Source organism: Streptococcus sp. D7B5 (genome assembly GCF_029691405.1).
In the GTDB taxonomy this organism is placed as follows: Bacteria; Bacillota; Bacilli; order Lactobacillales; family Streptococcaceae; genus Streptococcus.
Genome location: NZ_CP121467.1, coordinates 57,672 through 173,014, shown reverse-complemented (window position 1 = coordinate 173,014; position 115,343 = coordinate 57,672). Strand labels below are relative to the sequence as shown.

The window sequence follows — 115,343 nt, the reverse complement described above, 5'->3', positions numbered from 1 at the left end:
CCTGTTACGTGCATCCCATGAGAAGTTCTTTCTGCTTCTTTGATTTTATCTGTTCCGTCAAAGTAGTCATAGGCATAGACAACCTTATCACTATACCATTTACCGTAGTCGATTCCAGCAGCCTTTTTAGCTGCTTCAATGGCTTCCTTGTTTTTAAATTTTGCTTTTGACGGATCCGAAATTCGAAGTACCTCATGATTCAAATCAAGTCCAGAGTCAATAATGGCAACAACGGTCCCTGTTCCCTTGTAACCAGCCTTCCAAGTTTTCGGTACTGTGATGATATCATTACTTGAAAGACTATTGGGTTTTGCAGACTCAGCTTTTTCTTGTTCTTTTTCAGTAGTTGCTGTTTCTCCAGTAGTTTTAGGAGCTGTCGTTGCTTGAGCCTCTTTGTTCTCTATGTTAGAAGCCTTCTCAGTAGCAGGCGCTGGACTGGTAGCGACTGTTGTTTCTTTTTGAACGACACCTTGGTCTACTTCTTTTGCAACTGCGCTATCTTTTCCTGATTCTTGGGCTTCAGCAGTTTTATCAACCGAAGCTTCTACCTTAGCATCTTGTTTACTAGCATCCTCTTTAGAAGTTTCAGCTTCTTGTTTCTCTCCAACTACTGGAGCTATCACATTATTATTGGTTTGGTCAGTCGCAGAGTTTGAGTGTTTATCGTCTTTTAGCTCTGTCTTAATTTCCTGAGTTTGAGCTTGATTTTCACCTGTACTCTGCTCATTGGCACTGACTTGACTTGCTCCAAAAACCAAAGCAGTTCCCAATAAAACTGAAGCAAGACCAAATTTGTATTTCCGTAATGAAAAACGTTGTCGTCTATTCATACATAATCTCCTTTTTCTTTAAAGTATACCTATTATAGCGCAAATAGGTATAAATTTTTACAAAAATCTGAATTGTCACAAAAATGTAATATTTACGTATATATCTTACTTATTTAATTTTATCATTCGTGTTATTTTCTCCATCAAACCAATATTTTCTAAATTTGTTCCTATATTTCAATCCATGAAATTATTTCATTATACAAACAATCTAGATTTTTTATACACAAAAAGACTAGGATTAAAATTCCTAGTCTTTGTTATTTCAGTATAAATAGATTTTACAAACTAAAAATCCATCTCATCCACACGAGGTGCGCCCGAAGTCACTGAAATTGTCTTTAAGACTTCTCGCTCGTCTTTGCTGAGTTCAATTCCAAAACAGTCGAGATTGCTCTGGATACGAGAGACTGTCACTGACTTAGGTAGGGGTAAAAAACTTTCTGCCAAACTCCAAGCCAAGGCAATTTGAGCCACTGATTTCCCATGCTTCGCAGCAATTTCTTGGACTTCTTTCTGTTCAAACAACTCTCCTTGGCCAAAAGGTCCCCAAGCCTCTAAGAGAATTCCTTTCTCTCTACAGTAGTCAACCACTTCCACTTGATAAACTCCTGGTGCCAAGCGCACCTGATTGACCGCTGGAATGATTCTTGCTGTTTCAAGCAAGGTATCCAAATGATGGGGGAGGAAGTTACTAACGCCGATGGCACGGATTTTGCCTTCTTGGTAAAGATCCTCCATCGCTCTCCAGACTTCAGCATTGCGAGTTTTCCATTCGCCATTTTCTCTTAAAGGTTTAGGATTTGGCCAATGGATAAGGTACAAATCTAGATAATCCAATCCCAGTTTTTCCATTGATTCTTCAAATGCTTGGCGAGCTTCATCATAGCTGTGATTGGTATTCCAGAGTTTGGTCGTTACAAAGATTTCTTGTCTTGGAATACCGCTATCTCGAATAGCACGTCCAACACTTTCCTCATTTTTATAGATAGCTGCAGTATCGATATGACGATAGCCGGCCTTTAAGGCTTCTAAAACGGCTTGGTAGGCCACCTCTCCATTTTCAGCTTTCCATGTTCCAAATCCTAGTACAGGAATTGAAATTCCATTATTAAGGGTATAAGATTTCATCGTTTCTCCTTTCTATGTGAAGAAAATCTAAAGAAACAAAACCCGATTAACAGAGGCATGTCTCTTTAGATTTTGAAGATTATTGATCACGGTCATAATACATTTCGTGAGCTTTCAAGCGAGAATTGAGTAATTCGGGAACGGTCACAAATGTATACCCTTCACCCTTTAAATACTCAATAACACTTGGTAGGGAATTAACAGAAGGACCATGGATATCATGCATGAGGATGATGGAACCATTGCGAACCTGACGCTGTATCTCTGTCAAAATGGCTGTCTCATTTTTACTCTTCCAGTCCAAACTATCCACATCCCACATGATGAAGCTTAAATCAAGGCCATTTCGAATATCATCAGTGATAGCACCATAAGGCGGGCGCATCAGTTTAGAACTCGAACCTAGAACTTGGGTTAACAAATCTTCTGTATCCGTGATTTGCTTTTTTGCATCTTCGAGAGATAGTTGGGAAAGGACAGGATGACTCCAGCTGTGGTTGGCAACCACATGTCCTTCAGACTTCATCCGTTTAAGGATGTCTTCATTGCCAGCGATGTTTTTACCAAGTACAAAGAAGGTCGCCTTTACTTTGTACTTAGCTAATGTATCCAAAGCTTGTGTAGTTGTAGATGGATTTGGACCATCGTCAAAGGTCAAGGCTACAACTTTTTTATTTTTCTTAGCAAAGTATGCTTGGTAAAGTTCAGCATCTTTTTCTAATAGATAAGAGGACTCCAAAACATCAAAGAAACTGGATATGGGTAGAGCAATTTCCTCAACAGTCTCTCCAGGATTAGCAGGATAAAGGATGATTTGACTATCCTTATAATCAAAACTCCAGGATGTCAATTCTTGGTCTGTGAAGCTCTTTATAACATGATCAATTTTTGCCTGGTCAAGTTTCTTATCTTCTAGAGTTGTTTTGATTTGAGTCAGTAAGAGTTCCTTAGCCTTGCTAGCATCTTTGAAGAGTTTGCTAAGGTCAAAATCTTTCCCATCTTCAGTCAAGAAAATTTTCCCTAAGGAAGTCTTTTCTTTTTCTTCAACCTTTGATGCAGACAAATCGTAGACTTGCTTACTGATACTACGAGCAACAACTCCCTTTAAGACTGGGTCCAACTGCTCACTATAATAAAAGACCAAATCCTCTTTATCTTCCAGCTTTTCTTTGATATCCTGGTTGATTTTTTCTCTAACAGACGCAATGACTTCCTCTCCTTGCAGAGGGTAGTAGGCAATCACCTCAGCTTGACCTTTTCGGAAATGGTCCTTCTGACTACCTGAGTTGAATTGCTGGTCCTTTTCGCTTTTTAGCGCTTCAATTTTTTGTTCGTAAGATTGCTTTTGTAGTAGCTTATAACCAATAGCACTCCCTAATAGAATCGTAGCAATTCCTAAGATTCCAACAAGGGAAAGCAATAGCCTTCTCGTTTTATCGTGAGAAACACGTTTCGCTCTATTTTTTTTCATATTTCCATCATATCAAATCGAGGCTATTATTTCAATGATAAACAGGGATTCTGTCTTTTTTTAGGAAAATAAAAAAGCTTAGAAATCTTCTAAGCTTCTATTTTTAAAAACGAATCGCTTCACGTGTTTTCTCATATGAAGTTACAAAACGGTTTGTAACCCCTGGTTCAGCAACTTCCAAGGCTTGTGAAATTTTTTCAAATGATGCCTGGTAGTCAAACTCTTTTTCAAAAATTTCAAGCGCTTCGTTGAAGGCCTCTTGGATACGCTCATCAAATGAACGGTAACGGTTTGAGTATTGGAGTAGTTGCTCCGTCAAGGTTGCATATTGAACGATATCATAGGTTTCTGTTTCAAGTGCTTCCATATCATTTGTTGCAATTTCAAGAATTCGTTTAACCGATTCAATATTCACTTGTGGTTGTTCTAACTCTGCCATCAAATCTTCTGTGTTATGACTTGCAGTAAAGAAAAGTTTCAAGAAACTTTGAGGAATACCTGGCAAGTTTCTCTTCTCCATGTAACGTTTGATAGTATGCAAACGGTTCACATAGACATTTGCTTTTTGGCGAGCATTGAGGTCGTCTTTTTCAATTTGCGCAAGTCGTTCGCTAACAGAGATTTGCTCATCCTCTATATCCTTGAGGTTGCTTTGAAGCATTTCCAACTGTTCTTCAAGAGCAGAGTAGGCTTGTGTTGACTCACCTTGATCCTCTGTCACTTCCATGATTGCCGTATCAAGTGCAGCCAATTCTGCTTGAAGACGACGAACATGATTTCCATCACTTTCAGGAAGAAGGTAGGTTTTAGTCAAGCGTTCAAGATCTTGAACAAGCACCTGATTATTTTCTTTCAAGTGGTTGAGATAAGTTGGTAATGTAGCAAGAAGACTTTCAACTACTTTTTGAGCTGCAATTTCACGAGTGAAGATATCATAAAGGGCGTTGATTTCTTCTTGGATGCGATTATTTTCATACTCTGCATTGTCCAACTCCAACTGACGGATGTTTTCTTGATTATTCTTCAAAGATTCATGCAAAAGTTGGAAACGAGACTCGATATCTGTTTCTGTAAAGTGGTAGTTGGCATCCAACAGCTTGCGATAGCCTTCTTCCAAATCTGCTAATTGTTCTGGCAGTTCCTTTGTCAAGGTTTCAACAAGAGCTGGAATACGATCAACGATGTGTGTCAAAGCAAGAATATGATTTTCAGTTGAATCAAGAATTGCTGCCGCTTCAACTGGGTCACCTGATGAATTTAGGGTAACAAATTGAGAGAATTCAGATTGGATGTTTTCCAATTGTTTCTCAATCTCAGGAAGGGCCTTCCCATATTTCTCCGAGTCTTCTGCAACGGTATGTTGAAGGGATTCAAACAAGTCCAAGGCATGAAGGACACGGCCACTATTCTTAGATTCTTGCTTTTCAAGTTCAGAAAGGGCATTGCGAATAGCAGCAATGTCTTCTTCAATCAAGCCGATTTGGCTCTCAATTTGATCAATCTTGTGAGCAGCTTTGAAAAAACGGAAAGAATTATTGTAGCTTTCAGCTTCAAAGAGGTGATTTTCGATATCAGCAAATGAGTTCAGAGATAAATCAACCCATTTTTGGTTCCATTCACGGAAGGTCACCTGGCTTTGACCAATCAAGTGCATGTTTTTAACGGCTTCAACCTCATCATTTACAGGAAGGTTGTAGAGTTCTTCTTTTCTTTCTTCAAGGGCCGTTAATCTGCTTACATTACGCTTACGTAAAAAGATAGCTGTTACATAAGCTAAGATCAGAATGACTGCAATTGCAACCATTAGATAAATTAGTTGTCCATTAGACATATCAAACTCCTTTTATACTAGAAACAATCGTAATGATTATATCATATTTTTTAAACCAAGGGAACTATTTCCCACATTTTTTAGACGTCAAGTGTACTGTAAACAGCGTTTTCTTCGATAAATTCGCGACGAGGTTCTACTCGATCTCCCATCAACATATCAAAGATTTTATCTGCTTCGGCAGCATCATCTACCGAAACACGCGCCATCAAGCGATGTTCAGGATCCATGGTTGTTTCCCATAATTGGTGGTCATCCATTTCTCCCAAACCTTTATAACGTTGGATGGTTGGTTTTGAACGCCCTTCACTGTGACGTGCTAAGGCTTCTTGGAGTTTAATTTCTTGATCTGCACCAGGTTGAATGTATTCTTTGATCTCACTTCCAACCTTAACCCCATAAATCGGTGGTTGGGCAATGTAGACATAACCAGCCTCTAAGATTGGTTTCATATAGCGATAAATCAAGGTTAGCAAGAGAGTTCGAATGTGGGCTCCATCAACATCGGCATCGGTCATCAAAACGAGTTTTTGGTAACGAGCCTTAGTGACATCAAATTCTGCACCAAATCCTGTTCCCATGGCTGTGAAAAGACTTCGAATTTCTTCGTTTGCAAGGATTTTATCCATGCTAGCTTTTTCAACGTTCAAGATCTTACCACGAATTGGAAGGATAGCCTGAAACTCACGGTTACGACCAGATTTGGCTGATCCACCAGCTGAGTCTCCTTCGACGATGAAGAGTTCGGTTTCAGCAGGGTTGTTAGAAGAACAGTCTGCTAGTTTTCCTGGCAAATTGGAAATTTCCAAGCCAGATTTCTTGCGTGTGACTTCACGCGCACGTTTGGCAGCTACACGAGCCTTGGCAGCCAAAATCCCTTTTTCCACGATACGCTTGGCGATCTGTGGATTTTCCATGAGGAAATCAGTGAAGGCATCGCTGAAGAGGCGATTGGTAATCTTGACTACTTCACTATTCCCCAGTTTGGTCTTGGTTTGTCCTTCAAACTGCGGGTTTGGATGCTTAACTGAGATAACTGCAGTCAAGCCTTCACGGACATCTTCCCCTGTTAGGTTATCTTCATTGTCTTTTAGTAGCTTATTCTTGCGAGCATAATCATTGATAACACGTGTCAGCGCTGTACGGAAACCTTGCTCATGCGTACCACCTTCATGGGTGTGAATGTTATTGGCGAAACTCATGACGTTTTCGTGGTAACCGGTTGTGTACTGCATGGCTACTTCAACTGTGATATCATCCATCTCACCGTCTGTGTAGATTGGTGTATCAAAGATAACATCCTTGTTCTCGTTGATATATTCAACGTAGCTAGCAATCCCACCCTCATAGTGGTATTGTTTAGTCTGTTCGAGACCTTCACGCTTATCTGTGATGGAGATTCGAAGGCCTCGGTTCAAAAAGGCTAGTTCTTGAATACGTTTGTTTAATTTTTCAAAGTCAAAAGTTGTTGTTTCTGTAAAAATCTCTGGATCTGGTGTGAAGTGAACTGTTGTTCCCGTTTTATCCGTATCTCCAACCACCTCAAGATCAGCAACTACATGACCACGACGATATTCTTGGTAATGAATCTTACCGTTTTTATGGACATGAACATCTAGTTGAGTTGAGAGGGCGTTTACTACTGATGAACCTACACCGTGCAATCCACCTGAAACCTTGTATCCGCCACCGCCGAATTTTCCTCCAGCGTGAAGAACTGTAAAGACAGTCTCAACAGCGGGACGTCCTGTTTTTTCCTGAATATCAACAGGAATTCCACGCCCATCATCCACAACGGTGATGGAATTATCTGGCTCTATAAAGACTTGGATGTGACTGGCAAATCCAGCTAGAGCTTCGTCAATTGAGTTATCAACGATTTCCCATACTAGATGGTGAAGACCTTCTTTTGAAGTCGATCCAATATACATACCTGGACGCATACGAACAGCTTCAAGTCCCTCCAAAACTTGAATTTGACTGGCATCATAATCTTGTGCCTGTTGATTTTTGATTTCTTCTGTCATTTTTTCCCTTTTCTTACATGTCTATTGCTTGTCTCAATGTCGCAACGTTATTAAAAAGATAGGCATCTAAGCCAGCAGCTTTACCTGCTTCTACATCAATATTTCTGTCACCAATGACCAAACCAGATGTAATATGATATTTATCACGTAAATAAATCATGGACTCAGGATCTGGCTTCCGTTTAAAGCCAGAACTAGCAGTCACCACCTCGGTGAAGTAGTTCGCTATCTGGGTCTTAGCAAGAAGTTCTAGTACTTGGTCATTTCGATGAGAAACTAAGAAATGGCGTCCACCCTTATCAGAGATGTCTTTGAGTAACTCTGGAATTCCCTCAAACAAAACTGGGTGCTCTAGCTCACGTGCTTCATTTTCTTTGTAGTGCTCTAAAAAATCCTCGATATCTGGGGCAAACTTCTCAATGGCAAAAGCTGTCGAAACCTTCAAGGCTTCGTAAACACGGTCGTGTTCTTGCTCTATTCCATATTGGGCCAAGGTTTCTACAAAAGCTGCTGTAGAAGTCTCGTAATTATCCAATAGGGTACCACCTAAATCCCATATGTAGTCGTGATATTTCATACCCTTCATTATAGCATTTTTTTATGAAAAAAGCGATGATTTCCTAGATTTTTCGGCTCTATAATTTCTATAGAGTGTAAAACACTAATGCATCTATGGAGCCTTTTTGTGAAGAATAGCTCCTCCATGAATAATCAAGCAAAATCTTTCTTCTCTCAAATGTACAAATTTAAAAATAGAAATTACTAACAACCGCGTCATTATTCGCAAACGAAACGCTTTTGGATTTCCAAACTTTAAAAATAGAATCCTCATTGCTTTGAATACCACATTAGAGAGCAGAAAAAGATTATTCCAATATGGAATCTCTTGTTAATTCATTTCAGTTTCCAATGATTCCATCTTTCTTTTCAATTGTAATTTATTCTCCAAACAGGCAAAAAACGATAACGTCCTTTAAAGGAGTTATCGTTTTTGTATATCATCAGATAAAGTTTGATTTTTATTGAGCTACATTCGATTAGTTTCTTCCGAAGTTTTGACCTCTACCATCGCGGTCAAAATACATCCAACTTCCATCTTCAAGTTGAATCCATTTGCTTCGAGCCATATCCCCTGAATTGGCATCGAAATATCGACTAACTCCATTCACATCAACAACTTTTCCTTTGACTTGCTTGCCATCTTGCGTGAAATAGAGAGTCTGTTGACCAACCTGCTGCAAGCCTGTCACTGCTTTTCCAGCTTGATCAAAATAATACCACTCATTTGGGGAACCTTCGACAAACTTGTCGGTTGCCATCTCTCCTGAGTTAGCATCAAAGTAACGGATACTCTTATCTGAAAGTGTCACGATTTTACCCTTGACTTGCTTGCCATCTTGGTCGAAGTAAAGTGTTTGTTTGTCAATCTTTTGAAGGCCTGTCACTGCTTTACCAGTTTGGTCAAAGTAATACCATTCGTTCTTGGCACCTTCTGCAAACTTGCCGACTGCCATTTCTCCTGAGTCGGCATCAAAGTAACGGATGGATTTATCAGCCAAAGTTACTACTTTACCCTTGACTTGCTTACCATCTTGGTCAAAGTAAAGTGTTTGTTTGCCAATCTTTTGAAGACCTGTCACTGCTTTACCAGTTTTGTCAAAGTAATACCATTCGTTCTTGGCACCTTCAGCAAACTTGCCGACCGCCATTTCTCCTGAGTTGGCATCAAAGTAACGGATACTCTTATCTGAAAGTGTCACGATTTTGCCCTTGACTTGCTTGCCATCTTGGTCAAAGTAAAGTGTTTGTTGACCAATCTTTTGAAGACCTGTCACTGCAACTCCATCTGCTCCGAAATAGTACCAATCACTTGGGTTATCACCTTGAGCAAAACGATTGATAACAGCATTTCCTGAATCCTTGTCAAAGTAACGAAGTTTGCCATCTTTAGCACTCACAATCTTGCCCTTAACCTGATAGCCGTTTTCATCAAAGAATTGCTGTCCATCTCCTATCTTGACAAGACCTCGAGCCATAACGCCCTTGGCATCAAAGTAACGCCAGTTTTGACCATCAGTAGTGTAGTAACGGTTGAGAACTTGGGCACCAGTTTGATCATAGTAGTACTGATTACCATTTTCATCTTCACGGATAGAATCACGAAGTTGAATACCATTCTTCAAGAAATAAACGTGCTTGCCATCAATTTCATGAGCACCTGTTACAAGATAGCCTCGTTTATCGAAGTAATACCAATTTCCATTTTCATCTTGGATAAAGGAATTTTTAGCTTGATAACCACTAGTTGAATAGAACTTAGTACCATTGGCATCACTAACAAATCCTGTGTAAGCATTCTTATTAACTAATTGCTTAGGCAATACTATCTCGCCATTTCTGTTAGTGAGATAGTCGTTGCTAGCCCAGTCTTTAAGAACATAGTAAGCACCACGACCTAAGATATTGGTACCATTGAAGTACTTAGCCGACCACTTGGTAATCTTCTCATCTGTTGTCATCTTTTGACCATTGGAAATCTGTACTCGTTCAAAGATTTCTGGATATTTAGCTTTGAGCTCATCTAAGAAGGCGCCACCGTACTTACCTTGGAAATCAGTTCCATTGGTCTTACTATTAGCTACATAGAGTTTTTCCTTGATTTCTGCACCTTCACGGTAGGTTCCGTAGTTATTGACACGTGTTGCTGTTACCACTTCCTTACCTGGTAGGTTATAGATTTGATCTGGTACCCAGTCCGCGATGGCTTGGATATTGACACTGTGAAGCGCACGGAGAGCATTGAGCAAATCTTTTAAAGAACCATATTTATTGTTCTTACTCATGGCCATATCGTAGCGGTCTTCAAAGGCATAACCATTCTGAATGATAGAATCTAAGAAAGTACCGTCTTGGCTAGATACATACTGAGGTGGTAGCTCAAATGAAGTTACTCCCCATTCCTTGAAGAGGTTGACATTTTTAGCAATGACTTTATTGGTATATTGGTCATCGCGGGTTGCAAAGTCTTGGAAGTTAGAAAATCCTTCGTAAATCAACTGAGAATCAAGAGCTGCGCTAGATTCGTAGACCTGACCACTAGCGTTTTTCTTCTTGCTTGCTGTTGTACGAGCATCCTGATCTGCCTTAGCGCCAACTGGTACCCAAACAGCCAGATATCCAGAAACCTGTACATTGCTATAGCCTGCAATATCATTCATATCAAAGGTTAAAATACCATTAGCATCTGTCTTCTTCCAGAGCGATTGCGGCACTTCTTCGTCAGTTAGATAGCGGGAAATACCATCTTTGGTCGTCAAAAGCACAGGGCGATAGTATTGATTCTTGTGGGCTGCTCCCATATTGACTTGCAGTTTATCCCATTCGTTCAGTTTCAGGTTAGGGTTGTTAGAAGCAATAACAGCCATCCCTTGGGTACGGGTTTCTGCTGTTCCTTCATCTGTTGCTTCATTGGCACCAGTACCGTAGCGAACAGAAGTCAAAATACCATTGTAAGACCATTTATCAGCCTCACGAGGTACACCCATATATGTGACTTTCATGTCTTGTCCACCTGCTACATACTTAATACGAGCACGCAACAAGGCATCGATAGCATCGTGGTAAGGAGATTTTTTCTCCATGTATTGACCATCATCGGTATAGAGGTCACCATAGTAGACCCGAGTGATAGAGTCTTTATTGGAGAGCATGAGAGCATGAGCAGTTGGGATGTTGAACTGCGTATACTTCTTGTCTGCCTTGCGCATATCTTCGTTGTAGATCTTGAAGGCTTGCTTGAGTTCATCCATAGTAAAGGTCAAACCATCCGTATTTGGATTGATATTTTCCCGGATGATGTCGGCAATAACGGTTTGTACTTCACTGTCATGGGCCCGCACAAAGATATAGTTAGCCATTCGTTCGCCATTTTTCTTTTCAGAAGAACGGTCATTTAGACTATTTGTAATCGTTGGCTCTACTCCGCTACGGATAGATAGATTACGCATGAATGAATAAAGCAAGGACAAGCGTAGCTTGTTGTCAATTGCTAGTTGAGCACCTTTAGTATCTTTGTTGTAGTCAGGATCGTTATCAGACCAAGCTTCCAAGATAGACAAATGCTTGATGGCTTCTTCTTCACTTTCTCCCACCTTGTAGCGAGACTTGAAGTAGTCAGATGCGATTTGGAGCAAGTCTGCGTTGACATTGTCCACCGCATCGACACGAACTCCATCAAAATTAGCAGTCGGATCATTGGCTACAATGCTTCCAAAGTTCATCATAAAATGCAACCAGTTGAGTTGTTCGGCCTGAACAGCTGGATTAGAGTTGTCAAAGTCGTTAGCAAGCAAGAACTCATAACCACCGTTTGACTTGTCAATAAAGTACTTAGGTGTCCCTGTTTGACTAGTAGGGGTACGGTTAAGCAGACGGAACTTAGAGTCAGCATGAGAGCTCTTCTCATTATTAGTATAAAGCAAAGCTCCACCCTGCAAGTGGTCCTTTTTAGTACCAGTTGTTTCAGACTCTGACTTGATATTCCAGTTTGGCTGGGTTTTGACAAAGGCACCCATCAGCGTTCTCAACCATTTGGTATCGCCTTCTTTACCAATTTTTTCCTCAATTTTGCGCTGAACCTGCTGAGAAGCACCTGTCAGAAGAGCTTGTTCAACTTTGTTTTCAAAAGCACCTGCTCCCAGACCTTGCTGGTTCATATAGTTGAGGTAATTAATCTGAGTACGTTTATCAGGCCACCAAGCCATCAAAAGAGGACGCAAGTCTGTTTCTGTCGAAGCCGTCCATGTTTTTCCATCTTTTAAGATGAACTTTGGACGATACCAGCTATCTGCTGTCAAATAACCGTCTACAGTTTCAATATCCTTGTCAGTCGTACCATAGAAAGCATTCTTTTGGGAGAATTCATTATTGAGACTGCTGGTTCCTTGTTGGAACTGATATTCATTTGAATCAACTAAGGCACCCGTTTCTGCATCAAAATAAAGTATTCTCCCATTAAGTTCAACTGCAAAGTTCTTTTTAACTGTACCATCGTCCTGAACATAGTAATTTTTACCATCAATGGTCTTGATGTGAGATAGGACATTATCATCGTGGTCAGCATTTACAGGTGCAGGTTGAGCCTGAGCTGCCACCATTCTTTCAGCTACTGCTCCTTGTTTTTGAGCAGGTTCGGGCAAGCGATCTTTCTTTGCAACCTTTGGATTTGCAACAATCTTGTCTTCAACAGCCGTTTTTTCTCGTTTGTTGTCATCTTGCTCTTGGGCAGTTGTTGGCCTTGCTTGTTTATCCTGGTCTGCTACTTCTGTTTTAGGAGTTTCTGTGATTGCATTAGTAGCTTTAACTTCTTCAGCAACAGCAGCCTTTTCTGTAGATGCTTCTTTCGTATCTGCTGGTTTAGCAGGCTCTTGAGCATTGGTTTGAACTGTTGCTTCTGTATTTTCTGCTGGTTTAGCAGGTTTTTCACTAGCAGCAACATCGCCTGTCACCTTGTCTGCAGGGGTTGCTTTTTCTGCTTCTTGCTCAGATGCTATTTTAGCTTGGGCTGGAGTTTGCTGACCCGGATCACTAGTCTGAGCTGTAGCAGGTTCTTGAACCACAACCTGCTTTACATCATCCGCATGGACAACGCCTGGTTCTAGACCAAGTACCTTTGGTGCTACAATAAGGGCCAAGGTAGTCAAAGCAATCGCTACCCAGTTTTTCTTAACTTTATGCATCTTATAATGAATCTTTTTCTCCATCATAAAGCCTCCTTCTGAATTTAGTATAAAGTTATGCTCTTATTCTAGTATATTTTTCAAAATGATCATTTTTTGTTGCACATCTACAACTATGAAAGGCAAATTCTTTCAAACTGTTCTTTAAGCTTTTGGGCAACACCAAAGGAATCTAAAAATTCAAAAAAAGATAGGCATTGCTCGATGTCACTGAGAGCATTAGTATTCCCAACCTTGTAGGCATACAGAGCCCTATGATACTTAATCAGCGTTCGATCATATAGATCTGTTTCAGGAATTTTAGAGTGATCGAGATAATTGAGAAACCTCATAGCAACTAGCAGATGGTTTCCTTCTATACAGACGCTAATGACATTAAGTAGCATCTTGATAATACGGCGGCGATTTTCAGGTAGGTTGTTATAAAACTGGGTACGATTGATCATCTCACTAGCGAAGGTTTCCAGCGTTTCCAAGGTCATCAAATCAACACTGTTTGTAAAGAGCCAGAGTTCATAACGCCCCCACTCCTCAACAGAAAAGAGATGATCCGTCAGAAATTCTATATCCTTCTTGCTAATCTGAAAATCTGGGCAACAGGAAGACAGAAGAGCTCTGACAATGATCGTATTGAGTTTATAGTTTTTCTTCTCAGGAAACTGTTCGGTCAAAGCTTCTGAGCTAGACAAAATATTCTGGAGCTTGACAACATTGTTTTCCTGATATGCATCAGCTACTTTTTTTGAGAACAGCACATCATCTGAATCAATGTAATTATGGTAAACATACTGAAACTCCTCTAGGGAAACAGCCATATTTTTTAAACAACAATAAAAAGAATCAAGTGTGATCCCATTGACTCCCCTTTCAAAACGGGATAGCTGAGCCACGGAAATATCACCAGCAGCCACCTCTTTCAGGGACATTTTTTTTGATTCTCTAATGACTTTGAATATTTTTCCGAAAGTTTCCAACATATCACTCCCCCAGTTTCGTATATGCAAAAAATTCTTACTAATTTTAATATACTAGTAACACGTTTCAATTATATTACAGAGAAAGTACTTTATATTTCAAATTAATACAAGCAGATTAATTCGCATGATAAGATCGTTTAATATAGCATTTATTGAATATTCTATCTTTTTCATGAAACTATTGATTTCAGTAACAATCTGAAGTATTCTATCTAACAACCTGAAAACACTAACATTTCTAGAGATTGATTTCCTTCTTATGCTAGACAAAGCTTGATTGATTTATAAAAGTTTGATATAAAATCGCAAGACAATCATATGAAACATTTTTAGACACGGAGTAAATAAAAAAAACGAGAGCCGAACTCTCGTCTTACTGTTGATTTCCAAAGACATCTCGATAGAGCATGCCGTCTCGTAAACTTTCGGCATCTCCTCCCAATTGCTCTACCAACTCATAGGCAAAGGCAAGGGCAGTTGACGGTCCTCGGCTGGTTGTTAGATTACCATCCACAACCACTGTTTGCTTTTGATAAATTCCGTCAGTAATTTGCTCCTGAATTCCGTCATAACAAGTAAAGTGTTTGTCTTTCAGGACACCTGCTTGATGAAGAACGATTGGGGCTGCACAGATGGCAGCAATATTCTTTCCTGCTTGGTCAAAGGCTTTAATCTGTGAAATGAGGGCTTGATTATCCCGTAGGTGAGCTGAGCCTGGCATACCACCCGGAAGAACGACCAAGTCATAGTCGGACAAATTGCCATCAAAAACACGATCAGCTTTTACCTGAATGCCATGCGATCCTGTCACCTGCTCTTCAAATCCTACCATATCACATGAAATGTTTGCTCGACGCAAGACATCGACTACTGTAAAGGCTTCAATTTCTTCAAAACCCTGGGCTAAGATAACTGCTACATTTATCATAATGGCCTCCTTATTTGATTTGTTTTAGGACGACTTTCTTTCGTTTGAATGGAACTTTTCCACTTTTCTCCTCCGCTAGGTTGGTCTGGTAACTCATAGATAAGAGGAGACCGACACCAATGAGGTTACTAATAATAGCGGAGCCCCCTTGAGAAATAAATGGTAGAGGAATCCCTGTTAAAGGAAGTAAGCCTGTCACGGCACCGATATTTTCAAAGATATGGAAGAGCAACATCATGATAAAACCAGTCGAGATATAGGTGTAGAACTGGTTGTTTGACTTAAGTGTAATCTTCAACATCCGATAAATAAGAAGCAAGTACAGGGCAACCAAAAAGACTGAACCAATAAAGCCAAAATCTTCAGCAATCACCGTAAAAATCATATCACTCTCACGTACTGGAATGAGGAGATTGGACACATTGAAACCTTGTCCAAACAAGCCACCACTTCCAATCGCAATTTGTCCCTGCGCCTGTTGGTATGTCGTTGTTTGCGCAAAGTCAAAGGGATTGAGCCAAGCCAAGATACGGTTAATCTGGTAAGTTGGCATCCCAATCTGATGCAAGAAGGCACGTCCATCCTTGCTTATAAAGATGGCCATAAATCCTACAACTGCAGTCACCCCTGTCGCAAAAACCGGAATGATGATCTTCCACGAAACACCTGAAAGGAGGACCATACCGGAAAAAATAGCTACAAAGACCAAGGCCGTCCCCAAGTCACTTTGTAGGGCTAAGAGGATCAAGACTGGTATGGTAAAGGCGATCATCCAACCAATCAATAAGAAATCCAAGGGAATAGTCCGTCGCCATTCCTTGTGTTTTTGAGTGAATCTTACAATGGCTCGAGCCAACATCAAGATATAGGAAATCTTCATGAATTCCGATGGCTGGAAAAGTGTCGTTCCACCAATCGATACCCAGTTCTTGGCACCTGTTGACGCTACAAGATTTGGATTGTAGAAAACAAGAGGTAGGACCATCAAAGCTAGCCCTAGACCATAAAGATAGGGAGTCACCTTCCATAAAAACTCGGTATTAAAGAACATGACCACAAATCCAATGACAAGCCCCAAGGCAATCCAAGCGATTTGCTGACCTAGAATTGGTAATACATTATTTGGATAGTCATGACTAACTGCTATATAAATGGCCACTACTCCAATCACCAGTAAACAAAACACTGGTAGGAGGAGGCTATAATCGACTCGAGAGTCGAAGGAACGTTTCATATTTTTTACCTTTTCTCTTTCTTGGATTTTTCTTTCATTCTATTGCGACGAGATTGGAGAAAATCAGCTACAGCAGGCTCTAGCTGTTCTCTAGAAAGAACCTGAACAGCCCTTTCTTTTGACAAGGCCTGAGCGATTTGTTTGCCGTAACGCTTGCTGACGACACGACTGTCTAAGATTAGAGCAACCGAACCTTGATTAGATCGTCTAACAGTACGGCCCAGGGCTTGTTTTAGTCGAATGATCGCCATCGGTAACTGATAATCATAGAAAGGATTCTTCCCTTCTTGACGCAGTTCTTGGTTTAATTTTTTGGTTAAAGGCTCTTGGGGGTTTTGGAAAGGCAATCTCGGAATCACTTGAATTACACAAGGATGGGTTGAAAAATCAACCCCTTCCCAGAAACTGCCTGTTCCAAGCAATATCTGGCGTTCACATTTTTCAAAACGTTTTTTCAGTTGGCTTGGTTCCCCATTTTTATACTGAGCTAGATGAGGTTGGTCGAGCAGGTCCGAAACTGCCAGCAACATTTCTTTTGAGGTAAACAAGACCAATAAGGGTTCTTGAAAGGCTTGTAAGCTTCGAATGACAGAAGCCACTTCACTAGCATAGTCAAAAGGCGAAACTTCTGTCACAAGAGGAAAGTCATCGACTAGAAAGACTTCTTGTTGCTCCTGCTTTGCTACATCAAGCCTAACAAGTGGAGCTTCTGGAAAGCCCAATAAATCTGCTAGGGAAACCCGATTACTGATTTCAAGAGTGGCAGATACTCCTAGGAGCCTGCAATCTTCTGGCAATAAGTCTGCTAGTATAAAGCGGCCTTTTTTACTTGAACAAATTAAGACATCCTTGCTCGATTTCTCTGCTGTAGCAAGCCAAAATTCACGGTCCGAGGTGAAAAAGTTTGCAATCTCTCTATACTCTGGGAGAGCTAACTCCGAAAAATGCTGGCGCAACTCTTCAAGAGAATCCAACCACTTTCCATTCTTCAGACCTGACTTATAGTACTCTATCAAGTAACGACATTCAAAGCCGATACTTTCAAGCAAGCGCTTCTGAACCAAATCTTCCTCTGTCTCCAAGGACTTATCAAGCTGGGTTACAAGTTCCTCAAGGCGATAAACCTGCTGGGCTAGATTTTCGAGGGCTAATAGAATTTTTTGAGCTTCATCCAAGATCACCAATCGGTTATCAACAAACTCTGGATTGTCTTCCAAACGAGTGACCAGATAGGCATGATTAGTCAAGAGAACGCGACTGGTCTTGGCCTTCTCCTGCCCTCGTTTCCAAAAATCCTCTGTGGCAAATAAACTTTTCTTTGAAAGCTTGCCATCGTGGACTAGTTCTGGCAGAAAGTGCTGGTAGCGATAAAGCTGCCCGATTTCGTCCAAGTCACCTGTCTCTGTCTCTGTTAGCCAGATAAGCAGTTGCATTTTAAAGCGAGTAAATAGACGATTGGACTCCGGCCGATGGAGGACTTGGTGAAAGGCATCCAATTTCAAGCAATTTTGAGGCCCCTTGAGACTATGAATTTCCAGATGGAAGACCTCTTTTAAGCGCTGACCTTCTTCTTGCATGATTTGATTTTGAAGAATTTTGGTTGGAACACTCACTAGGATACCTGCTTGACTCTCCAAGTTCAAAGCTGGGAGGAGATAGCCGTATGTCTTGCCGAGTCCCGTTTGAGCTTGGATAAAGGAAGTCTGGTGTTCTTCCAATAATTGCTCAACCTTCTCCGCAAAATCCAGCTGCTGTGGACGGTCCTCCAGCCCCAATAAAGAAATATTTTTAGCAAAATCTTTGGATAACTTTCGTGGGACTAAGCCTTTGCTTTCCTTTCTGAGGAAAAGCCCATGAAGTTCCATCAAGTCGGGCGAAGATAAGAGAGATTGTTGCTGATAGACCTCTTCAATCACCAGATAACTTTCATAGAGAAGGTTGTCTGCAAGGTTTAACAAGCTTTCTAAGAGCCCTTTTGGTAACTCAAATAGTTTTTGACGCATGTAAAGCAAGAGTTCAGCTGTTGCCTGAGCATCTGACAGGGCAGTGTGGGCATGTTCCAGCTCAATGCCCAACTCTTGACAAAGGATACCTAAGTTATACTTTTCAAACTGAGGATACAGAACCTGGGCAAGCTCAACTGTATCCACCCGCGGTGTACGCAATTCATATCCTTCAAAAAAGAGGAATTCTGCAAGAAGGTTAGCATCAAACTGTACATTGTGCGCAACAAAAATACCGTCCTTAACCAATTCAAAAATTTTTCCGGCCACCTGAGAAAACTCTGGTGCCGCAGCCAAACGCTGATCGGTCAGACCCGTTAATTCTTTGATATGAGAATCCAAGGGTTCGTGGGGGTTGACATCGGTCGCATACTGATCGATGATTTCACCATTCTCAATCACCACAATGCCTACTTGAATAATTTTTGCCTTGCTTCCAGTGCTGGTCGCCTCTAAATCAACGACCACATACCGATCATTTCTCGCATTCATCATTAAAAATTATATCAAAAAAAGCATGATTTGACACCCCTCAACTTTGATAACAATCTCACTTTAATTGTGAGTTTGACTAAAAATCAAGACCTTAAAAGAGAGAATTTCACGCAAGTTCAGCAGTTGATTGCTGGTTCTGAGGTATTTGAAAACTTTATTAACAAAGCTACATCAACATAAAAAGACAACCAGGGTATTAGCTGCCTTTTTGAGATATTTTTTTCATTGCTTTCGGAAGAGCCTTGCTAATTTCTGTTGGCAAGACAAGGTAGTTTTCTTGAGCAAGTTCTTGCGCGATAGCTGAATGAAGGTGAGTTGCTACCACTACCCTCTCATAGAGGCTGACTTGGTCAAACTGACCTGCAAAACCTGCAATCATACCAGCCAGTGTATCTCCCATTCCACCAGTTGCTTGATAGGGGCCTCCAACCTGTAACTGATAATATTCAGGCTGACCAGCTTGCCAGATACGAGTTGCTGGACCCTTCTCAACTAAAATCGTTCCTTGAGGAAAAGCTGAAAGAGCCCTAGCAGTCGTCTCTGTATTTTGATGGTCAAGAACTATACCAGACAGTCTTTCCCATTCCTTTTGGTGGGGAGTTAGGATGAGCTGACTGGAAGGAAATGGTAACTGGCCGTTTGCTAAGATGCCCAAAGCACCGCCATCTGCAATCAAAATCTGGTCTTTTCTAAGGCTGTCAAAGACCCGTTTTACGAGTTCTTCTCCAAATGCATCCTCTCGCAAACCCGGACCTAACAAGACAACTTCTGCCTTTACTAACTGTTCTTTTAACAATTGCTGGTCTTGAAGAGAAAATGCCATGGCCTCAAGTAAATGACTGTGCAGAGCCGGAATATTCTCCTTATCCGTGCCAACAGTCACCAAACCTGCCCCACTTTTAACAGCTGCAATAGCTGACATGATGATAGCTCCCCCATAGGGATAGGTCCCTCCCAGCAAGAGCAGACGTCCGTAATCTCCCTTATGGCTGTGACAAGGCCGTTCAATAATGACTCTTTCTAATAAAGTTTGATCAATCACTTTCATCGTTATTTTCCTCTCTATTCATTATACTATAAAGTCTATACACCTTGCATCTTGAACATAAATCTATTCGTTCATATAGAAAAAGAGGGGACAAAGCCCCTCTACTCTCCTTTCGTCCAAACACGAAAGTAATCGATTCATTTTTTATCTTCTACTAATCTGGTATTAAATGAACAGACTAATCCTCTTTGCGTTTTGCAGTTAATAAGGCTGCTGACAAGGCCAAGGTAACACCTGCCAAGAAGAGGGCTGTCTCAGATTCTCCCTCACCAGTTTCTGGTAATCTCTTGTCTTCCTTGGCAACTTGAACTGGCACTTCTTGAGTTTGAGCCTTGTCTAATGAACTTAGCTTAAACTCTGGTTTTTCTACTGTCGGTGCTGGTTGGTCACCTACTGTGGCTAGAACACCACGGTACTCTGGAAGTTTATGTTCTAGAGCCATTACAGCATTAACACCACCCTTAAATTCAGGTTTCTCAACGCTTGGTGCTGCTTGATCTCCTACAGTGGCAAGAATTCCTGTGTATTCTGGAACTTCGTTGACTGTTGCTTCTACAAAGTTAGCACCGCCTTTGAATTCTGGAACTTCGTTGACTGGCGTAGGCTCCTCACCCTTACTATTTGAAATAGATGGTTTTACTCCTACCTCAATAATACGATCTTGAGCTTTTCTTTGTTCAGTATGAACAAGAGTTCTAGTAGTTCCTGATACTTGAATATAGTCAACTTTTTCTCCATCTTGTCCTTCAGAAACTACACGACGTTTACCTTGAGCAAGCTCAGGGATTTCACGAATAACTTCTTTAAACGGAAGTGGAGTCTTTTCAATTTCCAAACTTGGAACTTCTGCAACTAAGTTCTTAACGCCTTCTGTCGGTGTTGTTTGGAAGGTAGACTTAAAGTGTAAACGATATTCTTTCACTAGATTCCCATCTTTGGAAACAAGACGAACAAGTGTTGGAAGATTTGTATTTCCATGATCTACAACTGTGACTACTCCGTGTCCACTAGTTGTCGCAGTGACTTTTGGTTTGGATCCCATTGTTGTTAAGGTGTACTCTGTCACATTTGGATCAAAGTTTTCCAATGCTTTTCCATCAATCGAAATAGTCGCTGATGGTGTTTCGACTTCTGCTCCCTTGCCTGCAGAGTAGGCTGTAAATTCTACAAGCGCTAGGCCATTAGTAGTAGCCTTACGAGTCATGCGGGCACGAATAGCTGTCGCTTGAACCGGTTCAAAGTTAAACTCAATTGGTTTACCAGCTACTAATTCTCCAGAAACTTTGTAAGGAATTGGTGCCCAATTTTCTGCCTTGTTGAATGGATGGTCAGCATTTTCTTCATAACGAGAAATCGTACTTGGTTCTGTAAAGGCAGGACCAATATATCTTTCTAGAACCATTTTCTCTGGAGCATCTGTGCCACTATCTTTAAAGAACTGAATGGCTACTTTTCCAATAGATTGAGAAGTAATTTTTCCATCCTTCTTAAAGAGTAATCCAACAGAAGTTTCTTGATTTTTCGGAGTACGAGACCAGTTTGTCCAACGTCCATCTTCATTGTATTTTCCATCATTGATATAGAAAATTCTATCATGTGAAGCTGCTTGTGTATCGTTCGTTGTCGAAGCAAAGGCTTTAGAATCCGTTTCATTGTTGTTTGGATTTTCTGAAATGACTTGATTGCCTTTAGAAACAACTGTCACCTGCATTTTAGTGGTTAGATTTGTACCAATGACATGACCGGTAACTTCAAATGTTCCCTCATGCTCTGTCGCATGTTCAGGAATAGCATCCCACTTCACTGCAAGTTTTTCTGTAGTCCAAGTAGTTGAAGTTGGGTAATAAACGCCTACCTCTGAAGGAAGTTGAAGATTGTCTCCAACATTCAAGATTTTAGCACCATTTTCTGCAGCAAGCGGTTGACTAGTTTCTCTCTCATCATTGCGGAAGATTCGATATTCTTTCAATACCGTACCATCTTCTGCTTTTAAGATGAGACGTGTTGCACCTTTTGGACTAGTTGCAGGCACAACTGTTACCAAACCATTATTGCTAGCTGTTGCAGTGATTTGTTTGCTAGATTGAGGAATATAGTAATCAGTCTTAGATGGATTAAAGTGTTCAAGTTCCTTGCCATCTACCTTGATAGAAATCTCTGAACTTGTAGAGCTTACTACCTTATTTCCAAGGACAGTTAGCTCTGTCAGACCAACACCTGATGTTCCATCAGCCTTCTTCATACGAATACGAACAGCATAAGTTTCTACCTTGTCAAATGTGAAGTGATTTGTTTGAGTTGCAGATAGCTGACCTGGAGCATGCAAGTTCTCAACTGCTTTCCAATTTTCTGGATTATTAAATGGATGATTGCTATCACGCTGAGCATTGCTGACATCACTTGGTAAATCTGGAATTTCTTTACCTACATAATATTCAACTACATATTCTTTTGGAAGACCAATTGCTCCATCAGTATAGAAATCAACTGATAAATTGTTGACAAAACGTTTCGTCAAATCTCCTGAATTACCAAACAAGATAGAAGCCCAGTCATTATCAGTATTTGTTCTCCAAGTAGTCCATCTATTTTTAGCGTCTGTTGGCGTTCTTGACACAGTCAGGTCGTTCAAGGTATTAGCTGAGTCATCTCCTCCTGTATTGGATACAATGGCAGCTGGCAATTGCGAACCTGTCCATTGTTTAGAGATATTATTTCCAGCAACAACTTGACTAGACACTCGAACATGAGCTTTAGTGGTCAGATTGCTACCTACTAAGCGACCATTGATTTCATAGACTCCTTCAGTTTGACTAAAGTTGGCTGGAACCTGATCCCAAACTACATCTTTGTAGATAGTTGTTCCGTTAGAATGGTAAGCACGCACATTGGCTGGCAATTGAACTGTCTCACCCTTAGGAAGAGTAAGGCTGATTTCCTCTGCAACTTGTAAACCTTCAACTGTCACCGTTGCTTGAGCTTCAATGTCTGTGCCTTCTACATGTCCTTTAAGTGTAAAGCTATGATAATGCCCCAATTCTTTTTCATCCACCTTGTCCCAAGTTACAGATACTTTGCGTGGCAAGCCCTTATCAAATTCTGCTCCAACTTCTTTAGGTAGATTCGGTTGCTGATTAATATCTGTAGAAACAGATACAGGATGAAGTTTCACAATCTTCTTGCTGACTTTATTTTCTTTAATCACCACTTCAGTAGTTACAGATTCTGTTTTCTCTGTTTGATTATCGATTCGAGGTTTCAAAGTCACTCTTCCCTTAGTATAGAGCAATAGGTTCTGACCATTCACCTCAAGATACCCACCATCAGATGCCTTAGCTTCTAAGTGAATATCTGATGCTGAAAATTCTGTTTGTGAACCATCCTCATAACTACCAATGACACGATAAGTTAAGACTTGATCTTCTGTAGCAGTTTCTTTTCCTTCTACAACTACTTCCAAACGTTTCAAGGCAGGAGCTTCCTTCACAAACTGAATTAAGTAAGTTTGAACCAAGTCACCCTTTTGGTCGTTCAAGAAGACCGAAGCCTGATAACCATTATCAGCAGAAGCTTGCTGAACAGTTACTTGATATCCGGTAGTCTGAGCTCCAACACTTGGAATTGTTCCAGTGTAAGGAAGGGATACACGGTAATAAGTCTTGCCAGACTCGAAGTTTTCCAGAGCTTTATCCCCAACAGTAAGTCCTGTAATGCTACTTGTTGTTTCCTTACTACTTGCGATAAAGGTTGCAGTTACTTCACGGTCGTCATCTACCAATTTACCAGTAGCCTCCGTACGTCCTCCTTCCTTGGTTAAAGCAGCAGGATCTTTCAAAATCCAAGAAACAACATCTGTATCAATCAAACTACCATCTGTCAGAACAGCTGTGACCGTTTTATCCAAATCAGCTGCAGTTGTACCAACTGGTACTGTAACAACTTTTGGTAACCATCTATCTAAAGCAATCACTTTTACAAGTGCCTCAGCTTTGGTTTCCAAACCTTCTACACGTCCAGATACTTTTTTCTCACCTGCGCTTGTAAGCAAGTCAGCTGGCACGTCCCATGTTACAGTCTTTTCCTCAACACTACCGTCGCTATAAATAGCTGTTACTGTTTGAGGCAATTCAGGATTTTTAGTCACATCAGTTGTTGCTTTTACAGGAGCAAAGGCTACAAAGTGACGGTTTTCTTTCTTACCAGACACAGTTGCGACCGTTGCGCTATCAGAAGTTAAACCAGCAGAATCTGCATAAAGAGTAAATTTACCTTCTTTTTCTGTTGATTTTACAATGACAACCCCTTTACCATTGAAAGCACGTCTTTGCCATGTTCCATCTGCTTGAGCTTTGTAGCGTTCACGACTAGCTTGTTCTCCATTATCTACACCAACGATTTGTCCCTGACCATGAAGATTGAAATGAACAAGATTGTTAGCTGTAGGAACCACATTACCATCGCCATCAACAATTTCATAATGGATGTAGGATAGGTCCTTTCCATCTGCAGTGATAACATGCTCTTCTTTAGTCAGACGAACTCTTGCTGGCTCCCCAGCAGTTGTCACACTATCACGCGCAATTTCGTTGCCATTTTCATCTCGAGCAATCGCAGTCAGTGTGCCTGGTTGGTATTTCACAAGCCACTCAAGATACAATTCACTTGGTTTAGCTCCCTCATGATATGGACGTCCATCTTCTGTCCTTTTCTTAGTAAATTCCTTTTTACCAAGCGACTCTCCATTTAAGAACAATTCGACGCTTGCAGCATTTGAGAAGGTACGAACCGGAACCTTTCCATCAACCAGCATCTTACGATCCTTAAGGGTCTCTTCAGTCCAGTTCCAATGTGGTAAAATGCGAACAGTTGGCTTTTCTTTAGCACTATACCATACACTACGGTAAAGGTAAAAATCATTCTTCGGTAAACCAGCCGTATCGATGATACCAAAGTAAGAACTTTTTACAGGTGTATTATCTTGATTATGCCATGGAGTTGGTTCACCGATGTAGTCAATTCCTGTCCAGATAAATTGTCCAGCATAGCCAGCACGATCACGGTCAAAAGTCCATGATTCAGTAGCTGTTCTTCCCCATCCAACACGGTCATTACCATAGTCAGATTGTTCATAGTGACGATTTGGACGGTTATCATGTCCAAGGATTTGAGCAGGATTGTAATAAGAATCACGCGTTCTAGTAGCTGAAGAAGTTTCAGAACCATAAATGAGCCAGTCTGGATGAGCACTACGAACCGCATCATAAAAACGTTCACCATAGTTCATCCCCACAGCATCCATGATTTCTGCAAGTTTCAAGAAATCACCTGTCGCTGCACGACTAAATTTGTTTTCACCCATGGTGACATAACGTTCAGTATCAATCGCTTTGATAACTGCCTTCAGACGCTTAGCAGTTTCGATAGAACGAGGACTACCATTTGCCTCTTCTACCTCATTTCCAAGAGACCACATGACGATAGACGGGTTGTTCTTATCACGTTCTACCATTGTTCTAAGATCAAAATCAGACCACTTCTCACCCTTTTTAGCTTCAGGATGGGTTGCATCTTGATCAAAGAACCGTCCATAGTCGTAAGTCTTCTTGCCACCATACCAAGTATCAAAAGCTTCCTCTTGAACCAAAAGACCTAAGCTAGCCGCAGCATCAAGCAACTGAGGGCTAGCTGGATTGTGGGTTGTTCGAATAGAGTTAACCCCCATATCTTTCAAGAGTTTTAATTTACGATAAGTAGCCTTATAATTCTCTTCTGCACCCAAGGCTCCATTGTCATGGTGAATACTTACTCCATGGAATTTCATGCGTTCACCATTCAAAGAGAAACCATCCTTAGCAGTCCAATTGAAATAGCGGTAACCAAATGTATCTTCTGTTACATCAACTAGTTGACCTTCTTTATAAACCTTTGTTTTCAGCACATACAGTTGAGGATGATAACTTTTTGTCGTCCAAAGAGTTGGTTTATTAACTAGGATTGTTTGTCTGAAATCTGCAACTTCATTTTCTGCTAAATTCTTCGTTTCAGAGCGCACTAATTCTGAAACAACCTTACCTTCCTTAGTAAAAATTTGTTGTTCCACAAAGACTTTAGCAGCCTTCTTATCCGTATTTTTAATCTTACTTTGAACCTGTGTTTCAACATTCCCTTCTTTTTGCTCAGCAAGTTTTGGAGTAGTGATATGATTACCATTTTCGGCAACATGGACTTTATCACGATAACTAAGGGTTACATCACGATAAATCCCACTTCCTGAATACCAACGACTGCTTGGTTGCTTATTGGTCACTTGAACAGTAATTGAATTTTCACTACCATCCTTGTTTAAAAATTCTGTAATATCATATGAAAAATGATTATAGCCACTTGGATAATGTCCTACAAATTTACCATTTACATAGACCTTTGAATCCATGTAAACCCCATCAAAATTGATACGAACATCCTTATTCTTGTCTGCTTCATTTAATGTGAAAGTCTTACGATACCAAGCTGTTCCACCATTTAACTGGCCACCTTCATTACGTGCGGGAGACTTGTGATCGAAGTCAAAATAAATACTCCAATCATGAGGAAGATTCAATTTAGACCAATCATGAACATCCACATCTTTTTTTGAAAAATCTCCTTGGGCATTTAGTTTAAAATACCAATCTTTATTAAAATCTTGTTTTCGCTCCGATAATAGCTGCTTCTCTTTTTCAACATCCGCTTTACTTGGCTCTTTAGAAAGCGCTTGCGTTTTTTCAGAAGAAGGTTTGCTCTCTGTATCTGCTTTTACCTGGTCGTTTCCGGAAGTTTTTTTAGAATCCTCTTTCAGTTCTGTTCCAGCTGTTGCTGCAGATTCAATAGGCTTTGGATTTGTCTCTTCAGGTTTCTGTTTGTTCTCAGCTTTGTTTCCTTCTTCTTTGTTTGGAGTTTCCACTTTAGGTCTAGCCAATTCATGACTACCCTCATTAGCAGGTCTAGTAGGTTCCGTATCCTTAGTCACTTTGTCTTCTGTCGAATCAGCTTTTGGTTTTACAAACTCACGCCCACCATTCTCATCAGCCTTTGCGATTGCAGCTGCCACATCATCGGGAAGCTTATCTAAAGGCTGAGCTTGATGAACAGTTGTTTCTTCTGTTTGAGTATTGGATGAAGCCACCTCCTCAGCTTGTACAGCTGAAATACCAAATATACTGGCCCCAATCATTACAGATGCTGCACCTATTGCAAATTTACGAATGCTATAATGACAACGTTTATCAAAAAGTCTTTTGTTCATTAAAATCCTCATTTCTTTTTCTTGATACAAAGTAAGCGTTTACTTTATTTTAAAAAATAACCTCCTTCTGAATACACAAACAAGTACCAAGTTCGATAATATATTTTATATATTAAATATATCAAAATACACCTAAAATTGCAATCACTTTCATCGTTTTTCCTCAACTATCCTTTATCTGATTGTTTTAAAACAACTTGATAGACTTTCTTAGTCCACTCTTCTAAGTCTTCTCCAGCATAGTCAAGATAATGCACCCTATCTAGTAATCGACTTGGAATAATATTTTCAAATCGGCTCTTATTATGAGTTGGAATAATGCAAATATACAACTCACTTAATAAATTAAGCATGTCCTTAACTTTTGCAACATGGTAACCATCAAAAATATAACCAGGAACTTTAATCAAATCTGTATAGATAAAATGAAAACTTACTCCAGGAATAAACTTATCTTGTAATTCTTTCTCTGAAGGAGCTCGACCTAATAAACGCTCCATCGCCAATCGATAACCAGAACTTGTATTTGACCATCCTAACATGACATAGTCAAAATAATCTTTCGGATCAGATGCAGCATTTCGACTATCCAAAACCAACTCCTCAGCATCTCGACCAAAGGCTTTCACAGCAGATAAGAGCTGACCTGTTTTAAAAATAGAAATCGCTGCATCTATAGTCGTAGTATGGCTACAGTAGTCTGAAGTCACTAACCTCTTATGTAGATCATAAGTCGAGGCTACTCTTTTATCTGTAGGGGTAAATGGTGGCAGAAAAGGATGCTGACAGATGTAATCTAAAATCTCTTTTTTTAAACAAGAATCAGTACACTCGATACTTGTTTGACGTTTATGAAGTTTTTCGTAAGCTATAAATTTAGCAATTTTTTCTAATTCCCACTCTTGAATATTTGGATAATCAATTAGTGCTAAGTGATATATTCCATCCCATTGCAAACTATATTCTCCATTATAAATTTTTAAAATCATCTAATCACCTCACTCCATTATACTACAAAAGGAGGGGCAAACCTCCTTCTACACTATTTTCCCTTAAATTCCGCAAAAGTCTGTAAGATTTTAGCTGCCACTGCTGGAGAAGGTTCTCCTTTTTGCTCTACCGTTTCATCTGCATATGGAGTAAGGCCAGCAAAATCGCCTATCTGAACTGAATAAAGAGATGTCTTAAACAGTTCAATATCGTTTTGGTCATTTCCAAAAGCGATGAAGTTCTCCCCACATAACTTTTCAACAGTTGTCGCCTTATGAGTATCCAAGGGATTAACATAAAGGCACTTTTCATGCTCATGATAAGACAGATGAGCCTGTCCTAGTCTTTCTAGCTGACCAAGCAGATCATCAAGCAAATCCTCATGGTCACCCATATAAACGACTACCTTAATCGGAGTACCCAAGTCCTCGAGTTTCTGATGACGAGCTACCTTTAGGGGATCCACACTGGAGAAAAATGGAATCTTCTCTACAATCTGACCACTATAGTCAAAGCAATCATCTACAAAGAAAGGGAGATTATAGGTCTGGCAATAATCCACTAGCGCCTGATAAACTCCAGCATCGAGATTTCTTTCATAGATAGCTTTCCCCAGATAATAGGCTACGCCACCATTCAAACCTATAACCAAACGCTGACTGAGCTCGGGACCTAACAAGCCCAAACAATCCCGATAAGAGCGAGCTGATGCAAATACAAGCTCATGCCCATAATCTTCAGCCTTTAAAAGAACCTGCTGAATCTCCACATCTATGGTCATGTAGTCAAAAGATAGCGTTCCATCCAGGTCAAATACGAATTTCATCTTTCTAGTCCTTGTTTAGTGTTCGAAGCGCTGCCTGATAGGTTTGCTCCATTAGCATGGTAATCGTCATAGGACCAACTCCACCCGGTACAGGTGTGATGTGACTAGCAAGTGGTGCAACAGCATCATAATCAACATCTCCACAAAGCTTGCCATTTTCATCTCGGTTCATCCCAACGTCAATGACAACCGCTCCTGGTTTGACAAAATCAGCAGTCACAAACTTAGCGCGACCGATAGCAACCACCAGAATATCTGCTTTAGCAGCAACCTTAGCAAGATGATGGGTGCGTGAGTGAGTCAAGGTCACAGTCGCATTCTTGGCTAAAAGAAGCTGAGCCATCGGTTTTCCAACAATATTTGAACGACCGATGACAACCGCATTTTTACCTTCTAGCTCAATCCCATATTCATGAAACATTTCCATAATTCCTGCAGGTGTCGAAGGAATCATAACTGGATGACCAGACCAGAGGCGACCCATGTTTAGGGGATGGAAACCATCCACGTCTTTTTCGGGGTCAATGGCTAATAAAACTGCCTCTTCGTCAATATGTTTTGGCAAAGGTAATTGAACCAAAATCCCATGCCAAGCTGGATCTTGATTGTATTTGGCAATCAAGTCTAACAATTCCGCTTGGGTAATAGTCTCTGGAACTCGCTTTACTTCACTACGGAAGCCAGCAGCAAGAGCTGAACGTTCCTTGTTGCGAACGTAGACTTGACTAGCAGGATTGTCCCCCACCAAAATCACCACCAAGCCTGGAACTAAACCTGTTTCTTCTTTTAGTTTAGCCGTCTTCTCAGCCAACTGTCCTTGTAACTTAGCTGCAAGAGCCTTCCCATCAATAATCTGTGCCATATCTCTTCTCTTTTCTATCAAATATCCTCTATTATATCAAAAAATAACTCGCCATTCTAACACTTCTTGCCTAATGGACCCTATAGTCTGAAACTATAAGAAAAAGCCCTTGTCGAGCTTTTATGCCTATTTATACTAGGTGAATCTGTCATGCTTTCTTTTTGACTTTTGGAGCCGGTAAGACTTCATACATCTCCTTGATTAATCTCATTAGAAATGATTTATCTTCAATGTCTTCTATCAAAATCATCTCCTTAGCTCCTTCATAAGGACGTTCAAGCCTAGTCTGTCCCAGTTGATCCCTGACCAGCTTCACAGGCTTCAGTAACAAACGATTATCATAGATTCCCCCAATAATCTTCCCACGATAATAAAGGATATACTCTCCCATCATTGGACGATAACTCATCTCCTCTAGCTCTGATAGCTGTTCGAGAATAAAGTTTAAATATTCTTTACTGGAAGCCATGATACCTACTCCATTTCTTCTAAAAATGAGGTCTTACAAAACCTTACTCAAAAATTCCTTGGTCCGTTGTTCTTTTGTTTGATCGAAAATCTCCTCTGGTGTTCCATCTTCGACAACAACCCCATCCGCCATAAAGATAACACGGTCTGCTACCTCACGCGCAAAGCCCATTTCATGAGTCACAATCACCATAGTCATCCCTGACTTGGCAAGGTCTTGCATAACAGCTAGAACTTCTCCAACCATCTCAGGATCTAGGGCTGAAGTCGGCTCATCAAAAAGCAAAACATCTGGTTCCATAGCAAGTCCACGTGCAATGGCAATCCGTTGTTGCTGACCACCTGATAAACTCTGAGGATAAGCCGTCGCCTTATCTGGCAAGCCAACTTTTTCTAACAGTTCCTGTGCTCTTTTCTCCGCAACTTCCTTGCTTTCACCTTTGGTTTTAATTGGTGACAAAGTGATATTTTCCATCACTGTCATATTGGGAAAGAGGTTGAATTGTTGGAATACCATACCCATCTTTTCACGCATAGCAAAAAGATCATTTTTCTTATCTGTGATATCAACTCCTTCAAAGATAACCTTGCCTTTACTTGCTTCTTCAAGGAGATTCATCGAACGAAGGAGAGTTGATTTCCCGCTACCTGACGGACCGATAATGACCACAACTTCTCCACGTTTAATCTCAAGATTGATGCCTTTTAAAACTTCATTTTTCCCAAAAGACTTATGTAGTTCTTCAATTTTAATCAAGGTTTCTGTCATTATTTCTTGTCTCCTTGTCCAATATGTTTTTCAAATGCTTTCAACGCCACTGTCAAAACAGAGGTCATAATCAAATAGTAAAAGGCTGCAAATAAAAGAGGAGTCAGCGGTAAATAAGTTGTTGTTGCTACTGTCGTTGCACCATTCCACAACTCCATAACCCCAATCGCAGACAAGAGGGAACTATCCTTGATAATGGTGATAAATTCATTTCCCAGAGCTGGAAGAATATTTTTGATAGCTTGTGGCAAAATGACATAACGCATGGCATTTTTCGGACGAATACCTAAAGAATATGCGGCCTCTAACTGCCCTTTAGGAACCGCATTGATCCCAGCACGAACAGTTTCTGAAACGTAAGCTCCACTATTCATAGAAATAATCAGAATACCAGGAATCAAACGAGAAAGATCAACTCCTAAAATTCCCACTTGGATAGTCGGAGCATTGATATGCATAAGAGCAAAGGCAATCATTATTTGAACCATCATCGGCGTCCCACGGAAGATCCAAACATACACATTTGCAAACCAAACGAGCGGTTTAAAGCGTGAACGTTGGGCAAAGGCCAGTAACACACCTATAATGGTCCCTAAGCAGACAACAAGGATAGAAATCAATACGGTAATCAGAGCACCATAGTTAAAATATGGTAAATACTTTGGTAAAAAAGAAAAATTCATATTCAATCAACTTTCTATGTATTAGATTGTATGATTATAACACGAATTGAATTAAAATGCAATATTTTTTCTCTAATTTTACCAATTAACTTGATAGAATAGAGAAATAGAGAGAAATCACAGTTTTTTTCTAGTCAACTACCTCTTGTTTATGGTAAAATAGAAACGATAAGAAATGGAGGAGAATCAAAATGGAATCACATTTGGTTAGAATCATTAACCGCCTAGAAGCAATGACAAAAGATGGTGGAAATCTAAAACGTAATTTTGAACGTGAAGGTGTTGTTGTCGCAGAAGTTGCATACAGCCACGACGAAGAAAATGGATCACTCTTCACCCTTCGCGATGTAGAAGCTCGTGAAACTTATACCTTTGATAGCATTGATTTAATTGCAATGGAGATCTACGAACTCCTTTACTAATATAAAAACAACGGGCAGTAAGTCCCGATGAATGAGAATCCTTTTTGTCACCACAAATGGGATTTTTTCTTACCTTCAAGCTGCTTAATTCTCCATAAATCCTTCTTTTAAAAACGACCACTTCCCAATCTTTTTACTTGCTTTACACCTTAATCATGCTATAATGAGAGTATAAAACTTTGACTATTCTTGACCTTTTTCTTAGACCAAGAATAAGAATGAAATGAGGTAGATGTATGCTCTGTCAAAACTGTAAAATAAACGACTCAACAATTCATCTGTATACCAATATCAATGGACAGCAAAAGCAAATTGATCTTTGTCAAAATTGCTATAAAATTATCAAAACAGATCCAAATAATACCCTCTTTAAAGGAATGACTGACTTAAATAATCATGACTTTGATCCATTTGGCGACTTTTTCAATGATTTGAACAATTTCAAACCTTCTTCTAATAACGTCCCTCCAACTCAATCTGGTGGGGGATATGGAGGAAACGGTGGTTATGGACCTCAAAACCGCGGCCCACTTCAAACACCTCCTAGCCAAGAAAGAGGACTCCTTGAGGAATACGGTATCAATATTACTGAGATTGCTCGTCGGGGAGATATTGATCCTGTTATCGGTCGAGATGAGGAGATTATCCGCGTTATCGAAATCCTCAACCGTCGAACCAAGAACAATCCTGTCCTCATCGGAGAACCGGGTGTTGGTAAAACAGCCGTTGTGGAAGGTCTAGCTCAGAAGATTGTCGATGGCGATGTTCCTCATAAACTTCAAGGCAAGCAGGTCATCCGTCTGGATGTGGTCAGTCTAGTCCAAGGAACAGGGATTCGAGGCCAATTTGAAGAACGTATGCAAAAACTCATGGAAGAAATTCGCAAACGAGAGGACATCATCCTCTTTATCGACGAAATCCATGAAATTGTTGGTGCAGGATCTGCTGGCGATGGCAATATGGATGCAGGAAATATCCTCAAACCAGCCCTTGCCCGTGGTGAATTGCAACTGGTTGGTGCCACTACTCTCAATGAATACCGCATCATTGAAAAAGATGCTGCTCTAGAGCGCCGTATGCAGCCTGTCAAGGTAGATGAACCAACTGTCGAAGAAACCATTATCATCCTTAAAGGAGTTCAAAAGAAATACGAAGACTACCATCACGTCAAGTATACTGATGCTGCTATCGAAGCTGCTGCAAATCTTTCCAACCGCTACATCCAAGACCGCTTCTTGCCAGACAAGGCTATTGACCTGTTGGACGAAGCTGGTTCTAAGATGAATCTGACACTGAACTTTGTTGATCCTAAAGTGATTGATCAGCGCTTGATTGAGGCTGAAAATCTCAAGGCTCAAGCTACACGAGAGGAAGATTTTGAAAAGGCTGCTTATTTCCGCGATCAGATTGCCAAGTACAAGGAAATGCAGAAAAACAAGGTGACCGATCAGGATACTCCAATCATCAGCGAGAAAACAATCGAACATATCATTGAGCAGAAAACCAATATCCCTGTTGGAGAACTCAAAGAAAAAGAACAGTCTCAGCTTATCCATCTAGCAGACGACCTCAAGGCCCATGTTATAGGTCAAGATGAAGCTGTCGATAAGATTGCCAAAGCCATCCGTCGTAATCGTGTTGGACTTGGAACTCCTAACCGGCCAATCGGAAGCTTCCTCTTTGTCGGACCAACTGGTGTCGGTAAGACAGAACTCTCTAAACAACTAGCCATTGAGCTCTTTGGCTCTGCTGACAGCATGATTCGCTTTGATATGAGTGAATACATGGAAAAACACAGTGTGGCTAAATTAGTCGGTGCCCCTCCAGGTTATGTTGGCTATGATGAAGCTGGTCAGTTAACGGAAAAAGTTCGTCGCAATCCTTACTCACTCATCCTTCTCGATGAGGTCGAGAAAGCCCACCCAGATGTCATGCACATGTTCCTTCAAGTCTTGGACGATGGTCGTTTGACTGATGGGCAAGGACGCACAGTTAGCTTTAAGGATGCTATCATTATCATGACCTCAAATGCGGGTACTGGTAAGGCCGAAGCCAGCGTTGGTTTTGGAGCTGCTCGTGAAGGACGTACCAACTCTGTTCTCGGTGAACTCGGTAACTTCTTTAGTCCAGAGTTTATGAACCGTTTTGACGGCATCATCGAATTTAAACCTCTCAGCAAGGACAACCTTCTCCAAATCGTCGAACTCATGCTAGCGGATGTCAATAAACGCCTCTCTAGCAACAATATCCACCTCGATGTGACAGACAAGGTCAAGGAAAAGTTGGTTGACTTAGGTTATGATCCAAAAATGGGGGCACGCCCACTCCGCCGTACCATTCAAGACCATATCGAGGATGCCATAACAGACTTCTACCTTGAAAATCCAAGTGAAAAAGACCTCAAGGCAGTTATGACAAGCAATGGCAATATTCAAATCAAATCTGCCAAAAAAACTGAGAAAACAGAAGAGATTGCTTCTGAAATAGAAGAATAAATCTATATAACAAGTGCAGAAAGTCTATCATTTTCTGCACCTTTTTTACTAAAATAAATGTAAAACCTTGACAGCTTGCCCCTCGTCCATTATGATAATAATAAAGACACTAGAGAATGAGGAAAAAGCAATGGCAAACCCAACTTATGGTGATAAAAAAGAGAATGTGACCTACCAGCCCCGCTATGGTGTGTACGCAGTTATTCCGGATGCGGAGAAAAAACAAATTGTCTTAGTTCAAGCTCCCAATGGTGCTTGGTTCTTGCCAGGTGGAGAGATTGAAGCAGGCGAAGATCATCAAGAAGCACTGAAGAGAGAACTAATCGAAGAACTTGGCTTTACAGCTGAGATTGGAACCTATTATGGACAAGCTGATGAGTATTTCTACTCTCGCCACCGTGATACCTACTACTACAATCCAGCGTATCTCTATGAAGCTATTTCTTTCAAAGAAGCACAAAAACCATTGGAAGATTTCAATCATATTGCTTGGTTCCCTATTGATGAAGCAATTGAAAAACTCAAACGTGGTAGCCATAAATGGGGAATTGAAGCTTGGAAAATCCAGCATGGAATTGGCTAAAATACACGATTTTATCCAAAAAAGTGCTATAATAGAGTTAGAAAATCGGAGGAACTATTATGAAGCTTATCAACACGACTAATTCACACTCGCAACTTGTTAAAAGCCAATTAGAAAGCACTGACGCAACGCTTGTTGAAGTTTATTCAGCTGGAAACACAGATGTGATTTTCACTCAAGCTCCGCTTCACTATGAAATCCTCATTTCCAACAAACACCGCGCTATTCGTGAACCAGAAATCGAAACCATCCAAGATTTCTTCATGAAACGCAAAATCGATAAAGATAATATCGATGAAGCCAATATCAAGACCCTTTATTCTGATAAATTGATTGAAATTTCTATTCCTACAAAATAAGAAGACCAGCCAGAAGCTGGTTTTCTTTTGCAAAAAAAGATTGGTAGTTTCTACCAATCTTTTATTTTTATTTTACAGCTTCTTTCAAAGCATCTACCTTATCTAATCGTTCCCATGGAAGGTCAATATCTGTACGTCCCATGTGTCCATAAGCCGCTGTTTGACGGTAAATTGGACGTTTAAGGTCTAGCATTTGGATAATTCCTGCAGGGCGAAGGTCAAAGATTTGACGCGCTGCTTTTTCAAGCTTGCTTTCAGCTACTGTTCCTGTACCAAAAGTATCGATACGAACAGAAACAGGCTGAGCCACCCCGATAGCATAAGCCAATTGTACTTCTGCCTTCTTAGCAAGGCCTGCTGCAACGATGTTCTTGGCAATGTAGCGAGCTGCATAAGAGGCTGAACGGTCCACTTTAGTCGCATCCTTACCAGAGAAGGCACCACCACCATGGCGAGAGTAGCCACCATAGGTATCCACGATAATCTTACGACCAGTCAAACCTGAGTCCCCTTGAGGTCCACCGATTACAAAACGACCAGTTGGATTGATGAAGAATTTGGTTTGCTCATCCAAGTAAGAAGCTGGGATCACCTCTTTGATGACCTTGCTAATCACATCATTGTGAATTTGTTCATTGCTAACTTCTGGATCGTGCTGAGTTGAAATAACGACTGTGTCCACACGTACCGGACGGTCATTTTCATCATACTCAACCGTAACTTGTGATTTAGCATCTGGACGGAGATAGCTGATTTCACCAGACTTACGAAGTTCTGCCAAACGACGAACCAACTTGTGGCTGAGTGAGATTGGTAAAGGCATGAGTTCTTCTGTCTCATCCACCGCAAACCCAAACATAAGACCTTGGTCTCCAGCACCAATCAAGTCAAGCGGATCTTGATCTGCATTCCCACGAACCTCCAAGGCTTCGTTAACACCTTGGGCGATATCTGGTGACTGCTCAACAAGTGACGGATGAACTCCCACTGTCTCCGCAGAAAAACCATACTCTGTATTGGTATAACCAATCTCTGCAATGGTATCACGAACCACACGGTTAATATCCACGTAGGCATTCGTAGAAATTTCACCAAAAACATGGACCGAACCTGTGTATACAGCTGTCTCAGCAGCAACGTGCGCATCTGGATCTTTAGCTAAAATAGCATCCAAAATCGCATCTGAAATTTGGTCTGCAATCTTATCTGGATGCCCCTCAGATACAGATTCAGACGTGAATAATTTACGTTCTGACATAAAAATGTCCCCCCTTAAAAAATATTGTTATAGAGTTACAAAGTACTGGTAAAAAATCTTATCCTCTACGGTTTCAACTCGAAAGAAAAATAGATCTTTCTACCACCTTATCGGGACTATATAACCTTATCATTATACCACTTTTTATTTTTTTTTGCAGTATTTTTAAAAATTCATAAAATGAAGTTAAAAAAAGGAGCCATTCAGCTCCAATTTTGTTCTTAAAATGTTTGGCGTTTGGCTTTACGCTCAGCACGGCCACGTGCACGATTTTCAGCACGCTTGGTTTTGCGACGTTTTTCATCCACCGCCCATTGAATCTTCTTCTTATAGCTTGGTTTGACTTTTTTCTTTTTCTTTTTAACCAAGCCAATCATTTCGATATCAAGCTTATCCTGCTTCTTTTCACGGTTGGCACGACGATCACGGTCATAGGTATCTTGGAACTCTCCGTCTTTGACCATCTTAGGAATAAACTTGATCCCTAATTTCTCCAACTCGCGGATATCCGAGTCATCGCTTGGCTGGTAAAGGGTAATAGCTGTACCAGGCAGTCCGTTGCGCCCAGTTCGTCCAACACGGTGAACAAAGAAAGACAAGTCTTGCGGAATGGCATCATTGATAACATGGCTGACCCCTTCAATGTCAATTCCACGCGCTGCCAAGTCTGTTGCAACAATGTACTCAAAATCCAGATTTTTCACCTGATTCATGATCCGTTTGCGTTCACGAGGAGCAATATCTCCATGAATCTTAGCTACCTTCAATCCTTGAGCAGTCAAGTAGGCATGTAACTCATCAGCACGCGTTTTTGTGTTAACAAAAATCATTGCCAAATAAGTCTGCATCAACTGAGTCAGCTGGTAAATTTGAGCGTTCTTGTCACGGCCCTTGGTAGAAATCAACCAATTATCGATCGTATCTGAGATAACTGTCTTAGTCTTGATTTTTTCCATGACAGGATTTGACAAGTATTTTTTCAAGAACGGTTGCAATTTTTGTGGAATAGTTGCTGAAAAGACCATGAACTGCAAGTCTTTTGGAAGGCTACCTGCAATCTTATCAACGGTTTCCAAGAATCCCATATCCAAGGTCATATCGGCTTCATCGACGACAAAGGTCTTGGCCTTGTGAATAGCTAAATCACCAGATTTGACCAAATCATAGATGCGACCTGGCGTTCCGATAACGATATGTGGTTGGTTGCTAGCAAGTTTTTCAATCTGACGCGCCTTATCCGTACCACCCACATAATTAACCACACGAACTTCGACATCTGAGTGAGCTGCAATCTGACGAGCTGCTTGGTAGATTTGAGTGGCCAACTCACGACTAGGTGCAGTAATGACTGCTTGCACACTATCGCTAGTTTCATCTAATTGCTGGAAAATTGGTAATAAGAAAGTATGAGTCTTTCCTGAACCAGTTTTTGACTCGCCCACCAAGTCACGACCTGCCAGTACAATAGGAATTAATTTTTCTTGTACCTCTGTTGGAGTTGTAAATTTTAACTCCTCCAAGGCTTCTACTATATAATTTTTAAATTGAAATTTCTTAAATGACATACTATCCTCGCTTCTATCCTTTCAATTATACCATATTTTGTCCCATTGCAGTAGTCCCATTTGAGTCTCAGTCCTGTAGTAAAGATTCAAGTAGATTAAAAGGTTGAAACTATCTGGTTCCAACCTCTTTCATTATTTCCAGGTCAATACAGCATTCAAACCATAATGATCGCTGACTTGTGGACTATTTTGACCATCAAAAACTACTTGTAAACTCTCTACTTCCAACTCTTTGGTCGTAAAGACGTAGTCGATTCGTAGTGGCTCGGTATTGCCTTTCCAACCATCAATTTCTGGTGGAACGGTGTAGCTACCACTTCTTTCTTTCGCAACTTCAAACGCGTCTTGTAATCCTAATGGGCTAGCTAAAATCGCTTGATAGCCTTCCTGACCAGCTGGATTATTAAAATCACCTGCTAAAATCAGAGGTTTGTTCAAATCTTTTAGTACAGCCTCAAATCGTGCCCATTCTTCTTGGAAACCTTTATCCCACCAAGAGAGATGAACGCTTGCAAGAGCCAGTTCCTTTCCTTCAACTTCTGTCTCAGCCAAGGCAACGCGACGAGTATGGTAGTCCGTTGGATCATCTACATCTGATACTAAAATCTCACGCGCCTTAATAGGTGTTTTGGATAAGATGGCTACGCCTTCATGGTAGCGGTCATAGCCAATATGATTGTAAGCCCAAGTCCAGTAGTAGTTTTTCCCTTTCTCAGCCAATTTTTCGACCAGAAGTCGGACATAGTGATCCTGATGAATGGGTTCTGCTGATGGTAAAGCTTGATAGTGATTGTTAACCTCTCCCTCAGGCGAAGTCATTTCTTGATTGATTTCTTGGAAACAAATCAAATCATAATCCTTATCAAGAATGTCTTGGAGTAAGATTTGGAATTTTTCCTCCGCTTCCTTCTCCATCCAACTGTGGGTATTGAGTGTTAGAAATTTCATGCTTTTCTCCTAAAACAAGAGGTTGGAAAACAGCTTCCAACCCCAAGTATATTACAATTCTACTTTAGCAACTGCTGTTTTAGCTGCAAGAGAACCTGTTTGTTCTAATTTAACTGATTTGAGGACATCACCATTTGTGAAGACAACCACTGTTGATGTTTTGCGTCCTGCTTCTCGAATAGCATCCAAGTCAGCTGTGACAAGAAGGTCACCAGCGACCACTTTTTGTCCTTCAGAGACATGAACAGTAAATGGTTTTCCTTCAAGACTTACTGTATCTAAACCAATATGAACAAGAACTTCGAGACCTGAGTCAGTGACAAGACCAAGAGCGTGTTTTGTTGGGAAGATACTTGATACAGTACCAGTAACTGGTGATACAATGTTACCATTTGTTGGTTCTACTGCAAATCCATCACCCATCATTTTTTGAGCGAAAACTGGATCTTCCACTTGTTCCAAGGCAACAACTTGACCGTCAGCTACTGAGTAAACATCCTCAGTTACACCCTTGTAATGTACAGTATTTTGTTGAGTTTCTGTCATTTGACTTGGAAGAGTTTCAGGAATTACTTCCCCTGAGTCAAGGATATCTTGGATATCAGATTTCAATACGTCAGCTTTTGGTCCGTAGATAGCTTGGACACCTTGTCCTTTCATGACAAGACCCATAGCTCCTTCTGCTTTCCATTGTTCCTCAGTACCAACGCGATCTGCGTCTTTAACAGTTACACGAAGACGAGTCATACATGCATCCACATCTACGATATTTGCACGACCGCCAAGAAGGTTAATGATATTTACGGCTTGAGAAGCTGCTGCAACTTTTGGAGTTCCAGGAGTTGCTTCTTCTGATGCTCCTTCAGCTGTTTCGTAGTTTCCGTTACGTCCTGGAGTTGCGTAGTTGAATTTTTTGATCATGAAGTTGGCAATGAAGTACATGATAACCGCAAAGAGAACAGTTACCCAGATAAAGTTAACGATATCCATACCAATACCAGCATTAATTGCCAATGGTGTACGAGTCAAGAATTCGATTGAACCGAATGAGTGGACACGAAGGTGAACAATATCTGCCATAGCAAAGGCAGCACCTTGAACTACTGAATAAACAAGGTAAAGCGGTGTTGCGATGAACATGAACATATACTCGATAGGTTCAGTAACCCCTGTCAAGAATGTTGCAAGGGCTGTCGCAATCATCATACCCTTGTATTGGTGTTTCTTGTCAGCATCAACATTGCGGTAGATAGCAACGATGACACCCATCAAGATACCAAATGAACCGATCATTTGTCCAACTTTGAAACGAGCTGGAGTGACTGTTGTAAGAAGGTGTTGGTATTGGTCAGCATTTGAACCTTTAAGGTTAACAAGGTCAGTTACCCATGCAAGCCAAAGTGGATCTTGACCAAATACTTGTGTTCCTTTTGCTGCACCAGTTAACACTTCGTATGTTCCACCAAGAGCTGTATAGTTCATTGGGATTGTCAACATGTGGTGAAGACCGAATGGCAAGAGCAAACGTTCCAAAGTACCATACAAGAATGGTGCAAGGACTGGAGCAGTTTCTTGTGAGTTGGCAATCCAAATACCGAAGTTGTTGATACCTGTTTGAACTACTGGCCAAAAGGCAGCAAGTAGAATTGCAGCAATAGCTGAACGAAGAATAACGACGAATGGTACGAAACGTTTACCATTGAAGAATGAAAGGGCATCAGGAAGTTTACGGAAGTTGTAGTATTTGTTATAAGCTGTTGCCCCAACAAAACCAGAGATAATCCCTACGAAAACCCCCATGTTAAGAGCTGGTGCCTCAAGAACGCTGATAAAGTAGTCAGCAACCTTGATTGAACCACCAAAGAAGGTATTAACCATTGCTTCAGGGTTTTTCAACATATCACCTGTAACACCGAAGATAGCACCTGTGATACGGTTAATCAAGATAAAGGCAAGTCCAGCTGCAAATGCACCACCTGCACGTTCTTTTGCCCAGCTTCCCCCAATAGCAAGGGCAAACAAGATATGAAGGTTACCGATAACCCCCCAACCAATTTGCTCAAGGATTCCACCTGTAATCACTAGAGGAGCAAGGTTTGGGTCAATCATCACGATTGATTTACCGATTGAGATCATCAATCCCGCCGCTGGCATAACGGCGATAACCACCATTAAAGCCTTACCGAATTTTTGCCAAAATTCGAAAGACAAGACATTTTTGAATGTAGCTTTCATCATTCAAATCTCCTTTATTTTATTTAGGCAAACGTTTTACGAAAACGTTTGCATTTGGTTATGTATTAATTATACCACTTTTATTTTTTTTGTAAAGGCTTTTATAAAAAAATTGTCTATTTTTTTAAAATTTAAAAAGGAAAAAGAGAAGTTTACAAAAACTTCTCTTTTAAATATGTATTATTTTTCTGATTTGTACTGCAATTTGCATTTAAATCCAACTAGATTTTCAAGAATCGACGCATCGAAATCCCTGAACCAATTGAACCAATAAAAATTCCGATTATAAATAATAGGACTGTCATCAGAGGGATAAACACATCTGGCGTAATCATTGACAAGTTTTGACCTACCAAAGATTTATTGACCGATTGATAAACCATATTGTAAACAAAGAATACAAGGACTGAAGGAATTGCTGCACCGAGCAAGCCAATAAAAGCACCTTCTAGCAAGAATGGACCACGGATATAGCCATTTTTCGCTCCTACAAGACGCATGATCTGAATCTCACGACTACGTGAAATAATGGTGATACGAATGGTATTGGAAATGAGGAAGACTGCGATAAAAATTAAGAGCCCTGCAATTACCAATCCCCAAACACGGATAAAGGAAGCTAGTTCAAAAAGTCGTTGAGTGTTGGCTCCACCATCTTGAACTTCTGAAACTCCCTCGATTTTCTTAGCTTCTTCAGCTACCGTTTTAACATCACTCGGAGAATTTGTGTCGACGATATAAGCATCATAGAGAGGGTTTGCATCCCCTTCAAAGACCTTCCAATCGTCACCCATTGTTTCCGTTAGTTTTTCGTACTGTTCTTCTTTACTTGAGAAGGTAACACTCTTAACAGCAGGTATAGCTTTCAAAGCATCATAGACCTTGTGGTAGTCATTGTTGGTAACTGTCTGACCTTCTTTTTCAATCGTTTCACTGTTATCAGCTACATCCTTACGAATGTAAACCATGACCCGAACGTTGTTTTCAATGTCGGTAGCCAGTTTTGCTGTATTAAAAATTACAGATGCAAACAGGGCAACGAGTGTTAAGGTAATCATAACCGAACTCACTGCTGCTACTGTCATCCAGCCATTTCGTTTTAAACTTTTTAATGATTCAAATAAATGGCGAAAAAATCTACTAATCATCGTATCCATATTCTCCTTTAGCTTCGTCACGAACGACACGGCCATTTTCAATGGCAATGACACGGTGGCGCAAGGTATTTACAATCTGGCTATTGTGGGTTGCCATCAAGACAGTAGTACCTTGGAGATTGATGCGTTCCAACAGATTCATAATTTCCCATGAATTATCTGGGTCCAAGTTTCCTGTTGGCTCATCAGCAATCAATACCTTAGGATTGTTGACAATCGCGCGAGCAATCGCAATCCGTTGCTGCTCTCCACCTGAGAGTTCATTAGGGAAAGAGCGAACCTTATGTTTCAAACCAACCAGGTCCAATACTTCCATAACACGTTTTTTGATGTTGCGACGGCTCTCACCGATTACTTCCATTGCATAGGCAATATTCTCATAAACAGTCTTCTTAGGCAAGAGTTTGTAATCCTGAAAGACTACCCCGACACTACGACGTAGCAGTGGGACATCTTTCTTCTTAATTTTAACTAAATTAAAGCCTGCAACTGTTAGGCTTCCTTTTTCAATCTTTACTTCTCGGTATAAAGCTCGAATAAAGGTTGACTTACCTGCCCCAGAAGGTCCTACGATATAGGCAAACTCTCCTGGTTCAATGGTAACAGATACACCACGCAGGGCAGTCGTTCCATTGTCATACTTTTTGACAACATCTCTCATTTCAATGATTGACATATGAGTTCCTTTCTATCTTAGCTGATTCGCCACTTGAGGTAGGCATCGATAAAACCATCAAGGTCTCCATCCATCACCTTATCTACCTGAGCAACTTCAAAGCTTGTACGATGATCTTTTACCATAGTATAAGGCGTGAAAACATAAGAACGGATTTGGCTTCCCCATGTGATTTCTTTTTTCTCACCTTTAAGGGAATCAACTTCCGCAGCTTTCTTTTCTTGCTCCATTTGATAGAGCTTAGCCTGCAACATCTTCATGGCACAATCTCTATTTCCATACTGGGTACGATCGACCGTTGATTGGACGACAGTTCCCGTAGGAATGTGTGTCAAACGCACACCTGTTGAAACCTTATTGACGTTCTGTCCACCAGCACCACCTGAACGGAAGGTATCCATTTTGATATCATCTTCACGAATCTCCACTTCGATGGTATCATCCAACTCAGGCATAACCTCTACGGATGTAAAGGAAGTATGGCGGCGTTTGGCAGAGTCAAATGGCGAGATTCGCACCAGACGGTGCACACCCATTTCCGATTTGAGAAGACCATAAGCATTAGGTCCTTCAAATGATAAAGTTACCGACTTAATACCAGCCTCATCACCTGCTTGGTAATCCAAGACTTCTACTTTAAAGCCTTTGGCATTTCCATAACGAGTGTACATACGAAGTAACATATCTCCCCAGTCCTGTGCCTCAGTACCACCAGATCCTGGATGGATTTCCAAGATGGCATTATTATGGTCATAAGGTTCTGACAAGAGAAGGGTCATCTCGTAGCTGGTCATCATCTTATCCAGTTCTGTCAACTGTTCGACCAGTTCATCATGGACTGACTCATCTTCTGCTAAAAAGTCCAATAAAATCTCAACTTCATCCTGCAACTCTTCCATTTTACGGAAGGTGTTGTAGGTGTTTTTTAATTCATTCAATTCTTGCGACGTTTTTTGGGCCGCGATATTATCGTTCCAAAAATCAGGTTCTGTCATCTTGTTTTCTAAGATGGCAATCTCTTCCTCTAAGCCTTCGAGGTCAAAGAGACCCCCTAAAAGAAGCTAATTTTTCACGATTTGCGTCAATTTTTTGACGAATTTCTGAAATGTCCATAGATACTCCTTTTCATATCGTTTTATTATACCATAATCTCTCATTTCTTTCCATATTTTGCTTTTCACCGCTTTTGACGGCAGAAGAAAAGAGGCTTTAAAGCCTCTTGTTTAAAGGACTTTGGCAGAGGTATGAGTAATCTCCTCCACTTGAATTCCTTCTTTTTCAAACTTTTCCTTTAATGCAGTCAAATCGATTTTTCCATCAATTTGAACTTCGATGACGACCTTGCCATCCTTACGTGGAATGTTTACAGTATGGGAAATATTTAAATCCTCTTCTACAATTAAAGCTACAATTTTCCCCAGTACTCCTACTTCATTTTCTGTAATGAAACGAACACGAATCCCCTCTTCTCCGTATCCGGCGATTTCCAAGAAAGCCTGAAAAACATCGCGATCTGTAATGACGCCGTAGACCTGATGATTGTCTACGACTGGTAATATCCCAATTTTATTTTTCAGCATCAGGTAGGTCGCATCTTCTAGACTAGCATAGCCAGAAACCGTCACGACATCTCGAATCATTACATCTTTTACTTTGGTTTTATTCAGAAGATAATTCATCTCATAGATAGAGAGACTGGTTGCTTTAGATGGGCTGGCTTCCGCGATGGTTCCTTCTGTTACCAATCCGACTAATTGATCGTTTTCGATAACAGGTAAACGGTGCAAACCTTGCTCGCGCATCAAATCTGCTGCGTGTGCTACAGTCGTATCTGGACTGATATAAACTACCTTACGGGTCATAAAATCTTTAACTGCCATGAGACTTCTCCTTCTATATTGCTACTTTTATTATACACTTTCTTAGAAAATCTATCAAACGCTTTCATCTCTTTTTCAAGATTTTGAATAATCTGAGAAGTTTGCATAAAATGCCAGTGTAAGTTAAAAGGGAACCGAAGTCCCCTCTCTTCTTAAATCGTAATAGTGTCTCGATCTTTTATCATATAACGTTTTAGAGGGCTAAGACTAGCTAACCAGTATAGTAGACCGCCAAATAGCGCAGTAAATCCGCTACCCGTTGTGATTAAAAAGATGGGACTTTGAATTTGTGCAGTTACAGGGTTGTAGACAAAAAGTACCGCTACCAATAAGGAGATAAATACGCAAGACAAGCCAACTAAGTTAAATCCTTTAGTAAACTCGTAGGCGTCATGCCCTTCAAGGAAATAGGCTGAACGCAAGTCGAGTTTTCGTTTTCTTAAGATAAAATAGTCGACAACAATCATACCAATAATTGGCCCCTGAATATAGGCGGCTAGGGAGATGAAGGAGCCGAAATACTCTTCTACTCCTCCCCAGATAGTGAGTAGACTCACATAAACCATGGCAATCCAAACCATTAGTTTATAGCTTACTTTGGGCATCCCACTTTTGACAATCATACAGTTCACATACGATCCAGTCCCCTGGGTTCCAATATTGGCGAAGGCTACTAGTAGTAAACTTAAGAGAGCAAAGGCTGGTGTGCTTAGAGTTGAAAGCATCGTCGTTGGATCACTTTCATAGACACCTGTTTTGACAAACATGGCTAGAGCCATGACTCCACCTGTCGCAACGAAGAATGGAGCCACAACTCCGTATGATAAGGCTGTAGCCCAATAACCACTGCGTTCTGATTTTGCTAAACGTGGTAAAACCAACGCCTGTGTAGACCAAGAAAAAGCAAAGGCAACATTTCCTTCTCCAGAAAGCATGAAGCGTTCTAACGGCGTCAAATCTCCTTGAGTGGCTGGTTGGATATTCATAATATCCGTTATAGGAACGGCGACAAAGCAGATTCCAACGATGATGAGACCGACAATCAATAAGGCGATGACCAAGAAGCGATTGGTCCATTTAATCACCTCTGGACCTCCAAGAGCAATGAGAGTTCCAAGTAGAACACAGAGGGTTCCAAGAATAGGCGCCCATACTCCCTTGTCCAAACCAAGACCAAAATTATTTGCCAAATGGATCATGGAACTGGCAAAAAGATTGGCCGCAACAGCATACCATCCAAAGTTAGCCAAGCTAATAATGGTTGATAACAGAGCTACACCTCTTTTTCCTAGAACAGCTCTCAACCAAATCCACAAATCAATCCCATATTTAACCGCAAACAGAATTGGGAGACACTCAATAAAGACCCAGATAATGTTAAAGCTAAAAATATTAATCAACATTTGATTAAAGGTCAAATATTGAGCTACATAAGCCCCTTGAGTATAACACCAAGTGGCAATGGCAAAACCACTTGTCGATAGAAAGAGATCCCAAAAAGAATACTGACGATCCTTATTGGTCATGGGTACAATTCCTGTTATGGTTTCTTGTTGGATATAGTCATTCATTTTAGACATATTATTGAATTCCTCCCATCATTGCTAAGATAATCAAAACAAGGTTGATTAGGACTATGGAGATGATTAAAATGAAATCACTTTTTAGGAAGGGTTGAACAAACTCGTAGTTTGGCGACTCCATTTCTTCCAATCTTCTCTTTGTTTCAGTTGATACTAATTCTTCAATTTCAGATGTCGTTTTCATCTCAGTTCTCCTCCAAATACAAGTCAAGGGCCAGTTGTCCATATTGTTTGGTATACCGATACCAGATGTAAAGAAACTCACCGACTGGTTTTCCGACACTCTCCTGGAACAAAGCCCACAAGAACCAATAATATGAGGTCACTGCTACATAAGCCAAGTAGTGACGTTTGGTTTTCTTATCTGGTACTTCTTGTAGATACAATTCCAGTACTTTTTCAGCATCCTCTACGGTATAGTTGGAACACGCGATAAAGGTCCCCAAATCTCCTGCTGGCTCTCCCATTCCAGAATATTCCCAATCAATCAAGCTCATTTCGCCTGCTTCATTTAACAAAAAATTAGGACTATAGGAATCTCCATGACAAAGGACAACCTGTTTGGGATCATTCTGTAAATGATTTTTGAGAAGTGAAACAGTTTCATCCAATTCCTCGAGGCCATCAAATTCAAATCGATTTCTAGCCTTCAATTTTTCTCTAAAATCATCAATTCCCTCAAATTGGTCAAAGGAATGTTCCGTTTTTTCTCCAGATTGGTGTAACCGTCTCAAGAGATCCATTGCTTGTGCCACATCATCCCAATTATCATAATCCAGTTGCTTAGCATTGGGAATAAATTCTGAAATTTTCCAGCCCTCATCCTTGTTCATAGCTACGAAGGTACGGTCAATCTTTAATTTTGCAGCAATTTCCATAGAAGCTGCTTCACTAGCTCGGTCGATATAATTTTCCGTTCCCCTGCCCGGATGACGGTAAACATATCTTTTTCCTAGACAGTCAAATGAAAATGATGTGTTGGTTAACCCATCTTTTAGAGGTTTGATATTGACAATATCTGAAGCCACACACTTTAATGTCTTACAGATATTATCGATAATAGCTGAGTCTGCATTTACCAAATAACGTTCATCAAATTGACGGAGTTCATCTAGTGAATCAAATTCTTTAACAATATCCGCTGAATAGTGGCGGGCTTCTAAAAGGAGTTCCTTGACATAGCGACTATAGTAATCCTCCCAAAGCTGTTCACGATAAGGTTCGTGCTTAAACTCGGTTTCTAAAACTTCCTTAAATTTCTCGCTAAATGCACGGTCAAAATAAACGTGCCCCACCATGGCCCAAGTATTTTCTCCACCAATCTGGATATCAATGATGGTGTGATTCGAATCCTCTATAGCACAATATTCGTCCGTTTGACCTTCTGCATATATCGTCGAGTAGTAACCTCTATAAATATATTGCTCAAAAGGATTTTCCACAAAATAATTATCTGATGAACAAATATAAGTGTTGGAAAGTTGATTTTTAACCAACATAAGAGACGAGCAGTTATTGTATTTGTAGTAATCATTATTCACTACAATTTTTACACCAAACTTCTCTGCAAGATAGAACATTTTTTCTTGTAGGTAGCCTACAATAACGGTTATATCTTCTATTCCTGCTTCTTGCAGTTGTCTGATTTCCCTCTCAATCAAGCGTTCCCCCTTGACTTGAAGCAATCCTTTAGGAATTTCATAAGACAAAGGAGCAAAACGACTACTCATGCCAGCAGCCATTATAATGGCATTTTTTACTCGATAGGGTTCTAAAATTTTCTGACCTAGCTCTGTTAAGTGAAGCTCCTCATCAACCCACTTCTCTTCTTTCAGCTTTTTCAATAATATGTTAACTGTCCCTAAAGATAGGTCTAACTCTTCAGCTAACTGTCTCTGAGTAAAGGTCTTTTCTTTATGTGTCAACATAAAACTCAAAAGTTTAAATTGTTTTTCTGTTACCATTCTCAGTCCTCTTGTTCAATTTTTTCTTACTCATATTATAATATGAACAAAAAGGACTGTCAATTCAAATAAGGAAACAATGAGTAAAAATTAAGACCTTCTTCCCTTTCCTCAAAAAACATATAAATAAAAGAGCTCCTTATTCTGGAGCCCTGAAATATTTTATATTTTTGATAAGTAGCCGTATTAGGTTTCGCTTGGTTGCAATTCTTATCCGCCGACTAAAACAATCCACTGGATTGGATGATTGCTTACGCAATCTCTATCTGCCGACTAAAAAGGTCCCCCGGACTATAGAGGGATTGCGTGCGCAATCTCCATCCACAACCTAAACTAGTCTCCCAGACTAAAGGAGAATTGCTGCACAATTCTTATCCGCCGACTAAAAAGGTCCCCCGGACCTTTTTAGCCACCTAGATATGCTTTTCTGACTTCATCAGATGCTGCGAGTTCTTTTCCTGTTCCTGATAGGACAATCTTTCCTGTTTCAAGTACATAACCACGGTCAGAGATAGCAAGGGCCTTGTTAGCGTTCTGTTCAATTAGGAGAACCGTTGTTCCTTGCTTCTGAATATCTTGAATGATATCAAAAATTTCTTGGATAAAGATTGGGGCAAGTCCCATTGACGGCTCATCCAAGAGAAGGAGCTTAGGTGTAGACATGAGAGCGCGTCCCATAGCCAGCATCTGCTGTTCACCACCTGAAAGAGTTGCCGCATCTTGGTTTTTACGTTCTTCCAAACGAGGGAAACGTGAAAAGACTTTTTTCAAGTTGGCTTGATTTTCTTCACGATTTTTCTTCAAGAAAGCTCCCATTTCCAAGTTTTCCATAACAGTCAAGCCTGGAAAAACATGGCGTCCCTCAGGAACTTGTGAAAGACCACCTGCCACGATTTTTTGCGCAGGCAACTTTTGAATTTCTTTTCCCAAAAACTGAATTTTACCAGCACTTGGGCGAACCAAACCTGAAAGGGTACGAAGAATGGTTGTTTTACCAGCACCATTGGCACCGATAAGAGAAACAACTTCACCTTCATTAACCTCGAAACTTACATCACGAACTGCTTGGATCATACCGTAATGCACAGAGAGGTTTTCAACTTTTAACATAGACATCAGGCTTCACCTCCTAGATAAGCTTCGATAACGCGTTTGTTGTTCTTGATCTCATCCGGAGTCCCATGAGCAATCAACCGACCATATTCAAGAACATAGATACGCTCAGTGACTTCCATAACCAAATTCATGTCATGTTCGATGAGCATGATGGTAATTTTAAATTCATCTTTGATACGACGGATCAATTCTGTCAATTCAGCTGTTTCTTGTGGATTCATACCAGCTGCAGGTTCGTCCAAAAAGAGGATCTTAGGTTCAGTTGCCAGAGCACGAACAATTTCTAATCGACGTTGTTGACCATAGGCCAGATTCTTGGCAAGAGTATCTGCGTCACCATCCAAATCAAAAATCTTCAGCAAGTCCAAAGCTTTGCTTTTTAATTCTTCCTCATTCTTATAAAAAGCTGGTAGGCGTAGGAAGCTCGCAAGGACATGTTGTTTATGATGATTGCTAAATGCAATCAAAACATTTTCCAAAACTGTCAAGTCCTTGAACAAACGAATATTTTGGAAAGTACGACTGAGACCAAGTGAAGCAATCTTATAGGGAGTTTTCCCATTTAGGAGGTGACCATCTAATGTGACAGTACCTTCGCTTGGTTCATAAACACCCGTCAAGAGATTGAAAAGGGTTGTTTTTCCAGCTCCGTTTGGTCCAATCAAACCAACCAATTCTCCCTCGTTCAATTCAAGAGTGACATCTCCAACAGCTGTTAGACCGCCAAAATGTTTGGTTAACTGTTTAACTTCAAGTAATGCCATTAGTTTTGTCCCTCCTTCTTCGATTTTTTAAAGAAACGTGATAGACTCAATTCCCATGTTCCAAGAAGTCCACCTGGTCTGAAAATCATAACCAATACAAGAGCCAAAGCGTAAATGATCATACGTACGCTAGCCACATCTTGAAGGAGCATATTTAAAATTCCCAAAACAATCGCAGAAACAATCGTACCTGTAATAGAACCAAGTCCTCCAAATACAACAATGATCAAAACGTTGATTGAGTTGATGAAAGTATAATCTTTTGGTACAACTGAACCGATAAATCCTGCCTGAAGAGAACCAGCAATACTTGCTGTAATGGCACCAAAGACAAAAGCGATAATCTTGATCTTTGTAGTATTTACCCCAACGGACTCCGCAGCAATCTCATCCTCACGAACAGATAGAGTAGAGCGTCCAATCGGACTACGTAAGAAGTTAAGGGTTGCAATAGTTGTGATAATCACAAAAAGGTAAACCATTTGCCAAGTTGTGAAGTTAGGGATACCCAAGATACCAGCAGCACCGTTGGTCAAACTTCCACCATTAATGATAAAGATACGAATGATTTCTGAAACACCTAGTGTCGCGACGGCCAAATAGTCCCCCTTCAAGCGTAGAGTTGGAATTCCAACGAGCAAAGCGACTGCACCAGAAATCAAAGCGCCCAAGACCATCGCTCCAAAGAAAGCACCATAGGTTGGTGATTTTGAACCAATAATCGCTGCTGCATAAGCCCCAATCGCCATAAAACCTGCATGACCAAGTGAGAATTGTCCTGAAAAACCAACGATTAAGTTCAAGCCTACTGCAAGGATGATATTAATCCCAATTTGTTCTAAAATTTGGACATGGAATAGATTGAGAACACCAGCAGAAACCAGTACACTAATCAACCCATAACCCGCTAATAGAAGGAATAACCAGAGAATATTTACTTTAAGATTTGTCTTCATTGTTTACACCTTCTCTTTCACATTCTTACCAAGGATACCTGCAGGTCGAACAATCAGAATCAAAAGCAAGATTCCATATACGATAGCATCACGGAAATCAGACATACCGAAGGCAGTAGCAAATGTTTCCAACAAGCCAATCACAAATCCCCCTAGAGCTGCACCAGGAATAATCCCGATACCACCGAGTACGGCCGCAACGAATGATTTTAGACCTGGAGTCACACCCATCAAAGGTTCAAGAGAGTTGTAGTAAAGGGCAATGAGGACACCTGCTGCACCAGCAAGGGCTGAACCCAAAGCAAAGGTAAAGCTGATTGTACGATTTACATTAATTCCCATCAATTGAGCTGCGTCACTATCAACTGATACTGCACGCATGGCTTTCCCCATTTTTGTTTTTTGGACGATCAATTGCAATAAAACCATCAACAGCACAGAAACTGCTAAAATCATCAATTGAACATTTGTCAAGCTAATTGGTCCCAAGTCAAAGCGGACTGTTTCAATTGCTTGAGGGAAGGCACGAGTATTGGCACCTACTAGATAAACCATTCCGTATTCCAGTAGGAAAGACACTCCGATGGCAGTAATCAATACAGCAATACGTGTAGAGTGTCGTAAAGGACGGTATGCAAGAAACTCAATCACAACACCAAGTAGTGCGGTTCCTGCCATTGAAATAATTAAAGCTAAAAAGAAATCCATTTGGAAAGAATTAATCAAAAAGTAACCAATAAAGGCACCCATCATGTAAATATCGCCATGGGCGAAGTTGATGAGTTTGATAATTCCATAAACCATGGTATAACCCAGAGCCAAAAGTGCATAAACACTACCCAGAATTAGACCATTCACAAGTTGTTGGAGCATAGCATTCACTCTTTTCTATCGTTATTTTTTAGAAAATTTCATTATTTTCACAAGTTCATAAACACCGAAACAGGGAGTGAGTCAAAGGCTCATTCCCCATTTCAATTACTATTCTAATGTTATGGTTTTACAACTTCTGCTTCTTCAACTTTACCATTGTTCATGGTCATCATGTAAGCAGTTTTCACTGTATTGTGGTCAGCATCAAAGCTTGTTTGACCAGTTACACCATCAAAATCTTTGGTTTTAGCAAGGTTGTCCTTGATCTCACTTGAGTTTTTAGCACCTTTTGCAGCATTTGCTACTAGGTAAACTGAGTCATAGGCTAAAGCTGAGAATGTTGAAGGCTCTTCGTTGTATTTAGCACGGTATGCTTCAAGGAAAGATTTAGCTTTTGCAGAAACATCAACAGTGGTTGAGAATCCAGAGATGAAGTAAATGTTTGATGCTCTTTCAGCAGTTGCTTGTTGAACAAATTCTTCACCGTTAAATCCATCACCACCAATGATTGGTTTATCAATTCCCATACCACGAGCTTGGTTTACAATTTTACCAGCTTCTGTGTAGTAACCTGGAACTACGATAGCGTCAAACTCTTTGTCTTTCATTTTAGTAAGGGCTGCTTGGAAGTCAGTATCACCTGCTACAAATGTTTCATCTGCTACAATCTCACCCTTGTAGGCTTCGCGGAAAGATTTAGCAATACCTTTAGCATAGTCACTAGCATTGTCAGTATAAAGAACAACCTTCTTAGCATTCAATTTGTTTGTTACATAGTTAGAGATAATCTTCCCTTGGAAGCTATCCTGGAATGTTCCGATAAATAGGTAATCTTGACCTTTAGTCAAACCGTCTTGAGTAGCACTTGGTGAAATCAATGGCACTCCAGCTTTAGTAGCGTTAGCTACAGCTGCAGCAGTTGCACCAGATGTCGCAGGTCCTACAATAGCTGCCACTTTTGATTGGGTAACAAGGTTTGTTGTAACAGAAGCTGCTTCAGCAGTTTCTGACTTGTTGTCTTTGTCTACAACTTCGATTTGTTTCCCATCAATTCCACCTGCAGCATTGATTTCGTCTACGGCAAGTTGGGCACCTTTTTGTTCAGCTGTACCGTAAGCTGCCACAGCACCTGTCTCTTCAAAGTTAAAACCGATTTTAATTGTTTTTTCGTCTACTGGATTTCCAGTTGTGTTTGACGCTCCTGACTTGACCTCTCCACAGGCAGCAAGAAGAGCCACACTAGCAAGAGCCACAAAAGATAGGGCAAATTTTTTCTTCATTTTTAATCTCCTTATAGTTGTTTCAAAAATTGTATGTTAAGAATATACCGAATTATCAGAAAATTGTCAATGTATTTGTTTAACTTTTTTAAATGATAACGTTTTCTTCAGTCCGATAGAGATTCCCAACGAAGGGAGTTTCTAGCTCTTGAATATGGCAACGTCTAATTTTCTTGATATATCTTTCCTTACTTAATCTCTCAACTAAGTCATCTAGCTCCTCAGTTGGAACATAGAGCTGCAAGTAACGATGTTTTTTGGAATGGTAACAGATATCACCGTATTCCTGAAGTTTTTTTGCATCTCGATTATAGTAGAGATAGATGATTAATCCTGATCGATTTGTTTTTTCAAACATGAGGAATCCTCTTTCTAAGAAATCTTCCCCTATTATACCAAAAAAAGCAAACTCCGTCGAGTTTGCTTTCTAGGTTGCTTAGCTTAAAGAATTATTGGCCATGATTTCATCAATAAAGCCATATTCAAGTGTTTCTTGGGCACTCATCCAGTAATCACGTTCTGCATCTGCATGAATTTGCTCGACTGATTTACCAGAGTTATCTGCAAGGATTTGCTCCAAAGTCTTACGAGTTTTAAGCAAGTGCTCTGCAGCGATTGCCATATCGGTTTGTTGGGTACCACCACCTGTACCACCCATTGGTTGGTGAATCATGTACTCTGCATTTGGAAGCATGAAACGTTTGCCTTTTGCGCCACTTGATGCAATGACAGTCCCCATGGATGCAGCCATCCCCATAACGATTGTTTGGACATCCGCTTTGATAAAGTTCATGGTATCAACGATTGCCAAACCAGCTGAAACAGAGCCCCCAGGTGTATTGACATAAAGGTAAATATCTTTTGTGCTGTCTTGGGCATCCAAGAAGAGCAACTGAGCAATAACGGAGTTGGCCATGTTGTCTTCAACGGGACCTGTTAGCATGATGATGCGGTCTTTCAAAAGACGAGAGTAAATATCATAGGAACGTTCTCCACGGCTTGTTTGTTCAATAACTACAGGAATCATTCATTTCTCCTTTTAATGTTGAATTTTCTTAGTCTTACGACTCAATACAGAACTATTATATCTTTTTGGTCAAAAAAGGTCAAATTTTTGCTCTATTCTCTAAACAGAAACAAAAACTCAACCTCCTTTCAAGTCAAAAACGAACTTCTAGTTTCACTATTTACTTTGGGATTTTATTTAGTACCGAACAAGCGGTCTCCAGCATCTCCAAGACCTGGAACGATATAACCGTGTTCGTTCAAACGTTCATCCAAGGCTGCTGTAAAGATTTCTACATCTGGATGAGCTTCTTGAAGGGCTTTAACACCTTCTGGTGCAGATACGAGGCAGACAAATTTGATATTTGATGCGCCACGTTTTTTAAGAGAATCAACAGCCAAGATTGCTGAGCCACCTGTTGCTAACATTGGGTCTACGACAAAAATTTGACGTTGGTCAATGTCCTCAGGCAATTTCACCAAGTACTCAACTGGTTGAAGCGTTTCTTCATCACGGTACATACCAATGTGGCCAACTTTAGCGGCTGGAACCAAGCTCAAGAGACCATCAACCATCCCGATACCTGCACGTAAGATTGGAACGATGGCCAATTTCTTACCTGCCAATTGTTTTTGAACTGTTTTTGTAATTGGTGTTTCGATTTCCACATCTTCTAGTGGAAGATCACGAAGTACTTCATACCCCATCAACATTGCAATCTCATCTACTAGCTCACGAAAAGCTTTTGTAGAAGTATCTGTACGACGCAAGATTGACAATTTGTGTTGAATCAATGGATGATTAATAACTTCAATTTTTCCCATTTTCTGAGTTCCTTCTTTCAATTTATTCTTCTTATTATATCAAAAAACGGTTTAAAAAGCTGTCTAAACCATTTATTTTAATTAATTTTTAAATCAAATCTGCCTCTTGAAGAGCTGTCTGAACAGTCTCTAATGGTAAATGGGTCAACTCGGTGCCTTTTTCTTGATAAAGGTACTGGGCATAGTCATCCATTCGGTACTGGTTGATATAAACCACGCGCTTGCAACCAACCTGAAGCAGTTGTTTGGTGCAGTTCAGACAAGGGAAATGGGTCACATAGGCTGTAAATCCTCTGGGAACCCCTCGTTCGGCTCCTTGCAAGATAGCATTGACCTCGGCGTGAAGGGTTCGGACACAGTGTCCTTCAATGACCAGACATTCGTGGTCGATACAGTGCTCCGTTCCCGATACAGAACCATTGTAGCCTGTTGAAATGACTTTATTGTCCTTAACGAGGACAGCTCCCACCTTGGCACGTTTGCAGGTCGAACGATTGGCAATCAGTAAAGCCTGGGCTGCAAAGTACTCATCCCAAGCCAGTCTTTTTTCTGTCATAAGTCTTCTCCTTATCCCCTATTTTTTGAAAAATGGCAAGCGTAAATCTGCAATCTTTTCAGCCGGAACCTTCATGCCATCCTTGATCCATTTGAGCAGAACTGATACGATGGCAGAGCTCCAAAAGGAATGGAGGTAGCTGCTAACACCTTTTGATTTCCCGTGGTATTTTTCCAGAAATTCCTGCATGGCTTGGACGAAAATCTTTTCCAAGTGGTAGTCCAGGGCAAATTGGATAACCTTAGCTTCTTTCTTTGCTGCGCGGAAAAGGTGAACCCAGACCAAATAGAGGTCGGTTTTAACATCGTAGTGGCTGAGCTGTTCCATGATATTATGAACACTGCGTTTAAAGACGCTTTCCAAAATCTCTTCTTTGGAGTCATAGTTACGATAGAAGGCGGCACGAGAGACGCCCGCCCGTTTGACCAGCTCCGAAATGCTGATCTTGGCCAAGTCCTTTTTCTCTAGAAGTTGCAAAAGAGCCGTCTCGATTGCTTCTCTGGTTAAAAAATTGGATTCTTGATTTGATTTTCTGAGATTTTCAAGAGATTTTTCAGATATTTTACGTTCAGACATAACAATTTCTTTCTACTTGTGACAACAGAGAGGTGGTACTTTTGTTTCAAGGGCTTTCATGATATAATTGTAAAAAAAGACAGAACCTTTGTCAATGTATAAGTGACAAAGATGGAGAATTTCTATGACTTGGAAGATTGTAGCTGACTCTGGTTGTGATTATCGTCAACTAGCAACTCCTGCTATTGATACGGAATTTGTTAGTGTTCCTTTAACCATTCAAGTAGCTGATCAGGTCTTTATCGATGATGCCAATCTTGACATTGACCACATGATGGAAACCATGTATGCGACTTCTGAGGCTTCAAAATCAGCTTGTCCTAGCCCTGATGATTACTTGCGTGCATTTGAAGGTGCTAAGCATATCTTTGTCGTTACCATCACTGGTGCTCTTTCTGGTAGCCATAACAGTGCACAGCTCGCTAAAAATATCTACCTTGAAGAACATCCTGACACTCAGATTCATGTGATTGATACATTGTCTGCAGGTGGGGAAGTTGACTTGATTGTCGAGAAAATCAATAGTTTGATTGATCAAGGACTTTCTTATGAGGAAATTGTTGAAGCTATCACAGCCTACCAAGAAAAAACGAAGTTGCTCTTTGTCCTTGCTAAAGTCGATAACTTGGTCAAAAATGGTCGTTTGAGTAAGCTTATCGGTACTGTCGTTGGCCTTCTCAACATCCGTATGGTTGGGGAAGCAAGTGAAACTGGAACCCTAGAACTACTCCAAAAAGCTCGTGGACCCAAAAAATCCCTTCAAGCAGCCTATGAAGAACTCATCAAGGCTGGTTATGCTGGTGGCCGTATCGTCATGGCTCATCGCAGCAATGATAAATTCTGTCAGCAATTGTCAGAACGCTTGCTGGAAACATTCCCACAAGCTGAAATTAAGATTCTTCCAACATCTGGTCTCTGCAGTTTTTATGCAGAAGATGGCGGTTTGTTGATGGGATATGAAATTAACTAAGATTATGAGCAACAAGAGATGCCAAGCATCTCTTATTTTTTATGGTACAATAGAGCTATGAAACATTTTGATACTATTGTCATTGGTGGGGGACCTGCTGGCATGATGGCTACGATTTCCAGTAGCTTTTATGGTCAGAAAACTCTTCTCATCGAAAAAAATCGGAAACTTGGAAAAAAATTAGCTGGGACTGGTGGGGGACGTTGCAATGTGACTAACAACGGAACTCTAGATGACCTACTAGCTGGCATCCCTGGGAACGGACGCTTTCTTTACAGTGTCTTTTCCCAGTTTGATAACCACGATATCATCAACTTTTTCACGGAAAACGGTGTTAAACTAAAGGTTGAGGACCACGGCCGTGTCTTTCCTTCTAGCGACAAATCTCGGACCATTATCGAAGCCTTGGAGAAGAAAATCATTGAACTTGGCGGGCAAATTGCTACTCAAACAGAGATTGTTTCGGTTAAAAAGATAGACGACCAGTTCGTCCTCAAGTCCGCAGACCAAAGCTTCACTTGTGATAAACTCATTGTCACAACTGGTGGAAAATCCTATCCTTCGACTGGTTCGACTGGTTTTGGACATGAGATCGCCCGTCATTTTAAACACTCCATTACTGAGCTTGAGGCTGCTGAGAGTCCTTTGTTGACTGATTTCCCCCATAAGGCCTTGCAGGGAATTTCACTGGACGATGTGACCCTAAGCTACGGCAAGCATGTCATCACTCATGATTTGCTTTTTACCCACTTTGGTTTGTCAGGTCCTGCTGCCCTACGCATGTCTAGCTTTGTCAAGGGCGGAGAGGTTCTCTCACTCGATGTCTTGCCTCAACTTTCTGAGAGCGACTTGTTGGCATTTCTAGAGGAAAATCGAGAAAAATTCTTGAAAAATGCTTTAAAAACTTTGTTGCCAGAACGTTTAGCAGAGTTCTTTGTGCAAGGCTATCCTGACAAAGTTAAACAGCTAACTGAAAAAGAACGCGAGCAACTTGTCCAATCTATCAAGGCTCTCAAAATTCCTGTGACTGGTAAAATGTCATTGGCTAAGTCCTTTGTTACTAAAGGAGGCGTCAGTCTTAAGGAAATCAATCCCAAAACTCTGGAAAGTAAGCTCGTTCCTGGTCTCCACTTTGCTGGCGAGGTACTGGATATCAATGCCCACACGGGTGGCTTTAACATTACTTCTGCCCTCTGCACCGGCTGGGTGGCAGGCTCCAATCCAATAAATACCAAGTAAGAAAGGAAGTCCTTTGGAACATATTATTTTACTGAGAGGCGTTACTCCTAATGGAAAAAATGCTATCCCGAAAATGTCTTATTTGATAGATATTTTGACAGAAGCTGGTTTTCAACACGTTCGAACCTATATTCAAAGTGGGAATATCATTCTTGAGAGTGACTCAGATTTAGAAGAAATACGAGAACGCGTTCATACTTTGATAAAGGAAAAAATTGGGGCCGACTTAAAAATGGTTATCAAGAATAAGAACGATTTTGAAAAGATTGTTCATGAGAATCCATTTAAAGAAGACTATCTTCATGATCGTGTGCATGTAATTCTTTATCAAGGACTTATCCAAAGTCTGCCACTAGAAAAATTGAAAACTGACTACGGCGAGGAAGAAATCTGTGTAGGCGATTACTGTCTCTACCTCTATCTTCCTAGAACTGCAAAACAAAAAAAGCTCAATACTAACTATCTTGAAAAATTGTTTGGCGTGGTTCTGACCATGCGAAAGTTAAACGTCGTGGAAAAGTTACTAACAAAATAGGAAAAACAATATGAACAGGCGAGAATTAGTCGAATTTGTCAATATGTGTATGATTCAAAACGGAGACAAGGTGCTGGTCCAAGACAGAGTTAGCCCTGACTGGCCTGGTATTACTTTTCCTGGCGGGCATGTTGAACGTGGAGAATCCTTTGTCGATGCCGTCATTCGTGAAGTGAGAGAAGAAACGGGTCTGACTATTTCCAAACCCCAACTCTGTGGTATCAAAAACTGGTACGATGACAAGGATTACCGTTACGTCGTTCTATTTTACAAGACCGAACACTTTACTGGTGAACTCCAGTCTTCAGACGAAGGAAAGGTATGGTGGGAAGATTATAAAAATCTCTCTCAACTAAAACTTGCCACCGATGATATGTCAGATATGCTTCGTGTATTTGTAGAGGAGGATCTCAGTGAATTCTTTTACTACAAAAACGGTGACGACTGGCTTTATGATTTGAAGTAAAAAATAGGCTAGGAAATTCCTAGCCTATTTTTTCTGCATTTGTCTGAACGTAAGCCGCAATGGCATCTGACGTGTACTGGGCTGTTCCAGAACCAAACTTGTCAATGTTTTCCTTAAACTCTGGATTGTAGACGTAACCTTTACCGATATGACCGAATACCTCAATAGAGCAGTCAAATCCATAAGTACGAATGGCTTGCAAGAGTTTGGCTGCTTCTTCTTGATTTTCGGCTGCTGTTACAGGTAGACCAGCTTGAAGGTTTTGTGACAATGCTCGAAAGACTTGATTGAAGGCAGACGTAGCCTCGTCTTCGTGACCTTTTTGGCGTTCAAGCGCTTGTCCCATGACTTCTTGACCATATTTCTCTACCGCCTCTTGGTGGTATTTTTGATGGTCTTGATAGCTAAATCCCGTGAATTTTTCCTCAATGGTCATTTTTCTTTCTCCTTTTTGATCTTGAATGGTTTTTTGCAAGGTGAAAATCAAGGTATCCAGATATTGCCTTTCTCGAGTTAGATACTCCAACTGCCTAGTCAAATGGGGCAATAAATCTTTCCTTTCTTCCTTTAATAGCTCTGCTATTTTTTCTAAAGAAAAGCCTAGATATTTGTAGTAAAGAATGACTTGAAGGCGTTCCAAATCTTCTTGACTGTAGGTTCGATAGCCGTTTTCCGACTTTAAGGGAACCAAGAGCCCTATCTTATCGTAGTGATGCAGAGTCTTAACAGAGACACCTGAAAGCTGCGCAGCTTCTTTTATATGATACATGATTTCCTCCTTATACTCAATGAAAATCAAAGAGCAAACTAGGAAGCTAGCCGCAAGCTGTACTTGAGTACGGTAAGGCGACGCTGACGTTGTTTGAATTTGATTTTCGAAGAGTATTACATTGATAGTATAACCCCTCCCCCTAGGTCAGAGTCAAGCGTTTTTGCGAAACATTTTTAACTTTTTGTGAAAGGTGTGAAAACTTGAAAATGGTTTTCTTGACAGACATTAGAAAACATGATAGGATAGTCAAGTCTATCAATCAAACAAAAGGCTCATAAAGAGCCGTTGAGAGAAGGCTATTTGACAACTCAAGTAGCCTTTTCTTATTTTGAAAAAGGAGATCAGAGTTTAACTATGTCAGAAAAATCGCAATGGGGATCGAAACTGGGCTTCATCCTAGCATCTGCTGGTTCAGCCATCGGACTTGGTGCCGTTTGGAAGTTTCCCTACATGACTGCTGCTAATGGCGGGGGAGGCTTTTTACTAGTCTTTCTCATTTCTACTATTTTAATCGGTTTCCCGCTCTTGCTTGCTGAGTTTGCCCTTGGCCGTAGTGCTGGTGTTTCTGCTATCAAAACCTTTGGAAAACTGGGCAAGAATAGCAAATACAATTTTATCGGTTGGATTGGTGCCTTTGCCCTCTTTATCCTCCTATCCTTTTACAGTGTCATCGGAGGTTGGATTCTAGTCTATCTAGGAATTGAGTTTGGGAAATTGTTCCAGCTTGGCGGTACGGGTGATTATGCTCAGTTATTTACTTCAATCATTTCAAATCCAGCCATTGCCCTAGGAGCTCAAGCAGCCTTTATCTTGTTGAATATCTTTATTGTATCACGTGGGGTTCAAAAAGGAATTGAAAGAGCCTCGAAAGTCATGATGCCTATGCTCTTTATCATCTTTGTCGTGATCATCGGGCGCTCGCTCAGCTTGCCAAACGCCATGGAAGGGGTTCTCTACTTCCTCAAACCAGACTTTTCAAAACTGACCAGCGCTGGTCTCCTCTATGCTCTGGGACAATCTTTCTTTGCCCTCTCACTAGGGGTTACAGCCATGCTGACCTATGCTTCCTACTTGGACAAGAAAACCAATCTGGTCCAGTCAGGGATTTCCATCGTAGCCATGAACATCTCGGTTTCCATCATGGCGGGACTAGCCATTTTCCCAGCCATGTCAGCTTTCAATATCCAGTCGGAAGGGGGACCAAGCCTGCTCTTTATCGTCTTGCCTCAACTCTTTGACAAGATGCCTTTTGGAACCATTTTCTACATCCTTTTCCTCTTGCTTTTCCTCTTTGCGACGGTCACTTCTTCTGTCGTTATGCTGGAAATCAATGTGGGCAATATCACCAATCAGGACAATCGCAAGCGTGCTAAATGGAGTGCTATTTTAGGAATCTTGACCTTTGTCTTTGGAATTCCTTCAGCTCTATCCTATGGGGTCATGGCGGATGTTCACATTTTTGGGAAGACCTTCTTTGATGCTATGGATTTCTTGGTTTCCAATCTCCTCATGCCATTTGGAGCTCTCTGCCTGTCACTTTTTACAGGCTACATCTTTAAGAAGGCTCATGCTAAGGAGGAACTCCATCTTGATGAAAGAGCATGGAAACAAGGACTTTTCCAAGTCTGGCTTTTCCTCCTTCGTTTCATCATTCCTATTATCATCATTGTGGTTTTTATCGCCCAATTTATGTAATCAAAAAGGACTTGAGTAGTAAACTCAGGCCCTTTCTTTTTTTATGGATGGCTAACAATCAATTCCAAACCTTGCCCTTCTAGGGTCCAAGCTTCAACATCACTTGGTAGGATAAAGTGGCTACCTTTTTGGATTGGATAGTTTTTCCCGTCAATAGTAAGCTGACCTTGACCAGCTAAGACACTAAACAAACTGTAGTCTGCTGTCTTTTTAAAGTCAACTTTTCCAGTGATTTCCCACTTGTAAACTGCGAAGAAGTCATTAGACACAAGGAGAGTGGAACGTAGATCATCTGCTTTGATAGTTACAGGACGGCTATTGGCAGGCTCTCCAATGTTTAAAACATCGATGGATTTTTCAAGGTGAAGTTCACGCAAGTTGCCCTTGTCGTCCTTGCGGTCAAAGTCATAAACACGGTAGGTGGTATCGCTAGACTGCTGGGTTTCAAGAATCAAGATACCCGCCCCGATAGCGTGCATGGTTCCGCTTGGTACATAGAAGAAATCTCCAGCTTTAACTGGAACTTTTGTCAGCAAGGTATCCCAGTTCTTGTCCTCGATTTGCTGGCGGAGTTCTTCTTTTGATTTGGCATTGTGGCCATAGATAATCTCTGAACCTTCGTCTGCTGCGATGATGTACCAACACTCTGTTTTCCCTAACTCGCCTTCGTGCTCTAGTCCATAGGTATCGTCTGGGTGAACTTGGACACTGAGCCAGTCGTTGGCATCGAGAATCTTGGTCAACAGTGGAAACACAGGTTCTGGACGGTTACCAAACAATTCACGGTGTTCCGCATACAAAGTAGCTAGGTCTGTTCCCTCAAAACGCCCATTAGCGACCTTTGAAACTCCATTTGGGTGGGCTGAAATAGCCCAGTATTCTCCGATTTTTTCACTTGGAATGTCGTAGCCAAACTCATCACGTAGCTTGGTTCCACCCCAGATTTTTTCTTGCATAACTGATTGTAAAAATAATGGTTCTGACATCTTGATCTCCTGTCTATTTTTCTCACTTCATTATAGCAAAAAGCCAGGTCTAATTGAACTCTTTTTCACATCTTATAAAGTAGGGAGAAGATTTTATAAAAATAGTGAACAAATGTGCTCTACTTAATACTTGCACCATTGCTGGCAATGACATCCTTGTACCAGTAGAAGGATTTCTTCTTGCTCCGTTTGAGACTTCCTTGACCTGCATTATCACGATCCACATAGATAAAACCATAACGCTTGTTCATTTCGCCTGTTCCAGCAGAAACCAGATCTATACAACCCCAAGTCGTATAACCAAGCAATTCAACGCCATCTTGGTAAATAGCATCTCGCATAGCCTTGATGTGGGCTTCTAGATAAGCAATCCGATAGTCATCTGCTACGTATCCATTTTCATCTGGCGTGTCCATAGCACCGAGGCCATTTTCTACGATGAACATAGGCTTTTGATAACGATCCCAGATAGCATTGAGGGTGATACGAAGCCCCAGTGGGTCAATCTGCCAACCCCATTCAGAGGATTCTAGATAAGGATTTTTGATAGAGGCAAAGACATTTCCAGCGGTCAGATTCGTCACTTCTGGATCGCCTGAGGCCACTCGACTCGCATAGTAAGAGAAGGAAACAAAATCAACAGTGTGATTCTTCAACAAATCCAAATCCTCTGCCGTCATTTCAATTTCTATCCCCTCACGCTCCCACTGTTTCTTGGCATAGTTTGGGTATTCCCCACGCGCTTGGACGTCAATGAAGAAGTAACTCTTACGGTCTTCCTCCATAGCTGCCCAGTAGTCTCTCGGATGGGCAGTGTTGGGATAGTATTGTCCTGCTGCCAACATACATCCCACCTTGTTTTCTGGATCAATTTCGTGAGCAATTTTAGTCGCCATAGCCGAGGCTACCAGCTCATGGTGGGCTGCTTGGTATTTGATCTGTTCTTGATTTTCTCCTTCTTCAAAACAAATCCCAGCTCCTAAAAAGGGGGCATGCAGAATCATATTGATTTCGTTGAAGGTGAGCCAGTACTTGACCAAGCCCTTGTAACGGGTAAAGAGGGTGTGACAGAGATTTGCGTAAAAGTCCAACATACGACGATTGCGCCAACCACCGTACTCCCTAATTAAGTGCATGGGGCAATCGAAATGCGTGATGGTCACCAGTGGTTCAATTCCATACTTGTGGCATTCCTTAAATAAATCCTCATAAAAAGCTAGACCAACTTCATTTGGCTCTGCTTCGTCACCTTGAGGAAAAATCCGAGTCCAAGCAATGGAAAGTCGATAGGTTTTAAATCCCATTTCTGCAAAAAGCGCAATATCTTCCTTGTAATGATGGTACATATCAATGGCTTCCTTTGCTGGGTAAAAATAGCCCTCCTCAAACGAAAACATCTTTTTCTGACCTGTAATAATAGCCTCACGGTCTGGACCAATCGGTACCACATCCACATTAGCAAGACCACGGCCATCTTGATTATAAGCACCCTCACATTGATTAGCTGCCGTAGCACCACCCCAGAGGAATCCTTCTGGAAATTGTAGTATTTCTGTCATCACTTTACCTCGATTGATTTATTACTTCTATTATACTAAAAAGGAGGCAAAAAGTTTGGAACCCTCTGGATAATAATAGCACTAAACTTACTTTTATATATACGAAAAAAAGACTGAAACCAGTCTTCTTTTTAAATCAAAGCTGTGATAGCCGTTACTAGGCCAAAAACGATACCTGGTGCATTAGCAGCCGCAAGTGGAATATCTCTTTCTTTCTTGAAAAGACCGTAGTAAACCCAGAGACTACAGTTGATGGCTGCAACCAAGGGCTGGATAAAGTTCCCTTTTTGACCAGCCAGGTTGTTCATAATTTGTGGGAAGTAAGACACATACATCATAACAGACATAAAGGTCGCTACCCAACCTAAAATTTTCATTTGTTTTTCAGACATTTTCAAAACCTCTTTCATTTTTACTGAATCTTATTTTAAAATATTCTTTCAAAACAATCAAGTCTTTAAAACTTTTGTTATAAAGATATAAACTATCACAATCTTGTTATAAGAAAGAGGGAACAGAAAAAAGACCGAATTGCTCCGTTCTGTTTACTCAATCAAATATTAGAAAATGAATACTCCTTTTCAATGAATCGATTGATTGATGGTAAATAAGCCGTTAGAAATTATTGACAGTATCGAAATTTTCTAGTAAAATGAATTTTGTTAATACCTAAATGGTGTGTAGTTTTCTATCAACATAGTCAGGAGAAAAGGAACTTATGCTAAAAAAATTTAATGAATTGTCACTGAAAGATAAGGCTTATCTAATTGGCGGTTTGAGCTTATTAGTCATTGTGATCTCATTTGGTCTACTCAATCGTCAAACAGTAACTGTCAGTCTTGTCTTTACACAACTATCTGCTCCCTTGATTTTGGTGATTTTTACTTGTCTAGTAATCGGGATCATTGCTGGTAGTGCTATTGGTATTAGCTATCACCATAACAAGACTCAAGATCTGAGAAGCCGCATTGCTGAAGCAGAAGCGACTATCAATATAAAAGACAGGGAGCTTGTCCAGTACGAGGAACAGGTGCAACAATTAAAACAGGAAGCCAAACAATAAGTGTAGAAATCATAACCACCCGTGAAAACGGGTGGTTTTTTGTCTCGCACCTAACGGAGCGAGACGGACTGAAAGTCGCATAAATACAAAAAAGATCGAATTGCTCCGATCTTTTTAAGTTTCACTCCAAGAATGTTTAGATAAAAAATTTGATAATAGAATTACCTACTTCATACGATAAAAATCAATCACTAGACCAGCAGGCCCTTTAACTAATAAGGACTCTGTTCCCCAATCCGTTTCACAAAGACCGTGTAAAATCTCGACACCGATCTCTTTTAACCGTTGGTAATTCTGATTTAGATCCTCAATCTCAATATGAAGAATGATTCCTGACTGAAAATCTTCCAAAGGAATCAAATGATTTTGGGACAACATCAGACAGTGACTGCCAATCGTAAACTGAGCAAAACTGTCATCAACATAATCGGACTTTTTATCCAAAATACGCTCCAAGTCAGCACAGACTTGTGGAACATCTGAAACGATAATATCTAATTGATTTAAATTCATTTACTATACTCCATAAAAAGACCGGATTGCTCCGATCTTTTTAAGTTCCACGAAGGAATTATTTAATTGCGCGTGATTGCAAACCTTCTTCTTCCAAGAAGAGACGGAATGGTACGAGTTCTTCTGCTTCGTATTTTTCCTTGAAGGCTTTGATTGCTTCTTCTGAGTGTTGTTTTGGATCCAATTCAAGTACTTCTACTGGAAGCGGACGGTGTTGAGAGATGCGAGCATCGATCACAACAGTTTTACCTTCTTTGTTCAATTTAACAGCTTCTGCAACAACTGCGTCGATGTCTTCGATACGATCAACTGTAAATCCAACAGCTCCTTGAGCTTCAGCGATTTTCGCATAGTCAGCATTAGGGAAGTCACAACCAAACAAGTGTTTGTTTGTGTCTTCGTATTTGTCCTTGATGAAGGCATATTTACCATTTGAGAAGACAACGTTGATAACTGGAAGGTCGTATTGAACGTTTGTGATAACGTCTGGGTAGCACATGTTGAATGCACCGTCACCCATGATGTTCCATACTTGGCGATCTGGATTGTCTTTCTTAGCAGCGATACCACCAGGAAGGGCAATACCCATTGTCGCAAAGAGTGGAGATGTACGCCACATGTTCTTAGGTGTCATGTGAAGGTGACGAGTAGATGTTTGAGTAGTGTCACCTACGTCGATTGAGTAGATAGCGTCTTGATCAGCATGTTTGTTGATTGCATTGTAAACTTGGTACAATTGCAATTCACCCTCAGTTTTACCTTCGAGTTTGTTCATGTAATCACGCCAGTTTTGGTTGTTCTTCACGTTTGCACGCCACCATGGAGTAGATTCTACTGGGTTCACTTTGTCAAGGATAGCTTTCGCTGCTTGACCTGCGTCACCAAGGATTGAAGCGTCAAGGGCGTGACGTTTGCCAAGTTTGTAAGGGTCGATATCAACTTGGATGAATTTTTCAGTGTTCTTGAATGCTTCGTAAACTTCAGCAAATGGGAAGTTTGAACCAAGGAAAAGAACTGTGTCTGCTTCGAAGACCACTTCGTTAGCTGGTTTCCAACCAACACGGTAAGCAGAACCTGTCAAACCTTCGTAGTTCCATTCAAAGGCTTCAAAGTTTTTACCAGTTGTGATGATTGGTGCTTTGATTTTACGTGACAATTCAGTAATGACTTCACCAGCTTTAACACCACCGTAACCAGCATAGATAACTGGGCGTTCAGCATTGTTTAAGATTTCAACAGCTTTGTCAATTTCAACTTCGTTCAAAGCAGGAGCGATGAATGAACGTTCGTATGAACCTGAACCATAGTATGAGTTTTCATCGATTTCTTGGAAACCGAAGTTTACTGGGATTTCAACAACAGCTGGACCTTTTTTAGAAACTGCAGCACGGCAAGCTTCGTCAATTACTTTTGGCAATTGCTCAGCGTAAGCGACACGTTTGTTGTAGACAGCGATACCGTTGTACATTGGGTTTTGGTTCAATTCTTGGAAGGCATCCATGTTGAGTTCGTTAACAGGACGTGATCCAAGGATAGCAAGGAATGGAGTGTTATCCATAGCTGCATCGTAAACACCGTTAATCAAGTGAGTCGCACCTGGACCACCTGAACCAACTGCAACCCCGATTGAGCCACCGAATTTAGCTTGCATGACCGCTGCAAGAGCACCTGTTTCTTCGTGGCGAACTTGCAAGAAGCGGATATCTTTGTCTTCAGCCAAAGCGTCCATCAATGAGCTGAGTGTTCCTGATGGGATACCGTAGATGGTGTCTACGCCCCATGTTTTCAATACGTTGAGCATTGCTGCAGATGCAGTAATTTTCCCTTGAGTCATAATGATAACTCTCCTTCAAATATTTTTAAAACTTGATAAACCCGTTTTCATATACTAATTGGAAACGTTTCAGCAAATTTTTACTCTACTACTTTACCACATTTGTTTTGGGTCTCCTAAGAATGTGCTCAGAAGTTCTTATTCTCTATTACAGTACAGTTTGAAAACGTTTTATATAACTGTTTTATAATAAAAAGCGAGCAAGCTCGCTTTTAGTCTATTTTACTAAAGTTTAGCATGAGTGAACTGGTTAAAACAGATACAGAACTAAAGGCCATGGCTAGACCAGCCAGTTCTGGATTGAGAACGAGACCAATTCCTGAAAAGACTCCTGCTGCAATCGGAATTCCGGCGACATTGTAGATAAAGGCCCAGAAAAGATTGAGCAGAATTCGATTGAAGGTTTTCTTGCTCATGTCAAAGGCACGAACCACTCCTAGGAGGTTATTAGTTGTCAACACCAAATCTGCTGACTCGATGGCAATATCTGTTCCAGCTCCCATAGCAATCCCCACATCTGCTACACTGAGGGCAGGAGCGTCATTGATACCATCACCAACAAAGGCCACTTTCCCAGCTGATTGTAGTTTATGGATTTCATGGGCTTTTTCTTCTGGCAAGACACCTGCAATGACCTCTTCGATTCCAATCTGATCGGCAATAGCACGCGCCACGCCAGCATTATCCCCTGTCAGCATGACTGTTTTAAGTCCACGTTTTTTCAGCTGACTGATGGCTAGCTTGGCATTTTCCTTGGGGATATCTTGCAGGGCAAGCAAGCCTTTGATTTCATTGTCAACAGCCAAGTAGACAACTGTCTTAGCTTCTTTTTCTAGTTCTTCTAGTTTTTCTTGATAAGTGCTTGAAATGATCATCCCATCCAGCATTTTAGCATTTCCAAGCAAGACTTGTTTCCCAGCTATTTGCCCTGAAACACCTTTTCCATGAAGGGCTTGGAAATTTTCAACAGTTTGAATCTCAAGTCCAGTTTCAGTCGCTCGCTTGACAATGGCCTCAGCCAGTGGGTGCTGAGAGGCTTCTTCTAAAGAAGCTGCTAAGCCAAGTACTTCTGTCTCATCGCCAATGATATCTGTTACCACTGGTTTTCCTTCTGTCAAAGTTCCTGTCTTATCAAAGACGAGAGTTTTGACTTTCTGGATTTCCTGTAAGACGGTTCCATTCTTGAGGAGAACGCCCATTTTGGCACTACGCCCAGTTCCCACCATGAGAGCCGTTGGTGTTGCGAGTCCCAAGGCACAAGGACAAGCGATAATCAAAACTGCCACCCCATAAAGCAGAGAAGTCACAAAGCTAGCCCCAAGTAAGACAAACCAAACCCAAAAAGTCAGAATCGCTAAAATGACGACTGCTGGGACAAAAATCCCTGAAATCTTATCCGTCAAATCCTGAATTGGTGCTCGGCTAGTCTGGGCTTTCTTCACAAAGTCCACAATCTGAGCCAAAACTGTCTCTGAACCAACTTTTTCTGCTTTAAAAACCAGTGTTCCGCTATTATTGATAGTGGAGCCAATGACGGTATCTCCAACTGTCTTGTCTACCGGCAGGCTCTCACCTGTCACCATGGATTCATCAATACTGGACACACCTTCTACTACGACCCCATCAACCGCAATCTTTTCACCTGGTCGTACTCGAATCAGGTCACCTACCTTGACTTGCTCTAAGGGGACTTGAACATAGTTATCCTCACGCAAGACTTCTGCAGTTTTAGCCTGCAAGTCCAGTAATTTCTCCACAGCTTGGGAAGTATTTTTTCGCATTTTTTCCTCAAAAACGGCTCCCAAAAGAACAAAGAAGAGGATAAATCCAGCACTTTCAAAGTAAACGGGGAGACCAGCGAAGAGGGCAACTAAGCTATAGAAATAGGCCACTAGAGTTCCCAGAGCCACCAAGGTATCCATATTGGCATTGTGCTTTTTAAAGCTGGCCCAAGCGCTTTGGATATAGGGACCACCTGCTACTAGCATAATGGGTGTTGTGGCTAGAAAGGTTCCCCAATGCATGACTTGGTGACTAATGCTGCCTGTCAACATCCCAACCATGAGAAACACAAGAGGAAGAGTAAAAATACTAGTAATCCAAAAACGTTGCAAAAGTGACAAAGATTTTCGAGTCTTCTCAACTACGGTATAACTTCCCTTTTGCATCTTCATGCCACATGAAAATTCATGTTGCCCCAACTCTTGAGGCGTAAAACGAATTGTCTTCTCCTCGTCCACGCCGATTGGTTCCAAGATACCTTCTTCTTCAAAAAGGATTTCTTTGTAACAGTTTGATGGCGTCACACGATGAAAAGTTATCTCAGCCGGAATCCCTTTTTGAAGCTGAATATGAGCTGGATGATAGCCTTTTTCAGCTCGGATACGGATTTTTTGAATGCCATTTTCTAGGCTTGCTTTCACAATTTCTGTCATAGTCTCCTCCTACTCTACAATCATCTTGCCGTGCATCATGTTCATACCACATGCAAAGCCAAACTCTCCAGTCTGCTCAGGTGTGATTTCCACTACATACTCTTCACCCATAGGAAGATCCGCATGCACACCAAAATCTGGAAAGACGATCTGATCTAGACAGGGTGAAGGGTCCTTGCGGTCAAAGACAATGCGGGCTGGCACTGATTTTTTAAGAATAATCAACTCAGGCGTATAGCCCCCCATGACTTCCACTCGGATCTCTTGGTAACCCTTTTTTTGCTGGGCCTTTTGTCCAGATTTTTCAGGCTTTTTGAAAAACCAAAACAAGATAAACGCGATAAGGGCAATACAAATAATGGTTACAATACTATTTAACATGACGTCTCCTTTACATACAATTACATCTTACTTCTGTTACAGCGCTTGATTTCTTCTTAGAAATCACAGCTTCTAAGTCTTCCAAGTCAGCCAAAGTGAAATCACATTCCACAATCAAATCAGCCAACAAGTTCTTAATCCTACGAGAACAAACCTTGTCTTTGATATCTTGGACAAGCAAGTCTCGACTCTGGTCCAGAGTTAAAAGGGCTGAATAGACAAAGAACTTGCCTTCTTTTTTCCTTGTCAGACACTCTTTCTCAACTAAACGAGCCAAAAGAGTTTGAATGGTCGACTTGGACCAGTCGAACCGCTCCGCCAGAACCCTGATCAAATCCGTACTGGTCTGCTCTCCTTGCATCCAAATAATCTTCATGACCTGCCATTCTGCATCTGAAATCTGCATCATCACACCTCCTAAATCTACATTTGTCGATTACAGTTATTAGTATACTCTCAAAATCTACATTTGTCAACTATAATTTTTATTATTTTTTCGAAAAATAGAATTCTAATCCTGTAACGAGAGATTTGCAGTCAAATTTCACTATATAAACTATAAAAATATGCTATACTGTAGAAAAAAGAAAACAACCACTAGGGGTGCGTAAAGCTGAGATTAACGACTGTTATATCCCTTTGACTCAATCTAGGTAATGCTAGCTGATGGAAGTGGAAATGATAATGAGGACTAGCTAGTCTTCTATTGCTTTCCTCAAACAGACTAGCTTGTTCTTGAGAATACAAACTTCAGTTGGTTGGGAGGTTTTAGATGACTTATTTACCCGTTGCTCTATCCATTGCAGGAACTGACCCTAGTGGCGGTGCTGGCATTATGGCTGATTTGAAGTCATTCCAAGCGAGAGATGTCTATGGAATGGCCGTTGTCACCAGCCTTGTCGCTCAAAATACCAGAGGTGTTCAATTAATCGAGCACGTCTCCAACCAAATGCTGGAAGCTCAATTGGAGAGTGTCTTTTCGGATATCAAACCTCAGGCTGTGAAAACTGGTATGTTGGCAACTACTGAGATCATGGAGATCATCCAACCCTACCTTAAAAAGCTGGACTGTCCCTATGTGCTGGACCCTGTTATGGTCGCTACGAGTGGGGACACCCTGATTGATACCAGTGCGAGAAGCTTCCTAAAAACAAACCTACTTCCCCTTGCAACCATTATCACTCCCAATCTTCCTGAAGCAGAAGAGATTGTTGGTTTTTCAATCCATGATCCAGAAGACATGCAGCGTGCTGGTCGCCTGATTTTAAAAGAATTTGGTCCTCAGTCTGTAGTTATCAAAGGTGGTCATCTTGAAGGTGGTGCCAAGGATTTCCTCTTTACCAAGGAGGAACAATTTGTCTGGGAAAGTCCACGAATTCAAACCTGTCACACCCATGGTACTGGATGTACTTTTGCTGCAGTGATTACGGCTGAACTAGCCAAGGGGAAGACCCTTTATCAGGCAGTCGATAAGGCCAAGGCCTTTATCACAAAAGCCATCCAAGACGCCCCTCAACTCGGTCATGGTTCTGGCCCAGTCAACCATACAAGCTTTAAAGATTAAGAAAAAACTCTCTAGTTCCCACTATAAGGGAATTAGAGAGTTTTTGATTAGGAAATAATGTCATCTAGCTTTGTTAAAAAAGCTTGCGTTTTTGCTTCTATATCTTCTGCCTGCATCAAATCACGGACAACGGCTACCCCTGCTATACCAGTTTCAGCAAGTTGGTCAATATTCTCTGACGTCAGGCCTCCGATAGCAACTACTGGAATGGCGACCGTTTGGCAAATTGTTTTCAAGGTTGAAATCAGGGTGATGGGTGCATTTTCTTTGGTCGTAGTTGGGAAAATGGCTCCTGTTCCCAAGTAATCCGCACCCGATGTTTCCGCCTCAAGAGCCCTTTTTACTGTTTTAGCAGTGACACCGAGGATTTTTTCAGGACCCAAGACTTTGCGGGCAACCGAAACTGGTAGTTCATCGTCGCCTATATGCAACCCAGCAGCATCAACCGCGAGACAAACATCCAAACGATCATCGATAATCAAGGGGACCTGATAGGCATCGGTTATTTCCTTGACTTGTTTTGCCAGTTGATAGTATTGATTGGTGGTGAGATTTTTTTCTCGTAGTTGGATGATGGTAACACCTGAACGGCAGGCCGTCTCGACTTTTTCAAGAAAGTTTTCCAAGGAATCTTGGTAGCGATTGGTTACCAGATATAGTCTGAGTGCTTCTCTATTCATAAAAGTCTCCTTTGATAGCATCTAGCCAATTTTTATCTCTTTTTAGAAGAGAGAGCTGATTGAGAGTTTGAAAGCGGAAATCTTCCAATCCCATTCCTTGAACAAGAATTCTCTCAGCAGAAATATTGAGATAAGAAACCGCTAAGCACGAAGCTTCAAAGGCAGTCTTTCCTTGGCTGAGAAAAACGGCAGTCAAGGCTCCAACCAGGTCTCCTGTCCCCGTTATCCAGTCTAATTCGTCACAGCCATTTCCCAATACAGCAACTTGATTCTCTGAAACTATGAGGTCCTTAGGTCCAGTTACTAAGAATGACATACCAGGATAAAGCTGACACCAGTCTTTCAAGACTTGAAGTAAATCCTCAGTTTCTTGATCTTTATGGCTAGCATCAACTCCAACTCCGTGGTGCTTTAAACCAACAAGACTTCGGATTTCCGACATATTCCCTTTAAGGACTGTGGGCTTGTATTCTAAAAGATCTCTGACTAAGGTCTTTCGAATGGGAGATGCTGCTAGGCCAACCGCATCTACTACCATTGGGAGACAAGCTTGGTCTGCATAAGAAGCTGCCCTACGGATTGCTTTTTCCTTCTCGGCTGACAAATGCCCCAAATTGATAAAGAGGGCTTGACTTTGCTTAGTAAAATCAAGAACTTCACGAGGGTCATCTGCCATGACAGGTTTGCATCCTAGAGCCAAAATGCCATTAGCCAGCATCTCACAGGAAATCTCATTGGTGATGCAGTGAATCAAGGAACTGGTTGCCAGAGGGAAAGGATTTGTAAATGCCTGCATCAGTCTATCCTTTCTCCAAAGAAATATCCCTGCACTTTTTTAAAGAATTCCTGCTTGATTAAAAATCGAAAGGCGAGGAAAGCTATGGCTGTACCGATCAAGGTCGCTCCGAAAAATCTCGGAGTATAGATAAACCAGCTGAGCTTGGCCGCAGATCCGGTAAAGAGAACCATGACAGGATAGGAAACAATAGAACCGATAATCCCTGTTCCCAAGATTTCTCCTAGGGCAGAATAGTGAAATTTTCGACCGTACTTATAAAAGAGACCTGCTAGGAGAGCTCCAAAAGTAGCTCCTGTGAGGGCCAAGGGCGGAATGCCTTGAGTAGACATACGGATAAAGGCTGTGACTGTAGCCATGACCAAGGCATAAACAGGTCCCATCATGATTCCTGCCAGAATATTGACTACACTAGACATCGGTGCCATTCCTTCAATTCGAAAGATGGGTGTAAGAACTACGTCAAGGGCAATCATCATGGATAAAATAGTTAATTTGTGAACTTGTAGTTGGTGGTTTCTCATTTTCTATTTCTTCTCTTTTTCTAAGGATTGCAAATCACTCGTCCAGGTTTGATGTTGGTAAGCCATCTCCCAAAACTTAGCTTCCATGTGGACACTTCGGTGGAAGGCCTCTAGCATTTTTTGTTTGTCTGTCTCGTTGCTTTCGCGATAGAGCTGATTGACCAGGGCTTCTTCCTCTTTAATCTGCTGTTCTAACTCATCGGTGATATAGGTCTCAATCCACTGTTGATAAAGAGGATTCGGGGATGGTTTGCGATTAAGTGCCTTGCCCAAATCATGGTATAACCAAGGACATGGAAGCAAACTAGCAAAAGCAATGCCCAAGTTTGGCTCTGCAAACTGGCGATAAATATGAGAAATGTAATGATAACAGGTTGGAGCGATTGGATGTTGCTCCATTTCCTGGTCGCTGATTCCTAATTCCATGAAAAATTGTTGGCGGATAAACAACTCACCCTCCACTAGACTCTGGGCATTTTGTTTCAAGAGTCTTTTCATCTCTTGGTTTGAAGTCTTATCAGCCAAGAGGTGATAGGCTTCTGAAAAAGACTTCAGGTAGTAGGCATCCTGAATCAGGTAATAGCGGAAAATAGAAGGTTCTAAATTCCCCTCTTGTAACTGTAAAACAAAGGGGTGATGAAAGGAAGCCTGCCAAGCTTCCTTGGATAATTCCATCGCAATATCTGTAAATTCCATAATAACTCCTTTATAGAAATAGGCTGGTTTGAAGCAATAAAAAGAAAAGTAGGTAGATCAATTTTGTCCTCTGAGAAATATAAAAAGTCCGATAACTATTCTCCAACTGTGCATGCTCGTCATATCCATGCGCAGATAGAGCTCTCAGGTAAAGATGGCGCCACCTAAAGACTGTCATCAGAACCTTACTGTAAATCAGGGGAGACCAAACATGCAATTTTTGACCACGCAATAAGCAAGCTTCCTTGAGGGACTTGATTTCTTGTTGAATGAGGGGAAAGGCATTGAATACCACAATTAAGGCATAGGCCCAAGACCGTGATAACCCCTTTTGAGCCAAGTACAAGAGAAGCTCTTTTAAGGAAATACTGGAAACAAAGACAAGACCGATACAAACCGTCACAAAGGCCCTCGTTCCAAGTATCACTGCCTGCGAAGCATCCCCATGTAACTGTACTGCCCAGTAGTTGGCAAAGGATGGTAAGATGGCGAGCACAAGCATCCAAGCCAACAATTTAAATCGACGGTAGTAGAGCATGAAGAGAATGCAAAATGCGACTACTGAAAGATTAAGAGCAATCGAAGGAATGAAAGATGTTTCCAAGGATAAAATTAGAAAGAAGAGACCGATTATCGGTGTCTGGGTTGCTACTTTGACCATACTACTTCACCTCCCCTTGAGTATTGATACTCCGAGATGTGAGAGGTTTGCTGATGGTCACGTCTTTAATATGACGGAGACCCTCACTAGTCATCTCAATCCAATAATCGACCACAGAAATCAAGGGATCTAAACGATGGCTAATGATCAAAAAACTTCTCCCTTGATTTCTGTCCTCCAGAATCCACTGACAAAAATAGGCGCAGGCTCTATTATCTAAACCAGCAAAAGGTTCATCTAGTAAAATCACAGAAGCCTTGCTGGTCAAGATGGTCAAGAGCTGAAGAATCTTTTGTTGGCCACCACTTAATTGATAGGGACTCTTATCAAGCGCCTGCTCCAGATCAAAATATCGTAAAGCTTGTAGAATCCGCTGATTTCTTTCCGAGTCTGAGCTATCTAATTGAAGTTCCTCTCTCAGACTGACTCGGATAAATTGCTTCTCAGCTTCCTGAACGACACCCGTCAGGTCACGATACAGACTCTTTTTCTTTTTTAGGACCGAACCCTTCCAAGTAATGCGCCCTCTATACTTTTGAAATTGAAGAATGGAACGAAAGAGGGTTGATTTCCCAACACCATTATCACCTAGGATACAGGAAATTCCTTGGTAAAACGTGAAATCAGCAATCGAAAAGAGGGGACGATTACCCAGCTCACAAGTCACACGATCCATATGGAATAGTTCTAGGCTAGAGGCAACTTCCTTTGAAGCAACCTGTGTCATCTCAGAGGTAGGGATTTGAAACACTTCCCTCAGTTGCCCGTCTCTTAGCTCCACCATATGGTCAATGTAGGCTCCATAGTCTGATAAATCATGGTCACACAGGATGACTGTCTTCCCATTAGAGGCCAATTCCTTTAGAATCTCTAGGATCTCTATCCTACTTTTGCGGTCAATAGAAGCAAAGGGCTCATCCAAGAGATAGACCCTAGGATTCATGGCAAATAGAACAGCCAGCGCAGCCTTTTGCTTTTCCCCACCTGATAAGTGATGGATGGGACGGTGCAAGATTGCCTCGCAGCGACATTGCTGGACCACCTCGGCTATTTTAGAATCAATCTCCTGAACGGGATGGCCGATATTTTCCAAGGTAAAAATCAGCTCCTCAAACAAGTTCTCCATGGTAAATTGATGATTGGGATTTTGAAAGAGAATGCCAACCGTCTGGACACGTTCGACGATAGAAAGCTGACTGACCTGGTTTCCATCTATCAGGACTTGACCACTATAGGGCAAGGAAGTGACCTGGGCAATGATTTGAAAGAGACTGGATTTTCCTGAACCACTGCTCCCAACTAACAAGGTAAAAGCTTGCGCGTGAAAAGTAAAATCAATCGGCTCCGAAAAGATTGGGGACTGAATCTCCCGTAGTTCCAGCCCCATCTACGCCTTTCCTCCAGCCGCAAACTGATGATAGAGTTTGACAATGGCACGAACCAAGATGGCACAGAAGAAAAAGACGGAAATAAAACGCACCACAAGCAAGGAAAGGACAAAAGGAAGGGAAAAGGCGTAGTAACCTAACTTAATGTATTCATAGACAAAGCTAAAAAGCGTAATCCCAATACTATTAGCAGTTAGAGAGAGCCAACTTTCATAGCGATTCTTGGTTACGAGAAAACCAAATTCACTTCCCAAGCCTTGAACCAAGCCAGACAAAAGAGCGCCTAGGCCGAATTGGCTACCATAAAGGACTTCAGCAAGCGCAGCGAGCACTTCTCCAATCGTTGCACTTCCGATTCTTGGAACAAAGATAGCCGCAATGGGCGCAGCCATACACCAGAGACCAAAGAGGATTTCATTGGCAAAGGCCTGCAAACCAAGAGGGGCCAAGATTAGGGTGAGGATATCAAATAGATAACCCGAACCCACAAAAACGCCACCAAAAAAGATAGACAAGAAAGCAAGCAAGATAACATCTTTTAACTGCCATTTTTTCAACATAAAAAACTCCTTTTTTAAAGAAAAGTGGGGCATTCAAGGAGAGCTACCGAAAAGCTCGTCGTCAGGCCTATCCTCTTTTGATAAACAAAAAAACTCCAATTACAAACGAGAATTAGAGTTTAGCTTACAAGATTAGACAGTTCTTTTCGACATACGAAAAAAACCTTTTCACATTTCCCTTCGCCAGTATTAACTGTATCAGGTTCAATGGGTATCATCTCAGCCTAAAGCACCCCAAATGTCTTTATTATTTAATTACTGGACCAGTATAGCAAAAAATGAAAGCCCTAGCAAGATATTTGACTGGAAAATATATTTATATAGTTTGTTTGTTCATTCTTTTAATCTACATCAAAGGATTGCATCTGTCCTATAATTCATAACCGATATCAAAAAAGGTTAATTCTAAAGCAACTGCTTGATTCCAGCGTTTCTGAAGTTCTGTCAAATCTTCTCGGTTTTTCCCGACACGATTAAGTTCATCAACTAGAAATTGAACCCACTCTGCAAAGAAAGGACCTCTATGTAGATTGATCCATTCCGAATGAATATAGGCTTCAGGTAGTGCCAAATCTTTAGAACCCCAGTCTAAATAGAGACCTTCTGCAATGACCAGCATGACCAAAAGATGAGCATAGTCTGATGAAGCCACAGCAGAATACATTAGATCCTGAAACGCTTTTGTTACAGGGTGCAAGTTCACTTCTAGATAGTCATGCTCTGCTACCTTTAACTCTTTGAAAGCCTTTTGGAAATAACCATCTTCATCTGCTTCAAGAAAGCCCAGTTGCTTGGCAAAACGAAGTTTGGATTCAAGCTGGTCTGCATGAGCTACACAGGCACCCAGCATGGATAAGAAGGCATCAAAGAAGTGATAATCTTGAATCAGGTAGTCTTTTAAGACCTTATTCTCAATTGTCCCCGCAAAAAGTTCCTTAACAAAACGATGATTGATTGCAGCCTGCCAATCCTTCTGACTACTTTTTAATAATTCTCCAACGGTCAAACCTGGCTGAAATGCATAGTCTTGTGTTTCCATATTTATTTTTCCTTTCTTTACTCCTTAGTAATCAATAAAATATCAAGAGATACCAAGCAAAATCGTAATTCCACTTGATACTTTTAAAGAACATCGAGGGCATTTGCAGAGAGCTACCTAAACAAGCCTATCCAGTTTGTATAAACAAAAAAACTCCAATTACAATCAAGAATTAGAGTTGACTTACAAGATTAGACAGTTCTTTTCGACATACGAAAAAAACCTTTTCACATTTCCCTTCGCCAGTATTAACTGTATCAGGTTCAATGGGTATCATCTCAGCCTAAGGCACCCCAAATGTCTTTATTATTTTATTACTGGACCAGTATAACAGAAAATGAAAGTCCTAGCAAGATATTTGACTGGAAAATATATTTATATAGTTTCTAATAACGATTTAATCTTTCTATACACGAAGAAAAACCTCCACATAAGGTGGAGGCCGTCTTCTTTATCAATACAATTTTAAGTCACGAGGGTCAACTGGGAAGGTTGGATTGTATGGGTTGTGACGGAGTTTGAAGTGTTTGACATCCTCAATAGTCTGAGTTCCAGATAACTGCATGACTGTCTTCAATTCTGCATTCAAGTGCTCAAAGACTTGACGCACACCAACACTACCGCCGAGAGCCAAGCCATAGATAACAGGGCGCCCAATAGCTACCAAGTCTGCTCCTGAAGCCAAGGCTTTAAAGACGTGCTGACCACGACGAACACCAGAGTCAAAGACAATTGGCACACGTTTATCAACTGCTTCAGCCACTTCTTGAAGTGAGTCAAAGGATGCTGGTCCACCGTCGATTTGGCGACCACCGTGGTTGGTTACCCAGATACCTGAAGCTCCCGCAGCAAGCGAACGTTCAACGTCCTCACGGCATTGTGGTCCCTTGACATACACAGGAAGTCCTGAGTATGTAGCGATAAATTCGACATCGCGTGGAGACAAGCGTTGTTTAGCTGACTTGTAAACAAAGTCCATTGATTTTCCAGCACCTTCTGGCAGGTATTCCTCAACAATCGGCATGCCAACTGGGAAGACAAAACCATTGCGCTTATCAACCTCACGATTCCCTCCTACAGTTGCATCCGCCGTCAAGACTATCGCTTTATAGCCTTCAGCCTTCACACGGTCCATGATATGGCGGTTAATTCCATCATCCTTACTAAAGTAAAATTGGAACCAATGAGGTGTTCCTTGAAGAGCTTCCGTAATTTCTGGAAGGTCAACGGTAGAGTAGGAACTAGTTGTATAGAGAGAACCAAATTCATGCACACCACGCGCAGTAGCTACTTCCCCCTGTTCATTTGCCAATTTATGAGCCGCAACAGGCGCCATAATAATTGGTGAAGATAATTTTTCACCTGCAAATTCAATCTCTGTACTTGGATTTTCAACATCACAAAGCGTATGAGGAACAATAAGTTTGTGGTTAAAGGCACGGATGTTCTCGCGTAAAGTGAAAGTATCCTCTGCTCCACTAGCGATATAACCAAAGGCAGCTTTAGGAATGACTTGTTGCGCCATTGGCTCCAAATCATAAGTGTTAATAAAATCTACAGGTCCTTCTGCATTGCTTGTTTTATATGACATAAAGTGTCCTCCTTATTAAGTAAGCGTTTACTTTGTCTTACATTAACTATCTTACCTCTTTTTCAGAATCCTTTCAAAAATTTTGTCTGGAAATTTCAAACTGATTATCTGAATATGCCCCAAAAAAGAGAGGACTCTCATTCTACCATTATCCTATATTCTTCTTTACCTTTAGGAACCTTTGTTTTATTGCCCACATATAAAAATCAGGTAACCTTGTGACTACCTGATTTTCTATGTTTTAAGCATTTTGCCAATTTTCTTGGTCTTCTTTAAAGCGTTTTAGGAGGTCGAGTCCTTCTGGCGTAATGTAACCTTCTTCTTGGGCTAGGTGGATGAGTTCGCTGTAGTTAGAAAGTGTCACCAATTTCACATCAGCATCCGCAAAATTCTTATCGGCTTTCGGCAATTGATAACTGAAAATCGCTACAACTCCAAGCACATCTGCTCCTTCGCGTTTAGCTGCTGCTACGGCTTCAAGAACAGACCCACCCGTTGAAATGAGGTCTTCAACCACTACCATCTTTTGCCCCTGAGCTACACGACCTTCGATTTGATTACCAGCTCCGTGGTCTTTTGGTTTGCTGCGGATATAGGCAAAAGGCAAGTTCATCTTGTCAGCAATGATCGCTCCGTGTGGAATTCCTGCTGTCGCAGTTCCTGCTATCACTTCTACTTCTGGAAATTCTGCTTTAATAGCTTCCACAAAACCATTTTCAATTAGGGTACGAGTCTCTGGATAGGCAAGCGTCACACGGTTGTCAGTATAAATCGGCGATTTGATACCAGATGCCCAAGTGAAAGGCTCCTCTGGTTTGAGGTAAACAGCTTGGATTTTCAAGAGGTGGCTAGCGATATCTTTAGCAAGTGTCATAGTATTCTCCTTTTGTTTTTATAATCTATTTCTTTAATTTCTGTCTTGGTTCCATTCATCCTTAATAGCATGATAAGCTACAACAGGATCTTCAGCTTGGGTAATGGGACGTCCTACTACGATATAGTTACTACCGATTTGATAGGCGTCAGCAGGTGTCATGACACGTTTTTGGTCTCCTACCGCAGCTCCCGCCGGACGAATTCCCGGTGTCAAACAGATAAAGTCTGGATTGGTGGCCTGCTTGATGAGTTGCACTTCCTGAGCTGAACAAACCACACCGTCCAAGCCCGCTTCAGCTGTCTTCTTGGCATAGTGAATCACAGACTCTTGCAGAGTGGTTTGGATATTTTGAAAATCCTGCATCTGGCTTTCCGACGTTGATGTCAGCTGGGTCACAGCGATCAATTTGGCTTGTGTCCCCAGACCTTCACGCGCAGCCTTCATCATCTCCACACCACCAGCAGCATGAACATTTGTCATGTCTACACCAAGCTGAGATAAGACCTTCATGGCCGATTTAACTGTATTTGGAATATCATGTAGCTTGAGGTCCAGAAAGACACTATGCCCTAGTGACTTCAAATAACGGACAACTTCTGGACCTTCCGCATAATAAAGCTCCATTCCCACTTTTAAATAAAGACTTTCTTCTGCTGGGAAAAGAGATAAAAATTCCTTGACCGCCTCAAAACTAGGAAAATCAAGAGCAATAACTGGACGATGTTCACGCATACCTTTCTCCTTTTACCTTTACGAGCAAGAGAGTATGGTCAAAAATAAACCACGAAAAAAGGAACCTGCCAACAGCAAGGTTCCACGAAAAATGGGTAGAGTCCACCCTTTCACCGTCTAACCTTAGCTGCCTCTCTGGACTGCTTTAAAGGTTTTTTTCTATTCTATTATTTATACTAGGACTTGTCAAGCAAAAACTCGAAACTGGACTTCTATACCATTCAAAATCAAGAGGAAAAGTTAGTCTATCGACTCTGTGATTGCTGGCTCGTTTGGCTTTGATTTCCTTGTTCTTCTTGTTTTTTCTTTTCTTCTTCCTGTTTTTTCTTCTCAGCTTCCTTGGCCTCTTGCTTGGCTTTTTCCTCAGCCTCTTCTATCAATTTATCCGCTATCGTATAGCTGTATACTCCAGCTTCCATATCGACTACACTCGGTTCTGACAATTGTGGTTTGATTTTGCTGTAATAAGGCAATTTCTTGCTCAATTCTGATAGAGGAACCAAAATTTCATCTGTATCCAGCATAGTAATTTTTAAAAGATCTGCTGTTGCCTTGCTCGGCGCTAATTCGATTTTCTGGATTTGACTCTTGATATCCTCACTGATGGTAGACAATCCTGTGATCAGCTCTTTCACCTGCTGCTCGTCGTTAAAGGTAACTGTCAGATAAGTCTCGGGCAAGTTTAAGCGATCAATAGGAGTTGACTCTACTGTACCACTAGAAAGAATAGGATAATGTTCTTCACCAGACACATAATAACCGACAATATCAAACTCCTTAACCTCAATCGTAAAGTTAGTCGGAAATTGATAGTCAATCTTCGCCGATTCTATCCAATGATTGGACTTGATTCGCTCAGCGTATGTTTCCTTATCCAACAATAGAGCTAAAGTATAGTCGCTATCTTGAATCCCAGAAGCCTGTTTGATGTCATCCGCCTGCGTGTTACTATTTCCCTTAACCTCGATATTTTTGATGGTCGAAAGTGGAGTCAATAGATAGACTGAAAGAAGAAGGACCAGGACACTGGGTACCAAGATACTCACAGCTCGCCAAATATGAACAGGAGCAATTTTAGGCTTGGCAGGTTTTTCTGGTTTCTCTGGTTTTTCTTTTTTCTTCTTCTCTTTTTCCTCTTTGACTTTCCGGTCATCCTTTTGAGATTTTTCTTCTTTTTCGGATGATTCTTCGTCTGGAACAGTTTCGTTCTGGTCGGAATCACTTGATGACTTCTTACTTTCCTCTAACGACTTAGAGTTTTTCCCCATTCGAGCTTGTTTTTCCTTTTCCTTCTCCTCAGCTAGGACAGCTTCTTCCTCAGCCTTTTTTTTCAGGTATTCCTGGTTTCGTTTCTGCCATTCAGACAATTCTTTCTTAGGGTTTGATTCTTTTTTCTTATCCTTTGACATTGATATTCCTTATGCTAGGTCTTTTCTTAATAGATCGTAAAAATCTGCAAGAGATTTCAATTCAGTCGAAGCTTTCATGCTAGCTTGGTATTGGTCCTTGTGACTAAGCAAGTGACTGAGTTTCGCCTCCAAGCTTTCCAAGGTCAAGTCACTTTCTTGAAGTTCTTCTGCATAGCCTTTCTTAACAAAATAGGCTGCATTTTCAATCTGATCTCCTCGACTTGCTTCACGACCCAATGGTACGATGAGATGGAGTTTCGCCATGGCCAAGAGCTCAAAAATCGTATTGGCACCGCCACGCGTTACCACCACATCTGCCATCTCCATCAAAGGTTGATAGAGATCCGTCACATAATCAACACGAAAGAGATTTTGACTCAACTCATTGAGGCTAGAATCTCCAGTGAGATTGATAATATTGTAGCGCTCTGTCAGTTCTTGCTTATAATCTGTCACCAATTGGTTAAAGACACGAGCTCCTGCAGAACCACCAACAAACAATACCGTTGGCAATTTAGGATCAAAGTGGGTTTGGATATCCACCAATTCATCTGGTTCAGGAGTCTTTTGGTCTGAAACCTTGGTCACTGCCCCCACATGTTCAACCTTAGACAAACTTGAAGCTTGCTCAAATGTTGAATACATCTTGGTCGCAAATTTATAGGCAATTTTATTGGCCAAGCCCATGGACAGGTCCGATTCGTGGATAAAGACAGGCACTCCTGACACACGCGCTGCGATAACGGGCGGTACAGAGACAAACCCCCCCTTTGAAAAAAGAGCCTGTGGACGCAGTCGTAACATGATAAAGAGCGATTGGACAATTCCCCAACCAACTTTGAAGACGTCCAGCATATTTTGCCAAGAGAAATAGCGACGCAACTTCCCAGTCGCAATGGAGTGGAAGGTCACATCCAGACCTGACTTGAGGATTTCTTGGTGTTCAATTCCATGCTTGTCACCAATATAGTGAACTTCCCAGCCATCTTCAATGAACTTGGGCATTAACAAAAGGTTGAGGGTGACATGTCCAACCGTCCCCCCACCTGTAAAGACAATTTTTTTCATATTATTCCTTTAACTCCGCTACTGTGTCGATAAAGAGGTCGCCACGTACTTCAAAGTTAGCATACATATCCCAGCTAGCATTGGCAGGACTGAGGAGAACCACATCTCCTTGAGTCGCGAGCTCATAAGCCTTGCGGGTCGCATCAGCAATATCTGTCGCATCTACATAAGCCACACCAGCCTTATCCGCTGCCCGTTTGACACGTTCTGCAGATTGACCGAGGATAACCATCTTCTTGAGCCCAGTAATATCTGGCACCAATTCGTCAAACTCATTGCCGCGGTCCAAACCACCTGCAATTAAGATAACCTTACTGTTGTCAAATCCTGACAAGGCTTTTTGAGTGGCTAAGATATTGGTTGACTTGCTATCGTTATAGAATTTGACACCCTGAATTTCATCCACAAACTGGAGACGGTGTTTGACACCTCCAAAGGCTGATAGAGTTTCCTTGATGGTTTGGTTATCCACACCACGGAGCTTGGCTACAGCAATAGTCGCAAGGGCATTTTCTACATTGTGGCTACCTGGAACTCCGATTTCATCAGCTGCCATGACCACTTCCCCACGGAAGTAGAGTTGACCATCTTCCAGATAAGCTCCATCAACCTTTTCCAATGTTGAAAATGGAACAACAGTGGCTTGTGTTTTGCTAGCCAATTCTTTTGCCAAATCTTGGTTAAAGTTCAAAACAAGGAAATCATCCGCTGTCATCTTGTTCTGGATATTCCACTTAGCTGCCACATACTCTTCAAAAGAGCCATGATAGTCGATATGAGTTGGCATGAGGTTGGTAATAACCGCAATCTCTGGATGAAACTCTTGAATTCCCATTAGTTGGAAGGAAGACAGCTCCATGACAAGGGTATCCTTGTCTGTCGCAGTTTGAGCCACTTGACTAGCAGGATAGCCGATGTTCCCTGACAAGAGACCGCGTTGACCAGCAGCAGTTAAAACTTCCCCAATCATCGTCGTTGTGGTTGTTTTCCCATTTGAACCAGTGATACCGATAATTGGCGCTTCTGAGATTAAATAAGCCAATTCCACCTCAGTCAGGACTGGAATCCCCTTTGCCAATGCCTTTTCAATCATGGGATTGCTATACGGGATACCTGGATTTTTCACCATCAGAGCGAAATCTTCATCCAAGAGCTCCAAAGGATGCCCACCAGTGACAACCTTGATTCCCTCTTCTAGCAAGCTTTGAGCAGCAGGATTCTCCTCAAAAGGCTTGCCGTCATTTACTGTCACAATAGCACCCAGCTTGTCCAACAAACGGGCCGCAGACTCACCAGACTTAGCCAAACCTAAAACAAGTACTTTCTTATTTTTAAATTGATCGATTACTTTCATGTCTCAAACTCCATTTCTACTCCTACTATTTTACCATTTTTATGGAAATAATACTAAACGAAAATGCTCTAGCCTTCATTCTAGCATAGAAAAAGAGAGCTATGGCTCTCTTTCTTTTTATCTTCTTTTGCTCTTTTTTTCAGACATGAGCGTAATGTCTCTCAAGCTAAAGTAAGCCAGGGCCAGCATGGCGATTGTGACAAAGAATTCTGTCGGTAATTGGAAGATTTGCAAGATGGACAACATCAGCAAAATCAAGAGTGCAACAACTACAAAGACCAAGATAACGATGTTGACTGTTCCTTTAATACTTTGAGGTGTCGCAAATACATAGAGTAGTAATAAGAGTATCCCTATGATTAAATAGACCATCTTTATCTCTTTCTAGCTCTTATTCAGCTGATTTTTTCTTTTTATTGGCTTTCTCACGCTCTGCCTTATTGAGGATTTGCTTACGCAAACGGATAGACTCAGGCGTTACTTCCATGTACTCGTCGTCGTTCAAGAACTCAAGTGATTCTTCAAGGGTCAAGATACGAGGTGTCTTGATAACCGCTGTTTGGTCCTTAGTAGCTGAACGGACGTTGGTCATTTGTTTGGCCTTGGTGATATTAACTGTCAAGTCGTTTTCACGAGAGTTTTCACCGATGATCATTCCTTCGTAAACCTCAGTACCTGGGTTGACAAAGATTGTACCACGTTCTTCGATCGACATGATTGAGTAAGTTGTAGCCTTACCAGCATCGATGGAAACAAGGGCACCACGGTGACGTCCACCAATTTCACCTGGAATCAATGGCAAGTATTGATCAAAGGTATGGTTCATGATACCGTAGCCACGAGTCATTGACAAGAACTCAGTTGAGTATCCGATCAAACCACGCGCTGGAACAAGGAAGACCAAACGAGTTTGACCATTACCAGTTGAAATCATATCCAACATTTCACCCTTACGTTCAGAAAGGCTTTGGATAACAGATCCTTGGTATTCTTCTGGAGTATCGATTTGAACACGTTCAAATGGTTCACATTTAACACCGTCAATTTCTTTTACAATAACCTCTGGACGAGACACTTGAAGTTCATAACCCTCACGGCGCATGGTTTCGATCAGGATTGACAAGTGCAATTCTCCACGTCCTGAAACCGTCCATTTATCTGGTGAATCAGTTGGGTCAACACGAAGGGAAACGTCTGTTTGCAATTCTGCTTGCAAGCGTTCTTCTACCTTACGAGAAGTCACCCATTTACCTTCTTTACCAGCAAATGGTGAGTTGTTGACCAAGAAGGTCATTTGAAGCGTTGGCTCATCGATGTGAAGGATTGGAAGAGGCTCAACTGCATCTGTCGGTGTAATCGTCTCACCAACAAAGATATCTTCCATACCGGAAACGGCAATCAAGTCACCTGCTTTTGCTTCTTGGATTTCACGACGTTCCAAACCAAAGAAACCGAAAAGTTTTGTAACACGGAAGTTCTTCGTTGTACCATCTAGTTTAGAAAGGGTAACTTGGTCCCCAACTTTCACACTACCACGGAAGACACGACCGATACCGATACGACCTACGAAGTCATTGTAGTCCAAAAGTGACACTTGGAACTGCAAAGGTTCATCTGAGTTGTCCACTGGAGCAGGAATATGATCGATAATGGTGTCAAAGATTGGTGCCATTGTTTTTTCTTGATCAGCTGGATCGTCTGACAATGAAGAAGTTCCGTTGATAGCTGAAGCATACACCACAGGGAAGTCAAGCTGGTCGTCGTCTGCACCAAGCTCAATGAAGAGCTCCAATACTTCGTCTACTACTTCTGCTGGACGAGCTGATGGTTTGTCGATTTTGTTAACAACCACGATTGGGACAAGGTCTTGTTCCAAGGCTTTTTTCAATACGAAACGAGTTTGTGGCATGGTTCCTTCGTAGGCATCCACGACCAAGACAACACCGTCAACCATCTTCATGATACGCTCAACTTCTCCACCGAAGTCCGCGTGTCCAGGTGTGTCCATGATGTTGATACGAGTTCCGTTGTAAGCAACGGCTGTATTTTTCGCAAGGATGGTAATCCCACGCTCTTTTTCGATATCGTTTGAGTCCATAGCGCGCTCTGCCAATTCAGTACGTGCATCAAGAGTTTCAGATTGTTTCAATAATTCGTCAACGAGGGTTGTTTTACCGTGGTCAACGTGGGCGATAATCGCAATGTTACGGATATCTTCTCTTAATTTTGTCATGATTTCCTCTAATATTTAAATTTTTATTTCTAACTGAACAATTATACCACAGTCTCATTCAAAAATCACAGTTCAGCTAAGTGTAAATGTTTTCACTCTGCTTTTCTAGTCAAGGCAACTCTTTTCAAAGTCAGAGACTTATGATAAGATAAGCTGGTATGCGTTTAGATAGATTATTAGCCCAAGAAAAGGCCAGTCGCAAGGCTATGAAACAGGCTTTATTAAAAAAAGAAATCCTAGTAGATGATTGCCCAGCTCGCTCACTCGCTCAAAATGTCGACACTGGGTTGCAGAAATTAGTCTTTCAAGGACGACAAATCCAAGGCTACGAGCACAACTACCTCATGCTTCATAAACCAAACGGAGTCGTTACAGCTAGCAAGGATAAGAAACTTCCAACCGTCATGGACCTCCTTCCACCTGACATCCAGTCTGACCAGCTCTATGCTATCGGCAGACTAGACCGCGATACGACGGGACTGCTCCTTTTGACAGACAATGGACCTCTTGGTTTTCAACTCCTTCATCCCCAGTACCATGTTGATAAATCTTATCAAGTGGAAGTCAACGGACCACTCACGTCAGACCATATCCAAAAATTCAAAGATGGGATTGTCTTTTTAGATGGGACCACTTGTAAACCTGCTCAGCTAGAAATTCTAGACATAAGCCCAACAGAGAGCCATGCCTCTATTACCATCTCAGAAGGAAAATTTCATCAAGTTAAAAAAATGTTCCTCTCAGTTGGTGTCAAGGTGACTGCCCTAAAACGCGTCCAATTCGGTGACTTTACATTAGACCCAGAACTAGCAAAAGGGCAATTCCGCCCCTTGAATCCAGAGGAATTGGAAATCATAAAAAACTACTTAGAGATGAGTCGATAAAATAAAAAAGCTTTAAATTTAAAGCTTTTTTATTTTTTGCTTATCTAAAAAATACTGCGACAGCTACAATTCTAAAAAATACTGCGACAGCTACAATCCAGTTAAGTACAGAAACCACAAGTCCAATGATATTCAGAATTTTTTCTGTTTTATAGTCTAGTCCAGATTCTTTTTGGTATGAAAAAGCCAAGACCAATCCTATGATCCCCAAAATCAGACCTACTATTGGAAATAGCAAACCAAGGACGATAGATAAGATACCTAAAATAAGTGAAGTTTTTTCTTTTGTTGTGAATTCATATTATAAAATCTCCTTAAATTTAATATAAATGATGATACCTTAAGATACTAGCTTTATCTACCATTCGACAGATTTTAATAGAATGTTAACTCGTCTTCACTTTCCCTTTCCAAGAATCTAGTCCATAAGAAAGAATATAAATCTCAGAGAAACCTTGTTTTTTCAAATAAAGTGCTGCATTGGTCACTCGTTGTCCACGTTGATTTTCGTAGAGAAGGACAGGTTTATCCTTGCGAAGGGCTGCAAGGCTTGACTTCAACTGATTTGAAGGAATATTGCGAGCTCCGAGGATATGTTTTCTGTGAAATTCTGCTGGTTCACGGACATCAATCAATTGCCCTTTTCGAATCAAGGCTTCAAATTCTGCATTATCCACTATCTTAGCCGCACGACGAATACGAAGGTAGTTATACCCCATCCATGCCGCCATCGCTAGTACGATTCCCCACAAAACCCAAATTGTCATAAGTTCTTATCTCCATTTTTCTCTATGTAGTCTAATTCTATCTTGTGCTCTCTACGAAGAACAGCTTCCGCTTCTAGGTAATCTAGCTTGTCCATGAGACCTGCATCATAAATCCGAGAGAGTTCGAGCTTCATCAGTTCAATATCATACAAACGCTTCCCCATGTAAACAATAATGCCAAATTGTTTGAGAAATTGCTGCACATCATAGAATGTTTTCATAGCTTCCATTCTAACAGATTTTAGACTTTTTTTCAATACTGGACCGGTTCTTTCCCCCTATTTTCTTCGTCTTCATTGCCCATTCTTCCGCAAGTATGGTACAATAAAAACATGAGAATTCAACAACTACACTATATTATCAAAATCGTCGAAACTGGCTCTATGAATGAGGCAGCCAAGCAACTCTTTATCACCCAACCCAGTCTCTCTAATGCTGTTCGAGACTTGGAAAATGAAATGGGCATTGAAATCTTTATCCGCAATCCCAAGGGTATTACCTTGACCCGCGATGGGATGGAGTTTCTCTCCTACGCTCGTCAAGTTGTCGAGCAAACTCAGCTTCTGGAGGAACGCTATAAAAATCCTGTCGCCCACCGCGAACTATTCAGCGTTTCTTCTCAGCACTATGCCTTTGTAGTCAATGCCTTTGTATCATTACTTAAAAAGAGTGATATGGAAAAATACGAGCTCTTCCTTCGTGAAACGCGGACTTGGGAGATTATCGATGACGTCAAGAACTTCCGTAGCGAGGTCGGTGTCCTCTTTTTAAATAGCTACAACCGCGATGTTTTAACGAAAATGCTAGATGACAATCACCTGCTAGCGCACCACCTATTCACAGCTCAACCCCATATCTTTGTCAGCAAGACCAACCCTCTAGCAAAGAAAGATAAGGTTAAACTAGAAGACTTGGAGAACTTCCCTTACCTCAGCTATGACCAAGGGACGCACAACTCCTTCTACTTCTCTGAAGAGATTCTCTCGCAGGAATACCACAAAAAATCTATCGTGGTCAGCGACCGTGCCACCCTCTTTAATCTCTTAATTGGTTTGGACGGATACACGATTGCAACAGGGATTTTGAACAGCAACCTCAACGGAGACAATATCGTTTCCATTCCACTGGACATAGACGATCCTATCGAGCTAGTCTACATCCAGCATGAAAAAACCAGCCTGTCTAAGATGGGCGAACGCTTTATCGAATACTTAGTAGAAGAAGTTCAATTCGATAATTAATAGGAAAAAGAAAAAGTTAGGAAATAGAAAGTGAAAAAGATACTACTGACCAGTGCTTTAATCCTTTCAATCGTAGGATCTACACTAGCACCCGTCTCTGCAGAAGAAAACCAATCACAAACTCCTTCTGCTGTTAAAGAAAAGCAAACCAAAGATGATCAAAAAGATGCTATTGTTAAGGAGAATACAGAACCTGAGGCTCTTCCAAAAGTAAATGTGCAAGAAGCCAAACCCAAAAAGGAGGGCTGGTACCAAGAAAACTACCACTGGCGCTTCTACCAAGATGATCAACCAGCAGTGAACTGGAAAAAAATTCAAGGCAAATGGTACTACTTCGACCAAAATGGTGACCGTCTCCAGTCCACTATCTATAAGGGCTATGCCTTTGACCAAGAGGGTGCTATGGTGGAGAATAGCTGGACCAAGTGGGAGAATCAATGGTATTACGCTGATTCTTCTGGACGATTAACTCAAAATGCTTGGAAAAAAATCAATGGTGCTTGGTACTATTTTGACCAAACTGGAATCATGCTCAGCAATACAAGCATTGATGGCTATTTCTTAGGTCAAAGTGGAGCCATGGTATCTCAAGGTTGGCAAGAGGTCAATCAAGTTTGGTACTACGTTCTGCCGTCAGGAAAAATCTCTCAAGACAAATGGGAGAAAATCAAGGGTACTTGGTACTATTTTGACAAAGAAGGAAGGATGTTGAGCGAAACAACCTTCAAGGGCTACCTCTTTAAGAAGAGTGGTGCCTTAGCTGAGAACAACTGGGTCAAAATCAAGGATACTTGGTTCTATGCTAGCGATTCAGGCAGATACGTCCAAGACAAGTGGCAAAAAATCCAGGGCTCTTGGTACTCTTTTACTCATGATGGGGGAATGCTAGCAGATAAATGGCAAGGAAGCTACTACCTCAAGACCAGTGGGGCCATGGCTGAAAAAGAATGGATCTTCGACAAGACTTATAAGAGCTGGTTCTATCTAAAAGCGAATGGTCATTATGCAAATCAGGAGTGGATCGGAGCTTATTATCTCAAGTCTGGTGGCTATATGGCCAAAAGCGAGTGGATCGATGATAGTCAAGACAAAGGGCGTTACTATTTGGATGAAAATGGTCGCTATGTCACAGGAATTCACAAGATTTCTGGAAAAGACCATCTCTTCCAAAAAGATGGGAAATGGATTTCTGAAGTTTCAACTGAGGGTGGATTTGTGAAAGGCCAATACAGTAACACCATCTTCCTCGATCCCGGACATGGCGGACGAGATTCTGGCGCCTTTTACTACAATGTAGCTGAAAAAGATCTCAATATGCAAATCTACCGTAAACTTCGCACCAAGTTAGAAGAACTAGGCTACAAGGTTCTCACCTCACGTGATAGTGATATTGATGTAGATTTCATTACAGAACGTTCCCGTATGGTCAACAAAACCAACTCTGACATTTTTATCAGTATCCACTTCAATGCTACTGGTAATACCTACTCAAAAGCAAGCGGTATTCAAACCTACTCCTATAGCGATGAACCTGATTATCCAAGTAAGATTAATCAATACTGGCACAACCATCCTGATCGCATTAGTGAAAGTAAGCGCCTCGCTGCTGCTATCCACTCCTCTCTCTTAGCCGAAACAGGGGCTAAGGATGCTGGTCTGTTGGAGAGCAGCTATGCTGTACTACGCGAAACAGCCAAACCAGCGGTCCTCCTAGAGCTTGGTTATATGGATAATTTCTCCGAAAACCAACAAATCAGAGATAGTCGCTACCAAGATAAACTGGTCGCAGGCATCGTAAAAGGTATTCAAAAATATTACGCTGGTAAATAAAAATAAAGTCTCGAGATTTCTCGAGACTTTTTATTTATCTTATTTTTTATCCTTATCAGGAAAGAGGTAGCCAAGTCCTACACAAGCTAGCACACCGGCACCAATCACCAAACCACTTGAAATGGGCAAGAGATCAAAAATAGCATTTGCAATGATAAAGGCGATGATCAAGCACATCAAGCTAGCCTTGTAGTCTTTTTTCAAAAGATTTTCTAGAGTGAAATAGAGGAATAAGCCAACTGGAATCAGTGACCAAAGGTTGACATCCAAGCTTGGCCATCCAACAGATCCGAAATACAATACTAGCGCTGCTGCTACTAAAAATACAAGTCCCAATAATTTTTTCATTTTTTGTCTCCATTTTCTTTTTAATTGACTTGAGTTGTCTGATACTGACCTCTCACGTCCCTTACAAAAATCATTATAGCAGAGGAATTTCTCAAGAACAAGACCTTTTGCCTATCTGGTCAATATCTCTGTCTATGTGGTTGAATAGTGGTGATAAAAGAAAAAGAAGCCCGTTTGGGCTTCTTGATTCTGCCGATTGTAACAGTATTTTTGAACGAATACCATCTAGTTTTTCTTTTCCTTTGACTCTAGAGAAGATTTGATTGCTTCACGATCTGCTTGCAGTTGAGCTAAGTTCTTTTCTGCTTCCTCAAGTTTACTGGTATCTGGTTTCACACGATAATAAACATCTTCTGGTTTCATTAACATAGACCCATAATCTTGGCCCGAAAGTAGTCTTTCTTCAGCATGATTGCTTTTATCCGTAATCTTTCCATCATCAGCAGGTTGCATAACAACTCCACTTGGAACAGCAACTACTACAAATCCTCCAGCAACAGAATCTTTTACCCACGCACTGATAGAAGCTGTCTCAGGGTTACGACTATCTTGACCTTTTGAAACCTTTAATCCAACTACAGATTCGTACTTTTGATCATTTGTAAACCAAGTCGCACGTACTTCTCCAGAATCATTAATAATGTATTCATTACCAGATTGACTACGCCAAGTACCCTCTAAACTAGACAAGTCATTGTTCTTAATTGCTTCAATATCTAATTTTGGAACGGTAGTTTCTTTCTTCAACTTGCTAACAAGTGCTTCTGCTTCCGTAATTTTGGTATCTAAAGCAGCAAGTTGATTCTTGAGTTTCTGAATTTCCTCTTGTTTATCCTTATCAGTCTCATCCGTTTTTCCTTGGCTTGTAGAAGCTTGACTTGTTGTCTCTGTAGTTGAAACTGCAGACGATGCTTGATTTGGCTCTTTCTTTCCAATCAGAAGATATGAGAAAATACTTACCAAGATGAGAGTGACTAAAACAGAGAGTGCTATGCCAATATAGATTTTTATATTTTTATTCGGAGCCGACTTTGATTCAGACCGCTTAGGTCCATTGATCTCTTCAAATTGTTTTTCCCGTTCTTTCTTATTCATAATTTTCTCCTTTTTGATTGATATTCAGGCAAGCTTACGATACTTCATTCGTTACTATCCATGAACTTTTATGACTTTTAAAAAAAAATCCAAGCAAAAATTTCTAGAATAATTAACAGCCTATAGTCCTCTAAAACGGAACGAAAACAAGTGCTTATTAAAATATATTATACCACAAAATATAAATTTTAGTTTTAATTTATAAGTAGGAGTTTCTGACGTTAAATAGAACCTATCTCAAACGTTCCACCTTTCCTATATTTACAAAAAAAGAAGCCCGTTTGGACTTCTTGATTCTGCCGATTGCAGGGCTTGAACCTGTGACCTACGCGTTACGAGTGCGTTGCTCTACCAACTGAGCTAAATCGGCGATTACCCTTTTAGTATAGCACTCTGAGAATAGATGTCAAGAAATTTTTATCTCCATTAGAAAAAGCCTGTCCTGAGACAAGGCTTTTACATATATCTCTATTAAATCTCCCATTTTCATAGAAATCTAAATAATATATTTATAAATCAATACTTTCACAAAACTATGTCATCACCTCACTATCTAATCTCAGTACATAAACCATTTTTTCTATAGCTTTTGTCTTAATCTTTATTTTTTCTCTTCAATCCAAGAAAAGCTCCTACTATAAACATGATTCCGGCAGCTAATAGTGTCTGGGCTCCGCTTGCTGTTCCGGTTTTTGGCAACTCATTAGGATTGTTACTAGTTGATTTACTATTGATGTTGGTATTTTTATTAGTTAAGTTTCCTTGTTCATTTAGATAAATGTTCTTGTTAATTTCAAAGTTTTTATCATTTTCATCAGAAACAATACTGTTGACATCATTAGTTGAATTAGATTGTGTTTTTTCTTTCTTTTTCGATACATCAAAAGTAGGTTTATTTTCCTCCTCCTTTTTCTCCTCTATTTTCTTGAATACAGGTTTTATAAAGGTATCTTTTGATAGATTAAGAACATAGCCAGCGTCTTTTTTCCCTTCGAAACCAGAAATTTCCCAACCATCAAATTGGTATCCTTTTTCTAATTCACCCATATAGACAGGTAACATAAAATCTTCTTCCGACACTATCGTTGAACTCATTTCTTTTCCATTTTGAATTGTCACAGTCACCGTATGAGGTTTTAATTCGCTTACCTCTCCCGTATCTTTGTTTAAAATGAATTCTTTTACGGTTGTATTTCTTGCGAAATCTTTTACAACAATCTTAATGTTTAGTGTCTTATCTGTTAGTTGTTTAATATCATCAAATGATTTGTATTCTTTTCCATTAACATAAATATGTTGTTCTTGAATCTCACCATCGAATCCATTATTTCTTTTATCATTGATGTTAAAGACTACAGATTTTCCATTAGCATATTCGATACTAGTATTTCCTTTTGGATCAATCTTTACTTCTGGTTTGACATTATCATATAAAAATTGATAATGTACTCCAACCGCTTTCGCATTCAAATCGCTATAGCCAGTTTGAAGATAAACATTTCCATCCATATCTGTTACCTTATCTGGGAATCCGTTTGCTTTATAGTCTTTCATCCCCCAGTCCATGATGTCACCGTCTTTAACATTAAGCTTAATGTTAAAATCTCTAGTGTTATCAATGTGTAAATCTCCGTAGATTAAATAATTATCTACAACCGATTCATTAACTCTCAACTCCCAGTTAAAACCACCCTTATCAGAAATCTTACCTCTTAAATAAAATTCTGGATTTCGTACATAAATTTTATTAGTTTTAGATGGATTAAAGTAGTTCTTGTCCATTGAAAGATTTACTGGTTTTGCATCAATAAATAACGTAGAGCCATCTTCTTTTATAGCTTCTACATTGGACTTATCCTCTCCTGTGTACTCTTTACCATCCTTACCAAATAATACAAGTTTAGAAGGATCTGTCACAAGATTTCCATCGTTATCGATTGCCTCCCCTTTATCATTCATTTTAAATGTAAACACTTGATACCTTACAATGTTAAAGCCGTCCAAAGCCGACATTAATACTGATTGAGTACTTCTTCCATCTTCAACATTTCTACTATCAGCATAAATTGTTGTTTCTGATAAAACTCTTAGATTAGGATTGGCCTTTTGGATTTTTGCTATATCTTCCTTGTTATAGACTCCATTCCCTTCTAACATATCCGTTTTTCCAGGATTATAGGTAGTCACTTTTAGTGCATAGCCTTTTCTCAGAATGATGTTATCCTTTAATAGATATTGTTGTTTTTCTGAATCAGAATAGATTTTACCAGATTCCATGTCCGTTAAATTATTTGGTTTATTTTTTGAAAGATCTCCTTCTCCTAATTCTATTACATTCCCATAACTTGATGCATACGGATATTCTGCTTTAGTTTCCTTATTTTTTTCAGGCATTCTAATTTTAGTTTCAGCTTTTATCTGACCATCATCTTTGACAAAAAACCTCATATCTCCTGCAAAAGCTAATCCATCCACAATATCATTAATATTAGCGTATAAATCAAATGTCATCGTTTTTGAATGGGAATCATACTTGGTCGTTTTGATTTCTATCGATTTATAGTTATTTCCATAGTATACCTTGGCATTTTTAGAAACATTACTGATCTTTCCAAGAATTTCAAAGTGTCCATCTTTAGATGGGTTTAGAATGCCATAAATTTTTGATTTGATTTCATCAAGTTTTTCAGTTTCATATTCTAAGGCACTACCATCGTCATAAGCAATGATATTTCCCTTATCATCGTATTTATAATCGTATTCCTCTATTCTCTTACCAGTTTCACTTGTAAAGTCATCAACTTCTCTAAATTTCTTTTTAATGAGTTTCTTTAAATCTTTGCTTTCAAAGTCTCTAATTGTTGAAATTGTTTTATGAATAGTCAAGCTAGATTTTTCTTCGGTAGCCTCTTCATTTTCTTGATGATGTTCTACTTCAGTTGTATCTTTTTTAAGACTATCCTCTTTTCTATTTTCTAAATTTTTAAATTTAGATTCGGAAATCTCGCCAAGCTTTTGGTATTTAGATGAATCTTGATCAGGATCTACTAGATAATAGGAAATCATCCCATTTTTATCAGCATGATCAGCAAATTTAATTCTATGAATCTTTGTGAAATTGCTAGAACCGTCTAATGCAATCACTTCAATGATTTTTCCTCTTAAATCTCCTGCACCTTTAATTTCATAAATGGTATTTCCGTCTTTGTCAAGTTTTCTATTTCGTCCTTGACCCTCACCTGCATAAGTGACTTCAAGATTTTTCTCAACCTCTCCATCTTCATTAACAAGAGCGGCCCCAGCATACCAAACTTCGTTGGCAATCTCGTCAAATTTTTCAGGATGTTCTTTTTGATCTCTCGCAAATAGCGTTTCATTCTTATATTGCTCTTTGACCTTGTGATAAGTATCCTTTGTAATTAACTTAATTTTTCCAGGGTTTGAAAAATCAATTGAAACAATCTTTGGAGGGGTGTTATCAATTTTTACAGGAATATAGGAAACCTGCCATGGGTAATCCTTGGTTAATCTATATTTAAATTTATAGAAATATTGGCCTTCCGCAATCGGTTCAAATTGTCCTCGTATCTTAGTAGCAGGATCTTTTTTGTCATTACTTTCTGGGGCATTTTCTTCTCTACCTCTAGGGTTATAAATGAGTCCATCCCATTTCAAGTCACCCCAAACTTTTAGCTTAGAAGATTTAATGCCCTTTGCATCATTTCTTTTAGAGTTTAAAATTCCTTTAATAAAGTGTTCTCTCGAAATGACTTTTAAGTCTTTTTGATTTTCTCCTTCTTTATTTGTATTTACTATTGAAATCACCCCTTCTTCTGCACTTCTTAATACAAGTGGAGAAGGCGTTAATCCTCTCTCAAGTTGAGCATCTTGAGGATTTCCATTTGAATCTAAAGGATAGATTTTAGCAATATTAGAGCCACTTGATGAAGGTGCGTTGATTCCTTCGTTATTGAAAGCAAATAATTCTGGATTTTGATCTAGGGATGTTGTATTTTTATCTTTTCTATTTTGGATAACTCCTGCTGGATTAAATTTATCTATACCATGTTCTCCACCAATCCCCTTATTTAAGGTACCTGGAATTTTTGGTTTACCATCATCATCATAACCTTCCATTGCTTTTGATTTTGATCCTTCTTCCCAGGCCCATTTATCAAGGATTGGTTCGTGGTTCCAATTCCCAGCAAATCCCATTAGAGGCATCGACAAAGAAGGTTGGAAGTTTCTTTTCTTACCGTTGGAGTTTAGAGCTTCCATTTCTTCCACTGACTCAAAATGAATAAATGATTCTACAAATTTATTTTTGTTTTTAGCTTCTCCAACATTTATAACCGCATTTAAATCAAAGCTGGAATTTGGACCTATAGTGAAAGTATCATGCTCAAATGTGATATTTGCTCCTTTGACTTTTTCTGGGTGAATTTCTGGAACAATTTGCTTCCCGTCCGGAGATTTTTCATCTTTATATGTTTCATCGAGTTTTAGCCTATCAGTTAGAGCATCTGTAGTTACAGTTGATGCAGAAACTTTAAAGGTTAAAGGTCTGTTTGAGGTATTGTGAAGCTTAATTGTAAAGTATTTTTTATCACCTTTTATTTCTTTAAGAGAAATGGAACCATATGAATTTACCAAACCTTTAGAATCTGTATTTTTGAAAGTTGCTACAACTTCATTTCTCAAAGCGTTGGCAACATTAATTAGCCCCGCTCCCTGCTGTCTAGGTGATGCAAAGTATTGACTCTTTTCTTTCCAAGAGGTTGCATCCATCATAGGTCTTGCAGTATTTTGTAGAGCTATTTTTGTAAGACTTGTAAGGTCTATTTTGTCATCTCCCTTAAGATTTTTCAAGACAGGTCTTTCAAGCAATTCCTTTAATTTTGGTCGAATCAAAACAGTAGAAGCTGCTACGATTGGAGTTGCCATACTAGTTCCTGACATATAACCATAAGTGGATTTACCATTGATAACATTTAGAGTGGATTTAATATTTTTACCAGGTGCTGAAACATCCGGTTTTAAAAGCAAGTCTGTTCTTGGCCCCCAAGATGTAGACCCTGCTGGGACTATAATATCTTCTTTATAAAGTTCTTTGTCTGTGTCAGCTGCAAATTTAAAGTCAATTTCTTTTTCATCACCTACATTCGGTTTATTAGAATTATAGCTTTCCATATCAATTGGATAGTATTGTTCTAAGTTATCTTTAAAATCTTCCTTATTATTTCTTTTGACTTCAGTTTTTTTATCAGGGTTAATCATGTTCCATAATTTTACACCATCATCTCCTGAAATTGAAAATACTTGACTAGTAGTCCCTTCATCCGCTTCATATCCCATAGCTGGAAGGTCTGTCCAATTATCTCTATTGTAGTAATTTACAGTATTTACAACCATAATGGCACGTGCGCCTTTATCCGTTGCTCTTTTAAAAGCATCTTTTAAATCCTTGGTATAAATTCTATCCATTACTGCAATTTTGCCCTTAAGATCCAAGCCTATCAAATCTTTGTCTTGACCTTTGCCTATATATACAAATTTTAATTTATTTGGAGTTTTTGACCCATCCTCATTTGTTAGGATTTTATTTTTATCGAAAAAAGCTCCTATATTTCTGTATTTAAAACTTTGTCCTCCAATGTTAACCTTATCAAACTCAATGGTTTGATTTTTAGCAGAAGCGACCGCTATCGCATCTTCATGTGCGGCAGTTCGTGTTACATTTCCAGTATCTGTCATTTTCAGATTATTATTGGCTACTAAATCCCAAGAAGAACTTGAAGCAGAAGTCGCAAAATTACCTGTAGCAACAACCATTGGGATTCCAGCTTTTCTTAATGCTCTAATAGCCTCCCAATATTTCTCGCCTACAAGACCTGTTCCCGTAAAGCCAGATGATACCGAAACAACATCGACATTGTGTTTGATCGAATCTTCAATAGCATGAAACATTGTTTCATCACCCGCGAACCCAGATCCTGCGTCAGAGTACATTTTATAAGAGAAAATTTGTGCATTAGGCGCAATTCCATCTATGCCATTAAAGTTCTTGATATCTTTTTCAGTATCATTTCCAGCAAGAATCCCTGCAATATGCATCCCATGTGGATCAAAATAATCCCTACCATCATCATATTTTTCTACAGTGATTTTACCACCATTATAATAATTGAACGCATGAGGAATTTTATCACTCAACCAATAATTTTTATCAGTGCCTTTTAAGTCATCTTTTTTAAATTTCATCGAGTCTTTGGCATCATCATCGATCCTCATAGCCTTATGCCTATAATCTGTTCCAGTATCGATATTTGAAATGACCATACCTCTACCATCAAAATTTTTCCCAAATGGAGCATTGATAGACTTTAGGTAATCAATAGCTTCCTCAACTCCAATTTCCTTTCTGGCATGATTCATCATTGGTTGGAGTTTTTGTGACCTTTCAACCGATGAAACACCTTCTATTTGTTTAATTTTGTCCAAATTATCTGGAGTTGTTTCAATGGCAGCGCCATTAAAAATCGTATTATAGGTATATAAAACTTTTGTATCCTTCAGATTTGATAGTTCCTTAATTACTTTTTCTCCAGATTCTTTATCTTTAAATTCAGCAATATAGACAACTTTATCTTCTTTTTTCGGATTTTCTGTATCTTTATTTACAGATGAGTTCGCATCATCTCCTTTGGATTCATTGGAGTCTTCTTTGATACTTGCTCCTTCGTTACTAGTTTTTTTGTCTATCTCAGACTTTCTACTAACAACTTCTTTTTCCTCAATAACTGTTGTCTTCTTCTCCTCAGTATCCTTTGAAGTTTCTATAACATTATGAATATCTTCAGATTGTTCATTGTTTTTTGTTTCTTTATCTGCTACTACTTTTTCTTTATCAGAAATTCTTAAAGCATCTTCAGAACTAGGTGCATCTGCTAAAATCACCTCATTGGGGGCATATGCTGCTAAAATAACTGCAGCAGTAGTTAATGACAATACCGTACTTTTTTTCATTTTAATTCCTTAATTTTTTATTTTAAACCCAATAGATAGAAAACTTTAACCTTGCTAGCCTTTGTTATAAAAAGTTTTATGACGTATTATCTAGTGGGATAGAGTAGTACATTTATATATAATTGTTAGCTCTCTGAAAAATAGTATATCAATTAAAAAAATTTAAGTCAAGAAAAATTAACCCGGGTTAATTTTTTTTTTAATCCATGTTAACAAATAGTCTGGTCAATAAATATTATAGTTAACTGGCTACAATATAAACTCATTCCTACCATCAAAAATATTATCAATTAACCGGAATAACTACCAAAATTGCAAAAAGGGGGGGATGGATACAATTTATATCTCAATAAATATGCAAAAACAACCGCTATAATTTTCAACGGTTGTTTGTAACATATTTAATTTTTAACTCTCATCCTATCTTATCTCTTAAGAACCCGCACTTTCGTAAGCATCTAATCCCCTATCCCAGAGTTTTAAAGAAATAACAAAGAAAACAAGGGAAATCAAAATCAACCCACCAATGTTAAAGAGCCCGTCTTTGTCCTGCAAGAAATAGCTGGCAGGATAGTAGGCCGTAAAGGCGAAAGGCACGATAAAGCTAATCAACCAACGAAGGAGCGAATTGTAAATGGAAATCGGGTACTTGGCAAAGTCATTAAACATATAGAAAATGTAAATCATGGCTCCTGACTGCTTGGTCCAAAAAGCGATACTGGCAGTCGCGATTTTCAAGGAAGTATAGATCAAGGTCGCAAAAGGAATGCAGACTAGAAAAATCAGGAATTTTGGAAGAGTCCAAGCGATGCTTGATACTGTTGTCGCTAATAAAATTCCACCGACCAATAGTTCGCCCAAGGCATCAATCTGAAAGGTCTCAACGAGGATATGAAAGAGCGGATTGATGGGACGCGTTAGATACTTGTCAAACTCCCCTTTTCGGACTAGTCGTTGACCTAGTGCCCAGAGATTGTCAAAAAAGAGATGGTCCAAACCCTTGGGAATCAAGGAGAAACCATAAATAAATGCAATTTCTTGAAAGGTCCAACCTTCTAGGGATGGAATATGTTGAAAGAGTACATTGAGAAACAAGAGGTTCAGGCCTTGAGTTAGAAAAACTCCTAACACGCCCACCACAAAATCAACCTTGTATTCCATGATTTGCTTGATGTATTGTCTGATAAAAATCAAATGCATGCGTTGATATTTTTTCATACTAACCTCCTTGAATAGTGATAAAGGACTGGACTCGTTTCCATATCAACTGAGACAAGCCCACCATCACTATGAGCCAGAAGAACTGTAGCAAGAGTGCTTGAAGAATCTGACTGGCATCGTATTTCCCAACAATGATCATAACTGGAGTATAAATCAAAGATGAAAAAGGCAAGAAGGACAAAATATCAGAAACAATCTTTGGAAAGAAAGCCAAGGGAATCAGACTTCCAGACATAAAGGCCACTATAGAAGTCTTGAGTAGATTGGAACCCCATAGATTTTTAAAGACAAAGGCTGAAAATCCAAAGCAGATATTAAAGAAAAAGTTGATTAGGTAGGCTAGAGTTAAGCTAAAAAGATAAAGGATGGTTAAGCCCAGCAATTCTACAATTCCTTGTCCTGATAAGATTTTCATCAAGACAATGACACTTAAAAATGGCAGTCCAACAGAGATAAAAATCAACCACTTGGAACCAAGCTCCGTAAAGAGATAAGAGGCCGCAAAATGCACTGGTCGCAACAAGCGCATGATAATGGAACCATCCTTGACCTCCTCCCCGATCATAAAGGAGCTGTCCGACCTAGTCAAAAGATTAGTCACAAAGCTCATGATGATGTATAGGGTGATGTCTGCCATACTAAAGCCCTGAATCAAAGATTCTTGCGAGGAATCAAAGACAGCCTTCCAGAGATAGAAAGCAACAAAAGCTCCCATAACATCCCCAATCCGATAAAGTAGAAAGTTGACTCGATAGGTAATCAACTCCTGAATCCCTGCATTGATAAAGGGTTTATAACGTCTCCACAATTTGACCATCTTAGAGCTCCTTTCGGTAGAAGCGACGGATAATATCCTCAATATCCGTATCCAACATCTTCAAATCGCGAATTTCAAAATCAGACAGGGTTTGCTTGATAATATCAGCCGACTGGTAGCGGGAACTATCAAATTCAATATTGAGGCTATTTCCTTGTCTATCAATGGTCATATCAGGCAGGCCTTCATAGTGAGAAAGGAGATGACTTTGACCTGGTAGCAGTTCAAAGGAAAGAGTCTTCATCTTGCCAAAGGTCTCCTTGAGCTGGCTAACCGTTCCATCAAAAATCTCTTGCCCCTTATCAATCATAAAAATTCGATCACAGAGTTGCTCAATGTCGCTCAGGTCGTGAGTGGTCAAGAGGATAGTTGTTTCTTCCTCCTGATTGATCTGGGTAATAGCCCGACGAATGTTGTCCTTGACCGAAACGTCCAAACCAATGGTCGGCTCATCTAAAAAGAGAACTTTAGGATTGTGGAGCAAGGAAGCCGCAATATCCGCCCGCATCCGTTGCCCCAGTGAAAGAGTCCGCACGGGGTCTTTGATAAAGTCCTTCAAATCCAAGACTTCATTCAAAAAGTCCATGCGTTTATGAAAGAGCGAGTCCGGCACATCGTAAATCTCTTTTAAGACCGTATAGGTCTCTTGCAGAGCCAAATCCCACCATAGCTGGGTACGTTGTCCAAAGACCACACCAATATCTTTAACATAATCCTGACGATTGTCCTGCGGAATCTTGCCGTTAATCCGACAAAAACCAGATGTCGGTTTTAAAATCCCTGTCAGCATTTTGATGGTTGTTGACTTCCCAGCACCATTTGCGCCGATAAAACCTAGAATTTGGCCCTTGGGTACCTCAAAAGTCAAATCCTTGACCGCTTCAAAGGTCTGCTTTTCAGGATGAATAAAGGAGCGCAAAGCCCCTTTCAAGCCTGGTTCCTTAACAGTCTTCACAAAATTTTTCTGAAGATGTTCCACTTCTATCATTGCCATATCTATCTCCCTATCGCAAGGAATAGCAACATTGTATTTTTGACTACAAATATTCTAAGTCCTTACTTTCTAAACTTTCTAATTGTTATTCTTACAGAAGGCTTTATACCAACCTATTATAGTCCAATAAAAAACGGAATGCAAGCGTTTGCCTACAGATTATGAAATTAGAGATTTCACTCTTAAAATGCTATTTTAAATCCAAAATTCTGGTTTAATAGTTTCCTTAAAACACCAAAAAGACCTGCCCGATGGGCAGGTTACGAGTTGTAAAAAGCAAACTATTTTGATCAATATGATTCACTATTTAATCAACGAACTAATCTTTCAAAATTCTTTTCACAATCCCATCTCTATCAATTAGAAAACAATCTGGAAAGGTCATATGCTCCCATTTTTCATAATCAAAACTGGAATCAAAGTGATGTAGTAGTATTCCTATCAAATTCCCGTGTGAACTAAGTAAAATCATTTTTTCTGAGTATCTCTCTTCCAATTCCATTAAAAAATTTAGTACTCTAGCTAGTGCGTCTTGATTTGATTCCCCTTCTAAAAGAGATTCACTAGGATTTTGCCATAAATATTTAATACTGTCTTCAAACTCAGAATCTTTTATAAAGGTTGAAGATAATTTTCGCTCTCGTAACCGATTATCAAGAACTATTTTATCAAATTGAATTGGCGAGCTATTAATCGTTTCAAATGCTCGTTTATAAGGACTAGAAAAATAATAATCAATATTAAAAGAATTCAAAAAATCTAACTGGTCAAGAGATGAGAATCCTTTTTCTGATAAAGTTCTATTGAAATCATCACTTGAAAATCTTGAATGAGCATGTCTAAGTAAAATATAAGAATTATTCATAAGTCATTACCTTTCAATTATTATCATCAGTCTCAATGGATTTTTAAGCCCTCAATTATTCTCTAAAAATTCTTTAATGCGAGAAACAATAGCATCGCTTTGATAATGATAGAGGTCGTGAGGCGCATCCATATAGACGACTTGAACATTAGACTGTTCACTTGCAAATCTCTCTGCATAACGTTGCCACTCAGATTGGCTAAAACTAGTGCCTTGACCGTTAGACACCAATAGTAAGGTGGGAATTTTCGGATTGATGCTAGAGGGAACTTTCTTGGCATTTTCCTTTACCGTTTGAGATTCATGAAGCATGGCTTGTGACATCAACTGCTTATAAGCTAGAAGTTTATATTGTTTTCGTTCATTTTCGGTCAGAGTTTGATTTTTTATATAAAAAGACTCAGGGAAATAACGTAATAACCCAATCTTACTGCTCCAATATGCCACAGTGAGCAAGGCCTGATTATCCTTTAAATTCTCATAACTTGACGGCAGTGCCCAATCCAGACCAATCAAGGCTTTCACTTCATCAGGATACTTCTCCTGCCAAGCCAAACTCTCTAGACTAGCCATGGAATGAGACAGAATGACAAACGGCCCTGTGATATTTGCTTGCGAAAGAGCTTGGTGAGTCTCAGACAAAACCTCCATCACATCTCTTGAATGATTGCTATCATCACTATAACCATATCCCGCCCGCTCCACGATGACTACCTTATATCGTTTCGATAAGGATTCCGATACATTTTTAAAGTCCAATATGGGAGAAGCAATACCAGCACCTGAGAGAACTACTATAGTCTCAGGTCCATCCCCTTCAACGTAAATATTTATTTGATGTCCATTGACGAGAACTTGTTGTCCCATAGGTGTTAGTGAGGCTTGTTCCTTATCTAAACTAATACGATGAAAGATAAATGTAGCGAGTAAAAATAAAAGAATGAAACTAAGAAAGCCAAGAAACCATTTTTTCAGTATTTTCATAGCATTATTGTACAAAAAATAGGTCCTTTTAGCAACTTAAGATTGGTTCTTCTACAGTATATTGGCTATATAGTCAGACACAAAAAAACCCACCCAATGGGCAGGTTTCTGTATTGTATTGTTCAGCTAGATTATGCTTTACCTTCTGAACCGAATACGTCGATACGTTCTTCAACTGATGCTTGGATAGCTTTTACACCGTCAGCCAAGAATTTACGTGGGTCGAAGAGTTTTTTCTTGTCGTATTCTGCTTCGTTTGCTTCGTAGTCACGAGCAAATTTACGAGTTGCGTTAGCGAATGCGATTTGACATTCAGTGTTAACGTTAACTTTCGCAACACCAAGTTTGATAGCTGCTTGGATTTGGTCATCAGGGATACCTGAACCACCGTGCAATACGATTGGGAAGCCTGGAAGAGCTTCTGTCAATTTCTTCAAGTGGTCAAGGTCAAGACCTTCCCAGTTTGCTGGGTAAGGACCGTGGATGTTACCGATACCAGCTGCCAAGAAGTCAATACCAGTTGCAACCATTGCTTTAGCGTCTTCGATTGGAGCCAATTCACCTTTACCGATGATACCGTCTTCTTCACCACCGATAGTACCAACTTCAGCTTCTACTGAGATACCTTTAGCGTGTGCTTTTTCAACAACGTCTTTAGCCAATTTAAGGTTTTCTTCAACTGGAAGGTGTGAACCGTCAAACATGATTGAAGTGTAACCAACTTCGATACACTCAAGTGCATCTTCGTAGTGACCGTGGTCAAGGTGGATAGCTACTGGTACAGTGATACCCATTGACTCAACAAGGTTAGCGATCAAGTTGCGAGCAACTTTGTAACCACCCATGTATTTAGCAGCACCCATTGAAGTTTGGATCAAAACTGGAGCTTTTTTAGCTTCTGCTGCACGCAAGATAGCTTGAGTCCACTCAAGGTTGTTTGTGTTAAATCCACCAACTGCATAACCGTTGTCACGAGCTGCTTGGACAAATTTTTCTGCTGAAACGATTGCCATTTGTCAGGCCTCCTATATATTTTTTGGGACATCCCATTTACATTGTTCATTTTATCACTTTTTGATAAAAAAAGCTAGTTTTTCCCATACTTTAGATTGAATTTCTTCCAACTCAATCAATGTAACCCCTTTCTTCTCCTTAGTCTTGAGTGACTTTGGGATAACGTATGAAGAAGGTCAATCGATCACCCTGCATCTCAAAATGATAAGGTAATTTCTCGTGTTCTAATAAACTTTTGACCACAAAGATCCCCATCCCCGAACCCTTGGCCTTGCGACTAGCATTGTCAGAAAAAGACTGGGCCAATTGTTCCTGTTCTTCAGGACTACAGCTATTCTCGATAAAGAGTTCTCCTTCTCTTTCTCCAATGCGGACCAAGCCACCTGGAGTGGAGTGCTTGATAGCATTACTGATGAGATTCGATAGGATTAGTTTCATGACAGATGGGTTTATGTATGCCTGCTGATGGGTCAAGCTATTATCTATCTGAAGTTCTCTTTCCTTGGCGAGCAAAGCATAATCCTTGACCAGACTTTGCGTCATCTGAAGGAGGTCAACCTCTTCTTTCTCGTCTCGCAATTCCTGAACAGAAGAAAGAGACAATATCTGGAGAACGTGATGACTGAGGTCGTCCACGATCCCCAAGGCAACTCCCAGATAGTGGTCTCTATCTCTATAGCGACCGATATTTTCTTTCATATTCTCAATCAGGATTTTCAAACTGGCCAGAGGTGTTTTCAGTTCATGAGAAGCCCCTCGTAGGAACTCAACCTTCATCTTCTCCAGCTGGAGAATAGCTTCATTCTTCTCATGCAAGTCCGCAATAACAGTCAAAAGATGCTGGTAAAGGCTATTGATTTGTTCCTTGAGATCACCAATCTCATCCTTAGAATCCACACGCAACCGTACTTCAGCATCCAGGTCCATCATCCGACGGGTCACCCACTTGATTTCCAAGATCGGAGCAACAATAGTCCGAGCATAGATATAAGCTACCAAAAGGGAAATTAAAAAAGATGCCAACAAGGTATAGGGGAGAAATTGGAGACTGATCTGCTCTGCTTCCTTTTGCAAATCCATGGAAGCTAGAAACTGAAGAGTCATAGTGCTACCGTCTTGCGTTTTCACCTCACGCTCCTCAATAAAGAGGGAGGTTGTCTGGCGAGCTGTATCTAGTGGAAAATTATCCTTAACCTCTAACTTGTCCTCAGTCATCTCACCCTTAACGGACCCTTTGATATCACTGGTCTGGGAATACAAGTCTAACACTTGTTCGATACTTTGCCTGTCTTTTCCGTCAAGGGACCGAGCAATGGCTGTCGCTTTCTGACCAATGGTTTCCTGACGATGACTTAGATAAGTCGATGGAAAGAGAAAATAAATGGCTAAATGAAGACAAATAACCAGAACACTAAAAATCGAGAAGGTATAGATAAAAATCTTTGTAAATAAACCTGTTCGTTTCATTTTCGCTCCAATTTATAACCAACATTGCGCACAGTGAGGATACAATCCAAGTCTAGCTTTTTCCGTAATTCCTTGATATAGACATCAATGACACGGTCAAAGGGAACCTCATCTGTCACCTTCCAGACCGCATCAATTATCTGAGAACGAGTCAAGGCCCGGCCTTCATTTTTCACCAGATAGTCCAGAATTTCCAACTCTTTGGCATTGATAGCCACTTCTTCTCCCGCGAGGCTTGCACTGTAACTCTCAAAGTCCACCTTGGTATCCTTATAAGAGAAGATTCGTCCTGTATCGTAGTAGCGCTTGAAAATCGCGTCCACCCTTACTTTTAAAAGGGAGAGAGAAAAGGGCTTTTCCAGATAACCGTCTGCCAGAGAAGCAAAAGCACTCATCTTGTATTCTTCATCCTGAAAAGCGGTCAGCATCAAGACAGGAACCTGACTGGTCTTACGAATCTCAGCTAGAACTTCGAGGCCATTGAGCTTGGGCATCTGGATATCCAGCAGTACTAGAGCAACTTCATAGCTGGAAAATTTTTCCAGAGCTTCTTGTCCATCTGCTGCTTCAATGGTTTCATAACCACAATCGGTCAAATAGTCACTGATCCCCTCACGGATCATCTCTTCATCTTCTACAATTAAAATTTTCATAGAAAAACGTTTCACATTCCTTTAAATTTCTTGTAAATCTTCTCGGTTTCATCCTGATAGGAAGAGTCCTTATCAAAATGAAATAGATAAAAATGCTACCTATATTATACCCCATTTAGAGGAGAATAGGTAGCAAGTTTTTTATTCGCTATCGAGCAAGAGCTCTTTTGGTTGTTTTCTGAGGAGATTGCTTGAGGCAAGAGCCATAACGAGAACCACTAGAACCAAGGCTAGGACAAAGACGATGATAAAGTCTGATGTCTGAATGGAAATGTCTAGGCTCGACAGGGTCTTGCTAAAGCCGTCTACTTCTGCACCACCACCAAGATTAGAGGCTTGAGCAGCCTTGCTGGCTTGCTTGGCAACACCTGAAGTGACATTGGCAAGAACAGTATTTCCGATGGCACGGGCTGTGTAGTTGGCTAGGAAGTAAGCAGAAATAAGAGCAGGAATGGCAATCAGGATAGATTCGGTAATGAATTGCCCCAAGATACTTGCCTGCTTGAGACCGATAGAGAGGAGGATTCCCACTTCCTTGCGACGGGCGTTGATCCAAAGACTGAGCAAGAGTGCAAGGAGAAGAACTGAGAAGCTCAAGCTACCCCAGAAGAGGAGGTTGGCCATCTTGTACATACCAGAGATGGATTGCTCTAGAGCTGGGTAGTTAGAGGAGCTCTTCACAAGTGTGTAGCTCTTCCAGTTGATACCATTGATACCCTTCAACTCTTTCATGACATCATCCAAGTTCTTGTCTGCTGTTACAAAGAAGGTTGCGTCCCCATAAATAGCTGTGTCTTCTGTGTATCCATAAAGTTTTGCAGCAGTGTGAATGTCTGTGATAGCTGTGTTTTCATAGAGTTCTTGTGAGTAGGTTACTGCTGACTTATTATGACCATCAAAGAGTCCCTTGATTGTCACTTCGACTGTTTCCTTGGCTCCTTTTTCATTGTCTGCATCATAGACATTGGAGTCTAGTTTGACCTTATCTCCAACTTTCCAGCCGTGTTTAGCTGCCAAGTCCTTGTGCATGAGGATCTTGTCCTTGTCGTCGTTGGTTAGGTGCTCACCTTCGACCAGCTTATATGAACCAGAGACAAACTTATCTTCTTTAGAGGAATCATTGACACCTGTAATCATCAAACTACTTCCAAACCGTTTTGCTCGGTCAGCAGTGAGATTTTTCTTGGTTTCTGGAGTTTCAATCAGGTCGTATCCAGTCAAATCTCCGATAGCGTTGATGCGTTTAACATAAGACTCGATGGCCTTGTTTTCGGTGATTTTTTTGATATCCTCACCCTTGATATTCCCTGAACCACGTGGCGTTCCTTGGTTGACGCGACGATTGATTTGCATGGAGAAGCTATTGGTGATATTTTTAAATGTCTCCTGAGAAGCCTTGGCAGTAGCTCCCTTGATCGACAAGCCGACCAAACTCAAGCTCGCCATGAGGAGAATAATCAGGAAGATAACAATCGATTTGAAAAACTTCCTTGTAACATAGGCAAATGCGTTGTGTAACATAGGTTCCCTTTCTAGATTTGATTTTATAATTCTATCAAAACAAGCTCATCTTATTTTGTAGTGTTGCGAGTTTCGGTCAGTTTCTTATCCTTCAATTCAAGTGTAATATCTGACGCTTGTGCCACTTCTTTACTGTGGGTGACGACGATCACACATTTACCTGTTTTCTCAGCAAGTGATTTGAGCAGTTCGATAATATCTCCGGCAGTTTTAGGGTCCAGATTTCCTGTTGGCTCATCAGCTAGAATAACTGGAGCTTCTGAGACTAAACTGCGAGCGATGGCTACACGTTGCTGTTGACCACCTGATAACTGGAGAACGTTCCGCTTGATCTGACTTTCATCCAAACCAAGCTCAAGAAGTGTATCCTTGCTTGCTTTTTTGTTGACCAAGCGGATATTTTCCAGCGGAGAAAGATAATCTATCAAGTTATAATTTTGAAAGACCAGGGAAATATGGTGCATGCGATGGTATGAATACCCCTTGTTCCGAATGTCCTCTCCTTGGAAAAGGATAGAACCTTCAACAGGACTATCTAGACCAGCCAGTAGGGACAAGAGAGTGGATTTTCCTGCTCCTGACTCACCAATGATACTATAAAATTTTCCGGGTTCAAAATTATACTTGATCTGATATAAAACTGCTTCAGCAGTGTTCTTATAACGGTAGGTAACATCTTGCAATTGTAATAAAGTCATGATTTCTCCTTCTTAACTAATAGATGATAAAATTTCTTTCGGCGATTTTCTAAATAGAAATACGAAACAAAGGGCTACAGACAAGCAACCAATCAGGAGCAGAAAGACATAGGATTCTGCAAAGGATAGGAGACTGGTTGATAGACCACTTGCTTTGGCCAGCGTGTCCTGTAAGGTTGCCTGATCTCCACTGGCTAGTACAGTTTGGAGTAGATAGGATGTGATGGCATTTCCAGCGATAAAGGATGGAAGCAAAGCTCCAAGTGATACCAAAACTACCTCTAAACAGAACTGGAGGAAGATCGAACTCTTGCCTTTTCCAAGTGCCAGAAGAATCCCCACTTCGTAGACCCTTTCTCTCAACCAGAGAGACAATACCAAAATTAAGGCTCCTGCTCCAGCTATCAACATCCCATAAAGAAAGATGGTCAGGAAGGTTTGGAAGGTTGCCACTGAGTCTTTGATTTGTTCAAAGGCCTTGTTTTCCTTCTCAACTTGGTAGCCTTGACTTTCTAAAGCCAAGTTTTCTACCTGCTTCATGAGTCCTTCCATTTCCTTAGGATTTTCTACATAGAAGCGCGCTGCACTGACTTGCGGTTCACTATTTCCCAGAAGCGTTTGGCTGCTTTCATAGTCTGTAAAGACCTGGTTTTCACTGAAATCGGAAGACAAGCCTGTGAACTTTTCTTGTTTTTTACCAGAAAAGATGCCGACAATTTCAAACTCTACTGTTTGCCCTTTTCCAGCTTCGGATTGACCAGCATCCAAGCGAATCTTGTCGTGAAGCGAAAGACCGTTCTTCTTGGCCAACTCTTCGTGGATAAGGATTTTCTTGGAATCCCCTTTTTGAAGGTGTCGCCCTTCTTTTATATTGAAAGCCGAACTGGTAAAAGTGACATCCTTGGATGAATCTTCAAGAGCCGTTAAGCTAACCAAGTTCTTGTCTGCAGCTGACAAATCATCACGTTCTACGCTCTGCTCACCACTCACCGCTTCCTTGTCTTTCAGTTTTGCGACCGTCTCAAGTTCAGGAGAGACATTTTCCAGTCCCTTAATCTTGCTCACGGATGCTAGGTCCGACAACTTGAAGGTCTGTCCATTTTCTATCTTTTTGATAGAAAAAGATGTGTTGAGTGATTTGTAAAGATTGCTTTCTACTGTTTTGTTGGACTTCATCAGAGTCAAACAGGCTGAAATTCCTGCTAAAAGGACAAATAAAATCAGAAATAAAATAAAACTTCTCAGTCGTTTTCTGCTGACATAAGCCCAAGCTCTTTGGATTGGATTCATTTGTCACCTCCATGTTTGTAAGACTATTATAAAATCCAAATATGAAATGTTTATGAAATCAAAAATTTTTTTTGATTTATTTTTTGAAAAAACAAAAAAGCTAGCAAACGCTAACTTTTCTTCATATATAAGGATAAATAGTACCAATCAAAAATCTACTTCATTTTAAAAATGATAGTCACATCTTTCTGATTAGTATTTTTCCATTTCCTAAGTTCTTCATTTTCTGACTAGTGTTTGAGGATATTCTTGATAGAATGAAATAGTGAACTCAGTTTAAATGTTCTGATACAATGAACTGTTCTTGATGCCAATATTTTTCTATACACGAAACGTAGCCTCTAATCTTCTTTGTAAAAACAAAAAAGAGCTAGCCAAAGCTAACTCTTACCCTATGCGGAGAGAGGGACTTGAACCCTCACGACCTAAAGCGGTCACAGGATCCTTAGTCCTGCGCGTCTGCCAATTCCGCCATCCCCGCGTCGATTACCTTACTAGTATATCAACTTTCAAAATCTTTGTCAACACTTTTTTCAGATTTTTTTCATTTTTCCAACAGGCTTATTGTTCAATTTCAGCAAGGTTTTCATCCAGTAATTTTGCTCCCAATGTGTTCTTAAAATGCCCAAGAGCAAACTGATGATTTTCTGGCCAAATAGAGGCAACTGCAGGCTTGACAATCTCGATTTGATAACCTAAATTATAGGCATCAATCGCCGTATGAAGAACACAAATATCCGTCAAAACACCTGTTAAGATAACAGTATCAACCCGACGTTCTCGCAAACGGATATCCAAGTCCGTTCCTGAAAAAGCTGAATAGTGACGCTTGTCCATCCAAAAGACGCGACTATCCGCCTCATGCTCAGCATAAAAATCAGCTAGGGGGCCGTAAAGGTTACGCCCACTAGTTCCGATGATGTTGTGCGGTGGAAAGAGTTTGCTTTCTGGGTGGAATGTATCCTTCTCTTCATGAGCATCAATGGTAAAAAAGACATAGTCTCCACGATCAAAAGCTAATCTGGTTGCCTGATCAATGGCTTTTGATATTGCTTGAGCAGGTGCTCCAGCAGTTAGCTTTCCATGGTCTGCTACGAAATCCTCTGTATAGTCAATCGAGATTAAAGCCTTTGCCATTAGTAGTCCCTCTTTTTCACTTCCTCAAAAATATCACTAATTAGAACTTTGAGATAAGTCCCCTTCATTCCTAATGAGCGACTCTCAATAATTCCCGCTGACTCCAGTTTACGAAGCGCATTGACAATCACTGAGCGTGTAATGCCAATACGGTCTGCAATAACAGACGCAGTCAGCTGCCCTTCATTTCCATCCAATTCAGCTAAAATAGCTGATACGGCACGAAGTTCTGAATAGGAAAGGGTGTTGACCGCCATGGTAACAGCCGTACGACGGCGAATATTTTTCTCATCCTCTTCACGTTGGAAGTTCAAGAGTTGAATCCCTACCACCGTGCTCGCAATCTCAACAAGAATCAAATCTTCATCTTCAAATTTCTTATCATTGCGCCAAATGATCAACGAACCTAGGCGAATCCCTGACACATGAATCGGAGCAATGGTCGTCAAACCATCTGGAAAATCCGCACGGCTCTCTACAGGGAAAATGGTCAAATCATGTTCAACAGGAAGGTTGGCTTCCGTATCATAGATCATGTTTGCCCCTTGTACATAGACGTCAGGGAAGGTTTTGGTTTGGAAGAATTGTTCTACACGATCATTATTGGTCTTATAACGCATAAAGTAACCCAAGAGACGTCCCTTGTTATTTACAATACAAGCGTTACAGTCAATAATATCAGCTAACTGGCGTGTGATCGCATTGTAAGGAAGTTCATCTTGGAGTTGCTCCTCAGAGCGCTTTAGAATAGACGTGATTTTTCTTGTTTTTTCTAATAAATGTGCCATTTTTTACCTCGCATATAATCGCTTCCATTATAACATAGAAAAGTCTTTATTTCAATAATTATCTGAAAATTGCTTATTTAATTGCAATTTTGAACAGCAAAAATATTTTAGAAAAAAAGCGATTTTTTTATTGACATCCTATTTTATTTTTTATATTATAACATTATAAGAAGATGACATGATAAATCCCTTTCCGTTTCACCTATCCTTTACTATCACCATCTTCTTTTACTATCGGTCTCCTTATATATAAAAGCGATTCACACTGTGAATCGCTTTTTTCTATTTGTCTCCTTTGTTACGAATAACAAAGCCGGTCTTCTTTTCGCTTGAAGTGTTGCGAGGTTTTTTATTGTCTTTGTTACGATAACGTCTGTCTTTATCAAAACGATCGTTCCCACGACTGCCTTT

Annotated in this window: 99 protein-coding genes, 2 tRNA genes and 3 riboswitches (2 of these 104 cut by a window edge); of the genes, 14 read left to right on the top strand and 87 right to left on the bottom strand. The window is 40.5% G+C overall.

All coding sequences use genetic code 11. From position 1 onward, the window contains the following. The 19 genes from P8P68_RS00775 to P8P68_RS00685 form a co-directional block, all read right to left on the bottom strand. Positions 1 to 830: the 5' end (the start) of a S8 family serine peptidase gene (locus P8P68_RS00775; RefSeq protein ID WP_278275992.1), read on the bottom strand. The gene continues 3,682 nt to the left of window position 1, outside the view; 830 of the gene's 4,512 nt are visible here — the first part of the coding sequence; the start codon lies at positions 828 to 830; its stop codon lies off the left edge, out of view. 288 nt (positions 831 to 1,118) lie between these two features. Next, on the bottom strand, positions 1,119 to 1,961 hold the full coding sequence (locus P8P68_RS00770) for an aldo/keto reductase (protein ID WP_278275991.1): 843 nt from the start codon (positions 1,959 to 1,961) through the stop codon (positions 1,119 to 1,121). A 79-nt stretch (positions 1,962 to 2,040) separates the two neighbouring features. Next, the gene (gene pgdA / locus P8P68_RS00765; RefSeq protein ID WP_278275990.1) at positions 2,041 to 3,432 is read right to left on the bottom strand and encodes a peptidoglycan-N-acetylglucosamine deacetylase PgdA; all 1,392 of its coding nucleotides are present in this window, start codon (positions 3,430 to 3,432) and stop codon (positions 2,041 to 2,043) included. Positions 3,433 to 3,535: 103 nt separating this feature from the next. Beyond that, the gene (gene ezrA / locus P8P68_RS00760) at positions 3,536 to 5,263 is read right to left on the bottom strand and encodes a septation ring formation regulator EzrA (RefSeq protein WP_278275989.1); all 1,728 of its coding nucleotides are present in this window, start codon (positions 5,261 to 5,263) and stop codon (positions 3,536 to 3,538) included. An 80-nt stretch (positions 5,264 to 5,343) separates the two neighbouring features. Continuing rightward, positions 5,344 to 7,290 (bottom strand): DNA topoisomerase (ATP-hydrolyzing) subunit B, encoded by a 1,947-nt coding sequence (gene gyrB / locus P8P68_RS00755; RefSeq protein ID WP_101800153.1) that lies wholly within the window; start codon positions 7,288 to 7,290, stop codon positions 5,344 to 5,346. A gap of 13 nt (positions 7,291 to 7,303) precedes the next feature. Then, complete coding sequence (locus tag P8P68_RS00750) at positions 7,304 to 7,867, bottom strand: HAD-IA family hydrolase (protein WP_278276289.1); 564 nt, start codon at positions 7,865 to 7,867, stop codon at positions 7,304 to 7,306. A gap of 460 nt (positions 7,868 to 8,327) precedes the next feature. Continuing rightward, complete coding sequence (locus P8P68_RS00745) at positions 8,328 to 13,055, bottom strand: glycoside hydrolase family 70 protein (RefSeq protein WP_278275988.1); 4,728 nt, start codon at positions 13,053 to 13,055, stop codon at positions 8,328 to 8,330. Between the two features lie 86 nt (positions 13,056 to 13,141). Beyond that, a complete protein-coding gene (locus tag P8P68_RS00740) occupies positions 13,142 to 14,005 on the bottom strand; it encodes an Rgg/GadR/MutR family transcriptional regulator (protein WP_000894364.1) in 864 nt (287 codons plus the stop codon). A gap of 373 nt (positions 14,006 to 14,378) precedes the next feature. Further along, positions 14,379 to 14,933, bottom strand: a complete 555-nt coding sequence (locus P8P68_RS00735) for a DJ-1 family glyoxalase III (RefSeq protein ID WP_278275987.1) — start codon at positions 14,931 to 14,933, stop codon at positions 14,379 to 14,381. 10 nt (positions 14,934 to 14,943) lie between these two features. Next, positions 14,944 to 16,167, bottom strand: a complete 1,224-nt coding sequence (locus P8P68_RS00730) for an FtsW/RodA/SpoVE family cell cycle protein (protein WP_125441332.1) — start codon at positions 16,165 to 16,167, stop codon at positions 14,944 to 14,946. Positions 16,168 to 16,172: 5 nt separating this feature from the next. Beyond that, positions 16,173 to 18,665 (bottom strand): bifunctional DnaQ family exonuclease/ATP-dependent helicase, encoded by a 2,493-nt coding sequence (locus P8P68_RS00725; RefSeq protein ID WP_278275986.1) that lies wholly within the window; start codon positions 18,663 to 18,665, stop codon positions 16,173 to 16,175. Positions 18,666 to 18,861: 196 nt separating this feature from the next. Next, entirely contained in the window at positions 18,862 to 19,713 is an 852-nt protein-coding gene (locus P8P68_RS00720; protein WP_278275985.1) for an NAD(P)H-hydrate dehydratase, read from the bottom strand. A 178-nt stretch (positions 19,714 to 19,891) separates the two neighbouring features. After that, complete coding sequence (locus P8P68_RS00715; RefSeq protein ID WP_278275984.1) at positions 19,892 to 26,998, bottom strand: SIALI-17 repeat-containing surface protein; 7,107 nt, start codon at positions 26,996 to 26,998, stop codon at positions 19,892 to 19,894. A 167-nt stretch (positions 26,999 to 27,165) separates the two neighbouring features. Further along, positions 27,166 to 27,987: a phosphate ABC transporter ATPase gene (locus P8P68_RS00710; protein WP_084944424.1), complete on the bottom strand. Its 822-nt coding sequence runs from the start codon at positions 27,985 to 27,987 to the stop codon at positions 27,166 to 27,168. Positions 27,988 to 28,040: 53 nt separating this feature from the next. Beyond that, positions 28,041 to 28,814: an HAD hydrolase family protein gene (locus P8P68_RS00705; RefSeq protein WP_278275983.1), complete on the bottom strand. Its 774-nt coding sequence runs from the start codon at positions 28,812 to 28,814 to the stop codon at positions 28,041 to 28,043. A 4-nt stretch (positions 28,815 to 28,818) separates the two neighbouring features. Continuing rightward, entirely contained in the window at positions 28,819 to 29,676 is an 858-nt protein-coding gene (locus P8P68_RS00700; protein ID WP_278275982.1) for a bifunctional methylenetetrahydrofolate dehydrogenase/methenyltetrahydrofolate cyclohydrolase, read from the bottom strand. Positions 29,677 to 29,824: 148 nt separating this feature from the next. Next, positions 29,825 to 30,145: a TfoX/Sxy family protein gene (locus tag P8P68_RS00695; protein ID WP_278275981.1), complete on the bottom strand. Its 321-nt coding sequence runs from the start codon at positions 30,143 to 30,145 to the stop codon at positions 29,825 to 29,827. A 33-nt stretch (positions 30,146 to 30,178) separates the two neighbouring features. Next, a complete protein-coding gene (locus tag P8P68_RS00690; protein ID WP_000140925.1) occupies positions 30,179 to 30,913 on the bottom strand; it encodes an amino acid ABC transporter ATP-binding protein in 735 nt (244 codons plus the stop codon). After that, a complete protein-coding gene (locus P8P68_RS00685; RefSeq protein ID WP_001011622.1) occupies positions 30,913 to 31,596 on the bottom strand; it encodes an amino acid ABC transporter permease in 684 nt (227 codons plus the stop codon). Before P8P68_RS00685 ends, P8P68_RS00690 begins: the two co-directional genes overlap by 1 nt. Before the next feature lie 191 nt (positions 31,597 to 31,787). On the opposite strand from P8P68_RS00685, the gene P8P68_RS00680 reads away from it, so the two are divergent. The 4 genes from P8P68_RS00680 to P8P68_RS00665 all read left to right on the top strand — a co-directional run bounded on the left by P8P68_RS00680 (position 31,788) and on the right by P8P68_RS00665 (position 35,455). Further along, positions 31,788 to 32,018: a DUF1797 family protein gene (locus P8P68_RS00680; protein ID WP_000443577.1), complete on the top strand. Its 231-nt coding sequence runs from the start codon at positions 31,788 to 31,790 to the stop codon at positions 32,016 to 32,018. Positions 32,019 to 32,254: 236 nt separating this feature from the next. Further along, positions 32,255 to 34,513 (top strand): ATP-dependent Clp protease ATP-binding subunit, encoded by a 2,259-nt coding sequence (locus P8P68_RS00675; RefSeq protein WP_125384664.1) that lies wholly within the window; start codon positions 32,255 to 32,257, stop codon positions 34,511 to 34,513. Between the two features lie 130 nt (positions 34,514 to 34,643). Beyond that, entirely contained in the window at positions 34,644 to 35,096 is a 453-nt protein-coding gene (locus P8P68_RS00670; RefSeq protein ID WP_049478869.1) for an NUDIX hydrolase, read from the top strand. A 59-nt stretch (positions 35,097 to 35,155) separates the two neighbouring features. Continuing rightward, complete coding sequence (locus P8P68_RS00665; protein ID WP_000767191.1) at positions 35,156 to 35,455, top strand: DUF1827 family protein; 300 nt, start codon at positions 35,156 to 35,158, stop codon at positions 35,453 to 35,455. Positions 35,456 to 35,522: 67 nt separating this feature from the next. Here the strand turns inward: P8P68_RS00665 and metK are convergent, their stop codons facing one another. From metK to P8P68_RS00560, 21 genes are all read right to left on the bottom strand, one after another. Further along, on the bottom strand, positions 35,523 to 36,713 hold the full coding sequence (gene metK / locus P8P68_RS00660) for a methionine adenosyltransferase (protein ID WP_049478314.1): 1,191 nt from the start codon (positions 36,711 to 36,713) through the stop codon (positions 35,523 to 35,525). 221 nt (positions 36,714 to 36,934) lie between these two features. Beyond that, positions 36,935 to 38,278, bottom strand: a complete 1,344-nt coding sequence (locus P8P68_RS00655) for a DEAD/DEAH box helicase (RefSeq protein WP_008289134.1) — start codon at positions 38,276 to 38,278, stop codon at positions 36,935 to 36,937. Positions 38,279 to 38,410: 132 nt separating this feature from the next. Further along, positions 38,411 to 39,226 carry an endonuclease/exonuclease/phosphatase family protein gene (locus tag P8P68_RS00650; protein ID WP_278275980.1) on the bottom strand — a complete coding sequence of 272 codons (816 nt, stop codon included), beginning with the start codon at positions 39,224 to 39,226 and terminating at the stop codon, positions 38,411 to 38,413. A 51-nt stretch (positions 39,227 to 39,277) separates the two neighbouring features. Beyond that, on the bottom strand, positions 39,278 to 41,464 hold the full coding sequence (locus P8P68_RS00645; protein WP_278275979.1) for a PTS transporter subunit IIBC: 2,187 nt from the start codon (positions 41,462 to 41,464) through the stop codon (positions 39,278 to 39,280). Between the two features lie 218 nt (positions 41,465 to 41,682). Beyond that, on the bottom strand, positions 41,683 to 42,609 hold the full coding sequence (gene ftsX, locus P8P68_RS00640) for a permease-like cell division protein FtsX (RefSeq protein WP_000625553.1): 927 nt from the start codon (positions 42,607 to 42,609) through the stop codon (positions 41,683 to 41,685). Beyond that, positions 42,602 to 43,294 (bottom strand): cell division ATP-binding protein FtsE, encoded by a 693-nt coding sequence (ftsE, locus tag P8P68_RS00635; protein ID WP_000022275.1) that lies wholly within the window; start codon positions 43,292 to 43,294, stop codon positions 42,602 to 42,604. The genes ftsX and ftsE overlap by 8 nt, the downstream gene beginning before the upstream one ends. Positions 43,295 to 43,311: 17 nt before the next feature. After that, positions 43,312 to 44,407, bottom strand: a protein-coding gene (gene prfB, locus P8P68_RS00630; protein ID WP_155991745.1) for a peptide chain release factor 2 whose coding sequence is annotated in 2 segments (ribosomal slippage) — positions 43,312 to 44,334 and positions 44,336 to 44,407 — 1,095 coding nt in all. Because the reading frame shifts where the segments join, the coding sequence is not laid out codon by codon here. A 110-nt stretch (positions 44,408 to 44,517) separates the two neighbouring features. After that, the gene (locus P8P68_RS00625; protein ID WP_000268644.1) at positions 44,518 to 45,174 is read right to left on the bottom strand and encodes a CBS domain-containing protein; all 657 of its coding nucleotides are present in this window, start codon (positions 45,172 to 45,174) and stop codon (positions 44,518 to 44,520) included. 152 nt (positions 45,175 to 45,326) lie between these two features. Continuing rightward, on the bottom strand, positions 45,327 to 46,754 hold the full coding sequence (locus P8P68_RS00620) for a cytosine permease (RefSeq protein ID WP_000041470.1): 1,428 nt from the start codon (positions 46,752 to 46,754) through the stop codon (positions 45,327 to 45,329). Position 46,755: 1 nt separating this feature from the next. Further along, positions 46,756 to 46,941 (bottom strand): hypothetical protein, encoded by a 186-nt coding sequence (locus tag P8P68_RS00615; protein ID WP_000859106.1) that lies wholly within the window; start codon positions 46,939 to 46,941, stop codon positions 46,756 to 46,758. A gap of 1 nt (position 46,942) precedes the next feature. Continuing rightward, on the bottom strand, positions 46,943 to 48,721 hold the full coding sequence (locus P8P68_RS00610; protein ID WP_000255713.1) for a phosphotransferase: 1,779 nt from the start codon (positions 48,719 to 48,721) through the stop codon (positions 46,943 to 46,945). Between the two features lie 405 nt (positions 48,722 to 49,126). Next, positions 49,127 to 49,837 carry an ABC transporter ATP-binding protein gene (locus tag P8P68_RS00605; RefSeq protein WP_000062207.1) on the bottom strand — a complete coding sequence of 237 codons (711 nt, stop codon included), beginning with the start codon at positions 49,835 to 49,837 and terminating at the stop codon, positions 49,127 to 49,129. Continuing rightward, positions 49,837 to 50,601: an ABC transporter ATP-binding protein gene (locus P8P68_RS00600; protein ID WP_001186014.1), complete on the bottom strand. Its 765-nt coding sequence runs from the start codon at positions 50,599 to 50,601 to the stop codon at positions 49,837 to 49,839. The genes P8P68_RS00605 and P8P68_RS00600 overlap by 1 nt, the downstream gene beginning before the upstream one ends. Next, complete coding sequence (locus P8P68_RS00595; RefSeq protein ID WP_000856263.1) at positions 50,601 to 51,557, bottom strand: branched-chain amino acid ABC transporter permease; 957 nt, start codon at positions 51,555 to 51,557, stop codon at positions 50,601 to 50,603. Before P8P68_RS00595 ends, P8P68_RS00600 begins: the two co-directional genes overlap by 1 nt. A gap of 3 nt (positions 51,558 to 51,560) precedes the next feature. Further along, a complete protein-coding gene (locus P8P68_RS00590) occupies positions 51,561 to 52,430 on the bottom strand; it encodes a branched-chain amino acid ABC transporter permease (RefSeq protein WP_000941413.1) in 870 nt (289 codons plus the stop codon). A 119-nt stretch (positions 52,431 to 52,549) separates the two neighbouring features. Beyond that, complete coding sequence (locus P8P68_RS00585) at positions 52,550 to 53,710, bottom strand: ABC transporter substrate-binding protein (RefSeq protein ID WP_125417934.1); 1,161 nt, start codon at positions 53,708 to 53,710, stop codon at positions 52,550 to 52,552. Between the two features lie 88 nt (positions 53,711 to 53,798). Beyond that, the gene (locus P8P68_RS00580; protein WP_049490317.1) at positions 53,799 to 54,068 is read right to left on the bottom strand and encodes a YlbG family protein; all 270 of its coding nucleotides are present in this window, start codon (positions 54,066 to 54,068) and stop codon (positions 53,799 to 53,801) included. 78 nt (positions 54,069 to 54,146) lie between these two features. Then, positions 54,147 to 54,737, bottom strand: coding sequence for an ATP-dependent Clp protease proteolytic subunit ClpP (clpP, locus tag P8P68_RS00575; protein WP_000613467.1), 591 nt, complete (start codon positions 54,735 to 54,737; stop codon positions 54,147 to 54,149). 173 nt (positions 54,738 to 54,910) lie between these two features. Next, a complete protein-coding gene (upp, locus tag P8P68_RS00570; RefSeq protein ID WP_000515974.1) occupies positions 54,911 to 55,540 on the bottom strand; it encodes a uracil phosphoribosyltransferase in 630 nt (209 codons plus the stop codon). Positions 55,541 to 55,628: 88 nt separating this feature from the next. Then, positions 55,629 to 56,096 carry a cytidine/deoxycytidylate deaminase family protein gene (locus tag P8P68_RS00565; RefSeq protein ID WP_000136994.1) on the bottom strand — a complete coding sequence of 156 codons (468 nt, stop codon included), beginning with the start codon at positions 56,094 to 56,096 and terminating at the stop codon, positions 55,629 to 55,631. Positions 56,097 to 56,114: 18 nt separating this feature from the next. Further along, on the bottom strand, positions 56,115 to 56,672 hold the full coding sequence (locus P8P68_RS00560; RefSeq protein WP_042767775.1) for a TetR/AcrR family transcriptional regulator: 558 nt from the start codon (positions 56,670 to 56,672) through the stop codon (positions 56,115 to 56,117). A gap of 124 nt (positions 56,673 to 56,796) precedes the next feature. On the opposite strand from P8P68_RS00560, the gene P8P68_RS00555 reads away from it, so the two are divergent. Genes P8P68_RS00555 through P8P68_RS00540 form a run of 4 tightly spaced genes read left to right on the top strand, consistent with a single transcriptional unit; the run spans position 56,797 to position 59,882 of the window. Beyond that, positions 56,797 to 57,642 carry a DegV family protein gene (locus P8P68_RS00555; protein ID WP_255777757.1) on the top strand — a complete coding sequence of 282 codons (846 nt, stop codon included), beginning with the start codon at positions 56,797 to 56,799 and terminating at the stop codon, positions 57,640 to 57,642. Between the two features lie 57 nt (positions 57,643 to 57,699). Continuing rightward, positions 57,700 to 58,881 carry an NAD(P)/FAD-dependent oxidoreductase gene (locus P8P68_RS00550; protein WP_347566588.1) on the top strand — a complete coding sequence of 394 codons (1,182 nt, stop codon included), beginning with the start codon at positions 57,700 to 57,702 and terminating at the stop codon, positions 58,879 to 58,881. 13 nt (positions 58,882 to 58,894) lie between these two features. Next, complete coding sequence (locus P8P68_RS00545) at positions 58,895 to 59,416, top strand: DUF1697 domain-containing protein (protein ID WP_000400042.1); 522 nt, start codon at positions 58,895 to 58,897, stop codon at positions 59,414 to 59,416. A gap of 10 nt (positions 59,417 to 59,426) precedes the next feature. Beyond that, positions 59,427 to 59,882, top strand: coding sequence for an 8-oxo-dGTP diphosphatase (locus P8P68_RS00540; protein ID WP_278275977.1), 456 nt, complete (start codon positions 59,427 to 59,429; stop codon positions 59,880 to 59,882). Positions 59,883 to 59,901: 19 nt separating this feature from the next. On the opposite strand, the gene P8P68_RS00535 is transcribed toward P8P68_RS00540, so the two are convergent. Next, positions 59,902 to 60,651 carry a MerR family transcriptional regulator gene (locus tag P8P68_RS00535; protein WP_278275976.1) on the bottom strand — a complete coding sequence of 250 codons (750 nt, stop codon included), beginning with the start codon at positions 60,649 to 60,651 and terminating at the stop codon, positions 59,902 to 59,904. Positions 60,652 to 61,008: 357 nt separating this feature from the next. On the opposite strand from P8P68_RS00535, the gene P8P68_RS00530 reads away from it, so the two are divergent. Continuing rightward, positions 61,009 to 62,349: a sodium-dependent transporter gene (locus P8P68_RS00530; protein ID WP_278275975.1), complete on the top strand. Its 1,341-nt coding sequence runs from the start codon at positions 61,009 to 61,011 to the stop codon at positions 62,347 to 62,349. A 41-nt stretch (positions 62,350 to 62,390) separates the two neighbouring features. Here the strand turns inward: P8P68_RS00530 and manA are convergent, their stop codons facing one another. The 3 genes from manA to P8P68_RS00515 form a co-directional block, all read right to left on the bottom strand. Then, positions 62,391 to 63,335, bottom strand: a complete 945-nt coding sequence (manA, locus tag P8P68_RS00525) for a mannose-6-phosphate isomerase, class I (protein WP_001294299.1) — start codon at positions 63,333 to 63,335, stop codon at positions 62,391 to 62,393. 119 nt (positions 63,336 to 63,454) lie between these two features. Then, a complete protein-coding gene (locus tag P8P68_RS00520) occupies positions 63,455 to 64,894 on the bottom strand; it encodes a 6-phospho-beta-glucosidase (RefSeq protein ID WP_000136073.1) in 1,440 nt (479 codons plus the stop codon). A gap of 131 nt (positions 64,895 to 65,025) precedes the next feature. After that, entirely contained in the window at positions 65,026 to 65,286 is a 261-nt protein-coding gene (locus tag P8P68_RS00515; RefSeq protein WP_001291473.1) for a SemiSWEET family transporter, read from the bottom strand. A 326-nt stretch (positions 65,287 to 65,612) separates the two neighbouring features. Between P8P68_RS00515 and P8P68_RS00510 the strand changes: the two genes are divergently transcribed. Beyond that, positions 65,613 to 65,957, top strand: coding sequence for a LapA family protein (locus tag P8P68_RS00510; RefSeq protein ID WP_000913393.1), 345 nt, complete (start codon positions 65,613 to 65,615; stop codon positions 65,955 to 65,957). Positions 65,958 to 66,122: 165 nt separating this feature from the next. Here P8P68_RS00510 and P8P68_RS00505 read toward each other — a convergent pair whose 3' ends face one another. The 5 genes from P8P68_RS00505 to P8P68_RS00485 form a co-directional block, all read right to left on the bottom strand. Beyond that, positions 66,123 to 66,470, bottom strand: a complete 348-nt coding sequence (locus tag P8P68_RS00505; protein ID WP_001052641.1) for a VOC family protein — start codon at positions 66,468 to 66,470, stop codon at positions 66,123 to 66,125. A 58-nt stretch (positions 66,471 to 66,528) separates the two neighbouring features. Further along, on the bottom strand, positions 66,529 to 68,304 hold the full coding sequence (spxB, locus tag P8P68_RS00500; protein WP_007520383.1) for a pyruvate oxidase: 1,776 nt from the start codon (positions 68,302 to 68,304) through the stop codon (positions 66,529 to 66,531). A gap of 212 nt (positions 68,305 to 68,516) precedes the next feature. Beyond that, positions 68,517 to 70,739 (bottom strand): heavy metal translocating P-type ATPase, encoded by a 2,223-nt coding sequence (locus P8P68_RS00495; RefSeq protein ID WP_278275974.1) that lies wholly within the window; start codon positions 70,737 to 70,739, stop codon positions 68,517 to 68,519. Between the two features lie 9 nt (positions 70,740 to 70,748). Beyond that, a complete protein-coding gene (locus P8P68_RS00490) occupies positions 70,749 to 71,120 on the bottom strand; it encodes a cupredoxin domain-containing protein (RefSeq protein WP_000935056.1) in 372 nt (123 codons plus the stop codon). Between the two features lie 10 nt (positions 71,121 to 71,130). Then, positions 71,131 to 71,526: a CopY/TcrY family copper transport repressor gene (locus P8P68_RS00485; RefSeq protein WP_001167199.1), complete on the bottom strand. Its 396-nt coding sequence runs from the start codon at positions 71,524 to 71,526 to the stop codon at positions 71,131 to 71,133. Positions 71,527 to 71,709: 183 nt separating this feature from the next. Beyond that, a riboswitch (TPP riboswitch) is annotated at positions 71,710 to 71,808 on the top strand. Positions 71,809 to 71,892: 84 nt separating this feature from the next. On the opposite strand from P8P68_RS00485, the gene thiD reads away from it, so the two are divergent. Continuing rightward, positions 71,893 to 72,684 carry a bifunctional hydroxymethylpyrimidine kinase/phosphomethylpyrimidine kinase gene (gene thiD, locus P8P68_RS00480; protein WP_278275973.1) on the top strand — a complete coding sequence of 264 codons (792 nt, stop codon included), beginning with the start codon at positions 71,893 to 71,895 and terminating at the stop codon, positions 72,682 to 72,684. Positions 72,685 to 72,731: 47 nt separating this feature from the next. Here thiD and thiE read toward each other — a convergent pair whose 3' ends face one another. The 16 genes from thiE to typA form a co-directional block, all read right to left on the bottom strand. Continuing rightward, the gene (thiE, locus tag P8P68_RS00475; protein ID WP_001078201.1) at positions 72,732 to 73,364 is read right to left on the bottom strand and encodes a thiamine phosphate synthase; all 633 of its coding nucleotides are present in this window, start codon (positions 73,362 to 73,364) and stop codon (positions 72,732 to 72,734) included. Beyond that, complete coding sequence (locus P8P68_RS00470; RefSeq protein ID WP_001147717.1) at positions 73,357 to 74,160, bottom strand: hydroxyethylthiazole kinase; 804 nt, start codon at positions 74,158 to 74,160, stop codon at positions 73,357 to 73,359. The genes thiE and P8P68_RS00470 overlap by 8 nt, the downstream gene beginning before the upstream one ends. Then, positions 74,160 to 74,684, bottom strand: coding sequence for an energy coupling factor transporter S component ThiW (thiW, locus tag P8P68_RS00465; RefSeq protein WP_101800166.1), 525 nt, complete (start codon positions 74,682 to 74,684; stop codon positions 74,160 to 74,162). Before thiW ends, P8P68_RS00470 begins: the two co-directional genes overlap by 1 nt. Before the next feature lie 3 nt (positions 74,685 to 74,687). Beyond that, complete coding sequence (tenA, locus tag P8P68_RS00460) at positions 74,688 to 75,380, bottom strand: thiaminase II (protein WP_038805709.1); 693 nt, start codon at positions 75,378 to 75,380, stop codon at positions 74,688 to 74,690. 10 nt (positions 75,381 to 75,390) lie between these two features. Next, positions 75,391 to 76,041, bottom strand: a complete 651-nt coding sequence (locus P8P68_RS00455) for an energy-coupling factor transporter transmembrane component T (protein ID WP_000241361.1) — start codon at positions 76,039 to 76,041, stop codon at positions 75,391 to 75,393. A gap of 1 nt (position 76,042) precedes the next feature. Next, entirely contained in the window at positions 76,043 to 77,428 is a 1,386-nt protein-coding gene (locus P8P68_RS00450) for an ABC transporter ATP-binding protein (RefSeq protein ID WP_000522132.1), read from the bottom strand. Then, positions 77,429 to 77,989 carry an ECF transporter S component gene (locus P8P68_RS00445; protein ID WP_000915264.1) on the bottom strand — a complete coding sequence of 187 codons (561 nt, stop codon included), beginning with the start codon at positions 77,987 to 77,989 and terminating at the stop codon, positions 77,429 to 77,431. Positions 77,990 to 78,147: 158 nt separating this feature from the next. Next, positions 78,148 to 78,236: riboswitch (TPP riboswitch) on the bottom strand. 123 nt (positions 78,237 to 78,359) lie between these two features. Continuing rightward, the gene (locus P8P68_RS00440; RefSeq protein WP_278275972.1) at positions 78,360 to 79,028 is read right to left on the bottom strand and encodes a TenA family protein; all 669 of its coding nucleotides are present in this window, start codon (positions 79,026 to 79,028) and stop codon (positions 78,360 to 78,362) included. 217 nt (positions 79,029 to 79,245) lie between these two features. Continuing rightward, a riboswitch (TPP riboswitch) is annotated at positions 79,246 to 79,334 on the bottom strand. Positions 79,335 to 79,482: 148 nt separating this feature from the next. Further along, on the bottom strand, positions 79,483 to 80,619 hold the full coding sequence (gene lctO / locus P8P68_RS00435; protein WP_000120743.1) for an L-lactate oxidase: 1,137 nt from the start codon (positions 80,617 to 80,619) through the stop codon (positions 79,483 to 79,485). A gap of 241 nt (positions 80,620 to 80,860) precedes the next feature. Continuing rightward, positions 80,861 to 81,493, bottom strand: a complete 633-nt coding sequence (gene pyrE / locus P8P68_RS00430; protein ID WP_000170905.1) for an orotate phosphoribosyltransferase — start codon at positions 81,491 to 81,493, stop codon at positions 80,861 to 80,863. Between the two features lie 33 nt (positions 81,494 to 81,526). Then, complete coding sequence (gene pyrF, locus P8P68_RS00425; protein ID WP_278275971.1) at positions 81,527 to 82,228, bottom strand: orotidine-5'-phosphate decarboxylase; 702 nt, start codon at positions 82,226 to 82,228, stop codon at positions 81,527 to 81,529. A gap of 245 nt (positions 82,229 to 82,473) precedes the next feature. After that, positions 82,474 to 83,637 (bottom strand): FtsQ-type POTRA domain-containing protein, encoded by a 1,164-nt coding sequence (locus P8P68_RS00420; RefSeq protein WP_278275970.1) that lies wholly within the window; start codon positions 83,635 to 83,637, stop codon positions 82,474 to 82,476. A gap of 9 nt (positions 83,638 to 83,646) precedes the next feature. Then, positions 83,647 to 84,705, bottom strand: coding sequence for a UDP-N-acetylglucosamine--N-acetylmuramyl-(pentapeptide) pyrophosphoryl-undecaprenol N-acetylglucosamine transferase (locus P8P68_RS00415; RefSeq protein WP_049479555.1), 1,059 nt, complete (start codon positions 84,703 to 84,705; stop codon positions 83,647 to 83,649). 1 nt (position 84,706) lies between these two features. After that, a complete protein-coding gene (gene murD / locus P8P68_RS00410; protein WP_278275969.1) occupies positions 84,707 to 86,059 on the bottom strand; it encodes a UDP-N-acetylmuramoyl-L-alanine--D-glutamate ligase in 1,353 nt (450 codons plus the stop codon). A gap of 117 nt (positions 86,060 to 86,176) precedes the next feature. After that, the gene (locus tag P8P68_RS00405; protein WP_000262662.1) at positions 86,177 to 86,431 is read right to left on the bottom strand and encodes a DUF3165 family protein; all 255 of its coding nucleotides are present in this window, start codon (positions 86,429 to 86,431) and stop codon (positions 86,177 to 86,179) included. A gap of 19 nt (positions 86,432 to 86,450) precedes the next feature. Then, the gene (gene typA / locus P8P68_RS00400) at positions 86,451 to 88,292 is read right to left on the bottom strand and encodes a translational GTPase TypA (RefSeq protein WP_000164119.1); all 1,842 of its coding nucleotides are present in this window, start codon (positions 88,290 to 88,292) and stop codon (positions 86,451 to 86,453) included. Positions 88,293 to 88,450: 158 nt separating this feature from the next. On the opposite strand from typA, the gene P8P68_RS00395 reads away from it, so the two are divergent. Further along, positions 88,451 to 89,176, top strand: a complete 726-nt coding sequence (locus P8P68_RS00395) for a pseudouridine synthase (RefSeq protein ID WP_278275968.1) — start codon at positions 88,451 to 88,453, stop codon at positions 89,174 to 89,176. A gap of 40 nt (positions 89,177 to 89,216) precedes the next feature. On the opposite strand, the gene P8P68_RS00390 is transcribed toward P8P68_RS00395, so the two are convergent. The 3 genes from P8P68_RS00390 to P8P68_RS00380 form a co-directional block, all read right to left on the bottom strand. Next, the gene (locus P8P68_RS00390; protein WP_278276314.1) at positions 89,217 to 89,444 is read right to left on the bottom strand and encodes a DUF4190 domain-containing protein; all 228 of its coding nucleotides are present in this window, start codon (positions 89,442 to 89,444) and stop codon (positions 89,217 to 89,219) included. A 118-nt stretch (positions 89,445 to 89,562) separates the two neighbouring features. Beyond that, the gene (locus tag P8P68_RS00385; protein ID WP_049485369.1) at positions 89,563 to 89,943 is read right to left on the bottom strand and encodes a rhodanese-like domain-containing protein; all 381 of its coding nucleotides are present in this window, start codon (positions 89,941 to 89,943) and stop codon (positions 89,563 to 89,565) included. Then, positions 89,940 to 90,173, bottom strand: coding sequence for a YqgQ family protein (locus tag P8P68_RS00380; RefSeq protein WP_044135604.1), 234 nt, complete (start codon positions 90,171 to 90,173; stop codon positions 89,940 to 89,942). Before P8P68_RS00380 ends, P8P68_RS00385 begins: the two co-directional genes overlap by 4 nt. Positions 90,174 to 90,275: 102 nt before the next feature. Here P8P68_RS00380 and P8P68_RS00375 point away from each other — a divergent pair, with 102 nt between their 5' ends. Both P8P68_RS00375 and P8P68_RS00370 read left to right on the top strand, forming a co-directional pair. Further along, positions 90,276 to 91,184 (top strand): LysR family transcriptional regulator, encoded by a 909-nt coding sequence (locus tag P8P68_RS00375; RefSeq protein WP_009729925.1) that lies wholly within the window; start codon positions 90,276 to 90,278, stop codon positions 91,182 to 91,184. A 30-nt stretch (positions 91,185 to 91,214) separates the two neighbouring features. Further along, on the top strand, positions 91,215 to 93,014 hold the full coding sequence (locus P8P68_RS00370) for an N-acetylmuramoyl-L-alanine amidase (protein ID WP_278275967.1): 1,800 nt from the start codon (positions 91,215 to 91,217) through the stop codon (positions 93,012 to 93,014). 39 nt (positions 93,015 to 93,053) lie between these two features. Here P8P68_RS00370 and P8P68_RS00365 read toward each other — a convergent pair whose 3' ends face one another. The 19 genes from P8P68_RS00365 to P8P68_RS00275 form a co-directional block, all read right to left on the bottom strand. Further along, positions 93,054 to 93,362 carry a hypothetical protein gene (locus P8P68_RS00365; RefSeq protein ID WP_278275966.1) on the bottom strand — a complete coding sequence of 103 codons (309 nt, stop codon included), beginning with the start codon at positions 93,360 to 93,362 and terminating at the stop codon, positions 93,054 to 93,056. A 225-nt stretch (positions 93,363 to 93,587) separates the two neighbouring features. After that, a complete protein-coding gene (locus tag P8P68_RS00360) occupies positions 93,588 to 94,457 on the bottom strand; it encodes a DUF6287 domain-containing protein (RefSeq protein WP_278275965.1) in 870 nt (289 codons plus the stop codon). 297 nt (positions 94,458 to 94,754) lie between these two features. Then, positions 94,755 to 94,827, bottom strand: a tRNA-Thr gene (locus tag P8P68_RS00355). 224 nt (positions 94,828 to 95,051) lie between these two features. Then, on the bottom strand, positions 95,052 to 101,483 hold the full coding sequence (locus P8P68_RS00350; RefSeq protein WP_278275964.1) for a S8 family serine peptidase: 6,432 nt from the start codon (positions 101,481 to 101,483) through the stop codon (positions 95,052 to 95,054). 432 nt (positions 101,484 to 101,915) lie between these two features. Beyond that, the gene (locus P8P68_RS00345) at positions 101,916 to 102,701 is read right to left on the bottom strand and encodes an ABC transporter permease (RefSeq protein WP_000760747.1); all 786 of its coding nucleotides are present in this window, start codon (positions 102,699 to 102,701) and stop codon (positions 101,916 to 101,918) included. Between the two features lies 1 nt (position 102,702). Continuing rightward, positions 102,703 to 103,521: an ABC-2 family transporter protein gene (locus P8P68_RS00340; RefSeq protein WP_000240154.1), complete on the bottom strand. Its 819-nt coding sequence runs from the start codon at positions 103,519 to 103,521 to the stop codon at positions 102,703 to 102,705. Position 103,522: 1 nt separating this feature from the next. Continuing rightward, on the bottom strand, positions 103,523 to 104,515 hold the full coding sequence (locus P8P68_RS00335) for an ATP-binding cassette domain-containing protein (RefSeq protein WP_001240789.1): 993 nt from the start codon (positions 104,513 to 104,515) through the stop codon (positions 103,523 to 103,525). Positions 104,516 to 104,834: 319 nt separating this feature from the next. Beyond that, positions 104,835 to 105,380, bottom strand: a complete 546-nt coding sequence (locus tag P8P68_RS00330; RefSeq protein ID WP_001066186.1) for a histidine phosphatase family protein — start codon at positions 105,378 to 105,380, stop codon at positions 104,835 to 104,837. A gap of 51 nt (positions 105,381 to 105,431) precedes the next feature. Next, positions 105,432 to 106,364 (bottom strand): alpha/beta hydrolase, encoded by a 933-nt coding sequence (locus tag P8P68_RS00325; RefSeq protein WP_000698054.1) that lies wholly within the window; start codon positions 106,362 to 106,364, stop codon positions 105,432 to 105,434. 131 nt (positions 106,365 to 106,495) lie between these two features. Further along, positions 106,496 to 107,377 carry a class II fructose-bisphosphate aldolase gene (locus tag P8P68_RS00320; RefSeq protein ID WP_001018995.1) on the bottom strand — a complete coding sequence of 294 codons (882 nt, stop codon included), beginning with the start codon at positions 107,375 to 107,377 and terminating at the stop codon, positions 106,496 to 106,498. Between the two features lie 139 nt (positions 107,378 to 107,516). Next, positions 107,517 to 108,845, bottom strand: a complete 1,329-nt coding sequence (gene vncS, locus P8P68_RS00315) for a sensor histidine kinase VncS (protein ID WP_000831381.1) — start codon at positions 108,843 to 108,845, stop codon at positions 107,517 to 107,519. Next, positions 108,842 to 109,498: a response regulator transcription factor VncR gene (gene vncR / locus P8P68_RS00310; protein ID WP_000697938.1), complete on the bottom strand. Its 657-nt coding sequence runs from the start codon at positions 109,496 to 109,498 to the stop codon at positions 108,842 to 108,844. The genes vncS and vncR overlap by 4 nt, the downstream gene beginning before the upstream one ends. Positions 109,499 to 109,639: 141 nt before the next feature. Further along, positions 109,640 to 111,019, bottom strand: a complete 1,380-nt coding sequence (gene vex3 / locus P8P68_RS00305; RefSeq protein ID WP_000903003.1) for an ABC transporter permease subunit Vex3 — start codon at positions 111,017 to 111,019, stop codon at positions 109,640 to 109,642. Positions 111,020 to 111,069: 50 nt separating this feature from the next. Then, entirely contained in the window at positions 111,070 to 111,717 is a 648-nt protein-coding gene (vex2, locus tag P8P68_RS00300; RefSeq protein WP_000173735.1) for an ABC transporter ATP-binding subunit Vex2, read from the bottom strand. Positions 111,718 to 111,729: 12 nt separating this feature from the next. Next, positions 111,730 to 113,007 carry an ABC transporter permease gene (locus tag P8P68_RS00295; protein ID WP_049518933.1) on the bottom strand — a complete coding sequence of 426 codons (1,278 nt, stop codon included), beginning with the start codon at positions 113,005 to 113,007 and terminating at the stop codon, positions 111,730 to 111,732. Positions 113,008 to 113,402: 395 nt separating this feature from the next. Then, positions 113,403 to 113,488: transfer RNA gene (locus P8P68_RS00290), tRNA-Leu, on the bottom strand. A gap of 80 nt (positions 113,489 to 113,568) precedes the next feature. Further along, positions 113,569 to 114,144, bottom strand: coding sequence for an isochorismatase family cysteine hydrolase (locus P8P68_RS00285; RefSeq protein ID WP_001029649.1), 576 nt, complete (start codon positions 114,142 to 114,144; stop codon positions 113,569 to 113,571). Beyond that, positions 114,144 to 114,932, bottom strand: a complete 789-nt coding sequence (gene codY / locus P8P68_RS00280; RefSeq protein WP_042902566.1) for a GTP-sensing pleiotropic transcriptional regulator CodY — start codon at positions 114,930 to 114,932, stop codon at positions 114,144 to 114,146. Before codY ends, P8P68_RS00285 begins: the two co-directional genes overlap by 1 nt. A gap of 282 nt (positions 114,933 to 115,214) precedes the next feature. Further along, positions 115,215 to 115,343, bottom strand: partial view of a DEAD/DEAH box helicase gene (locus P8P68_RS00275; protein ID WP_000671073.1) — the 3' portion only. The gene runs 1,449 nt beyond the window's last position; the window shows 129 of its 1,578 coding nt (coding positions 1,450-1,578); its start codon lies off the right edge, out of view — the gene reads right to left on this strand; its stop codon occupies positions 115,215 to 115,217.

Bases quoted from the DNA above. Each gene is read 5' to 3' on its own strand.
- P8P68_RS00770 (WP_278275991.1), bottom strand. From the start codon at position 1,961: ATGAAATCTTATACCCTTAATAATGGAATTTCAATTCCTGTACTAGGA.
- pgdA (WP_278275990.1), bottom strand. From the start codon at position 3,432: ATGAAAAAAAATAGAGCGAAACGTGTTTCTCACGATAAAACGAGAAGG.
- ezrA (WP_278275989.1), bottom strand. From the start codon at position 5,263: ATGTCTAATGGACAACTAATTTATCTAATGGTTGCAATTGCAGTCATT.
- gyrB (WP_101800153.1), bottom strand. From the start codon at position 7,290: ATGACAGAAGAAATCAAAAATCAACAGGCACAAGATTATGATGCCAGT.
- P8P68_RS00750 (WP_278276289.1), bottom strand. From the start codon at position 7,867: ATGAAATATCACGACTACATATGGGATTTAGGTGGTACCCTATTGGAT.
- P8P68_RS00745 (WP_278275988.1), bottom strand. From the start codon at position 13,055: ATGATGGAGAAAAAGATTCATTATAAGATGCATAAAGTTAAGAAAAAC.
- P8P68_RS00740 (WP_000894364.1), bottom strand. From the start codon at position 14,005: ATGTTGGAAACTTTCGGAAAAATATTCAAAGTCATTAGAGAATCAAAA.
- P8P68_RS00735 (WP_278275987.1), bottom strand. From the start codon at position 14,933: ATGATAAATGTAGCAGTTATCTTAGCCCAGGGTTTTGAAGAAATTGAA.
- P8P68_RS00730 (WP_125441332.1), bottom strand. From the start codon at position 16,167: ATGAAACGTTCCTTCGACTCTCGAGTCGATTATAGCCTCCTCCTACCA.
- P8P68_RS00725 (WP_278275986.1), bottom strand. From the start codon at position 18,665: ATGATGAATGCGAGAAATGATCGGTATGTGGTCGTTGATTTAGAGGCG.
- P8P68_RS00720 (WP_278275985.1), bottom strand. From the start codon at position 19,713: ATGAAAGTGATTGATCAAACTTTATTAGAAAGAGTCATTATTGAACGG.
- P8P68_RS00715 (WP_278275984.1), bottom strand. From the start codon at position 26,998: ATGAACAAAAGACTTTTTGATAAACGTTGTCATTATAGCATTCGTAAA.
- P8P68_RS00710 (WP_084944424.1), bottom strand. From the start codon at position 27,987: ATGATTTTAAAAATTTATAATGGAGAATATAGTTTGCAATGGGATGGA.
- P8P68_RS00705 (WP_278275983.1), bottom strand. From the start codon at position 28,814: ATGAAATTCGTATTTGACCTGGATGGAACGCTATCTTTTGACTACATG.
- P8P68_RS00700 (WP_278275982.1), bottom strand. From the start codon at position 29,676: ATGGCACAGATTATTGATGGGAAGGCTCTTGCAGCTAAGTTACAAGGA.
- P8P68_RS00695 (WP_278275981.1), bottom strand. From the start codon at position 30,145: ATGGCTTCCAGTAAAGAATATTTAAACTTTATTCTCGAACAGCTATCA.
- P8P68_RS00690 (WP_000140925.1), bottom strand. From the start codon at position 30,913: ATGACAGAAACCTTGATTAAAATTGAAGAACTACATAAGTCTTTTGGG.
- P8P68_RS00685 (WP_001011622.1), bottom strand. From the start codon at position 31,596: ATGAATTTTTCTTTTTTACCAAAGTATTTACCATATTTTAACTATGGT.
- P8P68_RS00680 (WP_000443577.1), top strand. From the start codon at position 31,788: ATGGAATCACATTTGGTTAGAATCATTAACCGCCTAGAAGCAATGACA.
- P8P68_RS00675 (WP_125384664.1), top strand. From the start codon at position 32,255: ATGCTCTGTCAAAACTGTAAAATAAACGACTCAACAATTCATCTGTAT.
- P8P68_RS00670 (WP_049478869.1), top strand. From the start codon at position 34,644: ATGGCAAACCCAACTTATGGTGATAAAAAAGAGAATGTGACCTACCAG.
- P8P68_RS00665 (WP_000767191.1), top strand. From the start codon at position 35,156: ATGAAGCTTATCAACACGACTAATTCACACTCGCAACTTGTTAAAAGC.
- metK (WP_049478314.1), bottom strand. From the start codon at position 36,713: ATGTCAGAACGTAAATTATTCACGTCTGAATCTGTATCTGAGGGGCAT.
- P8P68_RS00655 (WP_008289134.1), bottom strand. From the start codon at position 38,278: ATGTCATTTAAGAAATTTCAATTTAAAAATTATATAGTAGAAGCCTTG.
- P8P68_RS00650 (WP_278275980.1), bottom strand. From the start codon at position 39,226: ATGAAATTTCTAACACTCAATACCCACAGTTGGATGGAGAAGGAAGCG.
- P8P68_RS00645 (WP_278275979.1), bottom strand. From the start codon at position 41,464: ATGATGAAAGCTACATTCAAAAATGTCTTGTCTTTCGAATTTTGGCAA.
- ftsX (WP_000625553.1), bottom strand. From the start codon at position 42,609: ATGATTAGTAGATTTTTTCGCCATTTATTTGAATCATTAAAAAGTTTA.
- ftsE (WP_000022275.1), bottom strand. From the start codon at position 43,294: ATGTCAATCATTGAAATGAGAGATGTTGTCAAAAAGTATGACAATGGA.
- P8P68_RS00625 (WP_000268644.1), bottom strand. From the start codon at position 45,174: ATGGCAGTTAAAGATTTTATGACCCGTAAGGTAGTTTATATCAGTCCA.
- P8P68_RS00620 (WP_000041470.1), bottom strand. From the start codon at position 46,754: ATGTCTAAAATGAATGACTATATCCAACAAGAAACCATAACAGGAATT.
- P8P68_RS00615 (WP_000859106.1), bottom strand. From the start codon at position 46,941: ATGAAAACGACATCTGAAATTGAAGAATTAGTATCAACTGAAACAAAG.
- P8P68_RS00610 (WP_000255713.1), bottom strand. From the start codon at position 48,721: ATGGTAACAGAAAAACAATTTAAACTTTTGAGTTTTATGTTGACACAT.
- P8P68_RS00605 (WP_000062207.1), bottom strand. From the start codon at position 49,837: ATGTCTATGTTAAAAGTTGAAAACCTCTCTGTGCATTACGGTATGATC.
- P8P68_RS00600 (WP_001186014.1), bottom strand. From the start codon at position 50,601: ATGGCATTACTTGAAGTTAAACAGTTAACCAAACATTTTGGCGGTCTA.
- P8P68_RS00595 (WP_000856263.1), bottom strand. From the start codon at position 51,557: ATGAAGACAAATCTTAAAGTAAATATTCTCTGGTTATTCCTTCTATTA.
- P8P68_RS00590 (WP_000941413.1), bottom strand. From the start codon at position 52,430: ATGCTCCAACAACTTGTGAATGGTCTAATTCTGGGTAGTGTTTATGCA.
- P8P68_RS00585 (WP_125417934.1), bottom strand. From the start codon at position 53,710: ATGAAGAAAAAATTTGCCCTATCTTTTGTGGCTCTTGCTAGTGTGGCT.
- P8P68_RS00580 (WP_049490317.1), bottom strand. From the start codon at position 54,068: ATGTTTGAAAAAACAAATCGATCAGGATTAATCATCTATCTCTACTAT.
- clpP (WP_000613467.1), bottom strand. From the start codon at position 54,737: ATGATTCCTGTAGTTATTGAACAAACAAGCCGTGGAGAACGTTCCTAT.
- upp (WP_000515974.1), bottom strand. From the start codon at position 55,540: ATGGGAAAAATTGAAGTTATTAATCATCCATTGATTCAACACAAATTG.
- P8P68_RS00565 (WP_000136994.1), bottom strand. From the start codon at position 56,096: ATGACAGAAAAAAGACTGGCTTGGGATGAGTACTTTGCAGCCCAGGCT.
- P8P68_RS00560 (WP_042767775.1), bottom strand. From the start codon at position 56,672: ATGTCTGAACGTAAAATATCTGAAAAATCTCTTGAAAATCTCAGAAAA.
- P8P68_RS00555 (WP_255777757.1), top strand. From the start codon at position 56,797: ATGACTTGGAAGATTGTAGCTGACTCTGGTTGTGATTATCGTCAACTA.
- P8P68_RS00550 (WP_347566588.1), top strand. From the start codon at position 57,700: ATGAAACATTTTGATACTATTGTCATTGGTGGGGGACCTGCTGGCATG.
- P8P68_RS00540 (WP_278275977.1), top strand. From the start codon at position 59,427: ATGAACAGGCGAGAATTAGTCGAATTTGTCAATATGTGTATGATTCAA.
- P8P68_RS00535 (WP_278275976.1), bottom strand. From the start codon at position 60,651: ATGTATCATATAAAAGAAGCTGCGCAGCTTTCAGGTGTCTCTGTTAAG.
- P8P68_RS00530 (WP_278275975.1), top strand. From the start codon at position 61,009: ATGTCAGAAAAATCGCAATGGGGATCGAAACTGGGCTTCATCCTAGCA.
- manA (WP_001294299.1), bottom strand. From the start codon at position 63,335: ATGTCAGAACCATTATTTTTACAATCAGTTATGCAAGAAAAAATCTGG.
- P8P68_RS00520 (WP_000136073.1), bottom strand. From the start codon at position 64,894: ATGACAGAAATACTACAATTTCCAGAAGGATTCCTCTGGGGTGGTGCT.
- P8P68_RS00515 (WP_001291473.1), bottom strand. From the start codon at position 65,286: ATGTCTGAAAAACAAATGAAAATTTTAGGTTGGGTAGCGACCTTTATG.
- P8P68_RS00510 (WP_000913393.1), top strand. From the start codon at position 65,613: ATGCTAAAAAAATTTAATGAATTGTCACTGAAAGATAAGGCTTATCTA.
- P8P68_RS00505 (WP_001052641.1), bottom strand. From the start codon at position 66,470: ATGAATTTAAATCAATTAGATATTATCGTTTCAGATGTTCCACAAGTC.
- spxB (WP_007520383.1), bottom strand. From the start codon at position 68,304: ATGACTCAAGGGAAAATTACTGCATCTGCAGCAATGCTCAACGTATTG.
- P8P68_RS00495 (WP_278275974.1), bottom strand. From the start codon at position 70,739: ATGACAGAAATTGTGAAAGCAAGCCTAGAAAATGGCATTCAAAAAATC.
- P8P68_RS00490 (WP_000935056.1), bottom strand. From the start codon at position 71,120: ATGTTAAATAGTATTGTAACCATTATTTGTATTGCCCTTATCGCGTTT.
- P8P68_RS00485 (WP_001167199.1), bottom strand. From the start codon at position 71,526: ATGCAGATTTCAGATGCAGAATGGCAGGTCATGAAGATTATTTGGATG.
- thiD (WP_278275973.1), top strand. From the start codon at position 71,893: ATGACTTATTTACCCGTTGCTCTATCCATTGCAGGAACTGACCCTAGT.
- thiE (WP_001078201.1), bottom strand. From the start codon at position 73,364: ATGAATAGAGAAGCACTCAGACTATATCTGGTAACCAATCGCTACCAA.
- P8P68_RS00470 (WP_001147717.1), bottom strand. From the start codon at position 74,160: ATGCAGGCATTTACAAATCCTTTCCCTCTGGCAACCAGTTCCTTGATT.
- thiW (WP_101800166.1), bottom strand. From the start codon at position 74,684: ATGAGAAACCACCAACTACAAGTTCACAAATTAACTATTTTATCCATG.
- tenA (WP_038805709.1), bottom strand. From the start codon at position 75,380: ATGGAATTTACAGATATTGCGATGGAATTATCCAAGGAAGCTTGGCAG.
- P8P68_RS00455 (WP_000241361.1), bottom strand. From the start codon at position 76,041: ATGGTCAAAGTAGCAACCCAGACACCGATAATCGGTCTCTTCTTTCTA.
- P8P68_RS00450 (WP_000522132.1), bottom strand. From the start codon at position 77,428: ATGGGGCTGGAACTACGGGAGATTCAGTCCCCAATCTTTTCGGAGCCG.
- P8P68_RS00445 (WP_000915264.1), bottom strand. From the start codon at position 77,989: ATGTTGAAAAAATGGCAGTTAAAAGATGTTATCTTGCTTGCTTTCTTG.
- P8P68_RS00440 (WP_278275972.1), bottom strand. From the start codon at position 79,028: ATGGAAACACAAGACTATGCATTTCAGCCAGGTTTGACCGTTGGAGAA.
- lctO (WP_000120743.1), bottom strand. From the start codon at position 80,619: ATGTCATATAAAACAAGCAATGCAGAAGGACCTGTAGATTTTATTAAC.
- pyrE (WP_000170905.1), bottom strand. From the start codon at position 81,493: ATGACACTTGCTAAAGATATCGCTAGCCACCTCTTGAAAATCCAAGCT.
- pyrF (WP_278275971.1), bottom strand. From the start codon at position 82,228: ATGCGTGAACATCGTCCAGTTATTGCTCTTGATTTTCCTAGTTTTGAG.
- P8P68_RS00420 (WP_278275970.1), bottom strand. From the start codon at position 83,637: ATGTCAAAGGATAAGAAAAAAGAATCAAACCCTAAGAAAGAATTGTCT.
- P8P68_RS00415 (WP_049479555.1), bottom strand. From the start codon at position 84,705: ATGAAAAAAATTGTCTTTACAGGTGGGGGGACGGTTGGACATGTCACC.
- murD (WP_278275969.1), bottom strand. From the start codon at position 86,059: ATGAAAGTAATCGATCAATTTAAAAATAAGAAAGTACTTGTTTTAGGT.
- P8P68_RS00405 (WP_000262662.1), bottom strand. From the start codon at position 86,431: ATGGTCTATTTAATCATAGGGATACTCTTATTACTACTCTATGTATTT.
- typA (WP_000164119.1), bottom strand. From the start codon at position 88,292: ATGACAAAATTAAGAGAAGATATCCGTAACATTGCGATTATCGCCCAC.
- P8P68_RS00395 (WP_278275968.1), top strand. From the start codon at position 88,451: ATGCGTTTAGATAGATTATTAGCCCAAGAAAAGGCCAGTCGCAAGGCT.
- P8P68_RS00385 (WP_049485369.1), bottom strand. From the start codon at position 89,943: ATGACAATTTGGGTTTTGTGGGGAATCGTACTAGCGATGGCGGCATGG.
- P8P68_RS00380 (WP_044135604.1), bottom strand. From the start codon at position 90,173: ATGGAAGCTATGAAAACATTCTATGATGTGCAGCAATTTCTCAAACAA.
- P8P68_RS00375 (WP_009729925.1), top strand. From the start codon at position 90,276: ATGAGAATTCAACAACTACACTATATTATCAAAATCGTCGAAACTGGC.
- P8P68_RS00365 (WP_278275966.1), bottom strand. From the start codon at position 93,362: ATGAAAAAATTATTGGGACTTGTATTTTTAGTAGCAGCAGCGCTAGTA.
- P8P68_RS00360 (WP_278275965.1), bottom strand. From the start codon at position 94,457: ATGAATAAGAAAGAACGGGAAAAACAATTTGAAGAGATCAATGGACCT.
- P8P68_RS00350 (WP_278275964.1), bottom strand. From the start codon at position 101,483: ATGAAAAAAAGTACGGTATTGTCATTAACTACTGCTGCAGTTATTTTA.
- P8P68_RS00345 (WP_000760747.1), bottom strand. From the start codon at position 102,701: ATGAAAAAATATCAACGCATGCATTTGATTTTTATCAGACAATACATC.
- P8P68_RS00340 (WP_000240154.1), bottom strand. From the start codon at position 103,521: ATGGTCAAATTGTGGAGACGTTATAAACCCTTTATCAATGCAGGGATT.
- P8P68_RS00335 (WP_001240789.1), bottom strand. From the start codon at position 104,515: ATGGCAATGATAGAAGTGGAACATCTTCAGAAAAATTTTGTGAAGACT.
- P8P68_RS00330 (WP_001066186.1), bottom strand. From the start codon at position 105,380: ATGAATAATTCTTATATTTTACTTAGACATGCTCATTCAAGATTTTCA.
- P8P68_RS00325 (WP_000698054.1), bottom strand. From the start codon at position 106,364: ATGAAAATACTGAAAAAATGGTTTCTTGGCTTTCTTAGTTTCATTCTT.
- P8P68_RS00320 (WP_001018995.1), bottom strand. From the start codon at position 107,377: ATGGCAATCGTTTCAGCAGAAAAATTTGTCCAAGCAGCTCGTGACAAC.
- vncS (WP_000831381.1), bottom strand. From the start codon at position 108,845: ATGAAACGAACAGGTTTATTTACAAAGATTTTTATCTATACCTTCTCG.
- vncR (WP_000697938.1), bottom strand. From the start codon at position 109,498: ATGAAAATTTTAATTGTAGAAGATGAAGAGATGATCCGTGAGGGGATC.
- vex3 (WP_000903003.1), bottom strand. From the start codon at position 111,019: ATGTTACACAACGCATTTGCCTATGTTACAAGGAAGTTTTTCAAATCG.
- vex2 (WP_000173735.1), bottom strand. From the start codon at position 111,717: ATGACTTTATTACAATTGCAAGATGTTACCTACCGTTATAAGAACACT.
- P8P68_RS00295 (WP_049518933.1), bottom strand. From the start codon at position 113,007: ATGAATCCAATCCAAAGAGCTTGGGCTTATGTCAGCAGAAAACGACTG.
- P8P68_RS00285 (WP_001029649.1), bottom strand. From the start codon at position 114,144: ATGGCAAAGGCTTTAATCTCGATTGACTATACAGAGGATTTCGTAGCA.
- codY (WP_042902566.1), bottom strand. From the start codon at position 114,932: ATGGCACATTTATTAGAAAAAACAAGAAAAATCACGTCTATTCTAAAG.